We start from the raw sequence: 115,343 nt of genomic DNA on the forward strand, positions 1-115,343 counted from the left end.
AAACGTTTTTGATCTATAAACTGCATATGTTTCTTCAGATCTGGTAAGTCAAGATACCTCGGTGAACGCTTACGCTTAATGGGGATGGGTATATCAATCAGCCCGGTAGTTGGCATGCTATTAGGCGGGCAGCTTACAGCGCTTGGTGGATACCGTTATGTGTTTTTTGCCTTGTTTTTAATCGCGTTAGTATTGCTCGCTTATAACGTTATTAAGCTTCCTGAAACACAGAAGGAACAGACACCAGTACGGTTGCATCAACTTAGCTGGAAAATGGTAAGAGACGCGCGAATTTGGCGCTCAGGATTATTGGTTGCTTTGTATAACATTGCTCTATTTTCTTATTACCAGCTTGGCGCATTTACTTTCTCAGCACTTGGGTATAACTCCGAACAATTTGGATACAGTGGCATGGTACTGGGGTTAGGCACTCTGCTTGGGAGTTATTTAAACAAATCCCTAGTGTCCAAAAATGTTCAAAAAAGCCAGCTACTTTGGTTCTCAGCAATATTGATTAGCGTTGGATCAGTCGGTGTGTTGATTCTGAACCAATCAATCTGGTTTGTTGCTCCAATGGTGTTAGTCGTCATGTCTTACGGGATTGCGATACCCAACATACTCAGTGATGCACTCGTTAATTATAAACAACAGGTTGGCAGCGCAGGCGCTTTATTTGGGCTCATGTACTACATCATGATCGGGACGGGATTAGCGATGGCTGGAACAGTACAAAACTTAGGTGTCGTTCTATTATCATGTAGCTGTTTAGCGATTTTATTAGCGTTTTCTAAAAGGCAAGTTCATACCAACTTGTGACCAGATACTACGCATTGCTTGCCTAATCTTCCGAAGATTGGTCTACATCTTTTCTAACGGTTAACTAAAACGTAAATAAAAAGCGCCTGTCGGCGCTTTTTTATAAATGTGTCATAAGGGCTAGGCGATTGTAAAGTAAAAAAATTTGACTATTTTTCAATGAAAGTACTAGGCTTATCTTTAAAAAAAAACTATGTACCTCCCTCTATCTCGAGTGATATTGTCAATTAATACTAATTTTATTCCATGAATTTTCAAGATAAAGAATGTGATTCAACTTGTAATTAACATCATAAACAAAATAATAATATTTATATTTACCACGATGCCCTTTTATATCAAATTTAACAACAGGGCTAGAGTTTATAAAATCATCCAAGGAATAATAAATGATATTTGCATAATAATAATTTAATTTATACTTTTCTATTTCCAACCCACTACCATTATCAAAGACAGACAGCTTATCTTCAGAGAATATAAAATTATTTTCTTTATCACTTACTTTATCAATAATATTAGAGTAGTTATCCAATGCATCAACTATGTCAATGAAAAGACCACAAACTGCATTTCTATTTAGTATGCCATTCATTGGGTTTCGGCTATTATTATAAATGCAGTTTATTTTATCAACTTGACGCTCACTAAAAGTAAATATAGCATTGACACCATTTACATTGGTTAGTTCTAATGCAGGTTGACCGTTAAACTTAATAAGATCAACACTCCTTGAATAGCCATTTTTCAGAATATCATTGTATGGTTTATCTAAAATCAATAGGTCACCATCGTCTTCTTTATAAACTGTGCTCGCATGAGCACAACCATAAATAGCTATGGAAAGCACAAATAGAAATAATTTTTTCATATCGAATCACCTAATATACTTTCAAATTCTTTTGCATAAGAAGCTATCAAATCTGCTTGATCTGAACCATTAATTATCTTTCTAGAATTTATGTAATCTGTATTTTTACCAATGTAGTCATCTAAGCTCTTACCAGTAAAAATACCTTCTTCCATCCCCCACAACATTATCATAAAAGAGTTGTGAAGCGTCATTGCCAAATCAGGAGAGTTAACAAAGTCAATACCAAATTTATCCTTAGCTCTTTGATAATTATTTTTCCATGTTAAATGTACATATCCTCTTCCTCGATACTTAAATCCATCACCTTCTTTTAAATTACCATTTAGTTTTGCCCTTTCTCGATACTCATCTGTATCCGCCAAAACGGGATCATATTTATTAAAGTAGTCTTTGCTTCCTATTTCGGGTTTTAAGCTAAAATATTCACCACTTAAAAAGTGGTAGGCTTCATGTTGCGCCGTAGCCAACATATACGCCACTTTTCTAACATCAAACTTGTATTCATTACTAGATTCAGAATAGTATTCGTTTATAACTTTTAACAAATTCCTCAAGTTTCCCTCTGACCGAGAGCCGAAAATAAATGGTTGACGTAGCTTAGGAAACCTAAGCTTATACTGTGTTATAAAATATTCAATATCGATACTAAAACCGTAACTATGAGGCGTAAAAGGCCAATAATGCCAAAGGCTCTTATCATCGCTTAGTTGCAAATCACCATGTAAATCTTGCATCCATGAGAACTTATCTGCTCTTTCCAGTTCGAATTGCGAGAAAAGATCAAAGCTATCCATCACTTGATCGCGCCATGGGGAGTTACGGTAGTCCTCTATAGTCACAAAACCAGCGGAGCACTTAATATCTAGAGCTTCCTTTGCGGTCTGATGGATTGATTCATAAAGACTTTGTGACGACTCTGTATGCCAATCTGTAGGATGTTTCACAATAAATCGCTCAAAGTGTTTACGCTTACCGTCTAAGTATACTTTGGCATCGCGAGCAGTGAACGAGGAGAAGTCCGTTACTTGATCTTCTGTCACAGATTCAAGTAATTGCTGAATAAACGAATTACTCATATCAACGGCACCGCTACTATCGGCCCCATCGAGAACAACAAGTGGATTTTCTTCCGCATTTTTGGGAGAAATCTGTTTTTTGAAAAATTCGGGCGGCTCCTCAAAAGAGAACATCTCGATATGCACACGATTATCTTCTTTCTTAGTTCCAATTGCATCGTTACTGTACTCATGCAGTCCCATGTAACCGATATCTTCCCCAGCTGAAACCTTTATCCCCTCTCTAAATAGGAGTGGGAGTAAAGAAACCACACTACCGTCCCTAATCATTGCCGCCTTGTCCGACATCCATTTAGGTTCTGAAACTGGTTCTGATAGGACAGCAGAGGAATCTTCTAAAATGTCAAAGTCACTATTGAGACCCGAAGCAAACCAAACAATCTTGTTTAACAGTGCTTTTTCGCTACCACTTGCCGATTTACCATTCTCTACCACACGGCACTTTATCATTTTGTAGGTATTTTTGTCGATCTGGTATGGATGGGTCTCCTTCTCTTCTGCATACAGGTATTCAAGTAATGTTCCTTTAGACATCGACTGTTTTTTTTCACCAGAATTAGTAGGCACATCACTATGTTTGAAAGTGCGTACATTTCTCGCTTCTTGTAAACGGTAACGCGTGGTTATAGATGAATTGGCGCCAATATCTGAAGGTGGCGCAAGGTGCATATAAAGTGTATAGAACTTAAATACATCTTCATTATCTTCGGGGTTTACAGCCTCATGCTCGATAAGCACAAAGTTATTACTATACTTAAACTCTTGCTCTTGGTACGTTGATGTTAGGTAATCAGGATTTATGCGAAATGCCACTATTTTTCCATCAAGCATCGCTTGAATAGGTCTGAGCCCTTTCCCCCACGGTAACATTTTTGATGTTAAGTGAATGCCACTATGCCAACCGTACCCTTGTCCTATTAAATAACGACCGCTCTTAGCTTGATCAAACAATTTCGTAAAATCACTGAGCGTGTAGTAAGCGTCACCTTCTCGTTGCGCTATCGGAAAAACTGCATCCATGATTTAAATGTCCTAGTCAGAAAAGTTATCGTCAAAAGTGACAAATGATGGGCGGTTCAAGTTGTTTGACTTCGTGTACACCACCGCATTAACCCTACCTAAATTAGTAGCAAAGCTAGATTGGCTCGCTATGTTAACGGTACTCCCAAGGGCCATTGCCGATATAGAAATTAGGGTGTCATTTTTGGTTTCGAAAATTTGGCTAATGACGTCAGGAAGTGCTTGTTTGAAGTGGTTAAGTGCTTTTTTATAACCGTTTATACCCTCTTCAACAGAACTCAACGACCTTGCAGAAGCTTGGCTTTGTATGAAATCTAAACGACCGATGATTTCACTGTTTAGCTCATCGATGTATGAACAGATTTGATTGTTTATCAACGTCCATAAAACAAACTGCAAATACTTCACAGTATTCCCAGTCCCTAAAAAGCGAAGCTTCGCTAATAATTCATAGGGAGGCTCAAACACATCAGCTTGATATAAGACTCTCAATATATCGCCATTTTCGTGCACTTGCTCCAAGAGCAGTTCAACTAAAGGTTCATATTTCTCTAGCGCAGTAGTATCAGTTTGGATGTGATAAAGTGCCGAAACATAAGCATCAGAAAAATCTTTAGAGTGATTTTGACTAATCGCATAAGGAGACGATATACGGCTTTGCTCTAACACAATATCTTTAAAGTCATCATCACTGAAGGATGGGGACATCAATATCCCCCAGTCATTAGCAACCCCAACACGATCCTCCCAAAATGGCGAGCGGCGACCTGCGACAAACGTACAAAAATCATTCGGATCAGGGTAAGTTTCCGTCACAATATTTTCAGCTAAAGATTGGTTCGGCGTATAAGAGTCTTGAGTTTCGCTGAGCACTAACTTGCATTCTTTTAGAGCGAGACCATTAACAGTTGCTTTTCCGCTAGAATCCAGCGCTCCACTCCCAATGACAGCACCTGAAGGTTCGACTAAAGAAAATTGTGCATTAGAGTAAGGGAGCCCATTTGGATATTTGCATTCTATATCCAACGTATACGTCCCTTCCTGATCTTCCGTAACAGAAACCGATGGGTTTTGTGCCCCACCCAAACACATGGTGTTGGCTTTGTTCATGGTCATTTGATCGGACAGGCGACATACGCCCTTACCTTCAAATTTAACCGTTGGTGAGGCTGAAATGAATTTTGCTTCAGCTTCTATCGTGCCAGAGGAAACGCCTTTTCTGTCACCGCCCGCATCGCCGGTACTTTTTGAGAACGTACTGCCCTTGATAGCGACACTGTTACCGCCATCCATAGAGACTGTCGTAGTCCCACCAGCAAGGTCTGCTGATTTAGCATTGTTGCCATAAGGGATAGGGACGACTGGCTTGCCGACCTTAGTTAAACAAACATCTGGGAGCGTTGCATTCGCTTCACCACCTGAGCCTTTATGAACTATCGAAAGTCCATTCGCACCAACTGTTACGCCCATAACCAATCCATTTGAATTTTATTGATTGAATGATAAAAGAGATCGCAAACTGCAATCTCTCTAAATAACTAGTGAATTTCACTAAAAGACCAGTGATATTCACAATAAGCCCTAAAACTGGCAGAAGATCTCATTTTAGATCTCTGGTTATCTATACATTTCAAGCAGTTGCTGAAATTTTAAGTCTATGACGATGTAGGTTGCCGCATACATAAGCACAAACGTCATCGCACTAAGACTTAAGATCAGCTTGGGTGAAATTACCCTTTTTAACGGCTTCTTTAGATATTTAGCTTTAAGGTTGATTAAAGAAACTTTTTCTTGTTCTGCTAGGCGGTCATCTCGCACTAATCGATAAATGGTGCTGCCAATTTCCGCTAACTTTTCGTTGCCACGCTCTTCACGGCCGTACTTGCCTTGGAAACCAAGTTGAAGCAATAAATAGAGAAACTCTATAACGTGACGGTATTTGCGAGGGTCGGCTTTTAAGCGGTCGAGAATAACGAAGAACTTATCACCACCAGACGTTTCATTATGGAATTCAGACAGTAAGCTGTTCTGGCTCCAGTGACTATTTGCCCCCCATTCTTGCCGACAAACAGATTCATCAATCGCCGCACACAAGCAGTAACGAATTACAAGAACCGAAGCACGATCGAGCTCCATTTCATTAAGTTTTCGTTCGCCTTTTCGAATCTCACGTGCCACTTGTTCACGAAATGGCATCGGGTCATCAAGCCAAGGGATCGAAGACATACAAGACAGACTGGCGATCAACCATGAGAACTGGTCCACTAGCGGGTTAATACCCATGTTATCGATAGATAGATCTTGTACTGCGATGTTTCTCGACAAGTCAGGCGCTGGCATTACCTCCATTGGTTTGCCAGGCTCTGGTTGGAATAAGACTACGGTGACGTCGGTTTCTGCGTAACTCATAGACGAACGGCCCAAAGTTGCAATGATAAGTTAGCGAAATCGCCCGCAACGTGAATCGCAATCGCAGCAGTGTTCTTCAATGCCATCCACTCTTCGCCCGTTTTATCGAGCTCGAAATAGGTGTAGCCAGCGTGATACGGCAGCGCACGTGGCACTACTGGCATTGGTTTGATCTCAATCCCAGGCAGTTGAAGGTTAATCAAGTCACGTATGTTATCGATAGAACCGATCTTCGTTTGGCTGACAAACTGGGTATGCAGGACATCCAAGGTCACGTCAGCTTTAACTGCGAGGATAAAGGTCGTCGTATCGATGATCTTATTGTCAGGGATTGCTGCCGTTCTGATGCCATAGTTCTGATCTTTTAAGGTCAGTGGAATTGCTCTTTGCTCAGACATCACGCTCAATGTCATTTTCGCACTGTCTAGGACGCGAGAAAGACAGCTAGTAAGATCACCATGATTGTACTTCGTAAACTCAATAGGTCGGCGTGTCGTTGAGCACAGCGTCGAAAGCTCACCTTCTGCCTGAAGAAGAATTCGATACAAAGACTCAGGATGCACAGCTTCTGTGCTGGCGAAATGCCAAAACAAGGGTTCGTATCGGTTGAGCGCTTGCAATAGCATAAAGTCAGAAACCGATGATACACCTTGTTGATCCACCACCCCTAATCGCTGAACTATCGATTCCGCGCGATGCTTCAACATAGAAGCAAACTCGGTCGCAAATTTACTCAGTACTGTCGACGCATGAATATCGATACAGGTAGGAATGAAACTATCATCTAAGATCACGCTGCCATCAGGCTTCACTTCTGAGATCTTTAAGATCGGAATAGACGTGTAAGCACTCTTATCTTCATGATCGTACATTAAGCAAAAGTTAAGCTTACCGACGACGATATTTGCCATGTCTTCCGAATCATAACAAGCGTCAACCGCTTCTTGAGATTCCATCGTATAGCGCGCACCGTCTTTTTTGGTACCAAACAACTCAGAACGTTCCGATGGTAACGGACAGCACAAATAAACGACTTTATCGGCAATAGAAGGATCTACATCTTTCACTTCAGGCAGCTCGGCAAGCAACGGAAGCTCAAATGGTGTCCGGTCTTGTAAAATACCTTCAGCACGAGTAATACCGATTTTACCCAGTGCTAGTAACTGAGAGTTGATTTCTAAACGTTTAATTCCCCAATGCAAAGGCGATGCATTGGCACTCAGTAGGCTCGATAGTTTACTTTGCGAACGATCGAGTTGTTGAAAATGCTGCGGCTTCATGAACATTCCATCTTGCCAAACAACTGGATTGTATAAAGACATGTTTCTATCCCTTAAAAGTAAACCTGTTCAATGCCGCGAGTGTTATCAGAAATTAACTCACTGCCCTCTAACTTGAGCTTGATGTAGTACTCGCTCTTCTCTTCAATAACTTCCACTTTTCGCCATGACGAACCATCAATATCACGAAAAGCCACTGAAAAACCGACGGCACGAGTGTCAGGGTCTAGCGTTAGCATTTCATGAACTTTTCCACCTGGCTGTATTTGATATTCGTAACGTTTGATGTACTCATCACCCAACGACGCTTTATCGCTCTCAAACAAGGCAAAGAAATCTAAGCTTCGGAACAATACTGGCGAACTTAATTCGTGAAGACGGAGAATAACTGGAGATGACTGGCCCCCATTTCTCACATTGAGTACAGGTGATGCCTCAATAACCAATTCAATCGACGAAGTTTCTGGTGTGATACCTGTGGACTCTTTAAATTGATCCCACATGGAACAACCGGACAACATGGCAAATCCGAGTAATACGGCGATACTACGCATGGTTTCCCTTAATCACTTTGTTATAGTTTTTCTTAATCAGCCCTTTTAAGGATGTTTCATTAAGCAGGCGACGATTATTAGTGTAGAAATCTAGGTATTCGGCCCACAGCTTTGACTTAGTTGAGAACAAAGACTGGCTAGCGACCCTGTTAGCAAATGCTACGGGATCGTTCGTTTCAGACTGTTCTAAAACGAGCTCATTCAGTGCTTTGTTAAACATAACTTGGTGGTCGTTCAGCTCATCGAGCATTTGTTCAACCAGTTCATTTGGAGCCAGTAATTGCTGACTATTCAAAGTGAGCATTAGCTCTGCAATGTTCGAGTTAGCCTCACTCGCACTCTGCTCATCCTTTAACGATTCCACTTCGTGCAACTCTTTCTGTAGGTTATCAATACATAAACGCAAGCAAGTGCCCATTTGCTTGAATAACTGCGCCTCGTTTGTCATCAACTCTGGATTTCGAATACCCAAACCATCAAAAAACGCTTGCGCTATATCTTGAGAGCAAACGGCCGCATCAGTATCGACTTGTGCTTTCGTCGTACTGTTTATCGCGTGCTCTGCCGTAGGTATTTGAAGTTGCTGATTAGTGTTAGGAGAAGGCGTAAAAGATTGGGTCATCTCTTCCCATTTTGACCCTGTGTTAGCCTGCTCTACGACCATCTCAGTAACATTAGGCGTACGATGTTGTCTTTGAATCGTGCTATCTGGGGCTACCGTGCCAGGTTGCATCACCTCAGCTGAGGCAATATCGGCTCTATGTGCCTTACCGCTTTCTGGCGCTAATGCATCATTGACTGATGCGTTACTCTTGGTTTCCGCAGCCATCCAGTCTTCAGGGATTAGGCTTGGCTGATCGAATTCGGAATATATACTGAAACTGTCATCGACCACCTGACGCGTGCTTTCCACGGTTCTAGGTTGTTCAGATTCTGTACGCTCATTATCACGAATTAAGTAATCGTCATCTCGCTGCATCGAAAAGTTAAGGTGAGCAACAGGATCATGACAATCAATGTCATCCTGTTTAGTCTCCATAAACAAATCTTCTAAGGCACCGACTTTTTCTTCCTCTTCGACAACCGCATCTCCTAGACTAACCAGAGGATCGCTAGATACTCGCTCAGGAGCAATATCAGCGGCGATGTCTAGTGTTGAGGTAACGTGCTCAAGAGAAACACCAATCTCATATTGCCCTAAAGAAATGATGTCGCCATCAACTATCGCAACGGGTTGATTTTTTAGTATTTTATTCCCATTTACCATTGTGCCATTAGTTGATACGTCACTTATATAGTAGGTATCTCCATACACGCTGAGCAAACAATGAGTGCCCGATATAAAGCGGTTGTGATCGGCTAAAGACACGCTACAGCTTGGGGAACGACCTATCGAACCACCACTTTCAGGCATTTCAATATGCTTTGCACCGGTGTATTCCTCTGGACACTTTGAGATAAATAAAACTAGCTGATTTGAGTACATTTACGAACCTCAAAAGAGCAAAGAAACTGATAGTTCAAGCCCACCAATTCCATCATTTACAACCGGAAGGATATAAGAGGCCTGCGGGATAATTTGTATATGGGCGTCAGGATTACTGCCTAACTTTATAGCAGTACCAAGGGTCACAACCGCACCTAACTCAAACTGGTCGATATCTTCAACACTCTCATAACGATAGCCCTCTTGGTCTACTTGCCAACGATTAGAATATTGCGAGTAACCGACAGACAAGCCCGCACCAACATATGGCGTGAAAACACTCCAAGAAGTCAACGCATATTGAGGAACAACACGAAGTTCATAGTTCGTCGCTTCTTGATATAAGCCGTTTGCTGGCGCTTCAATATCTTCTGCTAGATAGTTTAGCCCTAACCACCAACGCCAACGGTTATTGTTTTCATCAATAGGACGAGTATGAACCAAGCCGAACCTAAGCGTATCCTGCTCACCACTTTTACCTTCATCGTATTTAATGCTATCGATAGTCAACATACTGGTAGAGAGTCCATATCGCTCCCCTTTTGCCATTGCAACAGAAGAAAATAGACACATGGCTGAAATCAGCCCAATTTGACTTGGTTTTAGCATTTCGTCCCTCTAGGAAAACCGATATTCTACTTAGAGGCGAAAGATATCAATTATATTCTCTTTTTCAATAAGCCTAAAAAAACACCTATAATTTAATACATTTCAACTATCAGGTTGGTTGTTTTACCTACAAACAAAAACTAAAGAACCGACTACAGATTAAGTGACGAGACAGTAAATCTTTCTATTTAAATAGAAGTAACAGAATTTGATTGCTAATTGAACAAAACGTAATCTCCGATAACAATTTAGTTACTTTTTAATCAACGTTCTCATCTTCATATATAAGTTTCTTCTTATAAATAGACTTAACTATTGATATTAATATTATGAACAAAGATCACACTAAAAGTAATTTAATTTCTTTTAATGAATTTTTATTATCTAATCCGCTTATTTTGTCTATAGAATTGCGGCAGATGTGCACTGCTTATAATTTAATATAACAGTAGTGAAATCCTATATAACTTAATACTTCTATATGATCAGTTGGAACTTTCCTTATGTTTTTTACCGACTTCGCTCGAAGACCAATCGATGAAAATAACCCAAGCGGCTCTAATCCTAATGGTTCTGAGGATTTTGACGAAATTAAACGTCAAATAAACAACCTGAATAAAGTCACAGGGAGAGTCTCGTGGAAAACGGTTCAAACACTCTCAAAAAAGATCTTGAGTACCCAAGCGAAAGACCTACGTTGTTGCTGTTACTTTACCGTTGCATCAACCTATAACGACGGCTTAAGAGGCCTTGTTGAAGGGTTAAACTCAATACTTGATGTGTGTGTCGTATATTGGTTCAACGCGTATCCAGAGCATTCAAAGTCAAAGGCACGAATGAGCGCTATTGAATGGATGGTAGAGCATACTGAAAAACGAATTAATAAGCATCGGGCGTTACCAGAAGAGCTTCCATTGATAGAGGCAGCACATCAATTATGCTTGAGGATTGAGGAAGAGCTTCGTCTTCATTACGGTATTGAAGCGCCGTCATTAGGTCGCATTCGCCGTATTTTGAATCAATGGATTGAGCAGATAAAAGAACAACAGATTGCGGCTGAGTTACGCGAGAAAAAACAAGCCAACACTAGCGCTCCTGCAGCAACGCAGAAGGCACCTGAAATTAAAGTGAATGTGTCTCCCTCTCCAGCACCGGTGTCATCACCCAACCTAAATAGCCAAGAGAAAGCATCACCGGCAAAGTCTGGTCGATTTATGATCTACTTCGTTATTGGTTTGATTGTTACTGCGATATGTTCACATTTCATGTACGAGCAACAACGTTATCGAACATTGGAACAAAAAATTAATCAAGCTTCACTTAATGAACTTGTAAATTTGGTCGCCTCGTTAGATTACGAAAATAAAAAATATGCTCAGTCATTGAAAACGCAGGCCATTAATCGTGTCGATATTATGATGAATAACTGGTTTTTAGACTCGGCAAAAGTAAGTAACGTCAGCGAGCTCGATAGCTTGACCAATGAATTAATCGCGATCTATCCGGATTCGTCTTCTGCACAGCAACTACGTCAAAACTTTTTGACACAGAGCGCCCATTTAGAAGACCAGTTTATGGATGTTTATAAGCGATTCTCAGACGCAAGAACGGTGTTTGCCAACGTAGCTAGACAGAATGTAGATAAGAACTCTGAAAAGGCGTACGAATACAGTAACTCGTTATTCCCGCTTTTAGGTCGTATTGAATACGCTGAAAAGTATTCACAGCAAAAGGAAATTGACCGCGCAACCCTTTTACTGAACATCTACCTATATAAATTGAGTCAGCTACAAGCTGAAAAAACTGACAATAAATAACAATACAATTAAAGAAGTTTTAGGCTTATGTTCAAACAAAAACTGTTTAGAAATCCAGTGGTGATTTCTACTATATTGATGTTTTTAGTGGTTGCAATTATCACCACTATTTATCTGCTTTTTCTTGACGAAATCGATCAACTTTATCTTTGGCTGACCCTTGGTGCTATCGCCATTGTTTACGTCACTTTTCAATTCACATTATGGTTGAAGAAAAAGAACAACGCTAAAGCTCAACATTTGGAAACCGAGGAAGAAGCACTTTCTATGGTTATCCAGCCTCTTCTTGCTAACTCAGGCAAGAAACCAATTTACCTGATGCTTGGTAATAAAGGGTCAGGGCGACGTCAATTTTTATTTAATTCTAGTGCAATCAAACCGATGGATCGCACTAGAACCGCTAAGAATGACTTTTTTGAATGGTACGAATCTGACAGCGCTGTATACATCAAACCAGACCAACGTTTAGTGTTCCAGGAAGTATCAAGCAGTGATGCTTCTTTATGGAATACGTTCATTGAAGAAGTTATTCATCATCGACCTCGAAAGCCATTTTCTGGGTGTCTATTCTTCACCGATTTCGAGTTCATGATCGTCTCTGAGCCAGAGCAAAAAGAGTACACCATTTCGTCGTTATTGGCGCGCTTGAGTACCATCAACTCTAAAACGTCTTCAGCATTGCCAATCTATTTGATTATGTCAAAGCTAGACAAGTTAGATGGCTTTAAAGAATACATGCACTTTAGCTCTCTCAAGACACGTGTTGAGTTCCTCTCTATCCCACTAAAAGAAGCCAAAGGTGTATTTGCAGAGTACTACCGCGATAGCTATCGAAATCTAGTGAGAGTGCTTGAAAGTAATGCGCTAGATGCATCCGCTAATTCAACGGACATTGATGAGAAACAAGCAATACTCGCTTTCCCTAAGCAGTTTGAGCTATGTCAGTCTGAAGTCAGCTATGTGCTTGAGCGTCTATGTGATGTTAACAACGGTGTCTATTCACTAGACATCCGTGAGATTTTCTTTAGTTCGAGTCTGCAAGGCGGTCGCAAGTACAATTTACTTGCAAAAAGTTGTAGTAATTACTTCAACTTACCTATTATCGCGTCAGAGCATACTCAGTTAACAGAAACGCCTTATTTCTCTCGCTTTCTGATTGATTCACAAATATTGCCGGAAAGCGACTTTGCGGGCGAAAACAAGACGTATCTTCGTCTAATTCAGAGACAAAGCCGTTTGGCAATACTCGGCTCTATTATCCTGCTTACTGGGGGCAGTTACTTCTTTTTCACGACATTAGACAGTAACTTACACGTGATGAATCAACTCTTGAGTATCGATGACAAATCACAAGTGGAGCAAGATGCAAGATTCAATGAGCTTTTAGCGAAGGCGACGAAAGCAATAGAGCCTTCTTATGGGGCGTGGCTTAAAGGTTCTAAGGCTTTGGATGAAGAGATATTACCACTCAACATTAGCCGTTTGGATCAAAGCACTCGCATCGCTTACGAAGCATTACTTAAGGACGTTGCTCAACAGTTGATACCTCTCATTGAGAAAGGCTACCGTCTACAACTGACACAAAATCAAAACACTTTTACACGCGCTTTACCTCTATTGAAGGGGTATCTAATGCTAAACGATCCAACAAAGCGTGATATCCGTTTTTTGCGTCATCAAACTCTCCAAATGATGAACGATTTGAGCAACCAAAGTGACGTCGTCAATCAAGCGATGCGCTATTTGGATGCTTACTTTCGCACGCAGTTTGAGCCAATTGATATCAATATGGATCTTGTTCGCGCAACACGTCGCTCATTGCTAGCAAATTCGAATGTTGATCTCGTTTATGCAGGCATTTTAAACGAAGCAAATTCGATTGATTTAGGAACCCTAGATCTGCAACGAGCTGTGGGTTTTGAGTTTAGCAATGTATTCAACACACCAATAGATAGTGAACGCTTGATCGTAGATAAGATCTATACCTCCACTGGTTTTAGCACTTTTTATCGACCACGCGTGGACCTAATGTCACAACAAGTCATCAGTGACAACTGGGTTTTAGGTCTGTCACAACACGTTATTCCTACTAGTGAAGAACAAGAAGCCTTCAAAGAGGAAGTACGTAAAAAATATACTGACGACTACATCAGTAATTGGCGCAATGCGCTGAGTGAACTAAAAGTCCAGAACTATGACAATGTCGGCGACCTAACGAACGCGATAGACTTAATCTCGGGCCCTTCTTCACCAATGACAACCGTACTGAAGCAGGTCTATGCCAACACACAATTTTCACCCGTTGGTGAAAAAAATGCTCTGATTTCAAAGCTAGACCCAAAACTCGTGGCAGCGGCAGACTCCGCATCAGACGCAGTAGAGGAAGTAGTTAAGCCTGATTACTTGTTGATGAAACGTGTTGAACAAGCTTTTCACTTATTAAACCAACTTCAGGTCAGTGAAACACCAAACTCCCCTACTCCTTGGGATGAGACCGTAACAGCGTTAAGCCGTGTTCGCACATATATGAAAGACATCGCTGATGCACCTGACCCGCAAATGGCGGCGCTAACGGCAGCTCAGCATCGAATGAACAGCAGTGAAGCTGACCCATTAATCAAACTTAAACAGATTGCCCAAAAATCACCGGAACCCGTTCGTAGCTGGTTGTTAGATGTGGTTCAACAAAGCTGGTCAGTCATGATTAAAGAGTCCGCTAAAGGCATTCAAACCCAATGGTACAGCGAGATTTACACCAAGTTTAAAGAGATAGGGCTAGGACGATACCCATTTGATCTAACAGCGACCGAGGAAATCTCAATTGAAGATTTTGAATTGCTGTTTGCTTCCGGTGGTTTGTTAGACACATTTATTCAGAAAAATTTTGCACCGTTCTACGATACCAATTTATGGACGCCAAAACAGGTGGATGGCGAGACGATGCCAATCTCTCCGGCTCTGTTAGTGCAACTGCGTAACTATAACGTTATTCGAGACACATTAATTAATAAAAGCACTAACCGCGTTCATATTCCGTTTAGTGCAAGAGTACTCGATCTTGATTCTAGTGCGATTAGAGCGAGCTTAAAAATTGCAGATACCAATATAAGTTACTACCACGGTCCAAGCCGCATTCGTGAAATGGCATGGCCACCGCAAAATGGTGACTTCAATATTAGTATCACACTCCAGGATGTAACCGATGAAGGCAGACAGCACGTTTTAAATAAGAGTGGTCAATGGGCGATATACAGATTGCTAGGTGACTCGACCTTGACAAACACTCATAACGGCAGCTTTGTCAGTGACATAAAAGTGTCAGGGAGGGACTTGAGCTTACGCATCACTCCGTTGACACAGAAAAACCCATTCACTCTTGCTGAGCTGTATAACTTTACGCTCCCTGAGTCGATTTAATAACAATATAAAAACAAAATAGGCAGAACACATGATTTCAAACATGACTTTACAAGGTTTAGATAAATTAGATCGAAAAATACTTTCAAGTCTATTGTCGAATGGGCGAGAGTCGATTGCGAATCTATCCCGAAACATTGGTTTGTCTCGAACAGCAGTAGCAGAAAGAATTAATCGTTTAGAAAAGACCGGTATTATCAAAGGCTATACCGCACAGATTCGTGTAGAAAATGAAGGGCGAAAAGCCGCTAGTTATCTACTGATCTCTTGTGAAAAGGGTAAGAAGAATGATGTAACGAATGCACTTAAAGAAATCCCTGAGGTTCGCTTAACGAGCGTTGTTGGTGGCAACTTTGATATTATTGCCCTAATTGAAGCGCCCGACCTGCAGTCTATTCATCATCTTTGTAATGAAATTGAATCATTTAACGGCATTCAAAGGCTTGATACTACCGTTGTACTGCACCAGCCGATCAGTCGTTAAGCTTTTCTGACCTCTTCGAGGAAAACATAAAGGGCCGCTCGTTGAGCGGCTTTCTTATATGCTTCCGATAAGTCGAATTTTGGCGTCTTTATCACCTGGGTTGCCAAGCCAGAACGTTTGACCTAGTTGGTTCCCTTCTCCATTACCCAGTTTGTTTTCTGGAATACTGTCTAAGTTAACTGTCAACTTTAGGTCCCACGACATTGGGTCACGCAGAATAAAGCGCATCAAGCCCACCAGCGTCTTATGTAACTCACCATCGTAGGAAAACTGCTTAAACGTTTCAAAATCAATGTTGTCGATACACAAGTTAAACTTGCCGTTCAAATCCGCAATGCTTTGTCCCAAGTGTAAGCTTTGCCCCAATACACAATTGGAGCGGTTGAGTTTGTTACGCTGGCTTTCAGCGATTTCTACGCGTCTATAAACCCATTCTTCGATTCGCACATTCGGCAGTGAAAAGTAGTGCGAAACAATACCGGAAATAAGCTTAGGTGAACGTGTACGCGTAGATAACTGGTTCACGTAAGACAGAACCTTCGCTCGATCTAACTCCGCGACTTCGCAATCTTGCATAACGCTAGAAAGACCAGCCAAATGCAGTATGCGCCCAGAAAACGCATCGCTTGCCCCGCTTTTGTACTGCACGTGATATCGGTATTTCTTCCAAACACGATACAGTAAGCTTGTATAGCGGTTGTGGAAAAAGTCGAAGAAGTCCTTCACTGGGTTATCATCGGGATCACGACCGACGAGTTTCTCAGTGTAAGACGCAGGTAGGGGCGAGCTTGAACCATGCAAGCCAAGAAAGTTCGTCTCAATACGTGAATATTGCTGTCCGTTTCTTTCCATATGAGTAATAAAGTCCATATCACTCTTTGGAAAGCACAGGTTTGGCGACACGCTGAACTCAATTCGCTCTTTGTGAAAGTATTTGTTCTCGCCCACGGCAACAAAATTTGAGTTTGGCTCCAGCTGGTAGTGTTTCTCTAACAGCAATACCGCTTGGTAGAAACTAAACTCATTCGACTTATCAGAAAGTGTGTTAATCATAGTATCGTCTGCTGCCCGATTAGGCTTGCCCAGTTGTAAACCTCGCCCGTCGCTTCATCGAACACCTCTAGCTCGGTAAAGGAGTTCACACTCGAATACAAACGGATAAATTCATTCAATACCGTGGCCATAAGGAACATATCGCCTTCATTTACGAAGAACTTAGAGTCCGTCACGAGCTTGAATTGGTTACCACGCACAGATACACCACGAAATACGCGATCGATTGGTTTCATCTCTGAAGAAATAATGCCATCAAGTCGATGAATCGACGCGCGGTGGGCTTGTCTATCGACTCGAGAGTGGAAGTCGTAAGTCGAGAGCAACACTTTCAACACATCGATATTGGCCAAAGACAAGTAGTTGAGCGACATGTTGGCAATCAACTGCCATTGAAGTTCACCATTAACTTGAGGACTTACTGACTGTGTTGGCTTAGTAATGTTTTTAAACGTCGCATACGTTGGCGATTTGTGCGTCGCGTACGTGATATCTCCTACTGACAGGCGCTCCGCTAAGTCCGCGTTACTGCATTGCAGTTTCATCAATACTGTTTCAGTCCCTAAATCCGCGATGTCGCCATTGTGAGTATGGAATGAGATATAGCGCTCTAACCCTCTTCCGCTTACTCGCTCACCTACTTTGGATTTGTAGAACTCTCGCTTATCACGTTGGTTGATTTGGTGCTCAAACGATTCAAATTCAATCAGTGGTTTTCGGCGACGCTCGTCTTTACTCCAGCTCTCCACTTGCTCAATGGAATAAACCTCGTAATGCTCTTGAGTGTTACTTTGTGGACGCACCTTGTACTCGTTTCGTCGATGCTCTAAACGGATTGGATCGCCGTCTTTTTCAAACAAGTTAACGGCAGGTGTGCAGTGCAACCTTAAGTGTTTATCTTTAAGCACCACCTCTGAAGGCAAAGCACGCTTAAAGTGGAATTTGATTTTGACCGTACTGCGCTGTGGAATGCCTTTTAGCCACTCTAAGCCTTTAATGTCGAAGAACATGAACTTATCTGGCAAAGAGAAGAATTCTTGCAGCAAACGGTAGCCTGCAAAGGAATTTTTGCTGTAAGGCAACAGCGCCTCGTCCTCTTCATGCCCGACTGGCTTAACGTATTCTGGCCCTAAACGATGTTTGTAGCCGCCACCAACATCCAACTCGACGTAATCTAGATAACGGAACAGCCATAAGAAGACAGTGCGAGTAATATGAATCTCACCATGCAGGTGCAATCGCAGCGTGTCTAAACCTATCCGAGACAGCTCAAGGCCATGCTCCGTCGATAACGTCACATCAATCATCGAACTGGTGCGGCTGTTAGTTTGTTCAATGTTAGTAATCGTAATTGGGTATAGATTGACGTCATAACAAGTACGGAACAAACACTGCGTGCCTTCTACCTGCTCGCTGGCCATTTCCGCACCACGTTTCACCACGGTTTTCTCAGTAACACTTCCGGTATGCGGTTTTAGTTCGCTAATGCACAAAGACGGGATCGAACGCATGTAATGTGGCCACAGCAAAGTCATCAGAGATTGCGTTAGCTCAGGAAGTTCATCGTCAATCTTTTCGCGGATGCGTCCGGTCAAAAAAGCAAAACCTTCCAGCAATCGTTCGACATCTGGATCAAAAGTTCCTTCAGAGAGAAAGTGAGTTAACTTCGGATGATATTTGGCAAACTCACTACCCGACTCGCGTAAATACGTGAGTTCATCTTGAAAGTATTTACTGTTACTCAAGTGGCACCTACTAAACGTTAAATTGGCCGTCGGTTCCCATGTAGACATCGATCGACATTGGGACTTTACCGCCGTTATGGGAAACTTCGCCGCGAATACCAAAGCCGAGTTGTAATGGATTATGGTGGTCTTCACGGTAATGAACCTCGACATTAAACAGTCGGGGCTCAAAGCGTTCTATGGTTGACGTAATGTTTTTTTGAATATGGCGAACGAGGTTTGTGTTGTTAGAAAGTACGTCGTTAAAATCTGGCAGACCATACTCATTGTCGATCATTGCGTTGCCGGAATGCGTATTCAACAAGTCAGCGAGATGCGAGTGAATGGATTCAATCAAATGCTTATGAGACACCACTTTCTCGTAGCAGTTTTTTGGTTCTCCTAGCTCGATCCGCTCTAAAAGACGGTAACCTTTTTCCATATGCGGTCCTACGAAAAAAGCAGCCAGTCTTCACTGGCTGCTTGATGGTTTCAGTAATGGGTTATTGGTCTAGCTTACCAACTAGAGACAAGTCGAAGCTTGCGCCCATGTACTTGAAGTGAGGACGTACAGACATCGATACTTTGTACCAACCTGGATCGCCTTCTACGTCTGATACCTCTACCTTCGCAGCGCGAAGTGGACGACGACCACGGACTTCCGCTGGCGGGTTCTCCTGGTCAGAAACGTATTGACGGATCCACTTGTTCAATTCGATTTCTAGGTCAGAACGCTCTTTCCAAGAACCAATTTGCTCACGCTGTAGAACTTTTATGTAGTGCGCTAAACGGTTGATAATGAACATGTAAGGAAGCTGAGTACCTAGCTTGTAGTTCATCTCGGCTTGTTTGCCTTCAGGCGTGTTCGCAAACACTTTTGGTTTTTGAACAGAGTTTGCAGAGAAGAACGCCGCGTTGTCAGAACCTTTACGCATGGTTAGCGCAATGAAACCTTCTTCTGCTAGCTCATACTCACGACGGTCAGAAACCAGGATCTCGGTTGGGATCTTAGTCTCGATTTGACCCATAGCTTCAAAGTTGTAAACCGGTAGATCTTGTACAGTACCACCGCTTTGAGGACCAATAATGTTCGGACACCAACGGTACTTAGCAAATGATTCACTGATCTTGGACGCCATCGCGTACGCTGAGTTGCCCCATAGGTAGTTATCATGGCTGTCTGTCACTTGCTCATCGTAGTCAAACGCCTTGATTGGGTTATCTTCAACAGAGTAAGGCGTACGTAACATAAAGCGAGACGTACATAGACCTAAATAACGTGCATCTTCGTGCTCACGCAGACCACGCCATTTCGCATACTGTGGACCTTCGAATACAGACTTAAGATCTTTTAGGTTTGGCAGCTCTTCGTAGCTGTCTAGACCAAAGAATTTAGCCGATGCAGACGTGATGAATGGTGCGTGAGACATTGCACCTACGTTCGCCATATATTCCATCAGTTTGATGTCAGGCGACGAAGCAGACATAGCGTAATCACAAATGACGGCGCCAACAGGTTTACCACCGAACTGGCCGTATTCACGTGTGTAGATTTGCTTGTACAGGCCAGACTTCACCACCTCTGGAGCGTCTTCGAAGTCATCAAGAACTTCGTCTTTCTTCGCAGAGATCAGTTCGATTTGAATGTTCTCGCGGAAGTCAGTGTGATCAACCAGGTACTTAAGGCCACGCCACGTTGATTCAATCGCTTGAACTTCTTCGTTATGAAGAATTGCATCAACTTGCTTAGACAATTTTTGGTCGATTTCAGAGATCATCAGATCAACCAGAGATTGGTCGACTTTCTCTGTGTTCGAACTGCTTAGTAGCTCACTGATGAATGCTTCTACGCCGCGTTTTGCAACGTCAAAACCTTCATCACTTGGCTTTAAACGTGTTTCGTTAAGAATGCTATCCAGAAGTGAGCCTGATTCAACTAAGGCTGCTTCTTGTTCTGGCGCTTGTGCTTCTGCAGACATGATATCCCTTACTCTTCTTTCGCGTCTTGGTCGTTGCCAATGCTTAGTTCATCCAACAGTTTCTTTCTCGCTTCTTCATCTTGAAGAACCGATGCGATCTTCTTACGGAACGCAGGAACATTTCCTAGAGGACCTTTAAGTGCAACCAAGGCTTCGCGAAGCTCAAGTAGGCTGTTTAGTTCAGGTACACTTTTCGCGATCGCTTCAGGTGAGAAGTCCTTCATGTTTTGGAACGTCAGATCAACACCAATCTGGCCGCCTTCTTCATCAGAAAGACGGTTTTCAACGTTGACTTTAACGTTTGGAGACATGCCCTCTAGCACTTCGTTAAAGTTGTCTTTGTCGATGTTAATTGGAGTACGTTCTTCAATTGGTGTCTCATCTGCACGCGCAGTAAAGTCGCCAACTACCATCATGCTTAGCGGCAGCTCTACGTCTTCTTGCGTATCGCCAGTTGCTGGAACATAACGGATATTAATTCGCTCTTTAGGAGCCACCGAGCCGTCACGTGACATAATTCGTTCCTTATCTAACTCTTTAATTAGTCGTAAATTGCTTTCCACTCTTCATACTTCTCAGGTAGAAGATCCTTGCTTCCAAATAACCGATGGAGTGTTTTTCGAATTAGGTCTTCTAACTGTGACGATAAGTGGGGTTCCCAGCTCGCGAGATTAAACGCTTTTTGTACTTCCCACCCCTTCTCAAGATACGGCAAACACAACGGGTATAATCCAACAGACTGGTAAGCTGCTATCAATTGTAAATACAGCATGAACTGCCCTCGTCCCGAGCTATCCAGCTCAAGTTTGTGGGCAAGCTCTGCGGCACATTCCCCTAGATTTTCTAGAGTGATATCCTCCATTGGCAGCGAGTCTTCCTGCGAAATCACAACCGTTTGAACAACGGGTTGAGAAGTCGAAGAAGTAGTATCTTGAGTCGATAACCAGCTCAAGGTCGCTTCATCTGCAAATGGTATAGAATTCTTAAATGAGAGGTGCTCGATGCCCTCTAGCGATTCAACAAAACGCGTCACTTCTTGTTTCACAGCAAGCGCTGCATCATCAAAGCCCAAGTTATTAAGCATCGAATACACGAAGTAATGGCCCGTCAGCCAAAACGGCGCATCCGTTAATGTGCGCTCCAAACGCTTAATGGTGTCGATGTCGCTTTCTTGTTCAGCTTTATCTCGGTATTCCGCTTGTTGATCGGACGACACTGCCAAGCTCAAAGGCGTTTGATTATTTTGGTGGTCGGGTAGACCATCAATGTCATCCCAAGTCAGATGACGATAAATCCGGTAAGCCAGCGGATCACTTGGGTTCGCATGAAGCATGACTTCCGCAACCTTCTTCAAGGTGCGCTTAGAAGCCGTAGGCGAAGAGAAGTCCGTATCGACATCGACTTCTTTTGCTACCGCTTTCTTAACTGGCGCAGGTTTAGGGGCCGGCGGAACCGCCTTCACCGGTGCGGTTTGCACTTCATTCTGCGCTGGCGTTTCTTCGGCAGCAGACTGCGTAGCTGGTGCAGGCGCCGCTTGTTCAACGTTAACGACTGCATCATCGCTCTGCTCATCAGCCGCCGCTTGTTGAGATAAAACATTGAGTTGAGTGCGAATCTCAAAGAAATCCGCTTCTGAGTCTTGGTAAACCTCGTCGTACTGGCGCTGCACTTCTTCAATAGTCGAAATGCAGTTTGATACCAAATCCCATGACTGAGCGCTTTCCGCTAACTTGCTGCTGACCAGTTTAAACTGATGGTTCAACCATTCGACCGCGCCATCTCGACCCCGCTTTCGCGAAGGATACAATTCAACGCCAAAGCGACTTAACGCCTCACTAAGCAGCTTTAGACCTTGTTCAAAGCCTTGCAGACCAAACTCTTCTGTTAGCGCGCGAACGAGGTAACAAATGGCTTTTAAGTCTTTACTGTGGTGCTCTAGAACTTCAGTCGCGTGCGTTTTTACCACGCTCCAATCTACTGTTTCGCCAAACAAGGAACCGAATTTCTTCACTTCGGACTCCATCATTTCGTAGCAAAACTCGTAACGGGCATCGTTTCCCACTGGAGATTCATCAGAAATAGGATTAAGCAGACGATCGATATCAATGTTGGACAAAATTCACGTCTCCTTCAGTCAAGTAATCTCTCAACGCACGCGCTACCGCAATTGCGCCATTTGCTGGCTTAGATAATCGATGGCTCTGCTCAATCGCATCTGACGCCATGCTATCTAGAATTTTCGTGATTTCTGTAAATTTACTTGGTGCATTCCGTTCTAAATCGGCAAGGGATTCATGTAGCTTTTGTTTGTCGTAAACGGATTGCTCCATCACGGTGCTAAACAAAATAAATTCGCTTCTTGCGACGATTAAATCCTTTATTTTTTTGTCTAGTTCTGGCGTATTACCGAAGTAGGCTTTGGCTAATTCGGCTTCTTCAATTGCTTTGGTGTAAAAGTGCGCCTCTGCATGTTTATCGATGGAGTCATTAATATTTTCCATCACAGCCTTTGGTAAGATTTGGTTGTAGAAATAGGCTTGTGACTGGTTTAACAACCATGCCTCTTTCATTTCATTTTCTGCGAGCTTAGCTTCACCATCTAAAATTAAGCGAGCAATCTGCTTATCTCGACTGCCAGCTATGGCAGATACTTTCATGGAATCGATAGACGCGACATTTAACCCAGACATCACTTTAGTCAACGCCTCATCCGCATATGGAAACAGAGCACCGTCACGAACAAGGGTTTCTCGCAAGGTGACAAGCTCCTTACGTAATTCGACTAATGCCATTGGTAAGCCATCCGCTAACGATTGATACGACGTTAACTGAGCCTGTTTTTCTTCATATAAATTCGAGAGGCTTAACTGCTGAGCTTGATATGCTGTTCGATAAGCTACTGTCATATCAATACTCTGAGTAGCTTGAGACAATTCTTCTTTGATTTTCCATGGAGGCTGAGCCAAAAAAGAAGCCGTTTCAGAGGGCGTAATAACGTGAGTTACAGTAGTGACACCTCGGGAAAAAATGGCATCCAATTGATCTTTATTCTGTTGATATAAATAACTTCCTGCTGTTGCCAGCACACTCAACACTAAGCTCGCCTCTAATATTTTAAAGCGACCATACGCCGTTTTATCATTTGGCTTACAGTGTGTAAGCAGCAAGTCCGCGTTACGCAAGCTACTGAAAATTGGTGCGTTAGAATTTGAGCTAATTGATTGCGTATCGATTCGCGCTAACTGTTGAGCAAAAGAAATAGCGGTATAGCCATGCCCTCTTGGTTTGTTGATGACTTCTTTCAGCAATTTCCAAATATGAACCGGGATCAAAGCCGGACGCTTTCGGTCTTTTAACTGCTTATTCCAAGCATCACCAAATATTGAGCCTAAAAATAGATGTCCAGCGAGCAAAGCGAGAGAGTAAACATCATCTTGCGGTTCCGCGATGCCAGTTTCTATATAAAGAGGGGAAGCGTAGCTCAAGCTTGCCTCTGCGTATGGTTCTGTCTCTCCAATGTAACGAGCAGCGCCGAAATCAATGAGCTTAACGTAATCGCCTTCACTCACTAATACGTTAGATGGTTTAATATCAAGATGGCAGATACCTCTTGTATGCATAAACTCTAGAGCGCCAGCGAGTTGATACACCAACCAAGCGATGTGGTCGTGGCGGAAGCCTTTAGAAGAATGACGCTCCATTTTTTCTGCCAGTGATTCACCTTGGATCCACTCGTACATCAAATATGGGCGTTCGAATTCGTTGCCGATTTTTACAAAGTTAGCCACGCTAGGGTGTTGAGAAAGCTCCAGCCTGCTCGCTTCGTTAATCAACATTTTGCTCGCAAATTCTGGCGAGTCATCATTGATAACTTTGCAACAGATTTGCTTCTCTGGCTGCCCTTTTTTTGCAAGATGGTAAACCGTTGTCTTACCATTTTTAGAAGGAAGCTTGTCTAATACATCAAACTGTGAAAAAAGCACGTACTCAAGCTTCGGCTTATTTTTTTCTGCTAGCCTTTGCTCATTCAGTTTCTTTTTCTCAATAGCTTTAACAACCAACTGATCGATATATCCTTTGGCTGTACTCTGATTATTAGACACTTAGTACTCTTTCATAGAATAAATATTATTAGAGTTGAATAATATTTTCTTGAACGTACTTGTATCAAGGTTGGTATTTAAAACAAACAGTAAGCCTATTATTTTAGTTATTATTACTAACTTATTAGACCTTTTTACTTACGCTTTCACTGCATGAGTTATACGCTTTTTCGTGTTACAAACTTCAACCTAATAATATGAGTATATTTTCATTGCCATTTGATCGATGAGTGCCCACTAACATTGCAGTAATTGGAGAACTCCTTTGTCACCATGAAAGTCGAACATTAACAATGTAGTTGGTTGCTTAAAGTGGTGCTCTCTGACCGCAAAGGCAATTAAAGCGAGAGAAGAACAACTACCCATTGTGCCCCACAACTCATTGATAAGCTGCGGTTGTTCTGGGTTCGTGAATCGTTCTGCTTTAGCCCCCAGAGCAAAACCGTAATCTTCCGAATGCATGCGCAGGTTCGTCATATCGGAATACACTTCACCAAATAAATCGAGCTTTTTACTCGCACGTTGAACAAGTCGAAACATGCCTCTTCGGTCTGAAGTGTTTAATTCCGTATCAATGTAGCCAAGCTGCGCTTGAGGCTTAAGTTTCAATGTTTCTACGGTATTTCTTCGACAAAGAATTAAACCCGCCCCACCCTCACTCGGAATAACGCCCCATGGATTATTGGTACTCATTACCATCGCATCGTCGATGAGTGTTTGCATCGAACTCACCAAGGAATCGACACTGATACACATTATAGCATCATATTTATCCAATGATTTCATGGCCTGGAGAACGAAACTAGGCCCACTGGCATGAACAGCATTCACCACAGAGAGAAATTCAGCATAGTTACTTTCACCAAGCCATTCTTGCACCTTTACTAGTGAAACAGACGCAGGCACCGCTATAAGCAAAGGTATTGGTCTCAATGAACGTGGTAACTGTGCTAACAATGAATTAAGCAAGTGGGTGATTAACTCACACGTTTTCTCAAACTGCTCACTTTCTTTGGTGTATTCGATTTTGGCGTAAGTAAAACGCTCGATACCATCATCCCCTACACATTGGTCGAATCTTCCTAAGTCAGCATACGAAACTGCACTAGCAATATCTAAATTCATACCGGTTGGCGTCATCACTTCCATCCCTAGCACGTAACGGCCTGTTGAATTATGCATGCTCGCTTACCTCTTCCAACTTAGTGATGGATGTCGACACCAACAAATGCTCCTTGCCCTGACAAGGAAACGCAGCGGTGTAACTGATTGATATAGTTTTCTTTTCCGCATCAACGAATAAGGTGTACATCGCCATATCAGCTTGATAACTTTGATCTTTGAACGTCGCGATCGCACGGTATTTTTCTTTAGGAATTCGAAATGAAAGCGTGTCATCATGACAAAAGCCACTCATCATCAAACGCTCCCCCCCACGAAGGAAGCCTTTGCACTGTTGATCAATAGGCGCGCTTTGGAAGAACCGCTTATCAAAATCGAGTGGCAACATTGGCTTGCGATTCTCAATCCAATCGTCATCGAACGTGCCGGCCAGCTTCTGGCGCGCCTCAAAGAACGGAGGCACTGGCCCGAACCCCGCAACGCGTAGTTTTTTCGCGGCGGCACTCCAGTCCTCTCGGGGATAAAAAATCGAGGGTACTTTCTGTTCAAGCAATTCTTTGTTGGAGTCGGCAACCCCACCACCTATTCGGTTACGTAAATCACCGCCTACCGCGCAAGTGTAATCAATGTCTTTTTCAATAAATGGGACTGGATTGCTCAGCGTGATACTGCCAGCATGCTCAACCCATACGCGTTCCCCGTGAATAGCGAGAGTCTTATCGATATGACCATCAATCAGCACACGACACTCTTGGTATGTCACTGGCTTTTTCGCGTAGCTGCGCGCTTTGCCGTAAACAAGTACATCTGTGTTGTCTTTGGTATACGCGAACTCGTGGTCAACTTTCATCGCAGAGAAACCTTCTTCGCCCAAATATTGGGGATCATCGAAGATTTCACTTTCACCTAATTCGTGCCAAACCACACCATCGAATTGCCAAGTACGTTTAGCGACCACAACCCACACTTCATCGCCGTTTTCGTCACGTTGAAAACGACCTTTAAGTGATAGCTCAGGGTGCGCTTCAATATCCCATAACTGCATTGCTATTCCTTAAGTTGAATCGTTCGCTCGCAGAAGGTGCGGCCTTTAAATTGTTGAAGTTCCAGTCTTGCTGATGTATCGGCATCGCCATATCCCAAGGCACGTAGGCTCTGGATTGAATGCAGATTTGGCGCCATAGCCAGTCGCGGAACAGCACATCAACGTTAGAATCTTGCATCGCAGCTAACGTAGACTCGAAGCTCAATGCGTAACCCAAGCGGCTTGGTAGATTTTGGATATATTTTTCATCTTCCACCCACTCATTGAGCAGATCGACGATCTCTTCCCATTCATATTCGACACCAACATCTTGCGGAGTCAGAGGAAGAAGCTTTCCGTAGACGACATACAAGGCTTGAAGCCAAATTTCACCTTCAGCTTCCTCCAGACTTTCCAAGTGCTCGATGATTTGGGGCACCAGTTTCCAATCGCCACTCAGCGCAAAATCAACAGGTGCTAATGAAGAAGAGATATCAAACGCCTCAAACTCTTTTAATTCAAGCAACTTGGCATAAGTGAGCACTTGCGCTGATGGTAATCCATTTGGTTCGATGCCAAAGCTCTGACGGAACCAAGTGCCTCTGTCACGTTTGGTAATCAAACGTTCAAATAGGTATTGTTCGCTGCCTGCATTGTCATTAAGCCAATCAATCCCCTCTTTTACGTCTTGTAAAGCGAGCAGTGGCAAAGCAACTTGAGAGCTAATGATGCTGGCTTTGTGCCAGCGCTTGATGAGAGAAACACTTAATGTTTGACGTACACGTAAGCATTCAAAGTAAAACGCACTGGATGTCGCATTACCCTCAATAAGCTCCGAAAGCGTGCTATCCATAGATTCAACCGGAGATTGTACGGCAATGACCATTGCGGTTTTAGCGTCAATATCTTCGAGTAAACTCAAGCCGCACAAAAGGTTATCCAACGCTGAGCCCAACTCGCCTTGTAGCATCAGCCAGCTGTAGATTTCTGGCTCTTTGCTTCTTAATTGATGAATCAACCCCGGTGCTAACCGATAAAACGACAAGTACACCTGCTTCAGTTCTTCAATTTGGCGTTCAATCAGCTTGAGATACTCCAACTCAGGACTTGGATAACCCCTTTTGTGAATTTGAACTCGCTGCCTGATTAAAAACCCGATACTTTCAGAAGCAATGGACAGCTTTTCATTACAGAAATCCAGCCATGTTACTGGCAATTGGGAAAGGTCGTTCACAGCGCGCTCAGCTTTTGCTAACGCGCCTTCGACTTCTTGATTGGTTATGGGTGCCTTTAGGTGCTCGACACCGATTCTTTGTCGCATCTAGTTATCCGTTATTAGCGTGCCATAACGCGATTGCAATTAGTTAATACAAAGTAATTAGCTAACTCGACGTAAATTAGCTAATGCTAGGTAATTAGTTAATTGCGATCGTTCCGCCTTGAATTTTTTGTGCTTTTTCTGCTTGAGAGGTGACGTACTTCGCTTTAGTGGTAATTCGTCCATCGCGCCCGCTATAGCGAGTTTCTGTCTCACCACTTTTGACTACCAACTCTTGTTCTGTCTCGATAACCATCTTCTTCGCTCGCAATACAAACTCGTCAGAGTCATCCAGAATGGAGAAGAAAATGTCCGTCACAAGAGGCAAGCTTAAGTCGTCGTTCAAAAATTCAACTCGACAACTTAATCGATTATCGATAGCTATTTGCAGTTCAGAACGACGAAAGCCACGTCCTAGTCTCGCAGTGAGTGGCTGCTTAAATGGGTTACCATCAAAATCAACTCGCACACTGCCCGTAGACTCATTGATAGCCACTATTCTTCCAAAACGCGAAAAGCAAGCCGTTGATTCGGCTTGCTGCTCTGATATTACTTCTGTTGTAAGAGGTTGTTTTTCCATTGTTAGTTAACCACTACGTTGCCACCTTTCACGACGACTTTGTCACTGCCTTCGATCGTAATAGCCGAGCCTGATAACTTTATTGAACCATCACTGTTCATCACTAAAGAGGAACCACCCGTTTTCAATACAATCTTGTCGCCACTGATAATTTGCGTTGCACCATCAGCTTTATAAGCGGTGTTCCCTTTCACTGATACCGTTAAGTTGCCACCAACCGTCTGGTTATCATCCGCACCAATATCTGAACTCTTAGACGCACCGATAGTAAGGTTACTGTTTTCGCCAATATCTAAGTCATCATTTTTACCGATCTTAGTCGTACGGTTATCACCAATTTCTAAGTCAGAATTGTTTTTCACATACTGGGCTTCGTTCGCGTTGTATGTAACGGTAACGTCTTGCTCGACTGTCTCGGTAAACGTACTGTTTACCTGTGTCGTTTTATGCCCATGAATGGTTTCTTTATGGTCACCATGAACTTCATTCGTTTGGTGACGTGCAACCTTCAAGAATTCATCTTGACCGATATCACGGTAACGGTTGTTGAGCACCTTGGTCGACATGTCTTTTTGAGCGTGAATATAGACTTCTTCTTGGTTCGCTTCGTCTTCAAAACTCAACTCGTTGTAACCTGTTCCTTTGTGCGTTTGCGTGCGGAACGTGGTACGAGTTTTGTTTTCTGGCAAAGAGTACGGTGGGAAATGCAAACCGTTGTAAACTGCGCCCGTAACTAACGGACGATCTGGGTCCCCCTCAAGGAAAGTTACTACGACTTCGTGGCCAATACGCGGCAAATAAACTGCGCCCCATGTTGGCGCCGCCATGGATTGGCTTACACGAATCCAACAGCTTGAATGCTCGTTGTTATCACCGTAGCGATCCCAATGGAACTGTACTTTCACTCGACCAAGCTTGTCGGTGTAAATCTCTTCACCTTCTGGTCCTACAACGACCGCCGTTTGAGGGCCATCCACTACTGGTGCCGCTAGTTTAGGCGCTTTAAACACCACATCACGTGGAATACACGAGAACTGGTTGTAGTAAGTGGTTGGCATACCACTCGCTTCATCTTCATGCACTTGCGGATCTTGACCTGTGTGCATTACAGACAACATGAGGTAATCGCGGTTAATCTCAGAGCGCGGGTGGTCACTGACGTTAAAGCTGTAACCAGATGCTAAGCGCATTACGTCACTCGTTGCTTCCACTTGTTGATTATCGACTATGTGTTCCGACATCCACTCCGTGGTTCTCACCTGCCCCATCAGCGGGTCGACGTATCGTCCAGGATAATCAAACTGCTTGAGATCTTGGTCTAGCTCGCCAGCCTGTGTCATCTCTTGTGGAATTTTAGGGTGTTCGTAGTTGTAATCTGTGTACGTAACCTGTCCCGTTCTAACGCGGTTAACTAACTCGAGATCAGAGATATGTTCGCGATCGGCAACACCGCCACCATCGGCATGATAAACAATCGGCCCAATGTAAGAAGCATTTAGTGGCGAGCTTATCAAAGGTGCAATCGCGTCATTACTGTCGACAATGACCATCGTATGATTTGAATCGCTATGGTCAAAGTAATACCACATACCGTGTTCAGCCATCATACGCTGCACGAAATGCAAGTCAGACTCACGGTATTGCAGAACGTATTCTTTTGGAGGATAAGTACCCGACACTTCAAATCGGTAATCGGTGACTGCCCCATCATCGAGTACTTCTGTGATGATGTCTTGCGCTGACTTTTGCTGGAAAATACGACAATCTTGGCGCTGAGATAAGAACCAAGCTTGAGGAACCAAGACTAATTGATAACGAGAAAAACGACGTCCAGTCCCTAAGTAACGAACTTCATTCACCACGCCGTTGAACACACGCGCAGCCCCAACACCTTGTCCGTAAAGTGTCAATGTTCCTGCTTTACGTATTAACTCATCGAACGAGATATCTGGATCAAGTGAAAGTAATGAGAGATTGATGTGGAAAGGCTTAGATAACTCTTCATGAACATGAAAGCTCTCAACCCGAAATTCATGCCCACATCCAGGCACTTCAAATTTAAATTCTACGTCATTCACCATATCTTTTACCTGATACAAATAATCGAATTAGGGCCAACAATCGTTGGCCCTGAATCTTTACGCGACGAGCAATTAAGCTTCGCGTGGAGCACGCCAGTCGTCGTTACCCGCAGTACCACAGTTTTCGTGAGTTACTTCGATCGCACGGTAAGTGAACTTAAGCACTTCTTCTGTCACGCGGTCAGCTGTTGCTGCGTCTTGACAGTGGTTCATACGAGTTTGGATATCGACAAGTAGCGCATCAATCAATTTGATTGAGTAGTAGTGCTCTTGTTTACCTTGAACTGAAGTACGGTAGAAGCGGATCACACACTCAGGAAGTTTTTCGCCAGATACTAGTGCGTTGAATAGTAGTGGAGATGAGCGATCTTGAACTTTAGTTACAACAAGTGGACGGTGTACACGTTGACCAGTTGGCTGACCACTTTGTGGATCACGTGGAACAGTTAGCACGTGATCAAGTTCTTGTACTAGGAACTCATCAACGTGAGCTTCTTGCCATGTGTTACCTACTGAATCTGCAGAGTAAGTATCTTTAGTAATATGGCCTTGAGTCTCACCTTGGATAGACATATATGCTGGAGTTGGCATCGCTATTTCCTTTTCTAAAATCTGTTTTGTTTAAATCACCAAATCGCTTATCACCGCGACTACTTGGTATAATCAAAGTCCGTGCCAACTTTAAAAATACAATAAAAACAACAACTTAAATAAATTAAGACATTATTCACTAATATCTTGAGTACAATTTATTGGATAAAAAACCAAAAAGTTGGATTAAGATAATAATAAATTGTTCTAACTTTAAAAAGTGAAAATAACCATATAAAACTGTGTAAATAAAGTCATTAAAACTAATACATCCGACACTTTTACTATCAATTAATTTAGAATAACAACGCCATTGAAATAACCACAAACATTAATGTCACAATAATCATTAAAAATAACCAACAAACGATAGTCAAAATATCTTGATAAAAAAAGAACGCAATCACTTTTAGTATAATAGTCGCTACCTCTTTTCCTCTAAAGAATAAAATGGCTATGATAAATATAAACCTTTCTTCATTAATTCAGCGTCTACACCCGATTGCAAAAGTAGCATTAGAAGACGCCGCTGCACTTGCAGTCTCTGAAAAAGCAAACGAAGTTCAAATTGAGCATTATTTACTGAGTCTATTAGAAAGGCCAAATAGTGATTTTGACGTCTTATTAAGTCATTTTGATTGTTCTGAGAACTTATTAAGACAATCGGTTCGATCCACACTCGACACCAACGCCAAAGGAAATGGCAGCAAACCTGTTTTTTCTGCTTTATTAATCGAATGGTTGCAAGAAAGCTGGCTGGTTTCTTCTTTAGATCTATCCGAAACACAAATCCGCTCTGGCGCCCTACTCCTTACTCTTGTTAGCAATCCTCTCCGTTACGGCCAACATGGTTACGCCTCTATCCTTGAGGCGGTAAATCCTGACAGCCTTAAGCGTAACTTTGCAGAACTAACAAGCCACTCTATTGAGGCGCAAGTTGCTAATTCAGAGAAAACACAAGCTCGTGAGGATGGCTCAGCACTGAGCAAGTTCACGACAGACTTCACTGGTAAAGCACGCAAAGGCGAAATCGATCCTGTTTTCTGCCGTGACCAAGAAATCCGCCAAATCGTGGACATTCTTGCTCGTCGCCGTAAAAACAACCCTATTGCTGTTGGTGAACCGGGCGTTGGTAAAACCGCAGTAGTAGAAGGCTTGGCACTTAAGATTGTACAAGGTGACGTACCAGACAACCTCAAAGGTGTTGAGCTTTACGGCCTGGACATGGGTCTTCTGCAAGCTGGTGCAAGCGTAAAAGGCGAATTCGAAAAACGCCTAAACGCAGTATTGGATGAAGTGAAAAACTCACCAACTCCAATCATTCTATTCATCGATGAAGCACACACCCTTGTTGGCGGTGGTAACCAAGCAGGCGGCAGCGACGCGGCAAACTTGCTAAAACCAGCCCTAGCGCGTGGTGAAGTGAAAACCATCGCTGCGACAACATGGTCGGAATACAAGAAGTACTTCGAGAAAGATCCTGCCCTTGCACGTCGTTTCCAATTGGTGAAACTCGACGAACCATCTCCTGAACAAGCAGCATTGATCATTCGTGGTCTGCGCCCTGCTTATGAAAAATCACATAACGTTTACGTGCGTGACGATGCTATCACTGCTGCGGCAGCCCTTTCTGCTCGTTACATCTCTGGTCGTCAACTGCCAGATAAAGCCATTGATGTTCTAGATACAGCATGCGCGCGTGTGAACATCAGCCTAAATGCCATTCCGGCGTCTGTAGAAACACTGCAACAAGAACTTGCAGCTCAACAACGCGAGCTTGAAGCACTTGAGCGTGATGCTCTGCAGCAAACTGGCGACAAGCACAGCCTTGCTAACATTCCAGACCTAAAACTGGCAATGGAAACAACGAAAGAAGAGCTAGCAGAACAAGAAGCGCAATGGCACAAAGAAAAAGAGCAGATCCAAGAGATGATTGCTCTACGCTCTCGCTTACATGAACTGGTCTTTGGCGAAACAAATGAAGAAGAGCTTGTTGCAGACGAAGATTCAGAACAAGAGCAAGACGTTTCTCCATATGCAGAAATGGATGAAGAAGCCGTTCGCATTGCAATTTCGGCCTGCCAAGAACAGCTAGATGTAATCCGCAATGGCAACCCACTGGTTCACTTTGAAGTGGGCCCAGATGAAGTCAGCCATGTGATCTCGGACTGGACTGGTATTCCAATGGGTAAGATGCTTCAAGACGAAGCAGAAACCACGCTAAAACTGAAAGAAAGCCTAACACAAAGCATCAAAGGCCAAGAATACGCTATCGATGCACTGTCTGAAGGCATTCAAACCGCAAAAGCAGGCTTAGGCAACCCAGACGCACCAACAGGCGTATTCCTGCTGGTTGGCCCAAGTGGCGTGGGTAAAACCGAAACTGCTCGTGCAATTGCTGATCAAATGTTTGGTGGTGAGCGCTTTATGACGACCATTAACATGTCTGAGTTCCAAGAGAAGCACACGGTATCTCGCCTAATCGGTTCACCTCCGGGTTACGTAGGTTACGGTGAAGGCGGCATGCTGACAGAAGCGGTTCGTCAACGTCCATATTCTGTTGTTCTTCTTGATGAAGTGGAAAAAGCCGACCCTGAAGTGTTGAACCTGTTCTACCAAGTGTTCGACAAAGGCACGCTGAACGACGGCGAAGGCCGCACAATCGACTTCAAGAACACGCTGATCATCATGACCAGTAACCTTGCAACGCACGAAATTGAATCTTTGGTTCATCAATCAAAAGACATCGATGCGAACATCATAGCAGAAGCTATTCGCCCTACTTTGAACCAACACTTCAAACCGGCGCTGTTGGCACGTATGTCGGTACTGCCATTTGTTCCACTGTCTGATGAAGCAATGACTGAAATAATTCACCACAAGCTAAACAAAGTTTCTCAGCGTCTACAGAGCCATCACAAATTGTCTCTGAGCTACGAAGAAAGTTTGGTTGAGTTCGTACTAGGTAACTGTCGCCTTGCTGAAACAGGCGCGCGTAATATCGACGCGGTCATCAACCGTCAGTTGCTGCCGCAACTATCGACTCAGCTATTGGTGCATGACAAGGATGATTCACATACGCAAATCGAAGTGTCTGTCGATGAGCAAGGAACACTAACCTATGCGTTCAGCTAACCATAGCGAACTTAGTAACGCCCTACTTGCGATCAGTCAGTCTTTGGCTGATCGCAGCCAGCTTACCCAAACGTTGGATGCTGTGTTGACCGCTGCGAGACAAATGACCCTCGCAAAGCACGGCATCATTTACGTTTTGGACCAGACTGGGCAGGCGTTGATTCCAAGTACCGCTCACCATAACGATAAAACTATCGTTTCCCACCCTTGGGAAGCATTACAGTTAGACTCAGCCAGTGAGAACGACCCATTTAACTTTGCGATTCGTAATGGTGAAGTGGTGTTGATTAACGAGTTATACAAATACAACGGCTACGACTGTGAAAGCATTTATCAAACAGAGCAGACATTGGGACTAAAAAGCGAGAACTTACTGGCTTGGCCTTTGATTGATAGCGAAAGCAAAACCATTGGGCTGTTAGTCTTACTCGATTTGAATGTCATTGACAACGAGGCAGCCTTGACTGAGTTTTGTCGAATGGCAGCGAGTAACATTCGTCAAGCCGTTTGGTTAGAGCAATATGGGCAAGTGATTAAAAATCTCAATGCCGACAATCAAGCCCTAGTGCGCGAGAACACTCAGCTCAAAAAACGTACTCAGAAAGCCTATCAAGGTCCTATTGCAGAGAGCGAAGAAATGCTCAATGTCTTGAATCGTCTTGATAAGGTGCTATCTCTTCCTGTCGACGTTCTGTTGCGTGGTGAAACGGGCGCTGGTAAAGAAGTGATCGCGAAATACATTCACGAAAACTCTAATCGTTCAGAACAACCTTTGATCGTTCAGAACTGTGCGGCTATTCCAGAGCAGTTATTGGAATCTGAGCTTTTTGGGCATAAGAAAGGTTCATTTACGGGCGCAGACAAAGACAAAGTCGGTTTGTTTGAAGCAGCCAACGGCGGCACGCTTTTCCTAGATGAAATTGGCGATATGCCAATGCTACTGCAGGCAAAGTTACTGCGTGTACTGCAAGAGCGTAAAGTTCGCCCTATCGGTACCAGCAAAGAGATTGAGGTGGACGTTCGCGTTATCGCGGCAACACACTGTAACCTTATGCAGCAAATTAAAGATGGCGGATTCCGTGCCGACTTGTTCTATCGCTTGAATGTCTTCCCTATTACATTACCACCACTGAGAGCACGCAAATCGGATATTATTCCCCTTGCCGAACATTTCGTGCAACACACCACCAACACGCTAGGTTTGCCGCAAGCGCCAGGGTTAAGTGCCAACGTACGTAAACAGCTGCTTGCCTACCAATACCCAGGGAACGTGCGTGAGCTTAAGAACATCATCGAGCGCTCGGTGCTACTGTCCGATTTTGAAACCATTACTCACATTGAGTTTGGCGAACAAATCCCAGAAGATGTACCAAGTATCGACATGAAAGCAGCTTCACCTACCCCAGAGCAACCTGCTTACGAGCAGCAAGCACAAGCGGATTTAGAAGACGTTTCAAAGAGCCTTAAGGACGTTGTCAGCCAATACGAGCGTACAGTGATCATCGATTGCTTAAATGCGTGTAATTGGCACACCAAGAAGGCCGCTGAGCAATTGGCGCTGCCAATGAGCACACTCAACCACAAGATGAAGAAATACGACATTTCTGCAGCTGGTTGATGGGGGTTAAAAAGAAACTTCTAAATTCAGTATGAAGTGATAAGAAAAGAAAACCGCCCGAAGGCGGTTTTTTTGCACCTAGGAAGGGTTATCAAGTGACTTTTCCAAGGGCTTGGGTGCTTGAGTTACCGCAGGTTGTTTCTCAATCCAATCTTTCAACCATTTCTTGCGTTGAGATTCGTTATACTGCTTCCAAGTTTCAGCCGCAGACTTGTCTACGCCTTCCTCTGTCGACTCTTTCTCAATTAACCAAGGCATATCACTAAAGAAATTACCAGCCAAAGCACTATCCGCATTTAAAGAAGGAATAGAAATTACAGCATCACGACCAATATCATAGTCATCAGCTCCATTTAATCCGACTTGTTTTAGATGAGCAACCGAAAGCTCCAAGTTCGCTTTACCACCAATTACACCACCAAACGGTCTTAGACCTTTTAACCTAACTCCCGTTGGTGCAACATATTCCAAGTTAAACCTCATGCAGTACATCGTATAGTTTTTGCTCTTAGATAGTTCATTCTCTTTAGTGAGACTACCTACAGCTTCACCTATAAACTCACTCATGGCATCAACTTGTTCTCGATGGTTTTCGGAAATAGATTCAGTAAACATCCATTCTTCGTTTTTATAGGCAAACTCACCAATATGATACATATCGGTGAAGTAAAGAGGACCTTTAACTGGCTTGCCATCATTTCCGTCGAGCGCCAGTTGAATGCACATATTCACTGCTTCCCACGGCATACCCAAACGTTCATAAAGTGCTTTTTCATGACTTTCACCCAAAATCAGTACATAAATACTGGCAGGATCGTCTTTCTTTTTGTTTCCCCATGAGAAACCATCACGCCAGATATTATCAGCCGATTGGTACCACTTTCTTTCACTGAAAAAGTTCAAACCAGACGCTTTGGTGTCTATAGCCACCAATTGCTGTTTAATGCCATGAAGTATAGGGATGGTATTTTTGTCTCCCTCACCTGCCATTAAGGTAAAGCTCTCTACCATAAGGTCCTGTTCACGTAGACGCAGTTGCTGCTCTCCCAAGTAGGTATCAAGCAAAACCAGTCTAGTTTCTGTACTTAAAGCGCCAATCTGCAACTCATCTTCAGCATCATCAAACTTCTGCCCCAGACTGTACTCTTGTGGTAAGTAAAAACTATGTTGCCCTTGATTCGTTCTAATTCCCAAGCAGTAACGCATATTTTGGAAGCCTCCGCCTTTTACATAGCGCTTAAAGGAATCCGCTTCTGCAAAATAGTCGCTTGGCTGACCCGATATCGCTGCTCCGGAAACTGCCATACTGAACATTGCATCAGAGAACATTAGCTTTGCTTTAGAGGTCATTGGTTTCATACCGTCGATCATCACATCACCGAAGCGGAATGAGGGAATATGCTCAATAGCAATCAACGTAGCGCCGTCATCAATCCCCTGTTGCTTGTAAAAAGCACTTATTCGCCCATCAGGATCAGTTTTGAAGTCACTAACCTTCATTGGCAGCATCCAGTCACTGAAAGCTGGGCCTTTAATATTTTCGAGCCCGTCAACGCGATCGTAGCCAATCGTAACTGGCTTCGCATACTTGTGTTCTTTTTTAAGTATCAACTGCACTTTCACTTTATCGTATGGACCTAGGCGACTGTTGCTAGATTGCTGAATCCAACTATCATATGACATCCATTCTGGTTCATCACTTTCAGTATAACGCGCTGACTGAACAAGTATTCGACAATAGCCGATTTCATCTTTCTTTAACTCACTTCCCTGCGGGTTAAATGACTCGGTAAAGTTATCAAACATCGTTTCATTTGGGTGTTCAAACAACATGGTTTGTATCGGGAAGATTTGATTAAATGCACCTGACGCTTTAAAGCTATCCCTGTTTTCGGTTATAGAGAGATGAGAAACTTTGCTATTAGTTGTTATTGGAGCAGGCCAATGCTGCGCACCTTGTGGCATCTTTGTCGATAATTCGGTGTAGTACTCGTTATCACAACGGTTCTTCCAGTTAGCCGCTAAGGTGTTTCCTTTGATCGTATGTACAGACCAATCATCGCTCAAAATGTAGTTCTCAATGTATTCCTTCACCTTGTAACGCTCAACCAAAAACCTAAACGAGATATTAGAATTCCGTTTGGTTTGAGATCCTAGGTCAGCGAGTAATAACACTAAGCCATTAATAGCAAGCGCTCGTAGTTGGTAGCGTTTTAACACCTCCTTACGAACTTCTTCGCTCTCAAGGTGAGTAATGAGTTCCTGATAAGACCTACATTCAATACCTACATCTACCTTACTGCGTCGCAAATCGTTAAGTAACTCGATATGTATTTTTGCCAACCTTTCAAGCTCACTGACAACCTCATGGCTTTGCTTTAACTCTTCTAGGAAGGAGTCCAACATTAAACTATCAATCACTTTCACCGCAGATATTGCTGTCTTTGACCCCTCTATGGCAAGCATAAACCCTCTTGCCGCAGGAGCTATGGCAGGAATATAGGAAGCGACGTCAACGACACTGTCAAAAATCGCCATTCGCAGTGCGACTTCTGCTTTATCTTGCGCAACCATCTCAGCTTCTAGAGCAAGCCTAGAGCGTTCCATTGCATGCGAGCCATAGCGACTGGGATGAAAGAATATGTTCAGGGATTGCAGGTAAATACGGATTACAACCCGACGGTTTTGTCTTAGATTAGGGTTGTTGCGGTCGACTTTTTCACCTTGTTTGGGAACATAGACAGGTTTACTTTCACCAAAAGCGGCTACCGAAACACGACCTTCAAAAACAGGGAACTCCTTCATGAGCAGTTTTTTCGCATATTCTGCGCGCTCTGCCGAGACCTGCATATTTGCTTTCTCGGTACCGACTTGGCAAGCATGCCCTTCTATCTCTACTCTAAGGTTTGGCTCATTCTCTAAAACGTTGGCAAGAGAAGCAGCAAGCTGTTTAAATATAGGTGTATGCTCCTTTAACTCTTTTTCACGCGAGTTAAAGGCAAATTCTATTTTTATTCCTGCGCCTCTAGAGCTATTTACGAGAATGGCGTCAATCTGATTGCCAGATTGATCACGCGCATCTTTTAAAGCCTGTTCTAGTTTTTCTTCCTGGATATGGTTAGCTGTCTTCCAAACTGGAATTTGAGCAAGGTAGTCTTTTGTAACTTCTTCTGTTCCTTGCTCTGCTTTATCAACCTTTTTATTTTGATTAACCAGCTGTTTAGCTTTTTTATACAAACTAAGTGCTGTCAATCCCGTTCCGAAGCCATTAAAACCAACGGTTTTACCACCAGAAAGCCAAGCTTCCGCAACTCGCCCGGCAACCACACGTCGGTTACCCAGACGTGATTCTAAAGAAAGTGCAAGTGCGCTTGACCGAGCTTCATTGGTGTTAAAAACCTTATCGTGAAATAGCGCCTTCCAACCAACACCCGCGATAGTTGGAGTGTGGAGTTCCTGCAACTTATCAAGCGCTTCTTTCGTACTGTAAATACCGTAATACAATTCGCCCGCCGCTTTCATCGCAGGCGGCATCTCGGACTTAACTGCATCCCAATACAGTTTCGAGACGTTATTAAACACCGCTTGGCGGCCATCACGGTCTAAAGTGTCTTGCAAGCTACCGCTCAGCAGCCCTGCTCCTAGCTGAGCAGACACATCTCGGATATTCTTGAGTAACGCAATACTCCTTGAAGCTGGCGTATTGGCTGTTATACCTTGTACATTACCGTGAAGGTAATGTTTCATATTTCCAAAGTACTGAGGGTATTGATAAATCAAGGATTCCTCAAGGGAGATCATATCGCCACTGACAATGGCAAATTTCCCTAACGGAGTGCTTGAAGAAAAGGTAATCTGTTCACGTAGCTCGTAAGTATAGACTGTATCTAAGCCTTCAGAAAATTGCTGAATATGAGCGTCTTTAATGAACTGTGGAACACCATTTTTCATCTGGCTTGGAATAAATTCGACACGGATACTGTATAAGCCTTCTTTAAAATCAGCAGGATCAACGTGAAACATCGCGCATGGATATTGCTTAGCATTTTCTTCTGAAAGCTCATCTTCAGGTAATGCCGCTTGTACTGAAGAGCCTATCGTTTTGTATTCCCCACCTTCTTTGGTTGAGTCAAACTTTTGCAAAGTAACCGTCGCACTTTCATAGCCTTGATCAGAAAAAACCACCGCGCAACTCGCCACAACAGGTAAAACGAAGCCTTTTAGTGTCTCTCCCGATTCACTTACATCTTCATACCACTTATTATATTCTGCCTGTTCTTCGCTGAGCCCCCCGTTCGCAGCTGGTTCGTAAGGCTTAGCCAATTGTTCAATGCTGACCTCTGTCAAGGTGAGTTTTGCTTCGCTGTTTTCCAACTGGCTACTCAACTCTGCAACTTTTGTAGCTAACTCTTTGGGGTTTAACTCAGAAAGTGAAGCTATTAAAGGCAAGGGCGGAAAGCGGAAAGTGAAGGTCTGCTCACCCTCTTTGGGTAGATCCCTACCTAACGCATGAATTGTGTGCTCTGGTGTCAGGACCTCAAAAGCCCCATATTGATCGGGCTTTCCGTTACCCAGTGAACATAACTTAAATTTATGGTCGGTAGCCCAAAGCTTAGGGCTATCGCTATCAGTGACGTTAAGCATCGGCACTTTCGCTAAAGGGCGAATATTAGCGATTTGTTTTCTTACCAAGCTTTCCTCTGAATGCCAAGATGGGAATTCAGTTGTTTTAGTTTGAGAGTTAAATTCCCCCTCATAATAAACACCAAACAAATAGTAATTTGCACACAAAGGTATCGCGTTACTGGTATCATGAGTGCTCACAGTTCATCCCCTTTAACAAAATCACCATTGTTGGCAAAGGCGTTGTAAAGAGAAGAGTTACTGGCACTATGGCCCGTCCCTATTTGCTCCCATTTTAAATAAGAACCAAATTCTTTATTTTCTTTTAGTTTACTGAGGATGGCCCGCGCCGCTCCATCCCGAGCATAATTCGCATCTTTACTCAAAATTTCAAAATAGCGCAGTTTACCTACCGCTCGCGGTACAATTTCTTCTTGTTGAAATGAATCCTGCTCGATATCAATTAGATAACGAAACTTCCTACTTTCACCCCAAGCGTACTTACCGTCTGGACTAATACTACGTTTGTTAAACTTATAATCACCCAGATTTTGTTCATCAGGATTAATTCCCGTGCTAAAGAGAAATTCGTCTTTTGCCTCATCATAAACTGCAACGCCAAAGTCGTTTAGTACGTATCTTTTTCCTTTTTGAATCACGGAATACTCATTAAACTCTGTGTCTACTTGCTGTTTGTCGCCTGTCGCTAAGGTGTACTTCCAGTCTTTAAACTTGTCTACGTAGTAAAGATAGCTGCTGTCTTCTGCCCATAGAAACTCTGGGTAGCCACGTGAACGACCTAGTTCAATATACTCACCCGTCTTAAGATCTTTAATTACTTTAAACATCCCTTCTGAGGCCGAATAGGCCAAAGCCAAGTAGCGATTATTTGGAGAGACACGCATTAGACGAACTTTGCCAACAAACTCATCTGCGACCAGACGCAAGTCCGTCCCATCCGTTTTGATACTCCACACTTTATCCCTTTGATCATAGTGGTCTTTCGCTTCATTTCGGGCGTTATCCCAACGAAACACTACACGTGGTAAATCATAAGAGCTTTCATTGGTGAGATCTTCACGTGGCCATTCTTTAGCTTTAAAAATAAAGTGTTTAGGTTTACCCGTCTCTTTGTCATAAATAACGTAATTGTTTTCTGTAATATAAACACGACCATCTTCCCACTGTTGAGCATTTTTTTCTGCGATTCGGTCTTGAACCGTCTGAGGTTTTGGCGCGTGTTGTTCTGGTTCCTTGGCTGATTCTTGATTACAACCAGATAAGACCGCTAAGGTAATCAAGCATAATGTATGACGTAGGTTCATCTTATATTCTCTTCGTTATCTTTCTCGATCGCGTTTAATAATGTGACAACGCAACCCGAATAAGTTGTTTTGTTAACTTGGCTGATCTTTTTTCTTATAAGCCAGTAAATCCGCAATGGGTGTTTGAGCAAAAATGACCGTTTTATTATCTCTTCCGTGATGACTATTGCCCTGATAACCACGGAGAAGATCCACTTCTTTAACCTCTGCAGGCCAACCAGTAAAACGAATCAACCTAGAACCATTCTCTTTTTTTATACATTGGCGCAAGCACACTCGCTGCGACCAATCACCATCGCTTTGCCTTAACTCAAAGTAATCATCTGACTCGTCCAGCGTCGTATAGCCCGGATACTCGAAAACTATCTCGACAGATTTAAGTAAATACACGACCGCTACATTTTTATTTACCTGGCTTCGTAACATTGCGTATTTTTCAGGTTTTGAGGTCGCAGCACTTGGTAATACTGAGAGCAGACGAACAGAACCGTCTCCAATTTTAAAGCTTTTCTCACTGCTATAATGGTTAAGATCAGTGACTTTTATGGCCTTGGTTCCGGGATCACTTTCTAGTTGAGATAGTTCACTCTCGCTCAATCGTTTACTGTTATAAGCCAAATATACTTCTTGAGGCTCACCTTTAATCTTGTAAGGAAGCCATATATGCGGGAGAGGGTAACCTTGCGCGCTCCGCTCCACTGGGCTAGAAGCATTAATAGGGCTCAAATTTGTTTCAATCTTTTCTTTGATTTGTGGCTCATAGCCTGTCATGACTATCTCAACTTCTTCCTCAACTAAGTTGAACACTCGAGCCTCTCCAGAGCCATTCAAAGAGCCTTCACTTACCACCTTGCCGTTCTGCACGATTTGGAAAGGCTCATAAGCGAAAACACCGCCTGTTTCAGGATTGGTCATATAGATATCGGCGTGCCTTTTGGGTCTAGAGCCTTCACGAACACTATTAATGTCCGTATCTGAAAAGTAACCATTTTCCGTAATTGCCACTTCGCGCCAAATTTTATTGTTCCAAACAACATACACGTAGCCTGATTTAAACACTTCTGCAGCTTCATCTGATTTATCGCTACCAGGGAAGTGCAGCGGAACCACAGGCACCAACACGTTATCCCACTCATCCATTTGAATTTCTTTATCAACGGGTTGCATATCTTCGGCGAGTTTAAGCAAAATTGGCTGAGGCTGATCAGTGCAAGGGATTTTGATATAGAGCGTTTTGCCCTCAGCTTCGAGATCTTTAAATGTCGCGAGGCTGCGGTGTTTGTTTTCTGTATCAGCCTTGCCTACAGTCACTTTTTCTTTTTGAGCTTCCGTTTTTCCCAACATCAAACATGCCGCGTTGCTAGACCACTGCCCTGCAAACTCGACAACGATTTTTTGATCTGGACTTGGCTCAGAGGGGACATGCGTGTAACTACGAACTAAAGCAACATCGTCGGTAACCTGCTTGTATCCTGCTTTAAAAGCTTTGCTTTCATTCGAAGCAGATACAGAGTCAACGAGTGATTTAAGTCTAGGGAAGCTTTGCAGCTGAGAGTCCGTCAATGGCGACCGACGTGCAACGGTAGATAATGACACCCAATTGCCTTTTCCCAATTCGATTCTTATCGCAGCTAGCAATGCGCTGGTCGTTTTTTTGGCAGAGATGGAAATCTTTTGCGCCAATTCTTTAGGGAGGTTTCTAAGGATGTCATCTGAATTTCGCAAACGCGAAAGCTGTCCTATACACTCGTCCGGTGTAAGAACATAAGATAGCTCGTTGGAGGATAGCTTCGAGCTAAGTATAAATTTGCAAACTAAATGCATTTGAATTCTCCACAACCAACATCGTAAATATGGCTGCGGTGACAATTAAGCTGATAAGGCTTACAAGTACGATTTGGTCTGCGTATCCTACTTACTTAGCCATTTATTTTCAACGAGATAGAAAAATCGCCCGAAATCAAAAACACTAAAAAAATGGTGATTTTTGCTATCAAAACATGCGATTTGACCACAATAAAAGCCAGTAACATCACCCACTCTGTCAAAATGGTAAAATCTTACTATCTAAAAAAATTTAATTTATGGACTGAAGTTAACAAAAATTGTAGTCACGTGCGCTTCAGGTAAGCACGAGGAAATTCAGAAGTTTATGAGGTGCCCTCCTCAGCAACAAACAACAAATTGACTGTTACTGAGGAAGTTTAAATAAAAAGGTGAGCGCATTACGCACTCACAAAAGTAACTGCTCTGAAGCTTGCTAGGATTAAATTTGCTTCATCGCGAGTTAAAGAGGCGAGGTATTACCCATCGACCTCATGCAGAACACTATACTCAGAGTATAGAAACGATCGTAAATATATAATATTTAAAAAGATTTTCAACGCGACACATTCACCACAGCACCTGCCGAGCGACCATCACAATCACGTCATACACACCTAAAAGCAACATTGGCCTAGTTATTATAGTTATTCAGCCTTGTATTAAGACGATTCATTAATTCGAGTAACTTATCAATAAAGGCAATTATTTTGATAAATATCACAAAAAGTCCCAAAGAAATAAAGCGAGCTAAACGCTCGCTTTATTTCTTTGGGACTTTTTAAAGTTTTGTTATCACTAAAATATCGGTTGTAAACAGCACCTAAGGAGGCTGTACTTGCGAAACGATCATAGTTAAATGTTGCTTGAGCCTCTTCGGCAGAGGCGGAAAGCTTGTTGGTACCTTTTACATAAATCGTCACTACCCCCTCCTTCAGTCCTGAAAGATCTAAATCAGTTGTCCATGAGTCTGAAAGCACGGTTGCCATGCCTGTGGCTTCTGTACCATCAGCGTCGACTGCTTTAATATCTATGAACTCACCATCTTCAAACCGTTCACTGCTACCACTTACTGTCATGCTTTCCACTCCAGTAACATCGTTGATAACGTCTAGGTGTATTGTCGGTGTAATTGGCATGGAGTAAGCCGTGTCCTGACTACCGGTATTCCCTGATAAGTCTTGGTAGTCACGAACAACCAACCCCACATTGAGCTCCGACGTGCTTGGTACCACCACATCACCAGTCCAAACACTTGGGTCCGCGGTTGCCACTAATGAAGTGATCGTGGTACCACCTAACTCCGCCACAGCACCTTGCAATGCTTTATCGAATTCCAGCGTTACCGTCACGCTTTGGCCGATGGCTTGGTGCTCAGGCGTAAACGTCACGTTAGTCAGCGTTGGCAGAGACTGCGCCAGTGTAAAGCTCTGACTTTCACTTACTTCAATGCCCGCTGAGTTCGTCCCCGTCACCATCACAGTATAAGTGCCATTGGTTTGGTGACTCATATCCATCGCGTCACTGGTCCAAGTGCCACCGGCTTGTACCGTTGCACTGCCGCTTTTTAGTACCGTCACGCTGCCTTGAGCTTTTACTTCAAGACGCAGGGACTGACCGTCAAAACGTGTCGACGTGCCTTCGAATTGTAGCGTGGCGGCATGCGTTTCATCCACATTGCCCACTGGCGTGATGGCTAAGGTCGGCGTGATCGGCATGGAGTAAGCCGTGCTCTGGCCACCGGTATTTCCTGATAAGTCTTGGTAGTCACGAACAAGCAACGCCACATTGAGCTCTGACGTGCTTGGTACCACCACATCACCAGTCCAAACACTTGGGTCCGCGGTTGCCACTAACGAGGTGATCGTCGTACCACCTAACTCCGCTGCGGCGGATTGCAGATCTTTATCGAATTCCAGCGTCACCGTCACGCTTTGGCCGATGGCTTGGTGCTCAGGCGTAAACGTCACGTTAGTCAGCGTTGGCAAAGACTGCGCCAATGTAAAACTCTGGCTTTCACTCACTTCAATGCCCGCTGAGTTCGTCCCCGTCACCATCACAGTATAAGTGCCATTGATTTGGTGACTCATGTCCATTGCGTCACTGATCCAAGTGCCACCGGCTTGTACCGTTGCGCTGCTGCTTTTCAATACCGTCGCGCCGCCTTGGGCTTTCACTTCAAGACGCAAGGACTGACCGTCAAAACGTGTCGACGTACCTTCGAATTGTAGCGTGGCGGCTTGCGTTTCATCCACATTACCCACTGGCGTAATAGCTAAAGTTGGCGTGATCGGCATGGAGTAAGCCGTGTTCTGGCTACCGGTATTTCCTGATAAGTCTTGGTAGTCACGAACAAGCAACGCCACATTCAGCTCTGACGTGCTTGGTACCACCACATCACCAGTCCAAACACTTGGGTCCGCGGTTGCCACTAATGAAGTGATCGTCGTACCACCTAACTCTGCTGCGGCGGATTGCAGATCTTTATCGAATTCCAGCGTCACCGTCACGCTTTGGCCGATGGCTTGGTGCTCAGGCGTAAACGTCACGTTAGTCAGCGTTGGCAGAGACTGCGCCAGTGTAAAGCTCTGGCTTTCACTCACTTCAATGCCCGCAGAGTTCGTCCCTGTCACAATCACGGTATAAGTGCCGTTGGTTTGGTGACTCATATCAATCGCGTCACTGGTCCAATTGCCACCGGCTTGTACCGTCGCACTGCTGCTTTTCAATACCGTCGCGCTGCCTTGGGCTTTTACTTCAAGACGCAGGGACTGACCGTCAAAACGTGTCGACGTGCCTTCGAATTGTAGCGTGGCGGCATGCGTTTCATCCACACTGCCCACTGGCGCAATAGCTAAGGTTGGCGTGATCGGTAATTCGTGAGCGGTGTTATCCTCACCTATGTTGCCAGTCAAATCTTTAAATTGACTAACAACCAAGTCGACACTTAACAGCGCGGTGCTCGGAACTTGTACATCACCAACCCAGACCTTTTTATCTGCCGTTGCTGACAGAGAACTAATGCGATTTCCGCCAAGCGTAGCGGTCGCCTCTTGGAGCTCTTTATCAAACTGAAGCGAGACACTCACGCTTTGCCCCACGCTCTGATGCTCAGGGTTAAATGTCACATTGGTCAGTTTTGGTAAGGTTCCTTCAACCGCGATATTTAAACTGCTTCCTTTTCCAGGAATGGTGTTGGTACTTTGGTAGCTATCATCCTCTACCTGTATTGTTATGTTTTTATCTTGCTTTTCTGGACTGATGTAATTAACCGTCCACGTAACGTTGTCTGACGTGGACCACGTATCTTGCTTTAACGTTCCTGTTGCGCCGTTATCACTAGCGACAAGGTGGACATCTGAGATATCAAAGTTAGTAACTTCTTCTGTAAAGTTAAACGTAAGTGTAATCTCTTCACCTCCAAAAAGAGGGGCGCTTGAAGCAGTAGATATACTTAGCCCGGGAACGGTTGCCGCTTCCACATGCGCGTCAATAGAACTTTCACTCTTGTTATCCACCTTGTCTGTTGCTGCCACCGTGATCGTATGATCGCCTTTAGGTAACAAATAGCTTATGACATAAGGTCCCGCTTCGGTTGTCGGCTCAGTAATCGCTTGAGGAGCCACAGTGCTGCCACCACTCACCGCTTTTGACGTGACGAGATTTAAATTTTTATCTGTAATGTATGCGCTAATTTCTAGCTGATACTTATCGTTTGTCGGTACCTTAGAAATTTGATTAGCACTTAAGCCCGAAATACTTGGAGCGTCATAATCAACAATAGATTCGATAACCTTTCCATCATAACTTTTGCCCAGTAATTCAAAGCTTGTATTCTCTCTTCCAACTGAGTCCGTCACCGTCACCTTAAGGGTGTATGACCCTTGGTTATCGACGGCAAAGTTCATCATTCCATTACCACTAGATGAGATAACATCACCTGAGTAACGCAAGGAATCACCGAGGCTTGGAATAAGCTCCACAGAATATTGTGAAGCTTTCACTCTTTCTCCTTCCACAGTAGATACCGTAAACGGCTGGCTCGCCTTGGTAAAAAACAGTTTGCCCCCCTGCAAACTCGTAATTCCATCGAAATCAACCGTGACTTTAGGAACACTAATATCAATGACTTTTCTGATGTCTGAATATAGCCCAACACTATCTGTCGCTTTGATATCAACCGTGATTGAACCACGCCCCTCTAACTGAGATTTCGGTAGTTCAAAGTACGTAGATGAACCGTTCCCATCCTCTACTCTTTCTTCTTGATAGCTTGGGTTTAAAATTGAATAGTTTACTTTTGCCAGGCTGCTACCAGTGTCTGTTATGTCGAAACGAAAACGAACATTATCTGGATTTGTTGGCGATTCAGTTACGATAATCTCATCGCCAACACTTGGAGATGTATTGTCAACTTTAATATCAACGGTCGCTTCACCGACTCTCGACCAAACATCCGTTGCTGTAATCGTCGTCCTGATCGTTTTTCCATCCGCATCGCTAGGAAGTTCACTTGTAAATGTTGAACACTTGTAGGTTGGATCATCTGCACACACCTCTAATTGTGCAAACTTCTCCGGATTATCTTTATAGTTGTAGGATTCCGTTCCAAACCTGGCCATCACATTGTCTAGCCTAGAGTTTTCATACAGCTTAATTCTGAACTTGGCGACAAGCTGCTGACCATTAATGGTTGTGTTTCCAACCGGATCAGTAATTTCAACGACTACCGAACCTTTAGGTAATTCAAGCAATAGATCGTGCTCTGGCGTCAAGTTTCCTGCTAAATCAGATAAGTTCTTGATTTTGTATTCTTGAGTTGTACTCAGGCCATCAATAATATCGGCATAGGATTCAGAATACGTACACTTGATATTTCCAACACCTTTGGCACAAGTCGTTGGTGTATAAGCTTTGTTGCCAAGATTACGAACCAACTTTGGATATTCATCTGAACTTTCGGTATTCACGCCTGATAAAGCATCATTAAAAGAGAGCTCAAATGTGAGCATCTTCTTCTTCAAAGCTTCATCAAACCAAACATCACTTCCTTTAAAACTGTATGAGTTACCATCTACGACTGTCGGTGCATCAATATCCACCATCGAGAAATTGAACTTGTTGATCGTTTCACGCCCATTTGTACCCAAGGTTTTAGTGATCAAAGTAACAGGTGCTTTGGTCATGTTTTGCCCAACATTGACACTACAACTGTAAGGTTCTTGCGATACGTTGATAACACCAGAAGTTGGTTGCTCATTAGTTGGTGGCGCATCTAGAGAGTTGTATTCTTCACGAACCCAACACTCTAACGTTTTGGCTTTGACCGCACTCAATGTAGTAAAGGTGACATCAAGAACACCATCAGATAAGTAATTTTGGAAGTCCAGCGGGCTTTCAACCGTTAGAACCACGCCTTCACGCTGTACGCTAAAGGTTTGGTTTACTTTTCCAACCTTTCGGTCTTTTTCATCAAGGTAACGAACTTTGTTATAAACTTTGATATCAAGTTCATAATTACCATCTTTGGCAATTTGTGTAGAAAGCAACGTTGCAGTCCAAGTGCCATCTGCGGTTTCTGAGAACGTAAAGTTAGTCCCGTTTTGCTCTCCAGAGAATCTATACGTTGAGTCAATTCGATCAACGCCACTATCATCAACAATATCAAGCGTAAGTACGATATTCCCATCTTGATAGATGGTGTTGTTTGTAATTGGCGTTCCATCCGTGTAACTCATCGCCAGCGTCACCTGCGGGATTGAGTTGTACACTTTGACGGTAAAATCTTGCTCATCACTGGTTAAGGTTGTGTTGCCACGAACATCAGACCCTTTTAAACGAATCTTGTGTGTACCCGTACCTAAATCACCAAGGCTCACTTTGAGATCCTCATTGATTTTTGTACCAGGAGAGCCAGGTAATGGTTCCAGATCGCTAAACGTCCAATACTCTAGGCTTTCTCTATTTACGCCATTAATTGAAACATCACCGTTAGCATTTAGGTCTAGCGCCGTTAGGTCAAAGACATAGTTACCTAAGTAGTAGTCATTCGCATTGAAACCACTTAATCCTAATGTTGGCCCATCACGATCAAGAATAACCTTGTGCGTGTTAGAACTAGACTCAAAACCATATATATCGGTTGCTTTTACATACAATGACGTTGTTTTTTCATCTTCAGAAATGTCTATTTTATCTGTGTCACTCTTGATAAGAGACATGACAAACTCTTTAGATGAATCCGTTGGCACAATTGTCTTAATTGGCGAATCTTTACCACTTTGATACAGCGAGACTTGCTCAAGGTCTGAATCGTCTATTACGGATTTAAATCGCACATTGAACTCACGCCCTATGACATAGTTCTCTTTAGACAATGTGTCTTCAACCCAAGGCGTATTTAGGATGATTTCAGGGCCTTTGTTATCGACTTGGAAGGTAAATTTCCCTGTTGTACTAACATTGGCAGGGTAAGCGTTGTCCGTCGCAGTGACGTAAAATTCATTCCATTCATCGTAATCAAATGCTTTTGAAACCAGTTGGACTTTGACGTCAGGCTGTTCACCAACTAGGTATGGTACGTCACACGCCTCTGTTAGAGGGTCACAGCTTTCTAATGTCAGAGCCTGACCAGATCCGCGGCGCAAATCTATTTTTACGTTATTGCCAGAGCTTAACGTCCCCCAATCAATGACAGGTGTCCATTGGTTATTACCACCTAAACGGCTTTGAACCTGCTCACTTTTTACAATAGGGGCTTCAGAGTCGATACGAATATTGAATCTCGGAGCGGTGCTAGTTAACTCTGAAACGGAGTTACCTAAGTTGTCCTCTGCTGCTGCAACAACTAACCAATCTCCATCACCAGGATAAATCGTAGAGCCTTGATTTGAACAAATCTCGCCCGTACATAGTTTGACTTTAAACGCGTCTTTCGAGTTACTTGCAAAGTTTTCTGGTGTATATGTTACTTTTTCACCGGTTTGCTGGTAGAAAACAAGGCCCCTCGAGGCAAGCTTATCACCAACAATATCCTCAACCTTGAAGGTTAATTCATGAGTATTGTTCGCATTTAAATAAATACCGTTTTCTACAGGTTTACCATCGACATCATTCGGTGGAAGGTAACTGGCCTTAGGGAAGTCGTTATCAATAAACACCGATTCTATAAACGGAGATTTACCATTGTAACCATACGCATTGCCATGTGGGTCCATAGCACTGGTCTCCACGGCAAACTCTATAATATCTTTTAGTTCACTAGACTGGGAGTTAAGGGTGAAGAAGTACTCTTTTCGATAAGCATTGCTGCTGTCTGAGTTTTCTACGATGTTGATGTCCAGTGGTATTTCGATATTTGGCTCATTAGCTTGATACCACATCGTGCTAAACTTCGGACCGTAAGCGTCGGTTCCTACAATACCAGAAGGATCGTCTAGGACAATTTTAGAAACAACCTCGCCAGCGATATAAAGCCTATTACCAACCATCGTCTCTCTACCGCTTTCAATGGTTAATTTTGGCTGCGGCGGCAAGGTATCGATACTGCTACCCTCTGTATCAAAAATGTTCTTACCATTTAAGTCAGGATTAGCCATCGAAATATCATCAGCATAGAGCTGCGCGATATTGGTCTCAATACCGTATTTGCTCGCCATGATTTCATAATAGGATTGCGCCAGATCTTTTCGGTAAGTTTCAGCGCCAAACGTGTAAGAATCGAGCGTAATTTGACTTCCTCCGGCCCCTATACCATTTGCTTTTCCATCGTAGCTAAAATCATCGTAAATAGCAGATGCAAAATCTAATGAGTTATTTCTTGGCATTCTCTCGGCAATACTATCAATTGCTTCAACAAGGAATCGGTGTAGATAGTCATTTGATGGCTTGTCTGGAATCGCTTTAGTCGTAAGCATTTCATTGGTTGCATAAGACACAACCGTTGGATCAAACCCAAAGAATGAGTTGTTATTCGTACCTGATAACGCGTAGCGCACCTCATCAAGAATTTGAATCGCACGTTCTGAAGTTTTCTCTCCCGCTGTCACTTGATCCCACTGGAAATCAAACAAACCAGTCTGATATGTCGATAGTTCAGTAATATAGTAAGTTTGAGAACCTTTGAGCTTAAAATACACACCAATATTGGCCTTGTTTAAGTCAACCGTTACTTTCTTGGTCCCTGGATCTCTTTTCCATTGGTAATAGTATGGCTCACTACCTTCGATACCAATTAAACGAACACGCATGAAATCATAATTCACTACGTCAGTTGTGGTTTCACAGCTCGCTACGTCAAGAGCCATAGACTGGTCACTTTCCAGTTGCTGGATAGTGGTACAACTTGCAAGTGAAGTGAATTCACCACTTGGGCTCAACCCTTCAAGTTGAGCTCGCGCACCAATAAATGGTGTCACCACTTTTATGGTTGGTAGGTCAAAGCTACTTCTAAAATATACTTCTCTTGGAGTGCTTTCGTTATCAGACTCATCGACGGTTTGAATGACTAACTTTTGACTACTGTTTTCTGATACCGATTTAAAGCTGTCACCCAAAATATCTCTTACAAAAGGAATGTAATAGATGACATCCTCTACTCGCCCATTGCTATCTAATAGCGTTTCGTGCGGAATTTTTGCGATGTAATCGTCATCGGATGCGGTTGTGTCAATAACTTGCTGAAGTGAGTAGTTGTTATCGTTGTTTTGGCTTACGAAGTACTTGACGACGAGCTTAAGCTTATTAGCGTTGGAGCCTAAAACCGTATCGGTGTTTACGTCTGAAACTTTCACACGAACATAAGGGATTTTATTCTCTTTCAATAAATTAGCGTTGAAGTTACTAAAATCTATCCCTTTTAATGAGTTCTGAATCCCTAAACTTGCGTACGCATAATCAATCTTCAGGAAATCGCGGCTTGCTTGAACATTGTCTGGGGTGTACGTATCTTGAGAGTAGATACCATCGTAAGTGGTTCGTTCACCATCTAAACCCACATTTACGTACGTCATTGACGTACCTTCAGGATAGGTTATCGTCTGTGCTGGCGCTTGATCGTCACGACTTACTGCATGCTGCGCAGAGCCCGTATTGCCTTTGCTATCCCTCGCTCGAACCTCAAAGACCGTCGTAGATAGGAATTCATCAGTTGGGTAAGCCTTACTAAACTCACAAGCATTTCCAGACTCTACAGTGACAGGAGAACATGTGACGCCCTCATGTAAGCCATCTTTAAATGAAATACTGACCGAACTAATCTCTTGCGAGCTTTCTTTTACAACCCCTTTCAGAACGTATTCTTTAAGTTGGTTATTAATTGCACTCGCCGATGTAATATCGATAACAGGCGCATCGTTATCCCATTCAAAGTTGATATGAAGACCCGAATGGCTGCCTGGAATTAACTCATTACCCAGTACATCCGCTGTATATAAGACTAACCGTGCTGCTGTTACGTTTGAGAGCCCTGTGGCAGGGTTCATATCTACACTATCGATCTCTTTGGTATTAATGTTAACTTTAACGTTGGTCTCTCGAAGGCCAACTTCAAAATCATCAAATTCAACCGAACAGAATGTGCTTCCAAAATCTTGTATGTCGTTACATTGAAATTCACCAGACCAAGAGCCATTAATCTGATACTGAATAAAGGCGGATACGTCTTCTACACCGATATCATCAACAATTTTTAGATCAACTTTATCGGTGCCTGCAAGTACATCACGGTCAATGCGTGTCACGATAGGCGCTGTGGTATCAATCTCCGTCCCATCTCGCGGTGGAATGACGCCATCTGTACTGCCATATGTACCTAAGTCATTAAGCTTCTTACTAAAGTCGACATAGTCGGCAGCATCAGTACCTGAAATATTGATACTTGGGTCGTTTACCACGATCAAAACGTGCTGAGATAAGTCACGTGTGTAAACGTCGCTGTTTATCTTTTTCTGTCCAAAGCTGAGGGGAGTCACTGCTCCTGAAGTCTGGCTCACTTCAAGACCATCAAGAACACCATCTGCAATAACATCCCGATATTGGATGTCAGCGAAATGCATTGAAGTGTAGACGTTATCGCTGTTGCCGTATTTTTTTATAAGATCGTAAGAGTAAGACGAGTATGCTGTTAATAAAGCGCCGTATTGATGCCCAGTACTAGCAAAACTGCTTTGCCCACCTTTGGTAATATCAATAGGTTTGGTCTCATTTACGTCAAAACCATACATGCTATTGATACTATCCAAAGCAGTTGAAAAGGCACTCTCATCTGTGGCCCCCTGGGAAATTTTGTACTTTGCCAAGCCTGCTGCCAAGTTCGACAGCGGAGTAAGCATTAACTTTTGCTCACTCCCCTCTTTAAAGTTCACAACACCTTCAAATTTAAGTGTCTTCGCATTGCTCACAGATACCGTTTCATTTGTAAACGGATCGGTATAACTCCCCTCTTTTGCAACAACAAAAAGAGGCATTGACGACGATTCAAACTCTAGCAGATAGTTTCCGAAGGCATCAGACGTCGTGTTAGCCAACTTCCGACCTAAGTTTCCATTTTTGAACTCGAAAACCTCAATCTTGGCGCCATTGACTGGGGCGTCAAACACCATACCGGAAATGCTTCCTTTGCTTCTAGCTGGAGGTGTGTTGTCTCCTCCATCACCACCACCACATGCACTCAATAAAAGAGATGTAAGCGTAAGACCTAATGTTAATTTCAGCGTATTTTTAGCGAACATAGTAATTTGGCAAAATATATTTTCCCGAGATTATATTATTGAAAAATATTTTCTCAACGTGACATTAACACCAACAAAATAGGCATAAACACCAAGCCAACCGTCACTTTGACTGAATTATTAAAATTATTTTTACATCCTATAATTATTAACTTAGTTAAAACAGAGGAATTACTCATGCTTTAATGCTAGTTTTTATTTAAAATATTATACTCTACACACAACTGTCAGTATTGATAAACCAAAAAAACTAATGACTATTTTAATAATAAAAAGGAGTGTGCAAGCTCCTACCGTAGCCCTTATCACTACTGCGTTAATCATATTGATTAGCGTATCGCTTTCTCACTACTTCCTCACTCCTGTGGATAGGCTACCTACCATCAAGCCTTTAGAATTCGAAAGTGAGAATGTGCAGCCACCAATTAAAAAGAATACTCGTAGGCAAAAAATCACTATCGGTGTTGTTGAATACTCTTTTGTCGCTTCATTATTAAAATCAGGAGTGAGTCAAAAAGAGATCAACTTGCTATTAGCACTTATCAAAAGCAAGTTTAATATTATTGACTCTATTAAAAGAGGTGATAACTTTATCTTAAGAACTAAATTAAATAGTAAAAATGAAACTTACATTAGTTCTTTTTACTATTTAGGCAGTAAAACTGATTTATTTATTATCAATGATGGTCACGGTAACGTATTTGATGAGCATGGTGTGTCGATAAATAATCAGTTCATGTTTTCTTCACCCTTTGATAAAAACTACAGAGTGAGCTCTGACTATGACTTAAAGCGAACACATCCAGTGACCAATATAACGACTCCGCACTTAGGCACTGATTATGCCACACCTGTAGGTACACCGATTCGTAGTATTGCTGATGGCGTCGTTTTAAAGTCCCGCTACAACCGTTTTGCCGGCAACTATATTAATATCCGCCACACAAATGGCTCTGTATCACGCTACCTACACTTATCTCAGCGCAACGTCCATGTTGGTGAGAAGATCAGCCGAGGACAAGTGATAGGGAAAACGGGTAACACAGGAAGAACAACAGGGCCGCATTTACATCTTGAACTGCACATCAATGGTGTTCCGGTTGATTACGAGCGATACATTCAAAGGCACCCAAACACTGACGTAAATATAGAAATGCTGATTGCAGCGAGAAAAGAAAAAGCAGAGTTAACAGCGGAATGGCAACGGTATGAGCAGTCAAATAGGTAACAACAGCCACTTCGATTCGTGTATTCTTCCTACTGTCATTTATCCGCAACTACAGTAGACCATAACTTTGCTCTAAATCACATAAAACCTTTTCAAATAAGCGACTTTTACTGAAATAACCCAAGCATGTTCATACGCATGATGTTTTCTTGGATTTCTGAATCGTGCAAGTTACAGGTTGAGCACTTCTCTTTGCCTTCAATTTTGTATTTCAGACAGCACGTTTCTCGTCTCACGTAGAGCTTTTGAAAGCCATTAAAGGTCACCTTTTTTACCGTGTTTAACTCACCGCCTTTTGGTGTTACCGCGTTAAATAGGTTTTGCTGCCACTTTGATGCCGCTTGCACGTCTAGATCTAACCTGTCATTGGCTAATGGTTGATGCGCAAGTTTAGAAAACGCCAAATCACACGCGTACAAGGCATTCCCCCAAAACACTTTCGGGCTAACTTTCTGCTTTTTGTACAGCAGCACCAATGGCTCAGAGAGCGTCGTAATGACTTGCGCAAGTTTCTCATCTAAAGCCAGTTCTGACTCCACTTGCATCGCGTTTTCGTTACCAGCCTCAAGAGCAAAGAAAGGCGTTGCACTCAACACTTCAATGCTTGCGATACGATGGTCTTCACCAATGGTCAGATACAGATCATCGAGTGTTAACTGCAACACGCGATCAAACACCACACGGTGACCGACCAGCGACGTCAGCAAAATCGCGTTGAACACTTTCTGCCAGATAGGCACGGCAAAAGGCAGCTTTGCCTCAATAGAGTTTGCGTAATCTTGCACAACAGCAGGAAACTCACGCTCAAACCATTCACTGGCTTTAATGCCTTTCGGCTGTTCAACAAAACGTAAGCGGAAGAAAGGTTCGTGTCGATTCAAGATAGCTTGCTGCTCGGTGATACTCAGCGCTTTAACATTCTCAGGCAAAGCTACCAAAGTACGAAACTGATTAAACAGGTTTTCCATTAACGCACTTCCTCACGAACATAAGCTTTTGGTAAACAGTAAACGTAGCCATCAATGACTTCCATTTTTCCTTCCACTTTAAACACCGATTCAAGGGTCGATTGAGTAAGCACGTCCAAAGGCGCCCCCTGTTTTAAGATCTGACCTTTTTTCATTAGTACCAGTTCATCACAGAACTGCGCAGCTTGGCTGAGTTCATGGAGAACATAAACGATGGTTAAGTTGCGTTCCTTGTTCAACTTATCGAGCACTTCAAGTAACTCGAGTTGGTGACCTAAATCGAGATAACTGGTTGGTTCATCCAGCAATAACCACTGAGCTTCTTGCGCCAAACACATCGCCAGCCAAACGCGCTGACGCTCACCGCCCGACAACGTACTCACTACACGCTTTTCGTAACCAGCCAACCCGACAGAAGCAAGCGACTCAGTCATCACTTCTTGGTCACGCTCACTGTTGCCCTGATACCACTTGCGATGAGCAACACGACCAAGCGCAACAAGCTGCTCAACCAAGACACCTTCTGGTGCCGTAGGATGTTGAGGCAGAATCGCAATGTGTTTAGCGAGATCTTTAAGCTTCCATTGGTTAAGCGCTTTACCTTTAAAGGTCACGTCGCCTTTTTTCGCTTTTATCGCACCGGTTAAGGTCTTCATCAACGTACTTTTACCGCACCCGTTTGGGCCAATGAACGCCGTTACCTTACCTTCTTGAAGACGGATGTTCACCTCGTTCAAGATCATCGTATCGTTGTAGCCTGAAGTGAGCGATTGCCCTTCAAGCCCTTTTGAAGATAGGGTCATTAAGAGTGTTTCCTTAACAAGAAGAGGAAAAATGGCACACCAAGCAGTGCGGTAATCACGCCCGCTGGAATTTCGGTTGGGAACAGTAAGTGTTTGGCTAAAGCATCTGAAAGTGCGAGGAAACCAGCGCCGAAAATCAACGTCGTGAACATGGTTCGCAAAGGATCATTTGCACTGAGCAAACGTGCAATGTGCGGAATCACCAACCCCACAAATCCAATCGGGCCAACTGCTGAGACGGCAGGCGCAGTAATAAATACCGTACCTAACAGAATCCCCAAACGCAGCAGAGCACCGTTGATACCAATGCCACGCAAAATCGCGTCATCGTAGCGTACCCATTTCAATGGCAAATACACCAAAATAATGAACGCTAAACAGGCCAAGAACCAAGGCAAAAGATAACTCACTTGTTCCCAACCTCGGCCGTACATACCACCCGCCATCCATTGCAATGCGATATCGGTTTTACCCTGACCAATGGTGAAGATTAGCGCCGAACTCAACGCGCCAAGAATCGCCGTGATCGCTACACCTGTGAGTAGAGTGAGACTGGTATTTCCGATTCGGCTAACGATCAAAACAGGAATCGCACTGAGCAAACCACCCGCCATTGAAAACAGCAGTAACGCGCTTTCTGTGGTGATATTCCAATTAAACCAAGCGGGCAACAAAATCGCACAAACAGCACCAAGAGAAGCACCAGCGTTCACCCCTAAAATACCGCTGTCTGCCAACGGGTTTTTGAGGGTGGTTTGCAGCAATAAGCCTGATACTGCCAGCATCATACCCGCCATAATCGCCAGCAAAAATCTTGGTAACGTTAGCGACCAAAATGGATGGTAAGTACCGCGAGTAATAAACAGTTCACCTGCTTGTCTAAGCTCTGGGTTAGAAGCGATAAACAGTGCAGGAGCGAACACCAGCAAAGCCAAGCAAGGGAATAAGAAACGCGTTTTCATTATTTCCCTCTCAGCTTACGAACAATCAACATAAGAAACCAAGGCGCACCTAAAGTCGCGGTAATGACGCCAATCGGAATTTCCAACGGCATAAGCAGGGTTCGAGAAAGGAGATCTGCTGCGGTAACGAGTGCCGCACCAATCAAAGCTGCACCGCCAAGTCCCAACCCCATCATGCGAGCGAGATGAGGGGCAACAAGGCCAACAAAACCGACAGGACCAAATGCACCAACCGCAACCGCAGTAAGCACGACAGAGACAAAACCAAACGCCAATCTATAACGGTTGATCGCGATACCTAAACCACGAGCAACCGTGTCATCCAGCAGTAAGTAACCACGCTGTCGATGTGTCACCGCAAGCGATATAAACGCAGGAATGACGGTATAAACAAGCGGCGTAAACACCGACCAATTCGCGCCTGCGTTACTGCCCGTTAACCAGAAAAACAGTGACTCACTGTCTACGCGATCCGACAGAAGAATGTAGGTCACCGCTGCTTGGCAAAACGCACTCACGGAAATGCCAGCTAACGCCAAACGCGCTGGTGTGACGCCCTGTTTCCAACTAATGGATAAGGTAATGGCACCGCCAAGCAAACCACCTACAATCCCCCAAAACAAAGTTGGCAATGGCAGCAAGAACATGGTCGCCGTTAACACGCTAAGCGCAGCGCCAGACATCACACCGGTCAGGTTTGGAGACGCTAACGGGTTGCGAACGATGTCTTGCATGAGCGAGCCGGATACCGCCAACGCCGCCCCACCAAAGAGTGCGATTAAGGTGCGAGGTAAACGTAGTTCCCAAAACACTAAGGATGCTTGGTTGCTTGAATCAGAAATCAAAAACGCCATGATCTGCTGGGCATCAAAATGGTAAATGCCACTCGACAAAGACACATAAACCACAGCTAGTAACAAAGCCGTCGCCAAACTGCGAACCATCACCGCACTTGGTTTGGTTATCCTAAGAACATGAGCCATTGATCACCTCATAAACTCGTTCAACAGAAGGCGCAGGGAAAAGATCGGGATACACTTTGTGGGCGATATCCATCGCGACCCAAATTCGTGAAAGTGGCCCTTCTGGCTCTCGCCATGTCATATCAACCAAGTAAACTCGATTGTTCTTCACCGCTTTTAGGCTTTGCCAAATTTTCGATTCGGTAAATTGTGGCTCGGCGTTCTGGTACATAAAAATCACATCGGGATCGAGTTTTACCAACCACTCAAGACCCACTTGCCCAGAAAAAGGCGTTTTCGTCGCGTACGGCGAGTCACCATTCGCACTTCGGATATTCAATTTTTCCATAAGAGCAACGGACATAAAGTGTGAGTAGTATGCTCGCGGAGTGACGCCAGCACTTGTCAGAAATAAACCAGAAAACTGTCTATTACCGAGCTTTGATTGCATTTCATCAAGAAAAGTCGGAAAACACATATTTAGTGATTTCCCTTGCTCTTCTCGCCTCATTGCCATGCTTGCACGCTCTACAGCAGAAAAACTGTCTTCTAAAGTAATCAAATCAAAACCGAGAGGCGGTGCGATTTCGACAAAGCGCTGATAGTAAGGCTCTAACATTCGCCCCAAACCAACGACCAAATCTGGCTTAACATCGTACAAAGCTTCAAAGCTGGTTCTTGAACGATTACCAAGACTTGGCACGTCATTTAAAGCAGAGAGATAAGGAGGAAATCCACCAGGATAATCGGATACACCAACAGGCTTCTCACCCATTGCTATTACTAGCTCTGCACCAAAAGTAGACACGCTTGCAACACGCGGGAAATGGGTCACATTCGACGTCGAAATCGTATGGTCTAGATCATCGACAACTGATGCGTTTAATCCACTTGCATAAGCAAGCTGAATAGACAGCATTTGGCTAATTATTGAAATGATAACGACTGCTGTAAAATTGCCCATTAAATTACAAATGATAATTATTGATATTTACATTACTTCTTTGCGTGCTAGACTACCACGTAATTACAAAGTGCTCAATAATCGCTAGCTAAATCAATTTATTAACAGGTTTATAAAAGACAACTTTTAGTTGCAGGAAGTTATGAAACTCAAACTATCTAAGCTAAATATTGCAGTGGTAAGTGCAATTACTCTTTCACCTTTCGGCGTTTCAGCGGAAAGTAACGACCAAGTCCAAGCAATGGAAACAATGGTTGTTACCGCAAGCCGTTCTCAACAGCGGCTTAACGACGTTCCTCGCTCTGTGACCGTTATCGACCAAGCACAACTTCAATCTCAATTGAACCAAAGCCGCAGCATCAACGATGTGCTTTCAACCTTGGTTCCAGGTATGGGGACTTCTGTTCACGGTAACCTGAGCAGCAAAGGTCAAAACCAAATCCGTGGTCGTCGCGTTCTGCTATTGATTGACGGTGTTGCACAAAACAACAGCTTCCTAGATTTTGGCCAAGAGCTGTCGGCGATTGATCCGCAAAACGTTGAGCGTATCGAAGTTATCCGCGGTGGTTCTGCGGTATACGGCCTTGGCGCACAGGGCGGTATCATCAACGTGATCACCAAAATGCCAGAAGAAGGCGCAGTAGAATATCGCACTAAAGTTGGCACAAGCTTCCAAGAGTTTGGTAGCGATGCGTTCACTTGGAACGTGTACCAAGAGGCAACAGGCGGTGATGAAAAAGATCAATGGCGTTTAGGTCTGGGTTACGAGCAACGTGGCGGCAGCTACGATGCTAACGGTGACCGCCTACCTTCGGTAAACAACGAAGATGACATGGACAACCTAAACGTAAACGGCGTTTGGAACCGTAACATCGACGAAGATCGTTCACTGACTTTGACTGTTGGCGTTCGTAACATTACCGACAACGACGGCTGGTGTGCAGCGAATGGCGATGCAGCTAACGGCAAACCTGCAGAAGCGGTTCACTGTGGCCCAGGTTACAACAACGGCGTTGCAGGCAAAGATGGCGCGAAACCAAATGACGTGACACGTACGTTCGCTAACTACCAAGCACGTTACCAAGATCTGGGCTTTAGCTTAGGTATGCTAGACGTAACGGGTTACTGGATGGCTCAGGACACTGAGACGTTCACGCTTGCGATGAAAGACAAGAACCCAAATTCTCCAACCTTTGGTCAAACGCTATACGGCCACAACGAGACAGATTTTGATCGTTTCGGTGTGAAAGCCAACATCTCTAGCCAAATTGATTGGGCATTCGTGACTTGGGGTATGGACGTTGAACAACAGTCGTTCAAACAGCCAAACAGCGTCGGTTTCTACAACAACACACCGGATGTAGAGCAGTTTGCTATCGCACCATTCGCACAGTTCATCACTGACGTAAGCGATAACACGGTTCTTTCTTACGGTATCCGTTACGAGTACGTACGTCTAAGCGTGGATGATTTCACGGTAGGTAACACGCACAACAATGCAGGTGATCAAGTTCAAGGCGGTGATCCGTACTTTGACGAGTTCCTATTCAACATTGGTGTGACACACGATCTGACCGACAACCACCAGCTGTTTGCATCTTTCGCGCAAGGTATGTCAACGAACGAAGCACTACGTGACATTCGTTCTGGCAACAGCTCAACCGTTGAAGGGGCTATCAAGCCAATTACTACTGACAACTACGAAGTGGGTGTGCGCGGCTTCCTTGGTGAAGCGGACTACTCTCTTGCAGCGTTCTACAGCGAATCTGACCTAGGTTCGACGCTGAACGTAAACGAAGCAGGCGATGCGCTAGAAAGTACTCGTGCACCAGAGAAAGTTTGGGGTGCGGAAGCAACGCTTGGTTACAGCATTCTTGCTAACCTTCGTACAGACAGCACGATCTCTTGGCAAGAAGGTGAGCGTAAACTTAACGAAGACAGCGGTTGGGAACCACTAGACGGCACGCGTATCGCACCGTTGAAAGTAACGTCTGTTATCAGTTACGACGCTTACGAATTCGGTCGCTACAACATGACGCTGGTTTACTCAGGCAACCGTGATAAAGAAGATGAAATCACTTCTGGCGCGAAATATGCAGTAGACAGCTACTTCGTTGCAAACGCTGGTTTGGGCTACGATCTTCCGTTCGGTACGTTAAGCTTCGCTGTTGAAAACCTATTCAACGAAGACTACATGACGGCGTACGCGCAATCAGAGCGTAACAACTCACGTTACTACAACGCACCGGGTCGTCGCTTCCACTTGAACTACGAAGTGAAATACTAAACTTAAAACACAGAAAATGCGCTTAATCAGATTAAGCGCATGTCTTTCACTTCTACTGTTATATTCGTGATTTATTACCTTAAAATTCAAATTAGTGCCGGGTACTAGCTTTGTTTCCTAAATCAGGCAACTAAATCTTCAACCCATGAGCTGAGCAGCTAAGTTCACTCATATACTTAGGCTAATAGCCAGCCTCGCTACAGAACAACCAATTGGAAACACAACAACCAAGCTTTAATCACCCGCTGTTAACGGACATTTTTAATTAAGAGACTGTTCAGCTATGGAAGCAAATCAAGCAAGGGAACCAACCTGGAAGACCTCACCTATTTAATGACTTAGCGATTACGATGGCTCCTATGGTTAAGCATGTATTTTCATTGCCGCTTAGTTAAGTTTGAGAAATTACAATGCTCAAGTTGGAAAAACCTACGCCATGATAGAAGTGTTAAGCAAACTCACTTAGCTAGGTATTTCATCCTAAAGCAGATATAAAATAGCCCCTTCAAAAATGTCATAAACTTAAAAAGCAATAGACTTATGAAGAGGCAATATCAAATTATGGTTGCACCAAATATCAATATATGGTTGCTTTTACACTTGTTACATTCAGTCGATTTACTCTTTACCGAACACGTTGTTCTCTTGTTCTTGAACGCGGATGAATGTAGTACGCTTGGTTAGCTCTTTAAGCTTTGCTGCACCTACGTATGTACAAGTTGAGCGAACGCCTCCAAGGATGTCTTGAATAGTACCGTGAACGCTACCACGGTATGGCAATAATACGGTTTTACCTTCGGCCGCACGGTAGCCAGCGACACCACCTGAGTGCTTATCCATCGCGCTCTTCGACGACATGCCATAGAATTTCATGAACTTCTCGCCGTCTTTCTCGATCACTTCGCCGCCTGACTCTTCGTGACCCGCTAGCATCCCGCCTAGCATTACGAAATCCGCGCCACCACCGAATGCTTTCGCTACGTCACCCGCACAAGAACAGCCACCGTCACCGACGATCATGCCACCAAGGCCGTGCGCTGCATCGCCACACTCGATGATTGCAGAAAGCTGCGGGTAACCAACACCCGTTTTTACACGAGTTGTACAAACTGAGCCTGGGCCGATACCCACTTTAACGATGTCTGCACCAGCTAGGATTAGCTCTTCACACATATCACCAGTAACCACGTTGCCTGCAGAAATGACCTTGTCTGGGAACTCTGCTCGCACGCGTTCAACATACTCGACCAAATGCTCTGAGTAACCATTTGCAATGTCGATACAAATGAAAATAAATTCATCTGAAAGTGCCATGATGTCTTTGGTTTTTTGGAAGTCTGCGTCAGATGTCCCAGTAGACACCATAACGTTATTCATGGTTACTTTATCTGCTGATTTAGCAAACTCAGCCCAATCTTCTACCGTGTAATGTTTGTGAACAGCGGTCATTACACCATGCTCAGCCAGCGCTTTAGCCATTGCAAAGCTACCAACCGAATCCATGTTTGCTGCGATTACTGGCACACCAGACCATTGACGACCACTATGCTTGAATGTAAAATCGCGGGTTAAATTTACTTGAGAACGGCTCTTAAGGGTAGAACGTTTCGGGCGAAACAGTACATCTTTAAAACCTAACTTAAGTTCTTGTTCGATACGCATTGTGTAATTCCTTGATTCATATGTATATGTGTCATTTCAGAGTGCGTAGTGACTTCGTTGGCAGACGAGTTCACTGTTCTTCGGACACAAAAAAACCGGAGCGTTGGCAGACGCTCCGGTTTTCAGCATTATAGGCTGTGATTTATTTCCTACAAGTCTGATATTTGAATTTTTTTTGTGATACCATCTTGAAAATCGCATATCAAAAACGCTCCCCAAGTCACCAAAACCTCTTATTATTTATAACTATCAACAACTTGAGAAAGCACTTAAGTTAACCCATTGCGCAAACCTTTGCGTCATATCTTAAAAATTAAAACGCATCACCTCTCAAATCTGCCTAAAACTCAATCACCTAATACTAAGATGCCCTGCTAATTCGTAAAAAAGTACTCAAAAAAATCGACCAATTTTCTCAGCAATGCATGAAATCTAATTAATTTCGATAGAGCTCTTGGGTGATAGCGGTACGAAGAGTGCTAACGACATCACTTGCCAAAAGACCAATTTGACCATTCTGACTCACGTTTATATCAGCAGCATGACTGTGAAGTACCACACCTAAACGTGCGGCAACAGAAATTGGTAAACCTTTGGCTAGTAATGCACCAATGACTCCAGATAACACATCTCCCATTCCCCCCGTCGCCATTCCGGCGTTACCCGCTAGACAGACGTACATTCTCGTTCCATCGTAAATAAGCGTCCCCGCGCCTTTTAAAACCACTACACCGCCATAACGCTCTTGCAGTTGTCTTGCAGCAGAGTATCGGTCACTTTCTATTTGTTGAATGGTTACATTTAGTAGTCGAGCTGCCTCTCCAGGATGCGGCGTGATCACTCGATGGTTGTCGCACACTAGAGTGCCATCGCATCGCTGGCTCAGCATCGCTAGAATATTGAGGCCATCAGCATCAACAACTTTAGGTTTCTGCTCTTGAGCCAGATATTGATAGGCTTGATAAGCCCACTCATCATCTCCAAAGCCAGGACCAAACACTAATACGTCAGCCCAGCGAATGCGTTTAGTTAAGTCGTTCTCAGTATCCCTGAGTAAGTCAGCGGTGATGCTCTGGCTCATTACTTCTGGGCAACCAACCTGCAGTGGAATAAGGCTACTCGTGTGAGTAATTGCGGCAGTTAAACCCGCTCCGGCTCTAATCGCAGCGGAGGAACATAAACGAATCGCTCCAGACATCCTTTGGTTGCCACCAACACAAAGCAACTTCCCGTTGTCACCTTTATGGACCGTTGGATTTGGCTTGGGCATTAATCTTGAAACAACCTGATGATCAATACCTAATGCACTTTCTACTTCGATAGTATCAAACTTAGTATTGACGCCTAAACCACAAAAGTAGAGCTCGCCAACGCGATCTCTCGCTTGTCCAGTGCATAAGCCTTGCTTAACCCCAATGAAGGTTACAGTATGCTCGGCACGAATAGCATCACCTAAAACTGCACCTGTATTAGCACACAGACCAGAAGGAATGTCGACTGCAATCACAGGGGCATGAATTTGATTAATTTGGTCAATATAGCGACGATACTCCGAACGAACCTCACCGCTTAAACCAGTACCTAACATGGCATCAATGATCACATCTGCTTCTAGCAATGCGGTATTCCATTCATCCCAATCATTGTTAACACCGTCGATTGACTGCCAATCTTGGTATGCGCGCAAAGCATCACCTTTTAGCGCAGATACATCACCAATTTGGAAAACATGTACATTGAGTTGAGCTTGTTTCGCAAGAGATGCAAATACGTAACCATCGCCACCGTTATTCCCTTTACCGCAAATCACTAAGATATTTTTTGATTTAGGATACAGATGTAAAAAGCGCTCATACACGGCCATACCAGCGCGTTGCATTAAGCTATACATAGAAACACCAGCCATTTGAGCAGCCAGCGTTTCACCGTTTTTTACTTGCTCTGCGGTGTAGAGTTTTAGGGCGAGATTAAAGTCCATATTCACGTTCTACGCATTGGGAAACACAATTATAAGTATACAAAAAAGCCAAGGCGGACCTTGGCTTTTGAGAAAGTTTTTTATCGCTATTGATTCTGAGACATCAGAGCTTCAGCCGTCGCGTCTTGTATAGACAAAAACAACGAGTTGATTTTTCCAGTCGGTGTGCGCATTGGGTTCAACGTAACATTCTGGTACATAAACTCCGCTTGCTGCGTAACTGGTCGAACATTGCGACAGCAGAATAAGTAAGGTCGTTGTCGCCATGTGATGAAGCTACGGCAGCCTAGGTCATACACTGGTTTTGTTTTTAATTTAAACCACTCCTGTGGGATTTCAGGGAAGATATCAAATATAGAACGACCTATCGCATCATGAGACTGCAAACCACTGTGATGAGTCATAAACCCATTCCAGACCTGTACATTGTAATCTCGATCAATGACCACTAAGCCCATGTCGACGTTTTGTACCATATCCACCATCCAATGGAATTGTTCAAACTCTGCTGGCATATTCAACATTAGAACTCCTCCATTAGATAAGACAGTTTGTTATCAAGCAGCGGCAAGGATTCATCCACAAACATAAACAACAAGTCACAACGAATCGACGTTCCTTCAATGTTGTAGCTCACTTCGAATGTCATCGTGCGGCTGAATGCTCCAGTTGTAGATTCAATGATCGAGTCAATTGAGATATGCTGACCAAGGAGTACTGGTGGACTTTGGAAGAATCGGACTTCAGACTGCTCGCCTAAACCATTTAAGAACGACCCCACCAAAATATTAGAAATATCCATTAGCAACTCAAGCTCTTCTAACTCTTCGCTGTCTGCTGGTACTTTCATCAACTTTTTGAGATCAGATACGCTTGAATCACTCAAAATCACTAGCGCTTCGCCAGCAATACCTTCGCCACAAAATCCCTGACAAACACCCGATACGTTGTCATGCGACGCCAAGTCGCGTAGGGCCATGTGAAGTTCGCTCACTTCAAAGATATTGACGTTCGGCAGAGGTAGTTGCACAAACACATCAAAGTGACGCGCCAATGCATCGGCTGCTCGACCAATTGAAACGTTAGCCACTTCCATGTAAATATCGCGACGACGTAAAATCGGTAACTCAATAGAGACAGGCGTGATAATTTGAGGACGAGGTTCTGGCTCGACCAACTCTTTAAGCGCCTTCTTGAGTTCATCTTTGGCGATCGGTTTTTGAATAAACGCTTTTGCACCCAGTGCGAACACGCGCTCTTTCGCTTTAGGTTGGATATCCCCCGACACAACAACCACCGGAGTTTTATCCCCCAACCGTTGCATGTGCTCTAGTGTTTCAAAGCCATCCATTTCTGGCATGGTCAAATCAAGAAACATCAATTTAAACTCGTTTTTTTCGAGTTCTTCTAGCGCGTTTTTTCCGTGGATAGCAAACGTAATATCGGCATTCAATGTGGCTGGTAGTGATCTCGCCATCTGTTTGCGTGCTAACGCTGAATCATCACAGATGAGTACGGGAAAAGACATTCAATCACCTTTTTATATTCCACAATCTGCGCCGGAGTCTAACAGATTGTTACAGCATGTAATACGAGAAAACTGACGAGTTTTTTATTTCTTTATTATTCAATAAGCATACGCAATATGAATGAATGAGTGAACAAAATGACTAAAAAGCAAGCATCACATTCGCTGTTTAGTGACATAAAACAAACATGGGTAAAACTCCTCCACCAAAAGTAAGCAAAAAGTTGCAGCTAACATCCAAAGCCCATTTTTGCTCGAATTTCATTCTTTCCATTTCCATAATGGGTAAACAGTAACGCGCTAAAACTAAAAAGGCACCCTGCTAGAGGATGCCTTTAATAACAATTTCATCGATAAGATATCAATTCTATGGCACACCATGACCTTTAGAAGCCACCCATACGCGATACCATTGCTCTCGAGTAAGTTCGATGTTCAATGCATTAACTGCAGTTTTCACACGCTCGATTTTACCAGAGCCAATGATTGGAATAGGGTTAGATGGCAAACGACGTACCCAAGCATAAATTACTTGGTCAATACTCGCTGCGCCAACTTCTTCACGAATTGCTTCTAATTCGTTACGGACACGAACAGCTTGCTCACTGTCACCACTAAAAATTGAACCACCACCGAGGCAAGACCAAGCCATTGGTCGCGTGCGCAACATTTGCATTTGATCAAGCGTTCCATCGTGTGCAACCTCAAAGTTAAGTGGGTTGATTTCCACTTGGTTAGTAACCAACGGCTTACCTAAGCGAGATTGCAGCAGTTCAAACTGGCGTGGAGTGAAGTTAGACACGCCAAAGTGCTTCACTTTGCCGACTTTGTGAAGCTCAGAAAATGCTTCTGCAACCTCGTCTGCATCCATTAACACGTCAGGACGATGAATTAAAAGTACGTCGATTTCATCCACATTCAAACGTTCTAGCGAGTTATTCACCGATTGGTAGATATGTGCTGAGCTCGTGTCGTAGTGATTGATCTTACGCTCTGGCGTTTTATCGCCACACAAATTGATGTCGCATTTCGTCACGATCTGAATTTGCTCACGAACACTCTTGTCTAAAGCTAACGCTTCACCAAACAACGCCTCACACTCGTAATTACCGTAGATGTCGGCGTGATCGACTGTCGTAATGCCTAACTCAATGTGTTGCTTAAGAAATGACAAACGCTCTTGAGCCGTCATTCCCCACTCAACTGCACGCCAATATCCTTGAACCAGCTCTGAGAACTCTGGGCCTTTTGGTGCAGTTACTACTTTTGCAACCATGGGTTTTCTCCTTCAATTGATCTGCATTCATCGTAGTCTTGTTTTCGTACCGGCTCAACGGGTAAACTTTCGCAATTCGAACTGGAGTACGAAATATGTCTTTTGCCCAACGCCTAGCCACCCTGATCGGAGAAGAAAGCATCAGCGGGTTCGCTCGACGCGTCGATGTGTCTGAAGCTTTAATACGCAAATACCTTAAAGGCAGTGAACCTAGCCTAACCAAAGCAAATCAAATTGCAATGCGCGCCAATTGCTCTCTCGAATGGTTAGCAACGGGATGTGGTTATTTATATCGCCGTGCTGAAGTCGTGGATATGGATGCGTACAAACTTGCCTTTCAACACGTTATGAATCAGCCGTTGTCAGACGATGCAGAAGAGATACACCGCAAGCTAATTGCAGGCTATCAATACCTGCGCGCTCACAAAAAATCGGATGGTTTTTTGGATGAGTCTGCAATGGCGACCTTCCTATCTCTCCATAAAGAATCTAAAAACGAGTCACTTTGACCTCGATAATTTCGCCATCACTGCGCAATTGCACATTTAAGGACGGTGATGGCGTCAGAAACTCGTCCGGTTTTACCCAAAGCAAACTTCGAATCGCTTCTTGTGGATAGCGGTTCATCAACAAAATAACTTCTTTATCGACAAGTTCGGAAGATTTCTTTTCCAGAGCTTCAACGACATCATAGTGTTCTTGTCCGATAGTAACTCTGCGTAAAACTAACCCATCCTTTCTTAAGTTGAGAAGTAAGTCATTCAGACGCTGCCACTCGTATTCAGTGAGAAACGAGAACTGAGCACTTTCTCTTCTCAAAACCACTTCACCATACAAGTGCTGCTGGTAGTACGAAAAATCATCCAAACAAAATGCGCTGATAAACGTTGAATTGTCTAGCAGCTGCACTTCGCAACTATACCAGCTCCCACTTTTTTCTATACGTTCTTTTAGATTGGAATATGGCATAGCTGACAACGTGTCTTGCCACCAGCTCGGCGTTGAAAGTGCCGGAAACGTTACCGAACAAAAACATAAAGAAAGTAAGAGTCGAAGATAAAAGCGCATGCACTGCTCTAGTTGGTTGACATCGAACCAAGACATTACTAACTGCAAGAAAATGTTCAAGAGAAAAATAGTGGCAGGTGGCGATGAAAGTTATGGTGATGAAAGTTATAACGCAGAAATTAAGAAGGCGCACATGTGCGTGCGCCTCTACCTCGTTACTCAATCGTGAGTGTGCGAATCGGCGATGTCTATTGATGCATCCCGAACATAAAACGAGGACTTACCGTAGGGTTTGAATCCATCCAAATTGTGTGTAAAACCTCACATCCCTCCTTCTGAAGCAGTCATGTTGCTTTACATTTAAAGCATGGTTCATTTTTCTCAAAAAACAAGTTTTTTATCCTAAATTATAAGAGCAATAGCACAATCTGAGTGAATGAATAATATCGCGACACTTCAAACACTCAATAGTGAAAAGCTAAATTGCATCTTTATTGATTAGGTCTAGACTCTGCGAAGCGTATACTTTCTTTCGTCCCTTCCCCCCAGCAACAGGAGAGCTTGTTAATGACCAAACGCGAGAGAATTGTGAAATCTGTGTTGGCGCACGTACCGAAAGATGCGATTAACCAGTTTGTCTCTCGAGGGTCAACACCATTTTCTGTTCTCATTATGGCCGCCATTGTGGGTACGTTGGCTGGTTTTGTCGGTACGTATTTCGAGCTTGCCGTTCATTTCGTTTCTGAAACACGAACAGAATGGTTAAGAAGCGAAATTGGTAATGTTCTACCGTTGTGGCTGGCAGCGGTTCTCATTAGCGCACTTTTAGCTTTTATTGGCTATTTTCTTGTGCACCGCTTTGCGCCAGAAGCGGCAGGTTCTGGTATTCCTGAAATCGAAGGGGCAATGGATAATATTCGTCCAGTGCGCTGGTGGCGAGTTCTACCAGTAAAATTCTTCGGCGGCATGGGCGCACTTGGCTCAGGTATGGTGCTGGGTCGTGAAGGCCCAACCGTTCAAATGGGGGGCGCTGTTGGTCGAATGGTGACCGATATATTCCGCGTAAAGGATGACGATACCCGCCACTCCCTGCTCGCTTCTGGTGCTGCTGGCGGTTTGGCTGCGGCTTTTAATGCCCCACTCGCAGGCATTATGTTCGTTGTGGAGGAAATGCGACCTCAGTTTCGCTACTCTTTGATCTCAATTCGCGCAGTGATCATTTCTGCCATTATGGCGAACATAGTGTTTCGCGCCATCAACGGGCAAGACGCCGTTATCACTATGCCGCAATACCAGTCGCCAGAGCTTCAAACCCTATGGCTGTTTTTATTGCTTGGCGCATTGTTTGGCGTGTTTGGCGTGATCTTCAATAAACTGATTACCGTGGCACAAGACAGTTTTGTCGCAATTCACAAAAACGATCGTAAGCGCTACTTGATTGTGGGTTCGCTACTGGGAGGCGTGTTTGGTTTGCTTCTTTTGTACGTACCCCAACTAACTGGTGGTGGTATCGGCCTTATTCCTGACATTACTAACGGTAACTACTCGGTATCTATTTTAGTTTTGCTTTTCTTTGGTCGCGTAATTACAACCCTGCTCTGTTTTGGTTCTGGTGCGCCGGGAGGCATCTTTGCACCTATGCTTGCTCTGGGAACCTTATTTGGCTATGCGTTCGGAGCAAGTGCTGATGTCTTGCTCCCTGCGCTTGATATCGAGCCTGGTGTATTTGCGATTGCGGGCATGGGTGCCCTGTTTGCTGCAACGGTACGTGCACCGATTACTGGTATTCTGTTAGTGATTGAAATGACGAATAACTACTACTTAATCCTGCCATTGATCATTACTTGTTTGGGCGCTGTGATTATTGCTCAATTGTTGGGTGGACAACCTATTTACAGCCAGTTGCTGCATCGCACAATCAAAAACGAAAAGTTACGCCAACAGGATCTACCGGAGAATCAATCAACATAACATTCTCTTTGTTATCACTTCGCTCCAGACTATCGAAGGGTTTGGAGCGATAAACTCTGCGTTTTTACATCTTTTCCCAAATATTCGATACCAAACTCACAAAATTATCATTCTCTGATATTTGCTCACCACCTTTCATGAGAAACCCCTCTCCATACTTGTTAGTATTTGCTACTTAAATAGAGCATTTCATCCAAATCGTCATGTTTCGTTTCATTCAGGCAAAAATCAAATGGAGTAGATTTGAACTGGAGAAGACTTGTGCAGTTTTATAGTGTCCCGCCGTCTCAAGCCTCGTTGGCACTAGGTATGATAGGTTTAGGGCAAGCTTGGGCACTCTATGTTCCTGAGATTGGTGAACCGATACGCCCATTTTTGGCGTCACTCGGCGCACTTTTACTCGCCCCTGTACTCATAAAATATGCCGCTAATCCACGATTATTCATGGTCGACATTCGTCACCCACTGAGTGGTAGTTTAATGGCACCAATGAGTATGGCGTTACTGATCCTTGCAGATTATCTTGCCGCTGTAGCGCCTATCATCGCTTATCCACTTTGGTTTATGGCGCTTTTGCTGCATTTTACTATGATGGTGCTGTTTTTTAGCTTTCAGCTAATGAACTTCAAAATGTCCAATATCGTACCGAGTTGGTTTCTTTATCCGGTGGGGCTGATCAGTAGTTCACTAGCCGGTTCTCAACTAGGTCACAACTTATTCTCCGAAACGTTAGCGATGATGTGCATCGGCATTTATTTCTTCATGCTGCCACTCGTGTTGTATCGTTTGGTGTTTTTCGGCTCTCTACCAAGGCGAGCAAGACCGACCCTCGCGATTATGGCCGCGCCGGTAAACTTGTCATTAGCAGCATACTTGGTGAACTTTCCCTTACCTGATCCGATACTGACAGGCGCATTGGCCGGGATCGCCATCACTATGACTTTATTGATCTACTTATGTTACTTCCGCTTACTTCGCTTGAAGTTTCAACCTTCTATCGCGGCAGTAACCTTTCCTTCCGTGATCAGCGCTATCGCAATGCATCGCTTAACCTCTTTTTTTGCCGAATCGCACCCTCACTGGCACTGGCTACACGACTTTGGTTTTCTAGAGCTCAGTATCGCGACTGTATTGGTTGTTTGGGTATCGGCAGGTTACGTCAAAATGTATTGGCCAGAAATCATGAAGTCATTTTCTAAACAAGCATAAAAAAAGGATGGCGTTTGCCATCCTCTTAGAATAGTGCTTGGTTACCTAACGTAAACCGTGCAGAAACTCGGCACGCGTTGCTGGGTTGCTTTTGAAGATACCGCCCAATGCTGTTGTCGTGGTTTCGCTGGTTGCATCCATCACACCGCGAGATTTCACGCAGTAGTGTGTTGCGTCAATCGTCACTGCAACATCATCAGACTCAAGCAACGTTTGAAGTGCAACAAGAATCTGCTGAGTCATACGCTCTTGAACTTGTGGACGCTGGGCAAAGAAGCGAACGATACGGTTGATCTTTGATAAGCCAATGATCTTGCCACGTGGAATGTAAGCCACAGCAGCCTTGCCATCGATGGTCACAAGGTGGTGTTCACAAGTACTGGTCACTGTGATGTCCTTCACGCGAACCATCTCGCTCACGTTCATCTTGTTCTCAATCACCGTGATTTTAGGAAAGTTGGAGTAATCCAGACCAGAGAAGATTTCGTCAACGTACATCTTAGCAATGCGGTGAGGGGTCTCTTCTAGGCTATCGTCAGTGAGGTCAAGTTGAAGTAGACCTAAAATCTCACGCATGTGGTGTTCGATCTTCTCTTTCTTCTCTTCACGACTTACGTTGTTTGGACGCATTGGCGTTTCCAAACCGCGTTGCTCTAGCGCTTCTTTTACTAACTTCGCTGACTCGCTAAGACCTGACATTCCACTTCCTCTTTTGTTTTACTTCAGCCTTCGTACAAACCCAATCAAAATTGCATTCATACTTTTCGCTTTGAGTTGCTCAGTTCGTGTCTTTACACCAAGTCACATCAGATGAAGGTACTGAGCTGATTTTCTTGAGCTCCGCAGGTTTTTTACCCCTTTTGGATGGCTGACAAGGATACTCGGATTTTTGAATAATTACACCCATATTTTATAGGTGGACATTCTTACTCAGTCCCCTTTTATGGTAAAGTTGCCACAAAACAAAAGAACACAGGATTTTCTCAATGGGCTGCTGCGACGCACCTGGCTTGATGCCAATTGAAGAAGCGATGGACAAAATGCTATCGCGAATCAAACCTATCCAAACAACGCTTTCTCTTCCACTTGCAGACGCACTCGGTTTTGTTCTGGCAGAAGACATTTTGTCTCCTATTCACGTACCACCATTCGACAACTCAGCAATGGATGGCTACGCTATTCGCATTCAAGATCTTGAGTCATCTTCTGTATTGCCTCTGGCAGGTAAATCATTTGCAGGACAACCTTTTGAAGGTGAATGGCCTCAAGGTACCTGTGTTCGCATCATGACTGGCGCAAAAATCCCACAGGGTTGTGATGCCGTTATCATGCAAGAAAACACTGAAGTGACAGATGATGGCATTCAGTTCAACCAAACCGACGTGAAGCCACAAAACAACATCCGCCCAACAGGTGACGACATCAAGCAAGGCGACATCGTACTGGCAAAAGGTGCACGTTTGACACCTCGCGATATTCCGATGATTGCGTCTCTTGGTATAAGCCATGTGACAGTAGTACGTAAGCCAAAAGTTGCGTTCTTCTCTACTGGTGATGAACTTAAACCACTGAGCGAGCCGCTAGACGAAGGTCAGATCTACGACAGCAACCGTTACGGTATTAAACCACTTATCGAGAACTTCGGTTGTGAAGCCGTTGATCTTGGCATCATTCCAGATTGCCCAGAGACTCTGAAAGCAACCTTTGAACAAGCGCAAACATTGGCAGATGTGGTTGTGACCTCTGGCGGTGTTAGTGTGGGCGAAGCGGATTACACCAAAGACATTCTTGAAGAGCTTGGTGAAATCGGTTTCTGGAAGTTAGCAATCAAGCCGGGTAAACCTTTCGCATTTGGTAAGCTAAGTACAGCTTGGTTCTGTGGGCTACCGGGTAACCCGGTTTCTGCAGTTCTTACTATGTACGTGCTTGTGCAACCAATGCTGGCAAAACTTGCAGGCCATACAGAATGGAAAGCACCCGAATCTATTCCAGCAACAACCAAAACCGCCTTTAAGAAAGCGCCAGGTCGTACCGATTACCAACGTGGTATCTATACATTGGAAGATGGCAAGTTTGTCGTTGAAACAACCGGTAACCAAAGCTCTGGTGCATTCCGCTCAATGAGCCTAGCGAACTGTTTTGTTGTATTGGAACGTGAACGCGGCCGAGTTGAAGTGGGCGAAACGGTTCAGATTCAACTATTCAACTCAACCCTTTACTAGGAAGACGTTGTGGATATTCTTTCCGATCAGGAAATGTTGCGTTACAACCGCCAAATCATTCTTCGTCAGTTTGACTTTGAAGGACAAGAAGCACTCAAACAAGCATCGGTATTGATGCTTGGTGCTGGCGGTTTAGGCTGCGCATCAAGCCAATATTTGGCTACTGCTGGTGTCGGTAAAATCACGCTGATTGATGATGATATCGTCGAGCTGTCTAACCTTCAGCGCCAAGTTCTGCACCACGATGCGGATATTGGTCGTAAGAAGGTCGAATCGGCGGCCGATGCACTGCACGAACTTAACCCGCACATTATTGTAGATACCATCGCAAAGCGTCTTGATGATACAGAGCTAAAAAGCTTGATCGAACAGCACACAATTGTTGTTGATGCATCAGATAACGTCGATACGCGCAATCAACTTAACCGCCTATGTTTTGCGACTAAAACACCGCTAATTTCAGGCGCGGCTATTCGTATGGAAGGCCAAGTGAGTGTGTTTACTTACGACGACCCAACTCAACCATGCTACCAGTGCTTAAGTGCCCTCTTCGGCAGCGGTGCGTTAAGTTGTGTCGAAGCCGGAGTCATGGCTCCTGTTGTGGGTATCGTTGGCGCAGTACAAGCGATGGAAGCGATCAAAGTGATTGCTGATTACGGTCAACCAAAGAAAGGCAAAATTCTGATTTTGGACGCGCTCAGGATGTCTTGGCGAGAAATGAATCTGATGAAAATGCCCAACTGTCCGGTTTGTAGTTAGTTCTAAACCTCTAATCATTCCCAAAAAGCCCAACTCGATGTTGGGCTTTTTCTCATTTTGACAATCAGATTTACAACCCTTCTTCTTACAAAAATTAAATCAATAAAATTCAACAACTTAAAACTTGGCACATTCCTTTCATTGCATATATCACGAACCAATGAGAGGGCGAATTATGAAAAGGACATCACTACTACTTGGGTCTCTAATAGCGAGCGCTTACGCACAAGCGGCGCCATTTGATACGTGCCCAAGCCAAGCATACCTGTTCCAATCAACCCCGGTTCAAATCTATGGCGTCAATTTGGTTACAGGCTCTACGACTCTTTTAGAGGACGACACAGGTTTGGCTTCGGGCATCAACGGTGTAGGCTTTAACTTCACTGACCGTTATATCTACGGCTACGACACCACAAACAAAAAGATTGTTCGTCTTGGTCAAGACTTCCAAGCAGAGACACTTAATGTTTCGGGTCTTCCTACCGACCACACGTTTTACGTAGGTGACGTTTACAACCACGTCTACTACTTGTACCGCAAAGGCAAAGGACTTTTCTCCATTGACCTTTCTCCGCTCGATTCTGATCCAAATGCGACATTGAGCATCGTGAAAATCAGCTCTACAGCGACTGTGAACCTAACCGACTTTGCATTCCATCCAGGTGATGGCTCCCTTTACGGCATCGACAACAACTCTGGTTTGCTATATCAGTTCAACCCATCAAATGGTAGCGCAACTGCGATAGGTGACACAGGTGAGAAAGGCACATTTGGTGCTGGCTACTTCGATGTAAACGGCAACTACTACGTGTCACGTAACCAAGATGGCAAAATCTATCGCGTTGACCTTTCGGAAGGTAACGCAGCCAATATCGCAGCAGGTATCGTTCCTGCGGTTGAGTTTGTATCCAACGGTCCAAGCTCAAGCCAAAATGACGGTGCACGTTGTGCAAATGCTCCGGTGATTAACGAAGACGAGCCAATTGATTTCGGTGATGCTCCAGACAGCTACCACACAACACTTGCGTCAAACGGTCCTCGTCACGAAGTGGACGGTGCAACTTGGCTTGGCTCTGTTGCTCCAGATGGTGATGCCGACGGTCAAGCAAACGACAACTCTGTGGGCACAGCCGATGAAGATGGTGTTGGTTTTGTATCCGCACTTGATCCAGGCTTAAGCTCAATTGTGAATGTGACAGCTTCTACTTCTGGCTACCTATCAGCATGGTTTGACTGGAACCGCGATGGTGACTTTGATGATGAAGGTGAGCAAGTCTTTACCGACCAATTACTGTCTGCGGGTAATAATCCCCTACCGTTTGTAGTTTCAACCGCTGCAACGGAAGGGTCTAGCTGGAGCCGATTCCGCTTTAGCCAACAAACCGGATTAAACTACGATGGTGGTTCGACATCTGGTGAGGTGGAAGATTACCCAATTACCATCACTGGTAATGGTTACTCAGTGGAATATTTCCCGAGTGCAGAAGATTACGCCACCGTCGCTTACGAAGATAACTGGCCATACACCGCAGACTACGACATGAACGATGTGGTCGTAAAATTCCGCATCACCGAAACCAGTCTTGCGGGTCATGTTGAGAGTATTCAAATTACTGGCGACCTAGCGGCTTACGGTGCAAGTTACAAAAATGGCTTCGCAATCCGACTACCGGGTGTATTGAGAAGCTCGATTGAAAACGGATTAACAACACTATCCTTCAATGGTGTAGAACAAGCATCTAATGGCTTGGAAAGTATTTCTGATGAAGCAATTTTCATCATCAGTGAAGACTTAAGCACACACGCGGCGAGCAGCTGTAGCTACTTCCGCACAGAGTCTGGCTGTGATGATAACGTCTCACTCACCTTTACCTTGAATGTGTACTTCACTGAAGGATCTGACCGTTCAGCCATTCAAGCCATGCCATACGACCCGTTCATCTTTGCAACACCGGGCACTTACCATGGCGATGGTATTACTTTCCAACCAGGGCGTAAGTGGGAAGTTCACTTAGCAGACCAAGCACCAACAGAACAGTTTGATGACCAAAACCTCTTCGGTGTCGGCGTCGATGCAAGTGACCCTGCACAAGGTGTGTACTTCAAAACAGCAAACAACTTACCTTGGGCACTGTTAATAGTAGAAGATTGGGATTGGCCGCTAGAGCGTGTAGACATGGTCGATGCATACCCTCACTTCCAAACTTGGGCTGAGTCTGGTGGCGAACTAAGCACAGATTGGCACACCGCTCCAACACCTAACAAATGCTACATTCCATAGGGAGATAACATTATGAAAGCACTTATCACAATCATCATGGGATTAGCACTAACGGCTTGTGGCGGCGGCGGTGGCGGCGGCGGTGGTAACAGTACACCACCTCCACCAACCCAAACCACCGTTGCAGAGGAAGACACAACCCAACAGGAAGAAACAACCGTAGAAGAGACTACCGTAACTGTAGAAGATGCAACCATGCAGGATCTAGTAGTACCAGATGGCTTTAGCTACAACCCAGTGACGGAAGGTACGCTCAATGTAGACATCAGTGGTTTCTCTTCACAACGAGCACACCTAAGCGTGTACAAAGAGTTTGTCGAGAACAGTTCAGGTAACTACGATGCAAAATACCCAAGCAAAGTCGCATCGGTTCCACTCAACAATGGTACAGCAAATGTCGACTTTAATGTTTCTGATAGCCAAGGTAGCCTACTTGTTGAAATTTGGTTCTATGACGGTAGTGACCCAATTCAGAAAGTGATTACTTCTGGAGACAACACTTGGACCATGTAACTGGGTAAATCGAAAGCTGTCTTTCAGAACAAATCTTCAATCTTTAACTTAAAAATCGCATCGTTCTTTTGAACATGCGATTTTTTTGTTGTAAAACAGTAAGATTATCCACCTAGCAAACTAAAGACAATGCAAGCACTGATTAGTACTGATGAACTCAATAGCCTTCTCGGCCAACCTAACGTCAAGCTCCTCGACGCTAGTATTGCGTTTCAAATCCCTTCTGAAGGTAAAAAGATTCAAGATAAGTGGATTCCAAATACTTTACGCTTTGATTACGACAATGACTTTTGCTTACCCGGTTCTTCCCTGCCGCATATGATGCCAACAGAAGAAGGCTTCAACCAAAGTGCGCTACAACTCGGTTTGAACAACGAAGATTTGATTGTGGTTTACGACAACTCTGGCACTTTAGCCGCGCCAAGAGCTTGGTGGATGTTCAAAGCTATGGGACATGATAATGTTCGAGTCTTAAATGGCGGTCTTCCAGCTTGGATTGAAGCCGGATTCCCTGTTGAAAGTACCCTATCGCAACCAAGCGAAAGAGGTAACTTTGCGGGTAAGCTCAACCAAAATGCCTTTTTGAGTGCACAAGATGTTCTTGCTCATTCAACCAATAAAAGTGCCAACATCATCGATGCCAGAGCCAAAGCACGATTCCTTGGTGAAGTGCCTGAGCCACGAGAAGGTCTACGTAGTGGTCACATTCCAAATTCGGTTTGCTTACCGTTTCAAGAACTCTTGACCAACGGTCACATTAAACCAAACTCAGAGTTGCAACAGATATTTAGCGCACTAACGATAGATAGTGACAATTCGATTATTTTTAGTTGCGGTTCCGGTGTAACCGCATGCATTTTATTACTCGCGGCGTATCAAATTGGTCTAGATAATCTGTCGGTGTACGACGGTTCTTGGACCGAATGGGGTGCTGACCACTCTCTACCTATCGAGTGTTAAGACAAGTGTCTGTTTAACAAAGTATCTTACGTTTATCTAAAGATGATGTGTTCCAATAAACTAAACGCAGCTTCTAAACCAAACTTGTCATTTCGAAATAGAAACTGGCTATGAGTGATTTGTCACCCCTCATAGCCTGACTACATCAAAAGCCGACTATTTCCGTTAGCGTTCAGATGTCGCGTTGCCGTGCATTTGCTCATCTAAGTTGAGCACGGTTAATGCGTTGCTAACGCTCGTGGCGATCACGTCTATCGCTCCAGTTCTTAATGCTCCGAGTAGAGCGAGTGGCTTGCTGTTCTCTGCTGCGATCGCAATGACTTCCGAGATCGGCCGAAACTCTTCAATACCAAGTCCAATTACTCGGTCACTCATTACCGTGTTCGCTACATTACCGTGAATATCAAAGAAGTCATAACCAGCAAAATCCCCTACCACACCTTGTTGAAGTCTCGACTGAACCACTTCATCAGGCGTAAACCAACCTAAGTCGACCATGTAACTGTTTTCACTCATGTCACCAATACCAACCAAAGCGACATCGGCTTTACGTGCTAGGTCGAGCGTTTGTTTCACGGTTGCATTTTGCATGAAGGCCAACTTCTGTTCTCTATTTTCTGCGTATGCCGGCGCATAAAGGGTTTCAGAGGTTCCCCCATATTTCTTCGCCAACTGACGACAAATATGGTCGGCGTTATACATACCGCCACGCGGGTGAATACCACCAATGCCACACACAAATTTACAGTCACGCGGCGTAATAACACCAATATGGTGAGCGACAGACGACACGTTGCGCCCTTGTCCGACCGTCACCACCATGCCGTTTTTGAGCGTGCTAGTGAGATAATTGGACACCAATCCCGATACCTGTAGTCGTTGCGCTTCTTCATTCGGTTGATCAAGAGCAACAAGCGCGCGCTTAACGCCGAATCGCTCGATCAAACGTTGTTCGATCTTGGCGCTGAACACCGGATGGTATTTAACGGTAATTTCAACAATGCCTTCATCACGCGCCTGCTTGAGCATTCGCCCGACCTTTGCGCGTGATATGGCAAATTTTCTCGATATCTCTTCCTGAGTCGCACCGTCTTGATAATACGCGACGGAAATCTCTGTCAACAAATCCGTGTTTTCAATGGAAATATCTTGATTAGAACTGCTCATGGTTTCTCTCGCCCTTTAAGAGGATCGATATTGTATGCAATAAGTGAACATATGCTCATTGACTTAGCATATGTTCTTTATCAATTTAAACGCTACATTTGCTCATCGCAATAACATTTTCTCACTACAATTTTTTACCCTCTTGGACAACGCTCAAGCTTTGAACAATAAGGGCAAACGTTTATTTGGGTTAACCACTAAACACACAGTAAAAAAACGTTGATGAAGTTCACTATAAGTCCATTTCAGCGATTGACTTTCAGCATAGATAGGATAAATATGGACACATCATTTACTCAGCTATCGATCAAATGTTCATAGCATTTGATCGGTAACGAAATTTTCCGTAGTTGGCTGAGCAGATGTCTCATTAAATGCGATGAGACGGTTAGCTAACTCGCTTGCAAATGCACAAGCCGTGATAACAAAAATCACGCTTAAGCCCATTTAAATAGGATGATCGATTATGAGCAACAAGTTAGAGCAACTTCGTAAACTAACGACTGTAGTAGCAGACACTGGCGAAATTGATGCAATTAAAAAGTATCAGCCAGAAGACGCAACAACTAACCCTTCTCTTATCCTTAAAGCCGCTCAAATCGCAGAGTACGCACCTCTAATCGATGCTTCAATCGAATACGCTAAAGCACAGAGCAACGACAAAGCTCAACAAGTTCAAGACACTTGTGACATGCTTGCAGTAAACATCGGTAAAGAAATCCTAAAAACTATCCCAGGTCGTATCTCTACAGAAGTAGACGCTCGTCTATCTTACGATATGGAAGGCAGCGTAGCGAAAGCTCGTCAACTAGTGAAAATGTACAACGATGCTGGCATCACTAACGACCGTATCCTTATCAAACTGGCTTCAACTTGGGAAGGCATTCGCGCAGCTGAGATCCTAGAAAAAGAAGGCATCAACTGTAACCTAACGCTTCTATTCTCGTTCGCTCAAGCACGTGCTTGTGCAGAAGCGGGAGTGTTCCTAATCTCGCCATTCGTTGGTCGTATCATGGACTGGTACAAAGCGAAAGAAGGCCGTGACTTCGAAGCTCAAGAAGATCCAGGCGTACTATCTGTAACTAAGATCTACAACTACTACAAAGAATACGGCTACAAAACTGTAGTTATGGGCGCAAGCTTCCGTAATATCGGTGAGATCTTAGAACTAGCTGGTTGTGACCGTCTAACTATCGCTCCTGCTCTACTTGCAGAACTAGAAGCAGCTGAAGGTGAAGTAGTTGAGAAACTAGTTGATTCTAAAGGCGCAGCTGAGCGTCCAGCACCAATGACTCATGCAGAGTTCCTATGGGAACATAACCAAGACCCAATGGCTGTTGAGAAGCTGGCTGAAGGTATCCGCAACTTCGCCGTTGACCAAGGCAAACTAGAAGCGATGATCGAAGCTAAGCTTTAATTGCTTACCAAAAGCGAGTAGCCCGTCTACTCGCTTTTACCATCAGCACTATTTTCAAAAAATTCTATTTGAACTTGTTTCGGCGAGTTCCCTCTATTTAAATCAAATATCGAGAAGTAATCACTATGGATCGTAAACATCTAGCAAATGCAATCCGTGCGCTAAGCATGGATGGTGTTCAACAAGCTAACTCTGGTCACCCAGGTGCACCTATGGGTATGGCTGACATCGCTGAAGTTCTTTGGCGCTCTCATCTAAACCACAACCCATCAAACCCTGAGTGGGCAGACCGCGACCGTTTCGTACTGTCTAACGGCCACGGCTCAATGCTGATTTACTCTCTACTGCACCTTGCAGGTTACGAGTTGTCTATCGACGATCTGAAAAACTTCCGTCAGCTTCACTCTAAAACTCCTGGTCACCCAGAGTACGGTTACGCGCCAGGAATCGAGACCACAACGGGCCCACTAGGTCAAGGCATCACTAACGCGGTTGGTATGGCTCTAGCTGAAAAAGCGCTAGCAGCGCAATTCAACAAAGAAGGCCACGACATCGTTGACCACTTCACTTACGTGTTCATGGGCGACGGCTGTCTGATGGAAGGTATTTCGCACGAGGCATGCTCTCTTGCAGGTACTCTAGGTCTAGGCAAGCTGATCGCGTTCTGGGATGACAACGGCATCTCTATCGACGGTCACGTTGAAGGTTGGTTCTCTGACGACACACCTAAGCGTTTCGAAGCTTACGGTTGGCACGTAATCCCTGCAGTCGATGGTCACGATGCTGACGCAATCAACGCAGCAATTGAAGCGGCGAAAGCGGATCCACGTCCTACACTTATCTGTACGAAGACTATCATCGGTTTTGGTTCACCAAACAAATCTGGTTCACACGATTGTCACGGTGCGCCACTAGGTGCAGAAGAAATCGCAGCAACACGCAAAGAACTAGGTTGGGAGCACGGTCCTTTTGAAATTCCGCAAGAAGTCTACGCAGAATGGTCAGCGAAAGAAACAGGCGCAGCTAAGGAAGCAGCGTGGAACGAGAAATTTGCAGCTTATGAAGCAGCGTACCCTGAGCTGGCAGCTGAATTTAAACGCCGCGTAAACGGTGAGCTTCCTGCACAGTGGGAAGAGAAAGCAAGCCAAATCATTGCTGATCTTCAAGCTAACCCAGCAAACATTGCATCACGTAAAGCGTCTCAAAATGCTCTAGAAGCATTTGGTGCTCTACTACCAGAGTTCATGGGTGGCTCTGCTGACCTAGCACCTTCTAACCTAACCATGTGGTCTGGTTCTAAGTCTCTAGAAGCAAGCGACTTCTCTGGTAACTACATCCACTACGGCGTACGTGAATTCGGTATGACAGCGATCATGAACGGTATCGCGCTACACGGTGGTTTCGTTCCTTACGGCGCAACATTCCTAATGTTCATGGAGTACGCACGTAACGCAATGCGTATGGCTGCGCTGATGAAAATTCAGAACATCCAAGTGTACACGCATGACTCTATCGGTCTTGGCGAAGATGGTCCAACTCACCAACCAGTTGAGCAAATGGCATCGCTACGCCTAACACCAAACATGAGCACATGGCGTCCATGTGACCAAGTTGAGTCCGCTGTAGCTTGGAAACTAGCGATTGAACGTAAAGATGCACCGACAGCACTTATCTTCTCTCGTCAAAACCTTGCGCAACAAGAGCGCACAGCAGAACAAGTAGCAGACATCGCGAAAGGTGCTTACATTCTGAAAGATTGCGAAGGCAAGCCTGAGCTAATCCTTATCGCAACAGGTTCTGAAGTTGAACTAGCAGTAGAAGCAGCAGCACAGCTAACTGCTGAAGGTAAGAAAGTACGCGTTGTTTCAATGCCATCAACAGATGCATTTGACAAACAAGACGCCGCTTACCGTGAAGCTGTACTGCCATCAGACGTAACAGCACGTATCGCAATTGAAGCAGGTATTGCTGACTTCTGGTACAAGTACGTAGGCTTCGACGGTCGCATCATCGGTATGACTTCATTCGGTGAATCTGCACCAGCTGGCGAACTATTCAAAATGTTTGGTTTCACGACTGAAAACGTAGTGAACACAGCAAAAGAGCTGCTCGCGTAATTGCAGTAAAAAGATAGTCAGTTTTCTCTATTGCGAATGTGAAAACTGAAAAGCCCCACCAGCAATGGCGGGGCTTTCTTTTATCTGGCTCCTATTCGTATAAACGCAGCCAGGACATAAACATCACAACTTACGTTACGACTATTTGTCTTCAAATCGAAGTGCGAGCTGATAGAAATCTTGTACTTGGTCTTTCAACTGTCGGCTGTTTTGTTCAACTGAATGTGTTGCTGCCAAGTTTTGTTCTGCGGTCGAAGCGATAGAATGAATGTGCTGGTTTACATCACTAGATAGCTTTAACTGGTTATTCGCCGCTTCTGCTACATCAACCATCAGCCCACTCATGGTTTGCATCATCTGTTCAACTTCAGACAAACGCAACGCACTTTGTTCTGCTACTTGAGAACAGGCATCGGTTTGCTCTTTGTTTGCCAGAATATCTTTCTGCCAACTTTGAATCGTTGCCAACATAGTGGAGATAGAGGCTTGGATTTGTTCAGTTGCATTGGATGTTCGCCCAGAAAGCGCGCGGACCTCATCAGCTACAACAGCAAAACCACGACCTTGCTCCCCTGCTCTTGCCGCTTCAATCGCCGCGTTGAGTGCCAGTAAATTGGTTTGCTCTGCGATCCCACCAATCTCTTCCATCAAATGGTTCACCTTCTGTGCCTGATCACTCAGTTGATACGTCGTTTCCGTCGCTTTTTCAGCTTGAAGGCTTAATTGCGCTAGATTGGTGTGCGTTTGATCGATGGTCTCCTTCGCCATCAAGCATGACTTCAATGTATCATCAATCAACATATGGGCATCATTGGTACTCGAAGAAACCGAATTTGCCGACAACTCCACCTCTTGGGTAGCATCTCGCACACGATGAATATCGGTATTTTGCTGATTTAATGCAGCCGAGACTTCTGCCGTTGTTTGACTAAGCTCTTCGGCACAATGCTGCAAAGGCAATGCGGAGTCAGTCATTCTTCCTAACACGGTTCGAATTCTTGCGGATAGCATTTTGATATGGAAATCGGCAATCGAAAATGCCGTGTTACCGGAATAGATCAAGCGACTTACGCTGTCATATTGCTTTTGTAACTTTTTAAGTTGCTGAGGTGTATCAATTAACTCTTGGCGGAATAACAGAGCCAGAACACTTGCAGGTAACGCACTTGCAAGCCAAGCCAACGGCCCTTCAACAGACAACGCATATGCGGTTGCAGGTGCGGTTAGTGCACCAAGTAGAATCGCATAGCGAATGGTTTCATTGATTTTCAACGACCAAGTTCGACCAGACTTCTCTGCAGCACGCATGCTTTTGTAGGCTTTTGTCGCAATATCAACCCACTCTCGCTTTGGTTTCACGCGCACTGATTGATACCCAACAACATGGTTGTCTTCGTAGATAGGGGTGACATAAGCATCAACCCAATAGTAACCGCCAGACTTAGTGGCATTCTTAACCATTCCACGCCAGGCTTTACCTTGTTTAAGGCGTGCCCACATGTCACCGAAAGCGGCTTTAGGCATATCATTATGACGAACTATATTGTGGTTCTGACCGACAAGTTCTTCGTGAGTGTATTCAGCAACGCGGCAAAAGGCTTCATTACAATATGTAATAACACCTTGTAAGTTCGTTGTTGAGACGAGTTCCTCAGACTCCCTCACGAGAGTTTCTTGAGCTTTATGAGAAATATTGGCTGACATAGACGAAACTTCTTTAGTTTTTATTGATTTTCGGCAAGATATATACAGGATTTTTATTTTTATTACAAAAAGTTAGATAAAAAGTCTTATCAAATCGACATTTTTATTGTGGGAATTCACATTATCGATAAAAACATAAAGAAGAGATTGTTGATTTGAGCTAATAAACAAACCCGACACGATCGGCCGGGTTATATATTAAGCCTTAATTAAGCGGTTTGTGATTCTGGCTTTTTATTCGTTTTTAACGCAAACATCGCGATAACGAGTAACACAAATGGAAGAACATACAAATTAAGATTCTGCCAACCTACGGTAGACTCAAGCCAACCAGATAGTAATGCGGTGATGGTGACACAACTGAACACGAAGAATTCATTAAACGCTTGAGCCTTGCTTCTGTTTTTCGCTTCATAACTTTGACTAAACAGCCCGGTTGCTGCGATAAACATAAAGTTCCAACCTATTCCTAACAGGATTAAAGCAAGACTAAAATGCCAGATAGACACTCCATGTATATTAATTCCAATACAAGCAACAAATAGCAATCCACCCGCCAAAATCATATTCTTAGCGCCAAACCGCTCTATCAGACGGCCCGTGACAAACGCAGGTGCAAACATACCCAACACGTGCCATTCGATCACTCCCGCCGCTTTATCAAAATCAAAGCCACAACCAATCATCGCTAAAGGAGTTGCTGTCATTAAAATGTTCATCACCGCGTACGCAACCATTGCCGCGATAACGGCCAGCATGAAATTAGGTCGACGAATAATCAGTCTCAGCTTATCCGCCTTAGCGCGTAGCGCCTGCGTGTGTGCAGGTGGAAAACGAATGGTTTGTAGCACAACCAACGCGGTTATATAAAGCACGACAAGCACAGCAAATGCACTAATGTATAAGCCATCATCTGACCACTGCTGCGAGTACACGGCCAGATTAGGCCCAAGGATCGCCGCTAACACCCCACCCGCCATAGATATCGAAATCGCCCTATGCCTTGCCGACTCTTCACACACTTCAATGGCAGCAAACCTGTATAGAGTACCGAAACCTATACCAACACCAAGCAAAAACGTAGACATGCAGAACAGATAGAAGTTTTGTTGACTTAATGCATACGTCGCTAGACTAGCACCCAAAATGCCAATGACATTACCAAGGCTAAAACCAAGGCGACGCCCTAACTTGCCCATAATTAGCGACGCAGGAATTGTCGCGGCCATCAGTCCCAAAAACTGCAGTGCAACTGGTAATGTGATAAAACTTGATGACGGCGCAAGTGTTTTGCCAATAAGGGCAATAACAGATATGAGTAAAATATTCCCTGTCATTAATAAGGCTTGGCAGAGGGATAGAAGCCATACATTACGATTCAATTCCAAATTCCTTTTGGTTACAACGTATACAGATAACATATAGGAAAGCAGAAACAATAGAAAGATATGAGAGTAATTCTCAACAAAAAGAGCCAGAGGCATAGTACCTCTGGCTCTTCACTATTCACTTTTCGCTTTTAAAAAGTTTTTCTGTTGAGCTTACTTGTTGCGGCGCGCTTTTACTGCATCAGAAAGCTGACGAAGTACCGTTTTCGTATCTTCCCAACCAATACATGCATCAGTAATCGACTGACCATAAGTGGCTGCTTTGCCATCCACTAAGTCTTGGCGACCTTCAACTAAATGAGACTCGATCATCACACCAAAAATGGCTTCTTCGCCAGCAGAGATTTGTTCGGATACATCATCAGACACCAGCATTTGACGCTTGAACTGCTTCGAGCTGTTAGCATGGCTAAAATCAATCATCACTTTTTTCGGCAGACCTGCGGTGTCCAGCTCATCTTTAATTTGAGCTACATGTGCTGCACTGTAGTTTGGTTCTTTACCGCCACGTAGAATAATATGGCAGTCTGGATTACCAGCGGTTTCTACGATCGCGGAATGACCGTATTTTGTTACTGAAAGGAAGTGATGGGAAGCGCTTGCAGAACGAATCGCGTCGCTCGCTATTTTAATATTCCCGTCTGTACCGTTTTTGAAACCTACAGGACAAGAAAGACCAGAAGCTAGCTCGCGGTGAACCTGAGATTCTGTCGTACGAGCACCGATAGCGCCCCAACTGATCAAATCCGCCACGTACTGAGGTGTGATCATATCTAAGAATTCACTTGCCGTTGGCAAGCCCATATCGGTTAGATCAAGAAGAAGTTTACGTCCGATACGTAGACCATCATTTAGCTTATAGGTGTCATTTAAGTAAGGGTCATTGATAAGGCCTTTCCAACCAACGGTCGTACGCGGCTTTTCAAAATAAACTCGCATAACAACCTCAAGCTGCTCGCCCAGTTCATCACGTAATACTTTTAGCTTTTTACCGTACTCAACCGCGGCAGCCGGATCGTGAATAGAACACGGGCCAACGATCACGAGTAATCGATCGTCTTTTCCTTCAAGAATATTGTGAATGGCGTTACGGCAATCAAAAGTGGTCGAAGAAGCGGTTTCAGTCGCTGGGAACTTCTCTAATACTGCAACAGGTGGCAATAACTCTTTTACTCTATTTATTCTTACATCATCAGTTTGAAACATTACTTCTACTTCCTGGTTTTATTTCCGACCCCATTTTTACCAACTGAACTCATTGCAACATTGTTCACAAAGCGAGCAGCATCAAGGGCTGTGGTCATTTTCTGTCTAGCGTTTAAGTAACTTATCGGCTTAGGCGTAGACTTGCAATCAGTTTTTGCAAATAAATGCAAATAAAAACCACCTGTTAACCACCGCGCACAATGTAAATTAAAGTTTACGAAAAAAAAGTTCAAAATAATCATCAATTTTCTTATGCACCAAAAAATCTTTACTACAATGTAAGAAATATCAGAAGTTTGTGAGGTATTTTTGGGTAGTAAATGTTGATCAAGTTCAAATATATTGTTGCTTGATATGAAATGATTAGAATATAAAACTAATTTCTTATAAACGCTGGTTTTTTCTAATTTTTTGATAAAACGAAGTAGAAGTTAATATGCAATCAATACAAGGAAACATTATGAACAAAGTAGCAATTGCAGTAGCAGCAGTGGTAGCTGGTAGTAGCGCGCTTTTAAACTCTGCTCAAGCTGAAATGTACATCGGGGGCAAAGTGGGCATGACTACACTTGACGACGCTTGCTATCTAAATAGCCCTTGTGATGATGAAGCGTTCGGTGCAGGACTACATATCGGTTATGACTTTACCGATATCATTGGGCTAGAGTACGGCGTAGACTTCTTAGGCGACTACAAAGCTAACTCGATGTCAGGGGCTAACACGGTTAATACGATTGACGGCAATCTAACGGCTTTAACACTTGCACCTAAATTCAACTGGCACTTAAACGACTCTTGGAATCTGTTTGCTAAGATCGGTGGTGCTTACATGATGTCTGATGACGAAACAGACTTTGTCCCAACAGGTTCTTTGGGGGCTGAATACTCGATCGATAGAAACTGGAGTGTTCGCGCTGAATACCAACGCTACCAAGACATGTCTGACGACGTGTGGGACGACATGGATGCTAACTTCTTTGGTATCGGTGTTAACTACAAATTCGCAGCAGCTCCAGTTGTTGCAGCAGTTGTAACGGAAGAAGTGATCGAGCCAGATCCAGAGCCAGTGATGATGAGCAAGGTGCACAAAGAAGAGTACGGTACAGGTACGTTTGAATTCGATAGTGCTAAGTTAACAGATTCCGTTTCTGAACGTCTGGACAACTTTGTTTCATTCTTGAACGAATATCCTCAAGCCCAAGTAGAGATTACTGGTTACACGGATAGCTCAGGCCCTGCGGCATACAACCAAAAACTGTCTGAGCGTCGTGCTCAATCTGTTGCTGATTACCTAACCGCAGCTGGCATTGGTTCAGATCGTTTGACAGTTAAAGGTATGGGTGAAGAAAACCCAGTTGCTGACAACAGCACTCGCGAAGGTCGTGAGAAAAACCGTCGCGTAGAAGTTGTGGTACCTTCATTTGAATACCAAGAGCTAGTTCAGCCTGAATAAGCATCTATGATTCATGATCGATGATGTGGTAAAAATTAATGGGGTGCATTTGCACCCCGTTTTGATCTCATATTAAGGGATATTGCCACTATGGTTTTGGGAAAAAGATCAACTCATTATCTTGCACCATAACGCAATCCATACCAGCTGCATGCGCCGCTCGCTTCCCCAGCTCAGTATCCTCGAACACAAGACACTGTGACGCCTCCAAGTCGAGTTGTTCCGCGGCCACCAAAAAGGTATCTGGAAAGGGTTTATGGTTCTCTACATCACTCGCGGTTACTACAACATCCAACTTGTCTAATAAACCTGCATGACTTAATAAGCGCATGGCACTTTCTCGTTGGCTGCCAGTCCCGACTGCAATTTTCTTATGGCCTAAATATTCCTCTAACACGATGTTCGTGCAAGGAATAACGTCACCATGAAGCTCCATAGCAGCGAATGTTTCCATTTTAAATGTCGCGACAGTTTTAGGATCTAACGAAAGCTCATGCACACGATTTAGTTCCTCAACAATTTTAAAGCTCGGCATCCCTCCCAAACTGTGAAACCATTCCTGGCAAAACGGAAAATCAAAACGCTCAGCAGTTGCTTGCCAAGCTGCCAAGTGGGCTGGCATGGTATCGATTAGAGTACCATCCATATCAAATATGAATCCCTCATAGGGTCTAAAATCAATCGTGCTCATGTCTTTTCTTCTATTTGTGCATCTGTAATGTTAATTTATCAGCTCTTTCAATCGTCCTTACCGGCATTTACTTATCATGCTCAAAATTTCGAACTCCGTCACAATTCAAGAGTGGGAAATTCAATTATCCCCAATTAGAGCTCAAGGAAATGGTGGCCAGAACGTTAACAAGGTAGCGTCCGCTATACACCTGCGCTTTGATATCCGGCATTCAAGCTTACCTGACTTTTACAAAGAGCGATTACTTGCACTTTCTGATAGTCGTATAAGTAAAGATGGCGTGATCATCATCAAAGCGCAACAATTTCGGACACAAGAACAAAATAAGGAAGACGCCCTAAATCGGCTTCAAGCATTGATAAAAGCTGCCGCTTTACAGGAGAAGAAGCGTATTAAAACGAAACCAACCCGCGCTTCTCAACGCCGACGACTTGATACAAAAAACAAGCACGGAGCGAAAAAACAGCAACGTAAAAAAGTGCTGTATTAGTGCATGTCGTGTTCTCGACATGTTAGTTGAACAACGTTTGCTAGCCCTTGGAAATCTCATTGGATTTCTCTTTTTAGTTACTTATTCAGGAAACAACAATATGACTATTAGGCAAAAACTCTACTTCCTCGGAGTTATCGCCATTTTAGGCATCGTGGCCCTTTTGGGTACGTCATCCCATTTTGAAAATAAGAGCAATGACCTTAATCACGCCATCAAACTCGTTGGTGATCTAGAAATACGCTTACTAAACTTACGCAGAAATGAAAAAGATTTCCTACTACGTAGTAATGACAAATATCTAAATAAGTTTGACGCCAATGTTGACAAGTTTATAGACACAGAAAAAGAGCTTGCGAACATACTCAAGAGTAATGAATTACCTTCCAGTCAACAATTTAAGCAAGACTTGCTCGCATACCAAAGGGGCTTTCAGAATCTGGTCAGCGCTTACCAACGATACGGGCTTGATTCAAAGAGTGGGCTTCTCGCTGGTTACGAACAAGCACTATTAGAAGCAAAACAACGTTCAGACCACCAGCAGTTATTGGCATTAGTCCGTTTTGACTCTGCGGTAAAAGCAGGACTATTCAATAGTGACTTGCTTGAGGGGCAATATGCTCCGGAGCTTATCAAAACAGGTAAGCAATTGGCGGCCCAAAAGCAAGTTGTTGGGGTTGCTTATGACAAAGGCCTACTCGGTGAAACTCGCGCATTATCTCATGCCGTAGAAGAGCAATTTGAAACCTTTTCCACAGCCCTTAGCTCTGCTGCCGCACAACGTGATGAACAAATGTCGACCATCAAGCAGGTCATTACAGCTCTGATCTTAGTCGTTATTTTCGCATTGATTTGGCAAATTTCACGTTCAATCAATACGCGAGTGAATAGCTTACTTGGCACCATTCGAAGTATCAGCGAAACGAACAACATGGGACTTCGATCTGATTTGAAAGGTCAAGACGAGCTATTTGATATCAGTCATCACCTCAATGACCTATTGGATAAGCTTGAGCATCTAATTAGCAGTACCCAAGAAAAATCGGCGCAACTCACTGCAAGTACCGATAATATGCATCGTGAGTTAGAAGGCGTTATGGAGCAATTCCACACTCAAACTGACCACACTGCATCAATGGCGACGGCAGTTCAGCAAATGGTTGCCACAATAGGTGAAATCTCTGAAAGCACATCAGTTGCGGTAGAAGGCGTACATCAGGCAGCGAATAATGCCGAACAAGGTCGAGGAGTTGTTGAGGCGACGGTAACCAACATCGGTCAACTAACCACGATTTTATCAAACAGCCAGCAGTCGATTGGCTCGCTGAATCAGCATGTAGATAAAATTGGTGGTGCCGTGAACATCATCCAAGAAATAGCAGAGCAAACCAACCTACTAGCTCTCAACGCAGCAATTGAAGCCGCGCGAGCAGGCGAACAAGGCCGCGGGTTTGCAGTTGTCGCCGATGAAGTACGCGCCCTAGCTAGCCGAACTCATCAATCCACAGAGGAAATCACGCGGGTCGTTGCAGACATTCAAACTCAAATGTCTACAGTTGTTGCTGATATTGATCAATGTAACGATCAAGGGCAACAAACACTTAATGCTTCTGAAAAACTGGATTCTAGCCTGCAACAGATCATTACTGACATGCATTCAATTCAAGGTAATTCGGAGCGCATAGCTTCAGCAATTGAAGAACAAGGTATCGTGATGAACCAAGTTAGCGGTTCAATCACCGAGCTAAACGCAATATCTGAGAATAACATGCAATCCGCTCAGGAATGCTTGCATGAAGTGAACTCTGTCTCTGCTCAAGCTCATGATATGGATGAAGCCGTCGCACAATTCAAAACTGCGCTAAAATAACCCTTTTCAAAATAGAAAGCCCGAAGCAATCATTGCTTCGGGCTTTTTTTCAATTGTCACTTCGTGCTTACTGCGCACTTCGGATGTGATTATTCATCATCAAGAGGAACCAGCTTGGTGTTGCCGCCATGAACCTTCTCACGCTGTCTTTGCACCAGAGCGTAGAAGCCTGGGATCAAGAATGTACCTGCTAGAAGCACACACAATAGACCACCAATCAGCGACACGCCGAGTGAGTTTTGACTCACGTGCCCCGCGCCAGCGGCAAAGATAAGCGGGAAGATACCCAGGATAAATGACCAAGATGTCATATTCACAGCGCGGAAACGTAACGTGCCTCCTTTAACCGCTGCACTATCGATATCAGCATCTTTTTCTTCACGCTCTTGCTTGGCGAACTCCACAATCAAAATTGCGTTTTTCGCCGCCAAGGCTATGAGCAAGACAAGACCAATTTGGGCATACAAGTTAAGCGGCGTGCCAGTTAGATTTAACGCAAGGAAGGAACCTAACGTGGCTACTGGGACCACCAAAATAATAGCCAGTGGAATACTCCAACTTTCATACTGAGCCACCATAAACAAGTAAATGAAGATCAAAGCCAGCGCAAACGCATAAATGGCTTGGTTACCCGCGAGCACTTCCTGATAAGCCATACCTGTCCATTCATACGTGTACCCTTGCGGAAGAACTTCAGCAGCAACGCGTTCCATTGCGGCAATCGCATCACCACTAGAGTAACCCGGAGCTGGTTGGCCTTGAATGATAGCACTGCGGTACATGTTGTAACGCCACGCCACATCAGGCTCAAACACTTGCTCGTAGCTCACTAGCGTACTTAACGGAACCATATCACCGTTCGAAGAACGAACATGGAAACGCTCTAGATCTTCCATGCTGCTACGGTGCTGGCTATCAGCTTGCATGGTTACGCGGAAGTTCTTACCAAACATGGTGAAGTCATTCACATAAAGCGAACCTAAGTTGCCTTGCAAGGTTTGGAAAATAGACGACAGCGAAATACCTAATTGCTGCGCTTTCTCACGATCGATATCAACGTAGTAGTGCGGAACATTCGCGCGGAACGTGCTAAACGTGTAGGCAATTTCAGGCGCTTGGTTAGCCGCTTGGATCATTTCTCCCATGACCATCGACAAATCGGTACGACTTCGCCCTAGCGTGTCTTCAAGCACAAACTCAAAACCAGACGCAGCGCCCATACCAGGAACCGCCGGTGGTCCCATCGCAAAAACAACCGCTTGAGGTAGCTCTGTCGCCGCTCGACCGTTAATACGTGCCGCGATAGCATTAGCAGAGTGCTCTCCTTGCAGCGAGTTACGAGTATCCCAGTCATGCAATTTGATAAATACAGAAGCACCGTTTGATGCTGCTGCGCCTGTCATAAACGAGTAACCGTTCGCAACCGTCACACCATCCACACCAGGTTCTTCACCGATCATTTTCATTAAATCATTGGTGACTTCTTCAGTACGTGATAAAGAGGCTGAATCTGGTAGCTGTACGTTAACCAGCAAAATGCCTTTATCTTCTTGAGGAACAAACGCTGTAGAGGTGGTTTTCGCAAAGAAAGTGACCGCTGCGATAGCAACTATAAAGAACGTCACGAGCAGTAAAGACTTCTTCACCAAGAAACCAGCGATCTGGCCATAACGCGTAGTGATGCGCTCTAAGCCTCGGTTGAAAGCCTGGAACCAGTTAGCGGTATTGCCCCCACCCTGCTTCAATACCAGAGAACAAAGTGCTGGAGACAGCGTCAATGCATTGATGGATGAAATCACAACCGAAATACAGATGGTCAAAGCGAACTGGCGATACATGATACCGGTGATACCTGGCAGCATGGCGACGGGTATGAATACCGCAAGTAGAACCAAGGTCGACGTGATGATTGGTCCCGTTACTTCTTTCATCGCTAGCAACGTCGCTTTACGCGGTGAAATGCTTGGGTCTTTCGCCATGGTAGTATCGACGTTTTCGATAACCAGAATCGCATCGTCCACCACGATACCAATCGCAAGGATCAAGCCAAACAAAGTAACCGTATTAATGGTGAAGCCCGTTGCCTGCATGATGGCAAACGTACCAATCAGAGAAACGGGGATCGCGACAACAGGAATCAACGTTGCACGCGCACTACCCAAGAACAAGTAAGTTACAGCAATCACCAATAGAATCGCTTCAATCAGTGTTTTTACTACCCCTTTGATCGATTCAGATACGAACACGGTTGTATCGTAGCTGGTCTCGTATTCCATTCCCTCTGGGAAGTTTTTGCTCAAGCCTTCAAGGAGCTCCATGACGGCCTGACCACTTTCTAACGCATTCGCATCCGATTGAAGAGACAACGCAACGATTGACGCGTCCTGGCCACGGAACTTACCGTTACCATCGTAGAACTTTTTGCCTAGTTCAACGCGAGCAACATCTTTCAGATAAACCGTAGAGCCATTGGGATTAGCTCGAAGGACTACGTTCTCAAACTCACTCACGCTTTCCAAGCGACCTTTGGTCACAAGGTTAAACTGAACTTCTTGCGGATTGTTGTATGGTGCTGCACCTACACGCCCTGCCGCAACTTGAACGTTCTGTTCAGCCAAAGCGGCGTATACGTCTGACGTGGTTAGCTTAAGGTTGGCCATTTTTTCAGGATCTAACCAAACACGCATTGCGTATTCGCCACCACCAATCACGTTAACTTCACTGATACCTTTCGCACGAGCCAACTGATCTTTTACATTCAAGTTAATGTAGTTAATCAAGAACTGATCATCGTATTTGCCATCAGGTGAATAGAAGTTAAGTACCATCAGCAAGTCAGGTGAACGCTTTTTCACCGTCACACCAACCATGCGAACTTCTTGAGGCAGTTTTGACTCAATCTGTGACACGCGGTTTTGCACGTTAACTTGCGCCATATCTGGATCGGTGCCAACATCGAACGTGACGTTTAGGCTGTAAGAGCCATCGTTCGCGCTCTTTGAAGACATGTATATCATATCCTCAACGCCGTTGACTGAGGTCTCTATGGGGTCCGCAATGGCCTGCTCGACAACTTCCGCACTCGCGCCAGTGTAGTAAGCCGAAACGCTTACTGATGGCGGGCTTATCTGTGGGTACTCAGCCACTGGCAAAATCGCCAGTGAGATCGCGCCGGCTAGCGTTAATATGATCGAAATAACCAGCGCGAATTTAGGTCTCTGAATAAAGAAACGACTTAACATAGTGCCCCCTACTGCTTATCTTCAGCAGGTGCTTGAAGGCGCACTTCTACACCATTACGCACACGTTGTAGGCCTTGTGTAATAACCGTATCTTCCTGATCGAGCCCTTCTCGAATGATAATGCCTTGTTCAACCTGAGGGCCAAGCTCGACGTTACGACGCTCTGCCACACTTCCCTCAGCCATCACCATCACAAAGTCACCTTCTAAGTCAGTCTGTACGGCACGTCGTGGGATAACAATAACGTCTTTCGTGTTCTTATCTCTCAAGTTCACTTTGATGTGTTGACCCGGAAGTAACTTCTGCTCTGGGTTTGGCACTAGCGCGCGCATAGCAATCGTACCCGTTTTGGTGTCAATACGATTACCTAAGAAATCAAGCTTACCAAGATGCTCAAAAAACTGTCCATTTTCCAGTTCAAGCTGAACTTCAACGCGGTTTGATTCAGCCGAGCCATCACCTTTTACTTGATCCATACCCATAGCTAAACGCTCACGCTCACTCACACTAAATGAGGTATGAACTGGATCTAAACTCACCAGAGTTGTCAGCACGCCAGATGACGGAGAAACCAGATCACCCGTACTCACTTTGGTATCACTAATACGTCCGCTAAAAGGTGCTCGGATTTGAGTATAGGAAAGGTTAACTTCAGCAAGTTTAAGTTGAGCATTTGCCGCTTCTAGCTCTGCTCTCGCACCAAGAAGTGCCGCAGTTAAAGCATCAAACTCAGATTGAGAGATACTACCGCGAGGCAACAAGTTTTTACCTCGAGTATGATCTAATTCGGCTTTTTTTAGCGCCGCTTTAGCTTGTGCAAGTGCGGCTTTAGCACTCGCGACTTGGGCTTCAAAAGAAGATGGCTCGATAGAGTAAAGGAGCTGCCCTTTTTCTACCATTTGCCCCTCTTCAAAGTGACGAGCTTTTAAGTAGCCAGAAATCTGCGCGGTAATATTGGTATCTTCTACTGCTTCAATGCGACCGATATAAGACTTGCTCGGTTGGTAGTCGATAACCGTGACATCCTGAGTCACTACGAGAGGCGCTTGACCTTTCGTTTGGGCATTATTAGCTTCCCCGCATCCAGCGAGGATTGCTGTAGCCGCCATTAGTGCGACAAGTGGTTTCTTTTGCATGTATTTACCGTCTTTATAGAACAGGATATTGTTGAATTCCTATCAACCTTACTCCTTGCTGCCACTGAAAACTTCACTGAAAAGCGCCCAAGGTGTTTCTAAATGTAAACATGAGAAACAAAAGGAAAATAAAGTAATTTAGTTAACAGTGGTATTCAATGAGCAATATACATACAACTCAATCATAACTATTTAATATACGCCTTAGGAGATCGCGAATTTTAGCGTGTGCTTGGAAACACTAACGGGAGTATTGTATTCGGGCGTAAAGTGAGATTCAGTGCTCAAGATAAGAACGTTTTGTGGCTAAAAAGGTAAAAAGTGACGCCTTCATACTCAAGACCCCGATTTTGACTATTTTTTTAATATAAATGGGTTATCATTCAATTAATTCAACGCCTTCGACAGAGAGGATGACTATGATTTCTAAATGGGCGAAACGCTTTTACCAGATGGCAGAACTAGTGGCGTCTTGGAGTAAGGACCCATCAACACAAGTCGGTGCCGTTATTACTAAACAGAATCGCATTGTATCTGTTGGATTTAATGGCTATCCGCATGGTGTTTCTGACAGTGTCGACACCGATGAGCGCGAGTTGAAATACCTTAAAACACTGCACGCGGAAGAGAACGCAATTTTGTTCTCAAAACGTGACTTAGACGGATGTGATATTTGGGTAACGCATTTTCCTTGCCCTAACTGCGCGGCAAAGATCATTCAAACAGGGATCTCACACGTACACTGCCCTGAGCAGTCTGAAGACTTTTTATCTCGCTGGGGAGATAAAATCCAAGTCAGTCAAGATATGTTCGATCAAGCGGGTGTGAAAGTCGACTGGTTACCGCTAGAAGACATTGAAATTGAAGACAAAGACGTGCGCTAGTATCCCATCTTAATAGTTAAATAGCCCAGAGAGATCTGGGCTATTTTGTTATTAAATCTGCAAGAGGTCTCGACGTAGTCTTTTAACTGTGTTTTTTTGCTGTGAGCTCAGCAATTTTGACAATAACGAGTACTGATTTTTCCATCATTTCAACAGAAATAAACTCATGAATTCCGTGGAAGTTAAAACCACCGGTGAAGATATTCGGGCACGGCAAACCCATAAAAGATAAACGAGCACCATCTGTACCACCACGAATAGGTTTTATAATCGGTTCCACATCACACGCTTCCATCGCTTGCTTTGCCAGCTCAATGATATGAGGGTAAGGCTCAACCATTTCTCTCATATTGTAATAGCTGTCTTTTATTTTTAGCTCTACAGAACCATGGCGTAAACCCGTGTTCATTTCATCGACGAGTTTCTGCATAAAGGCTTTTCGATCCTCAAGTCTTTGACGGTCAAAGTCTCTAATAATGTAACCTAGCTCGCTTCGTGCAACGCCCATTTCTGCCGATTTTAGATGGAAGAACCCTGCGTAACCTTCGGTTGTTTCCGGAGTTTGATCTTGGGGCATTTGAACTTGAAATTTCGCAGCCAAGTTCATCGCATTGACCATTTTGCCTTTTGCAGTACCTGGATGAACGCTAACACCATGAAAAATTACATCAGCGTTTGCTGCATTAAAGTTTTCGTATTCCAATTCACCTTGCGGGCCACCATCTATAGTGTATGCCCATTTCGCGCCAAATTTTTTAACATCAAACAAATCTGCACCACGACCGATTTCTTCATCCGGAGTAAAGCCGATACAAATGTCGCCGTGTGGAATGTCTGGGTTTTCCAGTAGCAGAGCTACCGCGGAAAGAATCTCTGCGATACCAGCTTTGTTATCCGCGCCAAGTAATGTAGTGCCATCGGTAGTAATAAGATTGTGGCCATGTAGGTGATGTAAATCTGGGTATTGCACGGGAGATAACACTTCATCCCCCAACCCTAATGCAATATCGCCACCCTGGTAATCTTCGATGAATTGCGGCTTTACGTTTTTGCCAGATGCATCCGGCGCGGTATCCATATGGGCAATGAAGCCGATAGGAGGAACCTCATAATCAACATTGGCTGGCAGTTTAGCCATCAAGTAGCCATTTTTATCCAAAGTCACATCACTTAAGCCAAGTTCGATCATCTCTTTTTTAAGTAACTCAGCAAACACAAGCTGACCAGGTGAACTTGGGCAAAGCGTCACATGTGGATTGGATTGGGTATCAAACGTGACGTATCGAAGAAATCTTTCAACTAAATGTTTCATATTTATTCTCATTGTTTTGTACGATGAGGCTTTATCATGCATTGATAAGCTGACGTTGCCTCATCAAACCTCACGCTATGTTACGCTCTTAGTTCAATAAGAATTTGCTTTGAATCATTTTTTGATAAGAAAGGCTTTTGCGCTTTGCTTCCGCTCATTGAAGCATGAATTTAATCTAAAAGTTCCTCAGCCAGTACTCGCCACTCTTTAACCTTTTCACGAAAATGACGCCATTGCTTATCGGTCATCGAACGAGAAACATCTAATGTCAGTTGATCAACCAATGCAAAGTTAGAGTCTATATTCTGAGAAAGCTGCTCACTATAATAACTCTCTGGCTCGAACAAGAGTCGCATAAATATATCTTGATAAGTCACAACATTAGATTTGTTGTCGAACAAGTATTCGAGCTCTTGATATACCGTGGCTCGATAATCTCTCCATAAAGGGCTGTTTAAAATAACTTGCTGAGAAAATGTTTGAGCTAATTGACGCTGATTTCCTGATAGATTCCCCAGCCATTCTTCCATCCACTCTTCAGTGTTATCCAGAATAATTTCACGCACTTCGTCTTCTGTCTTATCGGCATATTTTGCGTTTCGCTCTTGATAATGTTCTTGTACATTACTCAAAAACTCGCGTTCTTGCTCTTTCGTTAATTGCAAACTTAACGCAAAAAGATCTGGTGCTGCTTTGCTGACCACTCTATCATAATGCGCTCGCATTCTATCTCGATTTTGTTGTAAGTAATTTAAGGTGATATCGCTCGCTTTTAATCTCTCAAGGTCTTTTAAATGTTCGATATATAATGGTAACTCCTCTTTCTTGTGCCAGTCTGCCAACAGTAATAAGCGCTCTTCCACTAGGACTTCTTGTTCCCCTTGCAACGAGACATAGTCCTCTAAGTAATCGAGCACGAACCAATCGATATTGCTGTATAAAAACTTTTTCGCACAACCGGCAAGCAGAAATACGAAACAAAATAGAAGGCCATAACGAAGCGCCTTATTAGATACACCCTTTAATTTAGTCACTTATTCGTATTCCCTTTTCTGTTGATTAAGTTCTATACTCAACCTGTATCACTTAGTATTGCGGCAAACTTACACCAGTGTGACAAATATTGATTGCCACCTTAATAATATATAGAGTTTGAAATTAACTTTTTGATCACAGCTATCCGCAAAAAAGTGAGTTAGAGCGCAATTATCGGCTAAAAAACGTACCGAACGACGCTCCCTATAACGGCATATAACTTGCATGGATGTTTTTTGGATGGTTTATGGAGGCGAAGTATGGCAGCCGCTGAGCAACTTGATACCAGTGTAGAATATGAGATTCGATATTTTGAACAGGGGAAAATGCACTGCATGAGAGTCATTGCTGAAAGCAAAAAAGTGGCTTATCAGTACTATTTGGAGTGTGGTAAGCACAACAGTGACTTGTACTCTATTCGCCCAGACAAGTAAAAAAACCGCCTAACAGGCGGTTTTTTTATTCGTCAGAATCAATATAACTGTTTGATTTTATTTATTATTACAGATTCAAATCCAACAATGTTATTTGATGTCGCCAAAGCGCTCAAGATAAAGGACGGTTGCTGCAGTACGAGAAGGAACTTGAAGCTTTTTAAGTAAACTCTTCATATGTACTTTAACCGTAGACTCAGAGATAAAAAGACGATCGGCAATTTGCTTGTTGCGGAAACCTCTTGCCACCTCTCTTAAGATCTGAGATTCACGATCGGTCAGTGTATCAAACACGTCCTCTTGCTCTGAGCGTTCACTCAAATACTTAGAAACTTCTTGGCTGTATGCCTTGTCCCCTTGATGCGCTTGTTTTAGCAACTCAACCAACTCATCAGGCTCAGTGTCTTTCAATAAATAGCCATCGGCACCACTTCGAACTATTGCTTCTATATCTGCTGGGCTATCTGAAACGGTTAGAATGACAATTCTGGCTTCACAGCCATCTGCACGCAGTGCTTGCAAAGTATCAAGGCCAGACATGCCTTTCATATTAAGATCAAGAAGTACAAGATCCAGTTCTAGCTCATGCGCTTTCGCTACTGCATCCGCGCCATTACTTGCTTCTGCAATGACCTCAAACTCAGGCTCAAAGCTTAAAAGCTGGTGGATACCTCTTCGCATGAGTGGATGATCATCCACCAGCATTACTTTACACACTGTCACTGTTTACTTCCTTACTATGTTGGAATTCTAATTTTACGGTACAACCTTTGTTTATCGATGCTTCGATGTGCAGATCGGCATGCAGTCTAGCGGCCCGCTCTTGCATGATACTCATACCGTAATGATTTAATTTTTCGTCTTGATGTTCAAAGCCTATTCCATCGTCGCTAACGGTTACTGTGACTTTTCCATCATTATCGAGACATTGAATGTGAATATTATCTGCTTGCGCATGTTTGATTGCATTAATTGCCGCTTCTCTTATCAACTGTAGTAAATGAACCTGCTGATGTGCATCCAGTTCAGTTGATGAAAGTCTATTTTTTAGCGTAATGTCCGCAGCAGTTTGTTCACTGAGCGTTTCAACCATGTCTTGCAATGCTTGGCCAAAACTGCCCTCTTTAATCGTAAGACGAAACGTCGTCAGTAACTCGCGTAACTGCGTATACGCGGCAGATAAGCCCGTATCTAGCTCAGCAATAACTTGATTAGCCTGCGCGATCGCCTTTTCGTCAGGCAAGTTCTTTACGCTTCTCTTTAACAAAGCGACCTGAATTTTTAAGTAAGAGAGTGCTTGAGCCAATGAATCATGCAACTCCCGAGCAATAGTGGCTCGCTCTTCCATCAGCAGAATTTGTTCTGCTTGGCGCTGCGCCCGATTGTAATACACGGCGCGTGATAAAATCTGCACGAAGTTGTCAATAAGAGCCTCGTTCGGACAAGGTAACCCTGCTTTCCAATATAAATAGCCCAAGTGCTCACCATCTAGCATCAGGGCTTTACCGTGGCAATCTTCATCACAATCTTGGCAGCATTCTTCTCCTTCCATCAATATCCAGCTCGGTTCTCCTAGCTGCTCGATTTCAAGTTTGACCGCTTTAATGCCCTCAAGACTGACGATATGCTGCAAAATCGCCTGGAAATTGTCTTGATTAATACGCGACGCCGTGAGTTCTTTTGACGAGTCGTAAAGCACTTCTAAAGACTGGTTGGCATGCTGCAATTTACGTGTTTTCTCATCAACCGCTTGTTCTAATCCTCGGTACAACTTACCAAGGTCTGTCGCCATCCGGTTAAAGGTTCGAGTCAGTATTCCCATTTCATTATCGCTGGATACATTGAGCGATATATTAAATGAGCGATTTTTAATTTGCTCGCTAGCAAAAACTAAGGCACGCAGAGGCCGAACAACTTCGAGGCGCACAAAATGAACGACAAACATACTGACACAAAGGATGCCACCCAACCCTAACCCGCCGATCCAGGCTAAGTTAATCAGTTTTTGCTCCGAAAAGCTTTGCAGCTTAAATACAAACTCATCGATTTGTTCAACAAAACCGGCCACTAGGAGTTGATATTCTGCCGGGTTGTCTCCTCTAAGCACCGCCTTGAGTTCATGCCATCTGATAATAAGGCGGTAGTAATCGTGAGTGATGTCTTCAGGCACAGACCAATGCTGAAGCGCTTTCATTGAAGGTGAATATATCGAATTTTCAAATGCGTCAATATGTGAAGAATAGTCAACAGATTTAACCTGAATATCATTCGCTAGACGGTAGCTTTGCATTCGCATCGAGCCAGCAACATTGACGGCTTCAGCATCGTTCAAACTGGACGCTAACGTAAAAATCGCAAAACCAGTCGTAGCAACTGAGAGCAGCAAAATAAGAAGCATTGCGGACGCAATCGTGCGCGTCACCGACTTTTTCACATTTTTAAACAATCTGAGTTCCTCGCCCATTAACAATCCTATTTGTACGTGCAATGAACCCATTACCTTTCAACTTTATCAATATGTGATCACCTGCGACGGAATTTATTGATCCAAAACAATATTGCATACCATTTACCCCCTAAGAGGTATTTATACAAATATGTCAAAAACTACAATTTCGTTAGTTTAAATGACAGTTTATTAATGAAAATTGTGGACTATGCTTAGTTTGGGTTCCAAGTTTCGAGGTGACTAAGTGGTAGACCTTTCCAGAAGAAGACTCTTTGCAAGAAAAGCGCACCCCGACAACGTCGTACGTTTGCCTTGGTTAACTAAACCGCAACAGTTTACGGACGATTGCACTCGCTGCGGTAAATGCATTGAGGCCTGTGAAACAAAGATTATAACCAAAAGTGATGGCGGATTCCCCTCGGTCGATTTTTCCATCGATGAATGCACATTTTGCTATCAATGTGCAAACGCCTGTCCTGAGCCCCTTTTCTTGCCAGAAACAGAACAACCTTGGCAAGCAAAAGCAAGTATCAACGATAACTGCTTAGCAAAACAAAATGTCGAATGCCGAAGCTGTGGGGATATGTGCGACCCGATGGCGATTCAGTTCAAATTAGAACTGGGGAAAGTAGCACAACCCAATTTAGACCTTGATGAGTGTAACGGCTGCGGCGCCTGTGTTTCAGTGTGCCCGACTTCATCCATCAATGTGAGCAATACAACAGCCTAAGCCGAATGTCGTCGGCCAAAGGCAATAAAAATAAATGAGAGAGCTATATGTCACTAAATGAAGTGCATATTTCAAGTTTGGTAGTACATGTGCTGCCGGAACATTTGGACGAAATCAAACAAAAGATAGAAGCACACGAAAATGCGGAAATCTATGGTGACAGTCCTGAAGGCAAGATTATCGTCGTACTTGAAACTGAGAACCAAGGTTTCATCACAGACACTATCGATGCCATTAACAATTTACCGAACGTCTTAAGCACGGTATTGGTTTATCACCAAATCGAAACTGGGCTTGAAGAAACGGATGAAGAAGACACTGGAACACAACATTCCCAAATCGAGGGTGAAGTATGAAAATGACAAGACGTGCGTTTGTGAAAGCAAACGCGGCTGCATCAGCTGCTGCTGTCGCAGGTGTGACACTACCAGCATCTGCAGCCAACCTGATTGCAAGCTCTGATCAAACCAAAATCACATGGGACAAAGCACCTTGTCGTTTCTGTGGTACAGGCTGTTCTGTTCTTGTTGGCACTCAAAACGGCAAAGTGGTAGCAACACAGGGTGACCCAGAAGCACCAGTAAACAAAGGTCTGAACTGCATCAAAGGTTACTTCCTTTCTAAGATCATGTACGGTCAAGACCGTCTAACTCAACCGATGCTACGAATGAAAGATGGCAAATTCCACAAAGATGGTGAATTTACACCTATCTCTTGGGATGACGCTTTCGACATCATGGCTGAGAAATGGAAAGCTTCCCTCGAGAAAAAAGGCCCAACAAGCGTAGGTATGTTTGGCTCAGGCCAATGGACAGTAATGGAAGGCTACGCTGCATCAAAGTTAATGAAAGCAGGCTTCCGATCAAACAACATTGATCCAAACGCTCGCCACTGTATGGCTTCTGCCGTTGTAGGTTTCATGCGCGCATTCGGTATCGATGAGCCAATGGGTTGTTACGATGACTTTGAGAACGCAGACGCTTTCGTTCTTTGGGGCTCAAACATGGCAGAGATGCACCCGGTTCTATGGACTCGCATTACTGACCGCCGCCTAAGCCACCCTCACGTTAAAGTGAACGTGCTTTCTACTTACTACCATCGTTCATTTGAGTTGGCAGACCACGGCTACATTTTCAATCCTCAGTCTGACCTTGCAATTGCTAACTTCATCGCAAACTACATCATCGAAAACGATGCAGTAAACTGGGACTTCGTGAACAAACACACGAACTTCACTCAAGCAGACACTGACATCGGCTACGGTCTACGTGACGATGATCCGCTACAAAAAGCAGCGAAGAACCCGAACTCTGGCAAACTCACTTCTATCTCATTCGAAGAGTACAAGAAATCAGTAGCGCCATACACAGTAGAAAAAGCATCTGAAATCTCTGGTGTTGAGAAAGAGAAGCTTATCGAGCTTGCGAAGCAATACGCGGATCCAAACACGAAAGTGATGTCTCTATGGACGATGGGTATGAACCAGCATACTCGTGGTGTATGGATGAATAACTTGGTTTACAACATCCACCTACTAACCGGTAAGATCTCGACTCCGGGGAACAGCCCATTCTCACTAACTGGCCAACCATCAGCATGTGGTACCGCTCGTGAGGTTGGTACGTTTGCTCACCGCCTACCAGCGGACATGGTGGTTGCTAACCCTAAACACCGTAAGATTGCAGAAGACATCTGGAAACTGCCAGAAGGTACGATTCCACCAAAACCTGGCTTCCACGCCGTATTGCAAGACCGTATGCTGAATGACGGCGTTCTGAACTGTTACTGGGTTCAATGTAACAACAACATGCAAGCCGGTCCAAACATCAACACAGAACGTCTTCCAGGTTACCGCAACCCAGAAAACTTCATCGTTGTGTCTGACCCATACCCGACAGCAACAGCACAAGCAGCAGACCTTATTCTTCCTACCGCAATGTGGATTGAAAAAGAAGGTGCTTACGGTAACGCAGAGCGTCGTACCCAAGCTTGGTACCAACAAGTGGGCACAGTCGGTCAAGCAAAATCGGACCTTTGGCAACTAATGGAGTTCTCGAAACGCTTCAAAATGGAAGAAGTATGGCCTGAAGAGCTTCTAGCGAAAGCGCCTCAATACCGTGGTAAAACAATGTACGACGTACTTTACCGCAATGGTAACGTCGACAAATTCCCTATCGAAGAAGCTCGTGAACTGAATGACGATGCTCACCACTTCGGTTTCTATGTTCAAAAAGGTCTGTTTGAGGAATACGCAACATTTGGCCGTGGTCACGGGCATGATTTGGCTCCATACGACCGCTACCACCAAGTACGTGGTCTACGTTGGCCTGTTGTTGATGGTAAGGAAACACAGTGGCGCTTTAAAGAAGGTTCAGACCCATACGCGAAAGAAGGCTCTGGTTGGGACTTCTACGGCAATGCTGATGGCAAAGCGAAGATCATTTCCGCGCCATACGAAGCGCCACCAGAAGTACCGAACGATGAATTTGATATGTGGTTATGTACTGGTCGTGTTCTTGAACATTGGCACACAGGCACCATGACTCGTCGTGTACCTGAATTATACAAAGCAGTACCAGACGCAGTGTGTTACATGCACCCAGAAGACGCAAAAGCACGCAATGTTCGTCGTGGTGAAGAAGTACTCATGGCAAACAAACGCGGTGAAGTACGCGTTCGTGTTGAAACTCGCGGTCGTAACCGTCCGCCAAAAGGTTTGGTATTCGTACCGTTCTTTGATGCACGTATTTTGATTAACAAGCTTATCCTAGATGCGACTGATCCACTGTCTAAACAGACAGACTTTAAGAAGTGCCCAGTCAAAATCACTAAGATTGCTTAACCTTCAGATACTGAATGCTACGGCCGTCATTATGGCGGCCTAATAAAGAATTTAAGCCATAAAGGCGGAGATGAAATGATGAAAAAATTACTTGTCGCAGTTTTATCTGTAGGTGCGTTAGTGACAGGCATTGCGCAAGCTGAGTTGGATAATCCAGGTGGTATTGGAGGTCTAGAATCTTTACGTGGAATGTCTCAATTGGAAGATACGCGTCCAGCAGACGAGTTCAAAGACTTCCCTAAAGATCAAATTGTTGAAGACAGCTATGTTTATCAACCACCGTTGATCCCACACAGTATTCGTCACTACGAAATTTCGTTAAATGCTAACAAGTGTCTTGCATGCCATAGCTGGAAAAATGCAAAAGAGTCAGGTGCGACTAAAATTAGCGTAACGCACTATGTAAACAGAGAAGATGCGGTACTGGCAGATATGTCTCCACGTCGTTACTTCTGTTTGCAATGTCACGTTCCACAAACGGATGCAAAACCACTAGTGGAAAACGAGTTTAAGGCAGTCGATTCGCTTCAGTAATTGAAACGCGAGTACTAAGAGGTTACTTATGAAAATACTTAAAGCGTTTTGGAAGAGACTGTCGAGCCCGAGTAAAGCTGCCGCTGGTGTGGTTTTATTTCTAGGCTTCGCTGGTGGCCTTCTATTTTGGGGCGCATTCAACACAGGTATGGAAGCAACCAACACAGAAGAATTCTGTTCTGGCTGTCACGCGCCGATCGTTGCTGAAATTCAAGAAACAATTCACTACTCCAACCGATCTGGTGTTCGTGCGATTTGTTCAGACTGTCACGTTCCTCATGAATGGACGGATAAGATCGTTCGTAAAGTACAGGCATCTAAAGAGCTATTTGCACACTTCGTAACGAAGACGATCGATACGCCAGAGAAGTTCCAAGAGCGTCGTGGACACCTCGCAGAGCGAGAGTGGGCACGTATGAAGAAGAATGACTCTCTTGAATGTCGTAACTGTCATGAGTTTGATTTCATGGATTACTCTCAGCAAGGATCACGTGCGGCAGAACAACACTCCACCGCTCTCGCTTCAGGCGAGAAAACATGTGTAGACTGTCACAAAGGTATTGCGCACAAACTACCAGACATGAGCGGCGTTGAAGGCTGGCACTAAGGAGACTTACCATGAGTACATTAGAATCTGTAATTTGGCATATCCTTGGCTACAGTGCTATGCCAGTGATTATTCTTTCCGGCTTTGTGGCGGTAGCAGCAATCTCTCTCTGGCTGCTGTCATTTGGTAAGGATAAAGAGGTGTAACGTAACGCATCTCTACTCGTCAACTAGCCTATTTGTTGACACTGAGCGCCGAGCAAATGCTCGGCGCTTTTTATTTATTACTCAATGGTACTTGCCAACAATAAACAAGCAATCATACATAAAAAAAGCGACCATAAAGGCCGCTAAGATTTACTGCTATAGGGAGTTGTTTAAGATTCTTTTACTGGCAGAACCTGTTTGACGTATTGTCCTGGCGCCTCATCAATAACCGGATGGTTTTCTGAGCCAATAGGGAAAGGCTCAACTTGCTCTTTAGGGTTGAATTGGAGTAACCACTCGTTCCAGTGTGTCCACCACGATCCCTCTTTGTGTTCCGCGTTATTCAACCACTCATCAGCAGAGTCATCCAAATTATCGTTCAACCAATAACCATACTTATTTTTAGCTGGAGGGTTCACGATGCCCGCAATATGACCAGACTCACCGAGGACAAACGTTTTGTTACCACCCGTGTTCAGCGCACCACGGTAAGTTCCCTGCCATAACGCAATGTGGTCTTCTTTCGTTGACACAAAATAGCTAGGAATTTTGATCTTATTTAGATCAATCCATACTCCACCAATTTTGACGCCTTTATCTTGCACCAGCTTGTTCTCTAAATAGAGCTCGCGAAGCAAGAAATTATGAGATGCAGCGCTGACGTTGGTGCTATCGCTATTCCAGTACAACAAGTCGAAATCAACCGGACTGTTACCCTTCAAGTAATTGTCGACGTAGTAGTTCCAGTACAAGCTGTTTTCACGCAGTAAACTAAACGTCACGCTTAAGGAACGGCCGTCCATATACCCTTTTGCGTTATTTTGCGCTTCAATTGCACTAACAATGGTGTCATTGATATACGCGCCGACTTCACCTGGTTGAGAGAAGTCGAGCAACGTGGTGAAGAAAGTGGCAGACTTAATGCGCTTCTTCATACGTTTTGCAGCGTAGTACGCAACCGTGCTTGCTAAAACAGTACCACCAATACAGTAACCAGCAGCATTGATTTGTTCTTGTCCTGTTATATCTTCAATTGCAGCGACGGCTTTCACTACGCCTTCTGTCACGTAGTCACCAAACTCTATGTGCGCTTGTGCCTTGCCTGGATTGCGCCAAGACATCATAAATACACTGTGCCCCTGCTCTAACAACCATCGAACCATTGAGTTCTTTGCCGTTAAATCAAGGATGTAGTATTTATTGATGAAAGGTGGGACGATGAGCAGCGGCGTCGCATTCACTTTCTCTGTTAGAGGTCGATATTGAATCAACTCAAACAATTCGTTTTGAAAAACCACATTGCCCTGTGTCGTCGCAACGTCATCGCCCACGCGGAATGCATTGTTATTCGTCATACGAATTTTTAAAATGTCTGCGCTCGACTCAACGTCTTCTTTCAACTGTTCTAAGCCTGCCAGTAAGTTTTGACCGCTTTGCTCAAGTGTCAGCTTCAAAAGCTCTGGGTTAGTGGCGATGAAGTTGGAAGGAGAAAGGGCGTTAATGGCTTGGCGAGAGAAAAAAATAATACGTTCTTTCGTCTTTTCATCTAAGCCTTCCAAAGACTCGATGGTGTCCAGATAGGTCTTACTAAATAAAAGGTAGGATTGTTTGATGAAGCTATACATGGCTTCATTTTGCCACGCTTCGTTTGAGAAACGCTTATCCCCTTTTTCAGCTTCGACGATTTGTGCTTGGTTCCCTGCCAATGCAACATTCTGCCAAATTTGCAGCTGCTGTTCCCACCACTGTGCTTGCAGCTTTAAAATCGCAGCAGGCTGATTCGCAGCTTGTTCGAACAGTTTGGCAGTATCCTCAAAGTTCACTTCTTGCATGGCCTTGTTTAAAGGAGAGTTCACGACTGCCTTGTTCACTTCGAAATCATGCCACCACTGATGATTGGTTTCCTGAAGCTTCACAAGATAGTCCGAAAAGAAGTGTTGAAACATAGTCTTACTCCTATATTCGGAAAAAACAACGCCGCCCAAGTCTAGGGGCGGCGAGAATCGGACAAATTACGCTGGAGTAACAGTCTTTAGATTTTCCGAAGTCATTTTCTCAACGTCTTCTTTGAACTCTTTTGCAATCGCTTGAAGCTTGTTGCTGTCATCCATCATTTGTTGAGAAAGTTTAGTAAGTACGCTTAGTTGCTGACTGTTGAAAGCAGTCAATGACGTTACGTCTTTGATTTCTGTCGCTGCTTTCATCTGGTTTAGACCCACTTCACTGTATGTGCGAATGGCGTTCAATTGAAGCTCGGTCAACACTTCTACGTTTTTTGTCACTAGCTTGTTGAACTTCAAGTAAGGTTCTAGATTTTTTTCAGTTTGATCGCTAAATGTTTTGAAGAAATCTGTGTACATGGTTTGTCTCCTAGAGAAAGAATTAAAAATGTCCGTTTAAATAATTACTTAACTGTCTTTACAACCACAGCCGTGCCCATGCCGCCGCCCACACAAAGTGAAGCAACGCCATATTGACCATTTTGCTTATGAAGCTCGTGAACCAGCGTGACTAAGATTCGGTTGCCAGAAGCACCAAGCGGGTGTCCTAGCGCGATAGCACCACCGTTAAAGTTCGCTTTATCTTGAATCGCGTTAACTGGAACTTGGTTTGTTTCCGCCAACTGATGAATCACGCCAAGTGCTTGCGCTGCAAATGCTTCGTTTAACTCGTAAACGTCGATGTCGTGTACACTGAGTTCTGCTTTTTCGAGTGCTTTATTGACCGACTCAACAGGACCTAGGCCCATGATCTTCGGATCAAGACCCGATTGCGCATAGCTTACGATCTCAGCAAGCGGCGTTAATCCATGCGCTTTAACTGCGCTTTCAGACGCCACGATAATCGCACTCGCGCCATCGTTAATGCCTGATGCATTACCCGCAGTCACAGTGCCTTCGCGGTCAAAAGCAGGACGTAGCTTGCTTAAGGCTTCCATTGTCGCGTTCGCTTTTGGGTATTCATCCGTATCAAACATCACGGTTTCACGGCGTTGCTTTACTTCCACTGGCACAATTTCGTCTTGAAATTTGCCAGCTTCGATAGCGGCTACCGCTTTCTGTTGGCTAGACAGCGCGTATTCGTCTTGCTGCTGGCGAGTTAAGCCGATTTGTTTTGCTACGTTTTCTGCCGTCACACCCATGTGATATTGGTTGTAAACATCGGTTAAACCGTCCGCTACGAGCAGATCTTTCAGTTCCAGATTGCCCATTTTGTTGCCATCACGAATGCTGCTTGGTGCAGCAAATGGAATCTGAGACATGACTTCAACACCCGCTGCAACAACGATCTCAGCATCGCCACTACGGATATGGGACACGGCATCCATGACCGTTTTCATGCCACTACCGCAAACCATGTTTACGCCATATGCAGGAACAGATTCAGGAATCCCCGCAAACAGTGCCGCTTGGCGGCCAACACCCATTCCTTGACCTGCACCAACAACGTTGCCAACAATCACTTCGTCAACCTTGTCGCCAGGCAACTTTGCCGCTTCCAACGCGCCTTTAATCGCTACTGCTGCCAGATCGCCAGCAGAAGTATTTTTCAGGCTGCCACCAAAAGCACCAATTGGAGTACGCTTCGCCGCTACGATAAATACTTTTTCCATCATCTTCTCTCCTTAGTGCATGTATAGGCCGCCGTTCACCGACAAAGTCTCTCCGGTGATATAGGCGCCCGCATCGCTGACCAAGAAGCTCACTGATGCTGCAATTTCTTCTGGTGTCGCAAGACGTTTCATTGGAATTTGGTTCGTGATAGATTCCAGCACTTCTGGCTTCATTTGCTCAACCATTGGCGTACCCGTGTAACCCGGCGCGATAACATTAACTGTTACACCCGAGCGAGCACCTTCGTATGCTAAGGCTTTAGAGAAACCGATCATCCCAGCTTTCGCCGCCGAGTAGTTTGCTTGACCAAACTGCCCTTTAAGACCATTGACTGAAGAGATATTGATGACACGACCACCGCCTTTTTCGCACATTGCAGCAAAGAGGGGTTGCGTAACGTTGAATAAACTATTGAGGTTGGTATTGATGACATCATTCCAAGCTTGCGCAGTCATCTTTTTAAACACGCCATCACGTGTAATTCCTGCGTTGTTGACAACAACATCAATGGTTCCTTCCTCCCCAAGCAATTGCGCCAATTTCTCTGCACACTCTGTCGTGTTTGTTACATCCAACTCAAAAAGGCGAACCTGATCTTTGGTAAACCCTTTGCTGTTGAACCACTCCAGCGCACATTCGTAGTTACCTGTGAAATAAGTAGCGATTACACGGTAACCGTCATTGACTAATTGAGAGGAAATAGCAGAACCAATTCCGCCTTTTGATCCAGTGATCAAAGCGACTTTCTTCATTGAAGACTCCATTCTTAACGGCATTTAAAAAGCAAACTTAATACACTGATGAAATAGTTCACCAACTGACGTGTTTATTTATTCTTTTGACAACCAATCCCGTGCTGCCTTTATTTTAAGTTAACCTAGAAATATTACATTTCAAATAAAAAACTCACCCAATTGCATAAGATTGATTTAGATCTCATTACTCGTGAAATGTTATAAAATGGTTAATTTTATATAAGCCATTGTTTTAAATCACACTTCCACAAAATCCACACCAACAGAAATAGAAACATAATTATTAAATATCATGCACTTACATACAGAATGGTAGACGTTACATTATGTCATGATTTAAGATCTGAATTTTAAGCCTATATGATTACAACAAACTTGAGATTAGAATAATAATTCAATTATCAGTAAAAATAATTATCAAACATATCATTTAATTACTGCATTTAATGATAATTTAGTTATCAATTCGATTATTTTAACACAGTGATGATTAATACCGATAAAATATAATAAGTTAAATATATTTAATCTAAAAATGATATAAGAGCTTGTCTCATACTGGTGCAATACGCACTATTATGACGCATAGATTAAAATATAATTTCATTTTAAATTTATATATTCGAAGAACATCAACTAGCTACTAGTGAAAGTAATCGTTCGCTTTGTAGTAGCATCCTTTTCCACTTTGCACTATCTTTGTGGCTTCTCTTTAATCACTAAATCATCAACAGATATGAATCTTGCATTGCTCAGTATGTTCATCCCTACTTTCTTTTTTGTCTCAATCACGCCTGGTATGTGCATGACTCTCGCCCTAACGTTAGGTATGAGTATCGGTTATCGTCGCACGTTATGGATGATGATAGGAGAGCTTCTCGGTGTTGCGCTGGTGTCAGTCTCTGCGGTGTTAGGTATCGCTGCGATTATGCTCAATTATACTTGGATGTTTATCGCGTTAAAGTTCATTGGTGGCGGTTATTTACTCTATCTTGGAGTTGAAATGTGGCGATCGCGAGGGAAACTTACGATTAATGTCGACAACTTAGAAACACCAAAGAGTGACAATATCGCACTGATCATGCAAGGCTTCGTTACCGCAATCGCAAACCCAAAAGGCTGGGCATTTATGATTTCTCTTTTACCGCCTTTTATAGACCAAAACGCAGCGCTTGCACCGCAACTGATCATACTTGTCTCCATTATTTTACTGTTTGAGTTCATTTGCATGTCTCTGTACGCTACTGGTGGTAAAGGGTTGAAACACGTATTAGGTCAGTCTAAGAATGTACGTCTAATGAACCGTATCGCAGGCACTTTAATGATGGGAGTTGGTGTCTGGTTGCTACTAAGCTAAGGCAAACTGGAAACAATGAAAAATATTCTGAATAAAATAGCTAAAGTCATGGGTGAAGTATTGGACTTTCAAGCCCGAGTTTGGGTTGTGAACGTCTATAGCGGTGAGCATAAAGGCGAGTCTTATGTCGTTAATGAAGATGCTTTCTCTGTACCTCTTCAGTGGATGAAGAAGAAAGGCTACCAAGAGCCAATGTTGAATAAAGTCGAAGCAATGAAGCGCTCACAAGTCTTAGAGTTCGACTTGGGACTTGTGAAACATCGCTTGATGCGCGTGAAATAAGCACAAAAAAGCGCCACTCAAGATGAGTGGCGCAAGCACTTTTACCTTAAAAATAATGCTACGGCGCAGCGTCGATCTCAACTGGAAGATAATGTTTCGGCTCCAGTTTCAACCACTCAGGCAGCACAGTACCAATCGAAATCGAAGACCATGTCCCCGACAGAACGCCAATAAACATGGCGGTTGAGAAACCAGCCAAAGGCGCTCCTCCCATAATCCATAATGCACCAACAGTGATCAATGTCGTACCAGATGTCACCATAGTGCG

The 115,343-nt window shown here is 44.0% G+C and carries 82 protein-coding genes and 2 pseudogenes (1 of these 84 running past the window's edge); 31 read left to right on the plus strand and 53 right to left on the minus strand.

The window, feature by feature from the left end; genetic code table 11:
• Nucleotides 1–57 precede the first annotated feature (57 nt).
• Nucleotides 58–816 (plus strand): annotated as a pseudogene (locus R7O12_RS08050) (MFS transporter); the annotation flags it as partial.
• 223 nt (nt 817–1,039) lie between these two features.
• Here the strand turns inward: R7O12_RS08050 and R7O12_RS08055 are convergent.
• The 8 genes and pseudogenes from R7O12_RS08055 to R7O12_RS08090 form a co-directional block, all read right to left on the minus strand.
• The gene (locus R7O12_RS08055; RefSeq protein ID WP_318125739.1) at nt 1,040–1,687 is read right to left on the minus strand and encodes a hypothetical protein; all 648 of its coding nucleotides are present in this window, start codon (nt 1,685–1,687) and stop codon (nt 1,040–1,042) included.
• Entirely contained in the window at nt 1,684–3,786 is a 2,103-nt protein-coding gene (locus R7O12_RS08060) for a hypothetical protein (protein WP_238959077.1), read from the minus strand. The genes R7O12_RS08055 and R7O12_RS08060 overlap by 4 nt, the downstream gene beginning before the upstream one ends.
• Before the next feature lie 902 nt (nt 3,787–4,688).
• Nucleotides 4,689–5,256, minus strand: a pseudogene (locus R7O12_RS27285) (DUF4150 domain-containing protein); the annotation flags it as partial.
• A gap of 147 nt (nt 5,257–5,403) precedes the next feature.
• Entirely contained in the window at nt 5,404–6,195 is a 792-nt protein-coding gene (gene icmH, locus R7O12_RS08070; RefSeq protein ID WP_258453783.1) for a type IVB secretion system protein IcmH/DotU, read from the minus strand.
• A complete protein-coding gene (gene tssK / locus R7O12_RS08075; protein ID WP_005373357.1) occupies nt 6,192–7,517 on the minus strand; it encodes a type VI secretion system baseplate subunit TssK in 1,326 nt (441 codons plus the stop codon). Before tssK ends, icmH begins: the two co-directional genes overlap by 4 nt.
• A gap of 11 nt (nt 7,518–7,528) precedes the next feature.
• Nucleotides 7,529–8,029 carry a type VI secretion system lipoprotein TssJ gene (gene tssJ, locus R7O12_RS08080; RefSeq protein ID WP_005386118.1) on the minus strand — a complete coding sequence of 167 codons (501 nt, stop codon included), beginning with the start codon at nt 8,027–8,029 and terminating at the stop codon, nt 7,529–7,531.
• Nucleotides 8,022–9,515, minus strand: coding sequence for a type VI secretion system-associated FHA domain protein (locus R7O12_RS08085; protein WP_047101282.1), 1,494 nt, complete (start codon nt 9,513–9,515; stop codon nt 8,022–8,024). Before R7O12_RS08085 ends, tssJ begins: the two co-directional genes overlap by 8 nt.
• A gap of 9 nt (nt 9,516–9,524) precedes the next feature.
• On the minus strand, nt 9,525–10,124 hold the full coding sequence (locus R7O12_RS08090) for a hypothetical protein (RefSeq protein WP_017633753.1): 600 nt from the start codon (nt 10,122–10,124) through the stop codon (nt 9,525–9,527).
• Between the two features lie 503 nt (nt 10,125–10,627).
• Here R7O12_RS08090 and R7O12_RS08095 point away from each other — a divergent pair.
• Genes R7O12_RS08095 through R7O12_RS08105 form a run of 3 tightly spaced genes read left to right on the plus strand, consistent with a single transcriptional unit; the run spans nt 10,628 to nt 15,842 of the window.
• Nucleotides 10,628–11,941, plus strand: a complete 1,314-nt coding sequence (locus R7O12_RS08095; protein ID WP_005386112.1) for a type VI secretion system ImpA family N-terminal domain-containing protein — start codon at nt 10,628–10,630, stop codon at nt 11,939–11,941.
• A 27-nt stretch (nt 11,942–11,968) separates the two neighbouring features.
• Entirely contained in the window at nt 11,969–15,358 is a 3,390-nt protein-coding gene (tssM, locus tag R7O12_RS08100; RefSeq protein ID WP_318125740.1) for a type VI secretion system membrane subunit TssM, read from the plus strand.
• A 31-nt stretch (nt 15,359–15,389) separates the two neighbouring features.
• A complete protein-coding gene (locus R7O12_RS08105) occupies nt 15,390–15,842 on the plus strand; it encodes an Lrp/AsnC family transcriptional regulator (RefSeq protein ID WP_005373369.1) in 453 nt (150 codons plus the stop codon).
• Nucleotides 15,843–15,896: 54 nt separating this feature from the next.
• Here R7O12_RS08105 and tssG read toward each other — a convergent pair whose 3' ends face one another.
• From tssG to R7O12_RS08170, 13 genes are all read right to left on the minus strand, one after another.
• Entirely contained in the window at nt 15,897–16,895 is a 999-nt protein-coding gene (tssG, locus tag R7O12_RS08110) for a type VI secretion system baseplate subunit TssG (RefSeq protein WP_213897872.1), read from the minus strand.
• Nucleotides 16,892–18,640 (minus strand): type VI secretion system baseplate subunit TssF, encoded by a 1,749-nt coding sequence (gene tssF, locus R7O12_RS08115; protein WP_017633756.1) that lies wholly within the window; start codon nt 18,638–18,640, stop codon nt 16,892–16,894. The genes tssG and tssF overlap by 4 nt, the downstream gene beginning before the upstream one ends.
• 10 nt (nt 18,641–18,650) lie before the next feature.
• Nucleotides 18,651–19,061, minus strand: a complete 411-nt coding sequence (tssE, locus tag R7O12_RS08120) for a type VI secretion system baseplate subunit TssE (RefSeq protein ID WP_033906409.1) — start codon at nt 19,059–19,061, stop codon at nt 18,651–18,653.
• A 61-nt stretch (nt 19,062–19,122) separates the two neighbouring features.
• Nucleotides 19,123–20,598: a type VI secretion system contractile sheath large subunit gene (gene tssC / locus R7O12_RS08125; RefSeq protein WP_005373378.1), complete on the minus strand. Its 1,476-nt coding sequence runs from the start codon at nt 20,596–20,598 to the stop codon at nt 19,123–19,125.
• Between the two features lie 8 nt (nt 20,599–20,606).
• On the minus strand, nt 20,607–21,113 hold the full coding sequence (tssB, locus tag R7O12_RS08130; protein ID WP_005373381.1) for a type VI secretion system contractile sheath small subunit: 507 nt from the start codon (nt 21,111–21,113) through the stop codon (nt 20,607–20,609).
• A gap of 26 nt (nt 21,114–21,139) precedes the next feature.
• The gene (tssA, locus tag R7O12_RS08135; protein WP_033906408.1) at nt 21,140–22,714 is read right to left on the minus strand and encodes a type VI secretion system protein TssA; all 1,575 of its coding nucleotides are present in this window, start codon (nt 22,712–22,714) and stop codon (nt 21,140–21,142) included.
• The gene (locus R7O12_RS08140) at nt 22,701–24,701 is read right to left on the minus strand and encodes a serine/threonine protein kinase (RefSeq protein ID WP_053307564.1); all 2,001 of its coding nucleotides are present in this window, start codon (nt 24,699–24,701) and stop codon (nt 22,701–22,703) included. Before R7O12_RS08140 ends, tssA begins: the two co-directional genes overlap by 14 nt.
• Nucleotides 24,702–24,938: 237 nt before the next feature.
• Nucleotides 24,939–25,883, minus strand: coding sequence for a hypothetical protein (locus R7O12_RS08145; protein ID WP_262649184.1), 945 nt, complete (start codon nt 25,881–25,883; stop codon nt 24,939–24,941).
• The gene (locus R7O12_RS08150) at nt 25,876–26,868 is read right to left on the minus strand and encodes a DUF2169 domain-containing protein (protein ID WP_262649181.1); all 993 of its coding nucleotides are present in this window, start codon (nt 26,866–26,868) and stop codon (nt 25,876–25,878) included. The genes R7O12_RS08145 and R7O12_RS08150 overlap by 8 nt, the downstream gene beginning before the upstream one ends.
• Nucleotides 26,849–28,168, minus strand: coding sequence for a hypothetical protein (locus R7O12_RS08155; protein WP_318125741.1), 1,320 nt, complete (start codon nt 28,166–28,168; stop codon nt 26,849–26,851). The genes R7O12_RS08150 and R7O12_RS08155 overlap by 20 nt, the downstream gene beginning before the upstream one ends.
• Before the next feature lie 94 nt (nt 28,169–28,262).
• Complete coding sequence (locus R7O12_RS08160; protein ID WP_064354671.1) at nt 28,263–28,745, minus strand: hypothetical protein; 483 nt, start codon at nt 28,743–28,745, stop codon at nt 28,263–28,265.
• Between the two features lie 2 nt (nt 28,746–28,747).
• Nucleotides 28,748–30,826: a type VI secretion system tip protein VgrG gene (tssI, locus tag R7O12_RS08165; protein WP_005373412.1), complete on the minus strand. Its 2,079-nt coding sequence runs from the start codon at nt 30,824–30,826 to the stop codon at nt 28,748–28,750.
• Nucleotides 30,827–30,898: 72 nt separating this feature from the next.
• Nucleotides 30,899–31,417: an Hcp family type VI secretion system effector gene (locus R7O12_RS08170; RefSeq protein ID WP_005373415.1), complete on the minus strand. Its 519-nt coding sequence runs from the start codon at nt 31,415–31,417 to the stop codon at nt 30,899–30,901.
• 456 nt (nt 31,418–31,873) lie between these two features.
• Here R7O12_RS08170 and tssH point away from each other — a divergent pair, with 456 nt between their 5' ends.
• Together tssH and R7O12_RS08180 are read left to right on the plus strand one after the other, a co-directional pair.
• The gene (tssH, locus tag R7O12_RS08175; RefSeq protein ID WP_021035954.1) at nt 31,874–34,552 is read left to right on the plus strand and encodes a type VI secretion system ATPase TssH; all 2,679 of its coding nucleotides are present in this window, start codon (nt 31,874–31,876) and stop codon (nt 34,550–34,552) included.
• Nucleotides 34,539–36,170 carry a sigma-54-dependent Fis family transcriptional regulator gene (locus R7O12_RS08180; protein ID WP_017820382.1) on the plus strand — a complete coding sequence of 544 codons (1,632 nt, stop codon included), beginning with the start codon at nt 34,539–34,541 and terminating at the stop codon, nt 36,168–36,170. Before tssH ends, R7O12_RS08180 begins: the two co-directional genes overlap by 14 nt.
• 78 nt (nt 36,171–36,248) lie before the next feature.
• Here R7O12_RS08180 and R7O12_RS08185 read toward each other — a convergent pair whose 3' ends face one another.
• The 4 genes from R7O12_RS08185 to R7O12_RS08200 form a co-directional block, all read right to left on the minus strand.
• Complete coding sequence (locus tag R7O12_RS08185) at nt 36,249–40,994, minus strand: OmpA family protein (protein WP_318125742.1); 4,746 nt, start codon at nt 40,992–40,994, stop codon at nt 36,249–36,251.
• Nucleotides 40,991–42,118, minus strand: coding sequence for a hypothetical protein (locus R7O12_RS08190; RefSeq protein WP_054577785.1), 1,128 nt, complete (start codon nt 42,116–42,118; stop codon nt 40,991–40,993). Before R7O12_RS08190 ends, R7O12_RS08185 begins: the two co-directional genes overlap by 4 nt.
• A gap of 72 nt (nt 42,119–42,190) precedes the next feature.
• Nucleotides 42,191–43,942, minus strand: a complete 1,752-nt coding sequence (locus tag R7O12_RS08195; protein ID WP_318125755.1) for a hypothetical protein — start codon at nt 43,940–43,942, stop codon at nt 42,191–42,193.
• A 692-nt stretch (nt 43,943–44,634) separates the two neighbouring features.
• Nucleotides 44,635–54,672 carry a tandem large repeat gene (locus tag R7O12_RS08200; RefSeq protein ID WP_318125743.1) on the minus strand — a complete coding sequence of 3,346 codons (10,038 nt, stop codon included), beginning with the start codon at nt 54,670–54,672 and terminating at the stop codon, nt 44,635–44,637.
• A gap of 253 nt (nt 54,673–54,925) precedes the next feature.
• Between R7O12_RS08200 and R7O12_RS08205 the strand changes: the two genes are divergently transcribed.
• Complete coding sequence (locus R7O12_RS08205) at nt 54,926–55,900, plus strand: peptidoglycan DD-metalloendopeptidase family protein (RefSeq protein ID WP_213914919.1); 975 nt, start codon at nt 54,926–54,928, stop codon at nt 55,898–55,900.
• A 107-nt stretch (nt 55,901–56,007) separates the two neighbouring features.
• Here the strand turns inward: R7O12_RS08205 and R7O12_RS08210 are convergent, their stop codons facing one another.
• Genes R7O12_RS08210 through R7O12_RS08230 form a run of 5 tightly spaced genes read right to left on the minus strand, consistent with a single transcriptional unit; the run spans nt 56,008 to nt 60,559 of the window.
• Entirely contained in the window at nt 56,008–56,868 is an 861-nt protein-coding gene (locus R7O12_RS08210) for a (2Fe-2S)-binding protein (protein ID WP_158155855.1), read from the minus strand.
• Nucleotides 56,868–57,671 (minus strand): ABC transporter ATP-binding protein, encoded by an 804-nt coding sequence (locus R7O12_RS08215; RefSeq protein WP_158155853.1) that lies wholly within the window; start codon nt 57,669–57,671, stop codon nt 56,868–56,870. The genes R7O12_RS08210 and R7O12_RS08215 overlap by 1 nt, the downstream gene beginning before the upstream one ends.
• Nucleotides 57,671–58,633 (minus strand): FecCD family ABC transporter permease, encoded by a 963-nt coding sequence (locus tag R7O12_RS08220; protein WP_158155851.1) that lies wholly within the window; start codon nt 58,631–58,633, stop codon nt 57,671–57,673. Before R7O12_RS08220 ends, R7O12_RS08215 begins: the two co-directional genes overlap by 1 nt.
• Nucleotides 58,633–59,616: a FecCD family ABC transporter permease gene (locus R7O12_RS08225; RefSeq protein WP_047101251.1), complete on the minus strand. Its 984-nt coding sequence runs from the start codon at nt 59,614–59,616 to the stop codon at nt 58,633–58,635. The genes R7O12_RS08220 and R7O12_RS08225 overlap by 1 nt, the downstream gene beginning before the upstream one ends.
• On the minus strand, nt 59,600–60,559 hold the full coding sequence (locus tag R7O12_RS08230; RefSeq protein WP_318125744.1) for an ABC transporter substrate-binding protein: 960 nt from the start codon (nt 60,557–60,559) through the stop codon (nt 59,600–59,602). Before R7O12_RS08230 ends, R7O12_RS08225 begins: the two co-directional genes overlap by 17 nt.
• Before the next feature lie 142 nt (nt 60,560–60,701).
• On the opposite strand from R7O12_RS08230, the gene R7O12_RS08235 reads away from it, so the two are divergent.
• On the plus strand, nt 60,702–62,846 hold the full coding sequence (locus R7O12_RS08235; protein ID WP_318125745.1) for a TonB-dependent receptor: 2,145 nt from the start codon (nt 60,702–60,704) through the stop codon (nt 62,844–62,846).
• Nucleotides 62,847–63,464: 618 nt separating this feature from the next.
• On the opposite strand, the gene R7O12_RS08240 is transcribed toward R7O12_RS08235, so the two are convergent.
• From R7O12_RS08240 to R7O12_RS08260, 5 genes are all read right to left on the minus strand, one after another.
• Nucleotides 63,465–64,508 carry a GMP reductase gene (locus tag R7O12_RS08240; RefSeq protein ID WP_005373458.1) on the minus strand — a complete coding sequence of 348 codons (1,044 nt, stop codon included), beginning with the start codon at nt 64,506–64,508 and terminating at the stop codon, nt 63,465–63,467.
• 436 nt (nt 64,509–64,944) lie between these two features.
• On the minus strand, nt 64,945–66,486 hold the full coding sequence (locus tag R7O12_RS08245) for an NAD(P)H-hydrate dehydratase (RefSeq protein WP_318125746.1): 1,542 nt from the start codon (nt 66,484–66,486) through the stop codon (nt 64,945–64,947).
• Between the two features lie 86 nt (nt 66,487–66,572).
• Nucleotides 66,573–67,010: a PAS domain-containing protein gene (locus R7O12_RS08250; RefSeq protein ID WP_005373463.1), complete on the minus strand. Its 438-nt coding sequence runs from the start codon at nt 67,008–67,010 to the stop codon at nt 66,573–66,575.
• Nucleotides 67,010–68,014 carry a response regulator gene (locus tag R7O12_RS08255; RefSeq protein ID WP_005373466.1) on the minus strand — a complete coding sequence of 335 codons (1,005 nt, stop codon included), beginning with the start codon at nt 68,012–68,014 and terminating at the stop codon, nt 67,010–67,012. Before R7O12_RS08255 ends, R7O12_RS08250 begins: the two co-directional genes overlap by 1 nt.
• Before the next feature lie 367 nt (nt 68,015–68,381).
• Nucleotides 68,382–69,290 (minus strand): aldo/keto reductase family oxidoreductase, encoded by a 909-nt coding sequence (locus R7O12_RS08260; RefSeq protein ID WP_193837927.1) that lies wholly within the window; start codon nt 69,288–69,290, stop codon nt 68,382–68,384.
• 95 nt (nt 69,291–69,385) lie between these two features.
• On the opposite strand from R7O12_RS08260, the gene R7O12_RS08265 reads away from it, so the two are divergent.
• Nucleotides 69,386–69,799 carry a helix-turn-helix domain-containing protein gene (locus tag R7O12_RS08265; RefSeq protein ID WP_005373470.1) on the plus strand — a complete coding sequence of 138 codons (414 nt, stop codon included), beginning with the start codon at nt 69,386–69,388 and terminating at the stop codon, nt 69,797–69,799.
• Here R7O12_RS08265 and R7O12_RS08270 read toward each other — a convergent pair.
• A complete protein-coding gene (locus R7O12_RS08270; RefSeq protein ID WP_080996178.1) occupies nt 69,780–70,394 on the minus strand; it encodes a hypothetical protein in 615 nt (204 codons plus the stop codon). The two genes, R7O12_RS08265 and R7O12_RS08270, sit on opposite strands and share 20 nt — an antisense overlap.
• Before the next feature lie 471 nt (nt 70,395–70,865).
• Between R7O12_RS08270 and clcA the strand changes: the two genes are divergently transcribed.
• Entirely contained in the window at nt 70,866–72,269 is a 1,404-nt protein-coding gene (clcA, locus tag R7O12_RS08275) for a H(+)/Cl(-) exchange transporter ClcA (protein WP_005373473.1), read from the plus strand.
• Between the two features lie 261 nt (nt 72,270–72,530).
• Nucleotides 72,531–73,478, plus strand: a complete 948-nt coding sequence (locus R7O12_RS08280; RefSeq protein WP_318125747.1) for a TDT family transporter — start codon at nt 72,531–72,533, stop codon at nt 73,476–73,478.
• A 45-nt stretch (nt 73,479–73,523) separates the two neighbouring features.
• Here R7O12_RS08280 and folE read toward each other — a convergent pair whose 3' ends face one another.
• Nucleotides 73,524–74,177 (minus strand): GTP cyclohydrolase I FolE, encoded by a 654-nt coding sequence (folE, locus tag R7O12_RS08285; RefSeq protein ID WP_005373478.1) that lies wholly within the window; start codon nt 74,175–74,177, stop codon nt 73,524–73,526.
• Nucleotides 74,178–74,464: 287 nt separating this feature from the next.
• On the opposite strand from folE, the gene moeA reads away from it, so the two are divergent.
• The 5 genes from moeA to R7O12_RS08310 all read left to right on the plus strand — a co-directional run bounded on the left by moeA (nt 74,465) and on the right by R7O12_RS08310 (nt 80,213).
• A complete protein-coding gene (gene moeA / locus R7O12_RS08290) occupies nt 74,465–75,700 on the plus strand; it encodes a molybdopterin molybdotransferase MoeA (protein WP_213915838.1) in 1,236 nt (411 codons plus the stop codon).
• A gap of 9 nt (nt 75,701–75,709) precedes the next feature.
• Nucleotides 75,710–76,459 carry a molybdopterin-synthase adenylyltransferase MoeB gene (gene moeB, locus R7O12_RS08295; RefSeq protein ID WP_318125748.1) on the plus strand — a complete coding sequence of 250 codons (750 nt, stop codon included), beginning with the start codon at nt 75,710–75,712 and terminating at the stop codon, nt 76,457–76,459.
• Nucleotides 76,460–76,634: 175 nt separating this feature from the next.
• A complete protein-coding gene (locus R7O12_RS08300) occupies nt 76,635–78,740 on the plus strand; it encodes an LruC domain-containing protein (protein WP_318125749.1) in 2,106 nt (701 codons plus the stop codon).
• A 12-nt stretch (nt 78,741–78,752) separates the two neighbouring features.
• Nucleotides 78,753–79,253, plus strand: coding sequence for a hypothetical protein (locus R7O12_RS08305; protein WP_053307245.1), 501 nt, complete (start codon nt 78,753–78,755; stop codon nt 79,251–79,253).
• A 129-nt stretch (nt 79,254–79,382) separates the two neighbouring features.
• Nucleotides 79,383–80,213: a sulfurtransferase gene (locus R7O12_RS08310; protein WP_262667628.1), complete on the plus strand. Its 831-nt coding sequence runs from the start codon at nt 79,383–79,385 to the stop codon at nt 80,211–80,213.
• 165 nt (nt 80,214–80,378) lie between these two features.
• Here the strand turns inward: R7O12_RS08310 and R7O12_RS08315 are convergent, their stop codons facing one another.
• Nucleotides 80,379–81,380 (minus strand): sugar-binding transcriptional regulator, encoded by a 1,002-nt coding sequence (locus tag R7O12_RS08315; protein WP_005387670.1) that lies wholly within the window; start codon nt 81,378–81,380, stop codon nt 80,379–80,381.
• A gap of 466 nt (nt 81,381–81,846) precedes the next feature.
• Between R7O12_RS08315 and tal the strand changes: the two genes are divergently transcribed.
• Nucleotides 81,847–82,797 (plus strand): transaldolase, encoded by a 951-nt coding sequence (tal, locus tag R7O12_RS08320; RefSeq protein ID WP_005373488.1) that lies wholly within the window; start codon nt 81,847–81,849, stop codon nt 82,795–82,797.
• A gap of 125 nt (nt 82,798–82,922) precedes the next feature.
• Complete coding sequence (gene tkt / locus R7O12_RS08325) at nt 82,923–84,914, plus strand: transketolase (RefSeq protein WP_042522667.1); 1,992 nt, start codon at nt 82,923–82,925, stop codon at nt 84,912–84,914.
• Between the two features lie 141 nt (nt 84,915–85,055).
• Here tkt and R7O12_RS08330 read toward each other — a convergent pair whose 3' ends face one another.
• From R7O12_RS08330 to aroG, 3 genes are all read right to left on the minus strand, one after another.
• Nucleotides 85,056–86,618 (minus strand): methyl-accepting chemotaxis protein, encoded by a 1,563-nt coding sequence (locus R7O12_RS08330; RefSeq protein ID WP_065275191.1) that lies wholly within the window; start codon nt 86,616–86,618, stop codon nt 85,056–85,058.
• Nucleotides 86,619–86,827: 209 nt separating this feature from the next.
• Nucleotides 86,828–88,000 (minus strand): MFS transporter, encoded by a 1,173-nt coding sequence (locus R7O12_RS08335; RefSeq protein WP_318104090.1) that lies wholly within the window; start codon nt 87,998–88,000, stop codon nt 86,828–86,830.
• Between the two features lie 159 nt (nt 88,001–88,159).
• Nucleotides 88,160–89,212 carry a 3-deoxy-7-phosphoheptulonate synthase AroG gene (aroG, locus tag R7O12_RS08340; protein ID WP_318104091.1) on the minus strand — a complete coding sequence of 351 codons (1,053 nt, stop codon included), beginning with the start codon at nt 89,210–89,212 and terminating at the stop codon, nt 88,160–88,162.
• Between the two features lie 460 nt (nt 89,213–89,672).
• On the opposite strand from aroG, the gene R7O12_RS08345 reads away from it, so the two are divergent.
• A complete protein-coding gene (locus R7O12_RS08345) occupies nt 89,673–90,665 on the plus strand; it encodes an OmpA family protein (protein WP_017635198.1) in 993 nt (330 codons plus the stop codon).
• An 88-nt stretch (nt 90,666–90,753) separates the two neighbouring features.
• Here the strand turns inward: R7O12_RS08345 and R7O12_RS08350 are convergent, their stop codons facing one another.
• Nucleotides 90,754–91,356 carry a beta-phosphoglucomutase family hydrolase gene (locus R7O12_RS08350; RefSeq protein ID WP_017819896.1) on the minus strand — a complete coding sequence of 201 codons (603 nt, stop codon included), beginning with the start codon at nt 91,354–91,356 and terminating at the stop codon, nt 90,754–90,756.
• 76 nt (nt 91,357–91,432) lie between these two features.
• Between R7O12_RS08350 and arfB the strand changes: the two genes are divergently transcribed.
• Nucleotides 91,433–91,846 (plus strand): alternative ribosome rescue aminoacyl-tRNA hydrolase ArfB, encoded by a 414-nt coding sequence (arfB, locus tag R7O12_RS08355; protein ID WP_017635196.1) that lies wholly within the window; start codon nt 91,433–91,435, stop codon nt 91,844–91,846.
• Nucleotides 91,847–91,946: 100 nt separating this feature from the next.
• Complete coding sequence (locus R7O12_RS08360; RefSeq protein ID WP_025767924.1) at nt 91,947–93,716, plus strand: methyl-accepting chemotaxis protein; 1,770 nt, start codon at nt 91,947–91,949, stop codon at nt 93,714–93,716.
• Between the two features lie 89 nt (nt 93,717–93,805).
• Here the strand turns inward: R7O12_RS08360 and vmeZ are convergent, their stop codons facing one another.
• Together vmeZ and vmeY are read right to left on the minus strand one after the other, a co-directional pair.
• The gene (vmeZ, locus tag R7O12_RS08365) at nt 93,806–96,958 is read right to left on the minus strand and encodes a multidrug efflux RND transporter permease subunit VmeZ (RefSeq protein WP_005373507.1); all 3,153 of its coding nucleotides are present in this window, start codon (nt 96,956–96,958) and stop codon (nt 93,806–93,808) included.
• Between the two features lie 8 nt (nt 96,959–96,966).
• Nucleotides 96,967–98,094 carry a multidrug efflux RND transporter periplasmic adaptor subunit VmeY gene (vmeY, locus tag R7O12_RS08370; RefSeq protein ID WP_017635193.1) on the minus strand — a complete coding sequence of 376 codons (1,128 nt, stop codon included), beginning with the start codon at nt 98,092–98,094 and terminating at the stop codon, nt 96,967–96,969.
• Between the two features lie 419 nt (nt 98,095–98,513).
• On the opposite strand from vmeY, the gene R7O12_RS08375 reads away from it, so the two are divergent.
• Nucleotides 98,514–98,978, plus strand: coding sequence for a dCMP deaminase family protein (locus tag R7O12_RS08375; RefSeq protein ID WP_005373515.1), 465 nt, complete (start codon nt 98,514–98,516; stop codon nt 98,976–98,978).
• 82 nt (nt 98,979–99,060) lie between these two features.
• Here R7O12_RS08375 and pepT read toward each other — a convergent pair whose 3' ends face one another.
• Together pepT and R7O12_RS08385 are read right to left on the minus strand one after the other, a co-directional pair.
• Nucleotides 99,061–100,290, minus strand: a complete 1,230-nt coding sequence (pepT, locus tag R7O12_RS08380) for a peptidase T (RefSeq protein ID WP_318125750.1) — start codon at nt 100,288–100,290, stop codon at nt 99,061–99,063.
• A 170-nt stretch (nt 100,291–100,460) separates the two neighbouring features.
• Nucleotides 100,461–101,324: a DUF6279 family lipoprotein gene (locus R7O12_RS08385; RefSeq protein WP_318104093.1), complete on the minus strand. Its 864-nt coding sequence runs from the start codon at nt 101,322–101,324 to the stop codon at nt 100,461–100,463.
• A gap of 261 nt (nt 101,325–101,585) precedes the next feature.
• Between R7O12_RS08385 and R7O12_RS08390 the strand changes: the two genes are divergently transcribed.
• The gene (locus tag R7O12_RS08390) at nt 101,586–101,759 is read left to right on the plus strand and encodes a hypothetical protein (protein WP_005373524.1); all 174 of its coding nucleotides are present in this window, start codon (nt 101,586–101,588) and stop codon (nt 101,757–101,759) included.
• A 90-nt stretch (nt 101,760–101,849) separates the two neighbouring features.
• On the opposite strand, the gene R7O12_RS08395 is transcribed toward R7O12_RS08390, so the two are convergent.
• Both R7O12_RS08395 and narQ read right to left on the minus strand, forming a co-directional pair.
• Entirely contained in the window at nt 101,850–102,464 is a 615-nt protein-coding gene (locus R7O12_RS08395; RefSeq protein ID WP_031777156.1) for a response regulator, read from the minus strand.
• A 4-nt stretch (nt 102,465–102,468) separates the two neighbouring features.
• Nucleotides 102,469–104,205: a nitrate/nitrite two-component system sensor histidine kinase NarQ gene (gene narQ / locus R7O12_RS08400; protein ID WP_025998659.1), complete on the minus strand. Its 1,737-nt coding sequence runs from the start codon at nt 104,203–104,205 to the stop codon at nt 102,469–102,471.
• A gap of 247 nt (nt 104,206–104,452) precedes the next feature.
• On the opposite strand from narQ, the gene napF reads away from it, so the two are divergent.
• The 6 genes from napF (at nt 104,453) to R7O12_RS08430 (ending at nt 109,067) form a co-directional block, all read left to right on the plus strand.
• The gene (napF, locus tag R7O12_RS08405; protein ID WP_081107471.1) at nt 104,453–104,938 is read left to right on the plus strand and encodes a ferredoxin-type protein NapF; all 486 of its coding nucleotides are present in this window, start codon (nt 104,453–104,455) and stop codon (nt 104,936–104,938) included.
• Between the two features lie 47 nt (nt 104,939–104,985).
• Complete coding sequence (locus R7O12_RS08410; RefSeq protein ID WP_005373535.1) at nt 104,986–105,294, plus strand: chaperone NapD; 309 nt, start codon at nt 104,986–104,988, stop codon at nt 105,292–105,294.
• Nucleotides 105,291–107,780: a periplasmic nitrate reductase subunit alpha gene (napA, locus tag R7O12_RS08415; protein ID WP_005389060.1), complete on the plus strand. Its 2,490-nt coding sequence runs from the start codon at nt 105,291–105,293 to the stop codon at nt 107,778–107,780. Before R7O12_RS08410 ends, napA begins: the two co-directional genes overlap by 4 nt.
• 78 nt (nt 107,781–107,858) lie before the next feature.
• Complete coding sequence (locus R7O12_RS08420) at nt 107,859–108,314, plus strand: nitrate reductase cytochrome c-type subunit (protein ID WP_005389061.1); 456 nt, start codon at nt 107,859–107,861, stop codon at nt 108,312–108,314.
• A gap of 28 nt (nt 108,315–108,342) precedes the next feature.
• Nucleotides 108,343–108,921, plus strand: a complete 579-nt coding sequence (locus R7O12_RS08425) for a NapC/NirT family cytochrome c (RefSeq protein ID WP_005373542.1) — start codon at nt 108,343–108,345, stop codon at nt 108,919–108,921.
• Between the two features lie 11 nt (nt 108,922–108,932).
• The gene (locus tag R7O12_RS08430; protein WP_005373546.1) at nt 108,933–109,067 is read left to right on the plus strand and encodes a TIGR02808 family protein; all 135 of its coding nucleotides are present in this window, start codon (nt 108,933–108,935) and stop codon (nt 109,065–109,067) included.
• A gap of 170 nt (nt 109,068–109,237) precedes the next feature.
• On the opposite strand, the gene phaC is transcribed toward R7O12_RS08430, so the two are convergent.
• From phaC to R7O12_RS08450, 4 genes are all read right to left on the minus strand, one after another.
• Nucleotides 109,238–111,013, minus strand: a complete 1,776-nt coding sequence (gene phaC, locus R7O12_RS08435) for a class I poly(R)-hydroxyalkanoic acid synthase (protein ID WP_005373548.1) — start codon at nt 111,011–111,013, stop codon at nt 109,238–109,240.
• A gap of 66 nt (nt 111,014–111,079) precedes the next feature.
• Entirely contained in the window at nt 111,080–111,427 is a 348-nt protein-coding gene (locus R7O12_RS08440; protein ID WP_005373550.1) for a phasin family protein, read from the minus strand.
• 44 nt (nt 111,428–111,471) lie between these two features.
• The gene (locus tag R7O12_RS08445; protein ID WP_005373553.1) at nt 111,472–112,680 is read right to left on the minus strand and encodes an acetyl-CoA C-acetyltransferase; all 1,209 of its coding nucleotides are present in this window, start codon (nt 112,678–112,680) and stop codon (nt 111,472–111,474) included.
• Between the two features lie 12 nt (nt 112,681–112,692).
• Nucleotides 112,693–113,433 (minus strand): SDR family oxidoreductase, encoded by a 741-nt coding sequence (locus R7O12_RS08450; RefSeq protein WP_005373555.1) that lies wholly within the window; start codon nt 113,431–113,433, stop codon nt 112,693–112,695.
• Between the two features lie 739 nt (nt 113,434–114,172).
• Between R7O12_RS08450 and R7O12_RS08455 the strand changes: the two genes are divergently transcribed.
• Both R7O12_RS08455 and R7O12_RS08460 read left to right on the plus strand, forming a co-directional pair.
• Complete coding sequence (locus R7O12_RS08455) at nt 114,173–114,793, plus strand: LysE family translocator (protein ID WP_031778830.1); 621 nt, start codon at nt 114,173–114,175, stop codon at nt 114,791–114,793.
• 15 nt (nt 114,794–114,808) lie between these two features.
• Nucleotides 114,809–115,075 (plus strand): hypothetical protein, encoded by a 267-nt coding sequence (locus tag R7O12_RS08460; RefSeq protein WP_005373566.1) that lies wholly within the window; start codon nt 114,809–114,811, stop codon nt 115,073–115,075.
• 58 nt (nt 115,076–115,133) lie between these two features.
• Here the strand turns inward: R7O12_RS08460 and secF are convergent, their stop codons facing one another.
• Nucleotides 115,134–115,343: the 3' end of a protein translocase subunit SecF gene (gene secF, locus R7O12_RS08465; protein ID WP_005373567.1), read on the minus strand. It continues 693 nt past the right edge of the window; 210 of the gene's 903 nt are visible here — the last part of the coding sequence; the start codon falls outside the window, past its right edge — the gene reads right to left on this strand; the stop codon is at nt 115,134–115,136.

This window comes from Vibrio sp. Vb1574, from assembly GCF_033338675.1.

What these genes read in the sequence shown, in the direction of transcription:
- R7O12_RS08450 (WP_005373555.1), bottom strand. Translation starts at nt 113,433, where the DNA reads ATGAAGAAAGTCGCTTTGATCACTGGATCAAAAGGCGGAATTGGTTCT.
- tssE (WP_033906409.1), bottom strand. Translation starts at nt 19,061, where the DNA reads ATGGAAAAAGGTTACCGTCTTTTAGAGCGGATCGAGCTAGGAGAACCA.
- R7O12_RS08315 (WP_005387670.1), bottom strand. Translation starts at nt 81,380, where the DNA reads ATGAGCAGTTCTAATCAAGATATTTCCATTGAAAACACGGATTTGTTG.
- tssB (WP_005373381.1), bottom strand. Translation starts at nt 21,113, where the DNA reads ATGTCACGTGACGGCTCGGTGGCTCCTAAAGAGCGAATTAATATCCGT.
- R7O12_RS08375 (WP_005373515.1), top strand. Translation starts at nt 98,514, where the DNA reads ATGATTTCTAAATGGGCGAAACGCTTTTACCAGATGGCAGAACTAGTG.
- tssJ (WP_005386118.1), bottom strand. Translation starts at nt 8,029, where the DNA reads ATGCGTAGTATCGCCGTATTACTCGGATTTGCCATGTTGTCCGGTTGT.
- R7O12_RS08410 (WP_005373535.1), top strand. Translation starts at nt 104,986, where the DNA reads ATGTCACTAAATGAAGTGCATATTTCAAGTTTGGTAGTACATGTGCTG.
- R7O12_RS08235 (WP_318125745.1), top strand. Translation starts at nt 60,702, where the DNA reads ATGAAACTCAAACTATCTAAGCTAAATATTGCAGTGGTAAGTGCAATT.
- R7O12_RS08090 (WP_017633753.1), bottom strand. Translation starts at nt 10,124, where the DNA reads ATGCTAAAACCAAGTCAAATTGGGCTGATTTCAGCCATGTGTCTATTT.
- aroG (WP_318104091.1), bottom strand. Translation starts at nt 89,212, where the DNA reads ATGTTTCAAACTGATGATGTAAGAATAAATAGAGTAAAAGAGTTATTG.
- tal (WP_005373488.1), top strand. Translation starts at nt 81,847, where the DNA reads ATGAGCAACAAGTTAGAGCAACTTCGTAAACTAACGACTGTAGTAGCA.
- R7O12_RS08305 (WP_053307245.1), top strand. Translation starts at nt 78,753, where the DNA reads ATGAAAGCACTTATCACAATCATCATGGGATTAGCACTAACGGCTTGT.
- R7O12_RS08250 (WP_005373463.1), bottom strand. Translation starts at nt 67,010, where the DNA reads ATGTTGAATATGCCAGCAGAGTTTGAACAATTCCATTGGATGGTGGAT.
- R7O12_RS08160 (WP_064354671.1), bottom strand. Translation starts at nt 28,745, where the DNA reads ATGGAAAAACAACCTCTTACAACAGAAGTAATATCAGAGCAGCAAGCC.
- R7O12_RS08215 (WP_158155853.1), bottom strand. Translation starts at nt 57,671, where the DNA reads ATGACCCTATCTTCAAAAGGGCTTGAAGGGCAATCGCTCACTTCAGGC.
- icmH (WP_258453783.1), bottom strand. Translation starts at nt 6,195, where the DNA reads ATGAGTTACGCAGAAACCGACGTCACCGTAGTCTTATTCCAACCAGAG.
- R7O12_RS08210 (WP_158155855.1), bottom strand. Translation starts at nt 56,868, where the DNA reads ATGGAAAACCTGTTTAATCAGTTTCGTACTTTGGTAGCTTTGCCTGAG.
- R7O12_RS08190 (WP_054577785.1), bottom strand. Translation starts at nt 42,118, where the DNA reads ATGAACCTACGTCATACATTATGCTTGATTACCTTAGCGGTCTTATCT.
- R7O12_RS08085 (WP_047101282.1), bottom strand. Translation starts at nt 9,515, where the DNA reads ATGTACTCAAATCAGCTAGTTTTATTTATCTCAAAGTGTCCAGAGGAA.
- pepT (WP_318125750.1), bottom strand. Translation starts at nt 100,290, where the DNA reads ATGAAACATTTAGTTGAAAGATTTCTTCGATACGTCACGTTTGATACC.
- R7O12_RS08230 (WP_318125744.1), bottom strand. Translation starts at nt 60,559, where the DNA reads ATGGGCAATTTTACAGCAGTCGTTATCATTTCAATAATTAGCCAAATG.
- tssG (WP_213897872.1), bottom strand. Translation starts at nt 16,895, where the DNA reads ATGATTAACACACTTTCTGATAAGTCGAATGAGTTTAGTTTCTACCAA.
- R7O12_RS08445 (WP_005373553.1), bottom strand. Translation starts at nt 112,680, where the DNA reads ATGGAAAAAGTATTTATCGTAGCGGCGAAGCGTACTCCAATTGGTGCT.
- R7O12_RS08395 (WP_031777156.1), bottom strand. Translation starts at nt 102,464, where the DNA reads ATGCTGGTGGATGATCATCCACTCATGCGAAGAGGTATCCACCAGCTT.
- R7O12_RS08240 (WP_005373458.1), bottom strand. Translation starts at nt 64,508, where the DNA reads ATGCGTATCGAACAAGAACTTAAGTTAGGTTTTAAAGATGTACTGTTT.
- R7O12_RS08155 (WP_318125741.1), bottom strand. Translation starts at nt 28,168, where the DNA reads ATGCGACAAAGAATCGGTGTCGAGCACCTAAAGGCACCCATAACCAAT.
- R7O12_RS08345 (WP_017635198.1), top strand. Translation starts at nt 89,673, where the DNA reads ATGAACAAAGTAGCAATTGCAGTAGCAGCAGTGGTAGCTGGTAGTAGC.
- R7O12_RS08425 (WP_005373542.1), top strand. Translation starts at nt 108,343, where the DNA reads ATGAAAATACTTAAAGCGTTTTGGAAGAGACTGTCGAGCCCGAGTAAA.
- tssI (WP_005373412.1), bottom strand. Translation starts at nt 30,826, where the DNA reads ATGGTGAATGACGTAGAATTTAAATTTGAAGTGCCTGGATGTGGGCAT.
- R7O12_RS08225 (WP_047101251.1), bottom strand. Translation starts at nt 59,616, where the DNA reads ATGGCTCATGTTCTTAGGATAACCAAACCAAGTGCGGTGATGGTTCGC.
- moeA (WP_213915838.1), top strand. Translation starts at nt 74,465, where the DNA reads ATGGGCTGCTGCGACGCACCTGGCTTGATGCCAATTGAAGAAGCGATG.
- R7O12_RS08440 (WP_005373550.1), bottom strand. Translation starts at nt 111,427, where the DNA reads ATGTACACAGATTTCTTCAAAACATTTAGCGATCAAACTGAAAAAAAT.
- vmeZ (WP_005373507.1), bottom strand. Translation starts at nt 96,958, where the DNA reads ATGTTAAGTCGTTTCTTTATTCAGAGACCTAAATTCGCGCTGGTTATT.
- tssM (WP_318125740.1), top strand. Translation starts at nt 11,969, where the DNA reads ATGTTCAAACAAAAACTGTTTAGAAATCCAGTGGTGATTTCTACTATA.
- R7O12_RS08200 (WP_318125743.1), bottom strand. Translation starts at nt 54,672, where the DNA reads ATGTTCGCTAAAAATACGCTGAAATTAACATTAGGTCTTACGCTTACA.
- R7O12_RS08055 (WP_318125739.1), bottom strand. Translation starts at nt 1,687, where the DNA reads ATGAAAAAATTATTTCTATTTGTGCTTTCCATAGCTATTTATGGTTGT.
- R7O12_RS08330 (WP_065275191.1), bottom strand. Translation starts at nt 86,618, where the DNA reads ATGTCAGCCAATATTTCTCATAAAGCTCAAGAAACTCTCGTGAGGGAG.
- tssC (WP_005373378.1), bottom strand. Translation starts at nt 20,598, where the DNA reads ATGTCTGCAGAAGCACAAGCGCCAGAACAAGAAGCAGCCTTAGTTGAA.
- R7O12_RS08245 (WP_318125746.1), bottom strand. Translation starts at nt 66,486, where the DNA reads ATGGACTTTAATCTCGCCCTAAAACTCTACACCGCAGAGCAAGTAAAA.
- R7O12_RS08150 (WP_262649181.1), bottom strand. Translation starts at nt 26,868, where the DNA reads ATGCAGTTATGGGATATTGAAGCGCACCCTGAGCTATCACTTAAAGGT.
- R7O12_RS08180 (WP_017820382.1), top strand. Translation starts at nt 34,539, where the DNA reads ATGCGTTCAGCTAACCATAGCGAACTTAGTAACGCCCTACTTGCGATC.
- R7O12_RS08145 (WP_262649184.1), bottom strand. Translation starts at nt 25,883, where the DNA reads ATGCATAATTCAACAGGCCGTTACGTGCTAGGGATGGAAGTGATGACG.
- R7O12_RS08170 (WP_005373415.1), bottom strand. Translation starts at nt 31,417, where the DNA reads ATGCCAACTCCAGCATATATGTCTATCCAAGGTGAGACTCAAGGCCAT.
- R7O12_RS08390 (WP_005373524.1), top strand. Translation starts at nt 101,586, where the DNA reads ATGGCAGCCGCTGAGCAACTTGATACCAGTGTAGAATATGAGATTCGA.
- phaC (WP_005373548.1), bottom strand. Translation starts at nt 111,013, where the DNA reads ATGTTTCAACACTTCTTTTCGGACTATCTTGTGAAGCTTCAGGAAACC.
- R7O12_RS08095 (WP_005386112.1), top strand. Translation starts at nt 10,628, where the DNA reads ATGTTTTTTACCGACTTCGCTCGAAGACCAATCGATGAAAATAACCCA.
- R7O12_RS08430 (WP_005373546.1), top strand. Translation starts at nt 108,933, where the DNA reads ATGAGTACATTAGAATCTGTAATTTGGCATATCCTTGGCTACAGTGCT.
- R7O12_RS08455 (WP_031778830.1), top strand. Translation starts at nt 114,173, where the DNA reads ATGAATCTTGCATTGCTCAGTATGTTCATCCCTACTTTCTTTTTTGTC.
- tssK (WP_005373357.1), bottom strand. Translation starts at nt 7,517, where the DNA reads ATGTCTTTATACAATCCAGTTGTTTGGCAAGATGGAATGTTCATGAAG.
- R7O12_RS08265 (WP_005373470.1), top strand. Translation starts at nt 69,386, where the DNA reads ATGTCTTTTGCCCAACGCCTAGCCACCCTGATCGGAGAAGAAAGCATC.
- R7O12_RS08310 (WP_262667628.1), top strand. Translation starts at nt 79,383, where the DNA reads ATGCAAGCACTGATTAGTACTGATGAACTCAATAGCCTTCTCGGCCAA.
- tkt (WP_042522667.1), top strand. Translation starts at nt 82,923, where the DNA reads ATGGATCGTAAACATCTAGCAAATGCAATCCGTGCGCTAAGCATGGAT.
- tssH (WP_021035954.1), top strand. Translation starts at nt 31,874, where the DNA reads ATGATAAATATAAACCTTTCTTCATTAATTCAGCGTCTACACCCGATT.
- R7O12_RS08420 (WP_005389061.1), top strand. Translation starts at nt 107,859, where the DNA reads ATGAAAAAATTACTTGTCGCAGTTTTATCTGTAGGTGCGTTAGTGACA.
- vmeY (WP_017635193.1), bottom strand. Translation starts at nt 98,094, where the DNA reads ATGCAAAAGAAACCACTTGTCGCACTAATGGCGGCTACAGCAATCCTC.
- R7O12_RS08350 (WP_017819896.1), bottom strand. Translation starts at nt 91,356, where the DNA reads ATGAGCACGATTGATTTTAGACCCTATGAGGGATTCATATTTGATATG.
- R7O12_RS08205 (WP_213914919.1), top strand. Translation starts at nt 54,926, where the DNA reads ATGACTATTTTAATAATAAAAAGGAGTGTGCAAGCTCCTACCGTAGCC.
- arfB (WP_017635196.1), top strand. Translation starts at nt 91,433, where the DNA reads ATGCTCAAAATTTCGAACTCCGTCACAATTCAAGAGTGGGAAATTCAA.
- folE (WP_005373478.1), bottom strand. Translation starts at nt 74,177, where the DNA reads ATGTCAGGTCTTAGCGAGTCAGCGAAGTTAGTAAAAGAAGCGCTAGAG.
- R7O12_RS08255 (WP_005373466.1), bottom strand. Translation starts at nt 68,014, where the DNA reads ATGTCTTTTCCCGTACTCATCTGTGATGATTCAGCGTTAGCACGCAAA.
- R7O12_RS08105 (WP_005373369.1), top strand. Translation starts at nt 15,390, where the DNA reads ATGATTTCAAACATGACTTTACAAGGTTTAGATAAATTAGATCGAAAA.
- R7O12_RS08220 (WP_158155851.1), bottom strand. Translation starts at nt 58,633, where the DNA reads ATGAAAACGCGTTTCTTATTCCCTTGCTTGGCTTTGCTGGTGTTCGCT.
- R7O12_RS08260 (WP_193837927.1), bottom strand. Translation starts at nt 69,290, where the DNA reads ATGGTTGCAAAAGTAGTAACTGCACCAAAAGGCCCAGAGTTCTCAGAG.
- R7O12_RS08300 (WP_318125749.1), top strand. Translation starts at nt 76,635, where the DNA reads ATGAAAAGGACATCACTACTACTTGGGTCTCTAATAGCGAGCGCTTAC.
- R7O12_RS08360 (WP_025767924.1), top strand. Translation starts at nt 91,947, where the DNA reads ATGACTATTAGGCAAAAACTCTACTTCCTCGGAGTTATCGCCATTTTA.
- R7O12_RS08270 (WP_080996178.1), bottom strand. Translation starts at nt 70,394, where the DNA reads ATGTCTTGGTTCGATGTCAACCAACTAGAGCAGTGCATGCGCTTTTAT.
- napA (WP_005389060.1), top strand. Translation starts at nt 105,291, where the DNA reads ATGAAAATGACAAGACGTGCGTTTGTGAAAGCAAACGCGGCTGCATCA.
- R7O12_RS08195 (WP_318125755.1), bottom strand. Translation starts at nt 43,942, where the DNA reads ATGCATTTAGTTTGCAAATTTATACTTAGCTCGAAGCTATCCTCCAAC.
- R7O12_RS08060 (WP_238959077.1), bottom strand. Translation starts at nt 3,786, where the DNA reads ATGGATGCAGTTTTTCCGATAGCGCAACGAGAAGGTGACGCTTACTAC.
- clcA (WP_005373473.1), top strand. Translation starts at nt 70,866, where the DNA reads ATGACCAAACGCGAGAGAATTGTGAAATCTGTGTTGGCGCACGTACCG.
- R7O12_RS08460 (WP_005373566.1), top strand. Translation starts at nt 114,809, where the DNA reads ATGAAAAATATTCTGAATAAAATAGCTAAAGTCATGGGTGAAGTATTG.